This is a genomic window from Brevibacillus choshinensis (genome assembly GCF_001420695.1).
Classification (GTDB): domain Bacteria; phylum Bacillota; class Bacilli; order Brevibacillales; family Brevibacillaceae; genus Brevibacillus; species Brevibacillus choshinensis.
On the sequence record NZ_LJJB01000013.1, the window covers coordinates 1,093,514 to 1,200,000 of the forward strand.

Sequence of the window (106,487 nt, forward strand, 5' to 3'; positions counted from 1 at the left end):
CGGTATCAATTGCTCGCACAGCATATCCATCCAACGGTGAGCGATCAAAGTGTGGCAAATCGTCTGTGGCATGAACATCTACAGCTAGCGTGCGACCGTATGCCTCCCCGATATGTACCTCTTCTCTGCCCTGCATAGTCAGACGTTCCATCAGTCTACGCATGGCTTCCTCCACCGTTATCATCTGTCGCGAAAAGCGCATCGTCCGTTCCTCCTCCGGCTTGAACAACCATTCCTGCTGTCTCTCGTATAGTTACCCGACGTTTACTTCCAAATCCTCGATCGGTTTTTCTTTATATTTCAAATCTTTATTTGCGTTAAACGTATCTGCCTTTTCGATCTTTACAGCTGTATTGTATTCTGGAATTCCCGCGTAGGTTTCATAGACACCTTTGGGGATCAGTACGTTACCTTCCGGCCAGTGTACCTGGACATTGCCTCGTTTCGTCGCCTCGAACTTGGCGCGTCCTTGGAAGGTGCCATATTTATTATACACGACGATGTTCTCTCCCTCTGCAATTCGCAGCTCCCGGGCATCCTCGGCATTGATCAGCACATCGTAGCGATCCGCGTTGTTGAACGGATCCTTGTTGCTGTAGATCATGGAGTTGAACTGTTTTCCCCGACGAGTCGTCACATAGAAGTGACCCTGCGGCTTGTTCAGATTCGGAATTTCGATTGGGAGGAGATTCGCTCGGCCATCCTCGGTCGGGAATTTGCCATCCTCACAAAGCCATGCGCCACCCCACTGGAAAACGTCTCCACGCTCTTTTAGGTGCTGGATCCCGTCGTAATTTGGATTCGCCTGCGCAATTTCTGCTCGAATCTCGGCGGCACTCCCAAAGTGCATCAGATGCTTTTTCTCCGGATGGACTCGTGCAGCGAGATCAACGTAAATCTCCCACTCAGAGCGTGCTTCCTCGATGCGCGGTCCATCGATTTCGGCACTGAAATACACCATTCGCTCCGTACTGGTCGACGTACCTCCACCAGGCTGTTCATAGCGCGTCATTGCTGGAAGAATAATAACTTCTTCTTTGGCATCTACGAGTGTCGACGTGTTGAAAATGATATCCTGATGTACGCGCAGCTCGACGCTCTCCAGACACTTGCGCATAAAGTCCGGATCAGGCATGGTCTCGAGGAAGTTACCGCCGCTCGTGTAGAACAGGCGTGTCTTTCGCTCATGTCCGTCAGGCAGCAGCGCATTCTCCAACGTCACGCCCACAATGTCGCCTTGCCATTTCGGGATTGGGAAGCCCCACAGCTTTTCAATCCGTGTCCAGCTCTTTTCTTCAAAATCGCCGCCAGGCAAGCTGAATGGATCTGCCCCCATCTCCCCAGAGCCTTGCACGCCGGAGTGGCCGCGAATCGGCATCACGCCGCAGTGCTTGCGTCCCATGAATCCGCGCAAAACAGCCAGATTGGCCACCTGCGAAATATTGTCCGTGCCAAAGCGATGCTGCGTCAAGCCCATGCTCCAGACAAATACACCCGATTTGGAATTGGCCAAGAGAACCGCGAATTCCTTTAAGCGCTCGCGAGTGAGGCCGGATGATTTTTCGATCTCTTCCCACGACAGCTTCATGACGTGCTCTCTCAGCTGTTCGATGCCGTTGGCGTGCTCTTTGACAAAGGCGTGGTTGATAGCAGAGCCGGGATTTTCCTTTTCCATCTCAAACCAGTGCTTCATCACGCCGTTCATGAAGGCGATATCGCCACCGATGTTCACCTGATAAAAATCGTCTACGATCTTCGTCCCAAACAGAGCACTGTCCGGAACAGACGGGATCCAGTACTTCTCCATCGCTGGCTCCCTGTACGGGTTGATCAGAATGATCTTGGTACCTGCCTTTTTCGCCGCATACATGTACTTCGTGGAGACCGGCTGATTGTTCGCGGGAACCGAACCCCAAAATACGAGGACATCCGTGCCGATCCAGTCCTGGTAGTTGCAGCTGGAAGCACCGATCCCTAGCGTCCGTTTCAAGGCCGTCTTACTCGGCGAATGGCAAATGCGCGACGCATTGTCGATGTTGTTCGTGCCGAGGAAACGAGCCATTTTTGCCGCTGTGTAGTACACCTCGTTGGTAATGCCGCGGGCCGTCAGGAAAAACGCTAACTGCTTGGGACTGATCCCCTTGATCTTGCTCGCGATGCGGTTCAGAGCTTCATTCCACGTGATCCGCGTAAATTTATTTTCGCCCGGCTTGCGGGACATCGGAAACGGAATCCGCCCAAGCTTGCGCAGCTCCACGCTGGACAGCTTTTGCAAAGCGCTTACGTCCTCCAGCCATTTTGTATCCAATGCCGGCATCGTATTGAGACGCAGCACATTCAAGCGTGTGGTGCACAGGTGTGGCCCTGTCAGCGTCTGGTCATACAAGCCAGATACTCCGAGTGCACAGCCATCGCATACCCCTTGTGTCAAAATCCGGTACGCATAGCCCAGATTATCCCGGTTATCGTACATGACTTTCATCGTATCACGAATGTGGTGCGGTTTTATTTTTCCAAGCCCCATCGGCATGAGAGATGCCCACAGGGAAGGTTCCCACGATGTATCCAGCTTGATTGGTCCGTTGTGTTTGGTCTTGCCCATTCCTTTCGCTCCCCTCTTTTGATTGCCTGTCTAATGAAAAAACCACCATAAACCGTCCCTTGTCCAGAGGAAAAGAGCGTGTTCACGGTGGTTGTCTAAGGCAGGTACGCTACCTAGTCTCAACTGCGTGTGTGATCGCGAAACCCGTTTCGTCTAAATCAGTGAACAGGGTCGCTGCTTCGTTTAGACTTACGGTTCGTTTTTCCATTTTTTCTCGATGTCTTGATCAAATACAAAGATGGACATCCCAAAATCACGTTCAATGTCAATATCGACAAACAAATCGATGAGCTTTGCGCCCAAAAAAGCTTCCATATCAACCGGTGTATTTTTGCGGTACATCTCCTTGACCATTTCGGTCCGTGCAGCTCGCAATGTCTGCTTTCCGTCTTCGGAAGTGGCGATGAACTTTTCCACCGGCGAAAGGTTGCCTTCCATTTCACAGATCGCCCAGTTCTTGCAAAACGTGGTGTTGATCTTGCTCGGTCCCTTACCCATGTGGCGTTTGCGGAAAGCTCTGACCAAATTGCTGAATTCTGCTTCGAACTTATTCATCTAGGAAACTCACCTTTACTTGATACCATTCTCTACTATAGACTTTACCATTGATCAGCTAGCCAATTCAACAGAGTTTTCTTTTCGTTTTGCCTCTTCTTGCAATTTTTTGATATCGAGGCGGATGATCAACGAAATTACCAGGGCGACCACGAACATCGCAGCGAAAATGCTCAGGGTGCCAGTGTAGCTCTGAGTGGTGTTACGTACCCAAGCGGCGAAGATCGGTCCTGCCAGACCAGCAGCGGCCCACGCCGTCAAGATGTAACCGTGGATCGCTCCGAGCTGCTTGGTGCCGAACAAATCGCCGATGTAGGCTGGAATCGAGGCGAAGCCTCCACCGTAGCAAGTCATGATAATAAACATCGCTACCATGAACATCACAGGATTCGTCAGATTCGGCAGCAGGAAAAACAACACCATTTGGATCGCAAAAAATGCGGTATACGTATTGGGACGACCGATATAATCGGAGAACGACGCCCATCCGATGCGACCTGCACCGTTAAACAGACCATTGAGTCCTACCATCAGGGCAGCCGTGCCGACAGACATTCCTACCATTTCCTGTGCCATTGGGGAAGCCACGGAAATGACCGCGATCCCACACGTTACGTTGATAAACAGCATGAGCCACAGCCAGTAAAAGCGTCGTGTCTTGATGGCTTCGTTTGCAGTCAGCTGGCACAAATCTTTTTTGATCTGCTTTTTGCCATCAGTAGCATCAGCGGAAAAGCCTGCTGGTACCCATTCTTTTGGAGGCGGAGAGAGGTATTGAGCTGAAGCGAACATGACGACAAAGTAGATGATTCCTAAAATGTAAAAGGTATTGGCAATCCCTACACTTTCAATCAGGCTGTTCATGATCGGGCTAGCAATCATCGAAGCGAAGCCAAAACCCATGATGGCGAGGCCAGTAGCCAGACCGCGACGATCCGGGAACCATTTGACCAACGTTGAAACCGGGGTGATATATCCGACTCCAAGACCGATTCCTCCCAACACTCCGTAGCACAGATAGAGCAACGGCAAACTACCCAATTGGATGGCCAGACCGGAACCGACAATGCCTACTCCAAAAAAGATGGAAGCCAGTGTTCCAGCCTTGCGCGGTCCGTGCTTTTCCACGTAGTGCCCGAGAAAAGCAGCCGACAGCCCTAAAAACAGGATCGCAATACTGAAGGTGAACTGTACATCTGTCAGTCCCCAACCAAATTGCTTGGTGATCGGCTTCGTAAACACGCTCCATGCGTAGACGGAACCGATTGAGAGGTGAATTCCCACCGCCGCCAATGCAATCAGCCAACGATTTTTTACATGTTGCTCCATGTGACACATCTCCTTTACGATGATTGATAATGGCCCGGCTTTCCCGGTTGTAATGATAAAAAAGAAAAACTGCTGCGCCCACCGACTCTCTCGTTTTTCGCTGCACGCAAATAAACGAAAGAATCGGTGAAACACAGCAGTTAATCATCAGCAGGAACGCTACATCAGCATCAACAAACAAGTGTTCACTATTCAAAAGGAGAACTCACAATGAACCGGTGACAGGAGCGCTACCCCGCGTCAATTGTGACTCTTCGTATAGGTATTAGTTGTAATCGTGAAAATTTTGTGACAACATAAACCTCAAATAGTATACTACCATGTAAGCGCTCACTCTACAATATTTTACTCGAAAATAAATGACTGACAGATTCGTTTTACGTCTAAACAGGAGGCCTACATGACAAATCTCACACAGACGATCCACCGATCCGTACTGAAAATCTCTGCGGACCAGCACGATTGGGAAGAAGATGAGATCGTCACCGAGTACCCGTTAACGATCTTTTTAAATGACGAAGAGTTCGCTACTATCGTCTGCACGCCAGCAGATCTGGTAGAAATGGTCATTGGCTTTCTCGCTGCAGAAGGGGCGATCAAGAGCTACGAGGAAGTCAAACAGCTCTCGATCGACGAAGCACAAGGCTTTGCCTACGTGGACCTGCACAAAGAAACCATCCTCTCGCAGAGCTTTTATTCCAAGCGACGTATCACTTCCTGCTGTGGGAAAAGCCGGCAGTCCTTTTATTTTTTCAGTGATGCTCGCACCGCCAAGCCAGCAGAAGGGGCGATTTCCGTCACGCCGGAGCAGTGCATGCATTTGATGCGAGAGCTGCAAGCTTCCTCGGATATCCACCGCCAGACTGGTGGCGTCCACAACGCAGCACTCTGCTCACCCGATCAGGTATTGCTCCAGTATTCGGACATCGGACGGCACAATGCTCTCGATAAAATCTATGGCAAATGCCTTCAGGATCAGATCGAGACGCAGGACAAAGTACTCGTATTTAGTGGACGTATTTCTTCTGAGGTATTGTTGAAAGCTGCCAAGATCGGCGCTGCCGTCATCTTGTCCAAATCCGCACCGACTGACCTCGCTCTCCAGCTGGCTGAAGAGCTGAACATTACCGCTGTAGGATTTATCCGCAATGACAAAATGAACGTGTACACGCATATACACCGCATCGCGATCTCGTAATGGAACTACTTCTCACGGCATAGCAGGAAAAAACAGGAAGGCTTCTCTTGGCAATCCAAGCGGTTCATTTTGATTCGGATGGGACACTGTTGAATCGTGACTCATCCTTATTGGCGTTTGTACGAGACCATCGTGCCGTGGTGATGAAGGCTGTCTGGAAACGAAACGAGCTGGAGGACACCGTTCTGGAGGCAGAAGCGATCATCGACGACCTGACAGAACTGCTCCCTCTTGTGCTACCCGAAGAATAGCGAACGAATTATTTCCTGCTTTTCTCTCTAGCGAGAGCAACCTCATACTCTTCCGGTGTGTTGGCATTAAAGACGGCCCACTCATCTAGTAATCCTTCTGGTGTCAGCTTTACGTGCAGCCCGTCCAATGTGCGCATGAGTCGGTACTGCCCATCACGCAGTGCTTGCTCCCACACTGGCTGCGTCCGTCGATGGTACAAGGCACATAAAGGATGCAGCCTTCCCTGCACGTTGGCCACCACGACATCCCACTCGTTCAATCCACTGGCGTATTCACAAAGTTTCCGGATCTGTTCACGATCCATAAAAGGAAGATCGCAGGACAAGACGAGCAGCACCTCTTCCTCGGTTGCTCGAAATGCCGTAACAAGCCCGCTGACAGGACCTGAAGAAGGTACCAGATCGGAAGTCACCTGTACTTTGGTCCAATCGATCGTTTCAGCTGTCAGGCGATCAGGTGTATTGGAGACGACCAGACATGGCATCCCGAGCAAAGAGATTTCTTTGACGAGCTCACTCAAGAAAGTGCCTCCCCTCCATTTAAGCAGCTCTTTTGGTGTGCCCATCCTGCTGCTGTTTCCTCCTGCGAGAATGACCGCTCGTATCGTCTGTTTGTTCATAGGCTCCTCCCGTTTCCTGTTTCCCGTTTCCTGTTGATCTATCATACACTTTTTCTACATTTCGATTCTTTGTCAAGTCTCCACAGCAAGCACTAGTCCTTATTCAAAGACAAGAAGCCTGGGCCATAGACCCAGACTTGTACGTTAGTTGTCTTCTTCGTCTTCTTCGTCGCCGTCTTCTTCGTCTTCTTCGTCGCCGTCTTCTTCGTCTTCTTCGTCGTAGCCCTCTTCGTCTTCTTCGTCGCCGTCTTCTTCGTCTTCTGCTTCGTAGCCGTCTTCTTCGTCTTCTTCGTCGCCGTCTTCTTCGTCTTCTTCGTCGCCGTCTTCTTCGTCTTCTTCGGCGTAGCCTTCTTCGTCTTCTTCGTCGCCGTCTTCTTCGTCTTCTTCGTCGCCGTCTTCTTCGTCTTCTTCGTCGTAGCCCTCTTCGTCTTCTTCGTCGCCGTCTTCTTCGTCTTCTTCGTCGCCGTCTTCTTCGTCTTCTGCTTCGTAGCCGTCTTCTTCGTCTTCTTCTTCAGTTACCCCTACTTCATCGTTTTCTTCGTACTCTTCTTCTTCATTGCGGTCATTAATGTCCAACATGCCCCAACATCCTCCTCTACCCTGTAATCAATACTATATATACGAAGAAGATGATCCCCTGGATTGTATGTTTGTCCGCTCTCAATCGCCTGATTTCTACAAACTTATCTCCTCTGAACAAAGTTCCAAGTGAGCTGTTGACATATGCCTATATTAGTTTATAATAAGTATTAATCAATAATAATTATAAAAAAGGAGAGATTCTAATATGAAAACGACTGTTGAAGTGAACATCTCCACCATTTTGAATAAACAAGTAGCAAACTGGACCGTCTTGTATACCAAACTGCACAATTTCCACTGGAATGTAAAAGGTCCACATTTCTTTACGCTTCATCAAAAATTTGAAGAGCTGTACTCCGAAGCAAGCGGACACATCGATACACTGGCTGAACGCGTCCTGAGTATTGGAGGCAAACCAGTTGCTACGCTAGCAGCTTGTCTGCAGGCAGCAAGCATCACCGAAGCAAACGACAATGAAACCGCTGAGCAAATGGTGAGCAGTGTCGTTCAAGACTTTACCCTACTGGTAGACGAGTTGAAGGATGCAAGAAACGCGGCCGATCAAGCCGATGATGAGGCTACCTCTGACATGCTTCTCTCCATCCAAAGCGGTCTGGAAAAACACATCTGGATGCTAAAATCTTTCCTACAATAACCTCGGCCAATCACCTGGTTATTCGGTACACAAAAAGGGCTCGTGCGAAATGGCACGTTGCCCTTTTTTATTGTCTTATAAAGAAAAGATCAGCTTACGACCATCTTTTTCGATTTTTACCTGAGGCAAATATTTCAAAGATTTTTGCACCCCAATATACGGGCTTGCAAACTCCACACTATGACGATTCTTCAATTCCTCACAGAGTTCCACCAATGACATCGGGGCCATGTACTCCTGTAGCAAATCCTCGATATGCTTGGCCACTTCGACATAGTCATGGCGTATATGAGCCTTTCGAATTTTCATTCTCTTCATCAGTTCAATAGGGATATCTTCCGCTGCAGTGGCTGCCTCTTCGGCATATTCGCCGTCCACCATTCCTTCCTGGCCGTCCATCTCCCGGATTCGATTCAAAATCTGCTTGATGTCCGCACCAAGCTGTTTATCCTGATCTACATACTGCCGGCGCAGTACCATACGTTGTTCCAGCAATGCCTGCAAAGTCATCTGCAACGCTTTCCGCTCGTTAAACATCGCGTATTTTTTTCCCCTTTGCGTATAAGTGTAGAAATAGTGGAATTATACACAATGATAATATATTAGAAGCAACTTGAAAATGAGGAAATTTAAGCGATTTCTTCTCTTTCAATCGGAATCCTTGCTTTTCTTTTTTCACGTATATGAGTACAATATTCTTGTATCTCTACGGAAAGGACTGGCGCGACCATGTTATCCCAGCGCTTACGCATAGCCCGTAAGGCAAAAGGTCTCACCCAGGAAGAATTGGCAGAGCTTGTCTGCACCACAAAAGGAACTATCAGTAATTACGAGAACAACCACAGCACGCCACCTAACGATATGTTGCGGCACCTGGCAGATATCTTGAACGTCACGACCGATTGGTTACTGGGACGCACAGATGAGGTGACGCCTGCTTCTGTATCTGCATCTGAAGCAAGAGAAAAACGTTCATTGGACGAGCTCCTTCAAGAGAAAATTGATGACCCGGATGACTACTACTTTCTGGATGGATATCTGGAAGCTTCCGAAGAGGAAAAAAAGGAAATCCGCCGTTACTGGTATGACCTGAGGAAGCAATGGAAAGTGCGTCAGGTCAAAGAATCACGTCCCCCTTCGTTGTTTGACATTACGGAAGGCTTGAAAAAAAATAACCCCTGACTTGGGGTTTTCTTTTCCGAACAAAACAGAACGTATGTTCCAAACAAACTCGGGAGGTTTCTGATGCTTGCTGCCGTTCTCCAAGAAATTTGCGAACCGAAGACGTGGCTGGAGAGCCGAGTCTACCTTTTGCTGCACCATTTCGGAATGGAACAGCCGGAGCAGATCGATCTGCATCGTCTCTGTACAGCCTATGACATCGATATCCTAGAAATTTCCGGTCGCAGCAGGGCGCATGCCCATCCTACCGTGACCAATCGCTACATCATAGCAGTAGACGAGCGCCTCGAGTCGGCTGAAAAACGAGTAAAAATCGCCCATGAGCTCGGGCATTTGCTGCTGCACGTGGGAATCCAACCTCACAACTGCGAATGGATGATCGACTGGCAGGAGTCGCAAGCCAATCATTTTGCTGAGCATTTACTGCTTCCTTTGTATATGGTCAGTCCTTTGCTGGCCGATTGCAATCGCTACAATGCTCCTGCTTATTTAGCGCAGCGTTTTGAGGTCCCCTTGTCCCTCGCCCGGAGCCGCTTTGACCGCATACTTGCCCGCTTGCACGCCAAAGGGTTTCCTGTTTTTTAGTTCAACTGTCCGGTCTTCACGCTAGAGGAGGTATCCCTTTGAAACACGTTTTTATCGCCGGAGATGCGTACAGCACAGGCTTTTTCGATTTGGACCTGGAGAGTGACGAGGAGCTCTCCCTCTTGCCTTCCCTTTCGATCGCTAGTTATCATGTGGCTCGTTTTGCCCTCGTCATGCGAGATCATGGGCTGGAAGGAATTGGCGTATTTCCCGGGCATGTCCTCCTAGTCTCGGACTATTCTTTGGAGCCGATCATAGGCAAGCCTGTACTGATCCGGCAAGAGGGACGATTTCTCGTTCGCATCGCTGCTGATGTGAATCCGGTGGAATGCTGTTTCACGACAACACGAGAAGAGGATGTGCCACTCATCCTGCCCTCCGAGAACATCCGTATCGTTGGCGTCATCTCAGGTATGATTCCTCAGGAAAAGGATTGACCTCTGTCTGTAGCCACTGCTTTAGGGCGGCAACTGTCTGCTGCCATTGTTCCTGTGGCGTAATGACAGCGGGCTGATCGCCATCCTGCGCCCCATAGCTTCCAAATTGGGCGTGATTCCCCCCTTCAATGCTCATGTACATAGTATCATCAGGCAAATACTGCTTGCTGACCTCGTATTTTTCCCGATTCACTACTCCATCCCTCGAGCCTAACAAGGAAAGAACGGGCAGACCTGAGTCTTTCAGGCTGCCTTTTTTATCAGGATAAGCGCCCAAGAAAAAGACACCGACAATTCGATCCAGATGGTTTGCTGCATATCGAGCAGCCATAGCACCGCCGAGAGAATGCCCACCGATGACAAAGGATTGATGAGGGTACGCTTTTAAAACCTGATTGGCCCGTTCTACGTCACTCACTGCAAGATTGAGTGGCATTCGAGCAATAAATACGCGATACCCTGCTCCTGCCAGAGAACGGGCGAGCGGAGCATAGCTCTCGGCCTTGATTAGAGCACCCGGATACAAGATGACACCTAGTTCCCTTGTCTCCCCGCCCTCAAATGCGAGCCAATCTCCCGTGTCGATGACCGTGATTCCTTCTCCGCCCTGCATCGCTGTTTTGGCTGCCTGATCTGGCGAATAGGGCCGCAGATACCAGATTGCCGTACAGGCTGCCACTAGCAACACCAATACTAGTCCCTGCAACCACTTCTTCCGATACCGCCCCACGCTGTCACCTCTTTTCTGTTCCCGTACCGTTTGCTTCTTATTATGTCTCAAACTCTCCTATCATGTGCCCAAATTCCATCAGACTGCACTTTTTATTGGCATTTTTGTCTCTTTAACCGATTTCTGGAAAACAAAAAAAGGGAGAATCGCTTCGGCGCTTCACCCTTTTTCTTTTTGCCTCTCGCGAAAACGACGCACTTTCATGAGGTTTCCACACATCTTGTCGTCGCACCAACGACGCACCCGATTACGACTTTCATCAAAAAAGACCCATTGGCAATCGTGATTGTCGCATATTTTTATCCTTCTGGCTTCTTCGTGTACGAGCAGCTCGGCAAAGGAACGGGCAATCTGGGAAATAACCTGGTCCCATCCACTGATCGGGCTCACCTGCTCCATATGATAGCTGCACTCCCCATCTACTACTAGGCGTGGATGAGCCAAAGCCAGTGACAACGCCTGATTCAAAGCCGCCAGATCCTCAGGAACCACTGTTTCGCTACGGACAAACGATTCCGTGATTCTCCTCATGCTTTCTCGAAGGTTCAGCAGTTCTGTACTGATTTTACGATCGATAGGTAGCGGAGCACTCAACCCCCATTGCTGGAGAAATTGCTCCAGCCACTCTGCTTTTTCCAGACGATTTTCCCTGCGACCTGAGCCTCGCCAATCTCGCCAATCGCTATTTAAAAAATCAATGCTTAACCATTCCACCTTTACTTCCCCCATCTCTTTTCCAAAAAAGACTATTTCTACCTTGTTTCCAGTAACAGGGTATGATATTCTCTTTGTGTAACCATCATAATATAAAAAGGTGGTTACTAGCGTGTATTATTTGAATCATTATACCGTTTCGCCTATCCGTTTCACAGACGAGGAGGATGGACATGAGCCGTGCAGAATTGCTATTGAACAATTGGCAGTATACTTATGAACAGGAAGACTGGTATCCGCCCTTGCGTGACGCCCTCTCAGGAGTAAATGCTGCCCAGGCGAGCTGGCGCCCTGTTGGGGAGGCTGCCAATACCATCTGGGAAAATGTCAGTCATCTCCTGTACTTTAAGGAACGACTTTTGCATCGTCTCTCGGGTACCGAGTTTCCCCTATCGGCTGATTCCAACGACGACACGTTTGCTCCTGCTGGGGGACCAGACGATGAAGAGGCTTGGCAAGCTACCAAACAGCGTATGGAAAATGTGCACCTTCACATTCGCGAAAAGCTTGCTTCTCTAAGTGAAGAAGAACTAGATCAGGGATTGCCAACCATTCCCGTCAATCAGAGTGTTATGAGCATCATGCTGCATGACGCCTTTCACACCGGGCAGATTGTTCAACTTCGAAAGCTTCAAGGGTCCTGGCCTGCAAGGCGATCTTTTCTTTAAAAAATAATCAGCGTCTATTTCTCGTACAGCTTGTGGCAATCGTACAAACCTTTTTCAAGCTAGTACCATATCCTTTTATTATAAGCTAAAAGGAGTGGTTCACTTGAACAAACAGGTTGGGTATGAACAGTGAGTCAAGTAAAGGGACGCCATTTGATTATTGATGCCTATGAATGTGATTCTGCTTTGCTCGACGATCTCTCCTATCTGGAGCAGACTCTTACCAATATCGTTTTATCCCTTGGAATGGAGAAACTCGCATTCCAGTTCCACCGATTTGAGCCCCACGGAGTAACCGGGCTTCTCCTTCTGTCGACTTCACACATGTCCATTCATACGTGGCCAGAATACTCATATGCTGCCTTTGATCTATTTACATGTGGAGACAATGATCCTTCTACACAAATAGACGCTTTATTACGTGGTCTGTCTGCAAAAAGAGCTCATGTATACGGAGTGGAGCGCTCTAATGGGAAAACAGCAGTCCCCCCCATGGTTTGGGAGCTTCGGACGCTAGATGAACAACCAGAGACGGAACCTACTCACCAATCCGTTTACTCGTCAGAAAAGGCGAACATTGATCTTTCCTTAGATCGCGGTGATCAGTATGATCAGATCGAACGCCAGCAATTGCTGGCCGGGGACCATAAAATGCTTTTCCAAGGTACGAGCTCCTATCAGCGTGTAGAGCTTGTAGAAGCCATGGAGATGCGCATGTATTTGGACGGTCAATTGCAGTTTAGTTCCCTGGATGAACGAATTTATCATGAGGCTCTTGTTCATCCCGCCTTTACTCATGCCTCTTCGCATGAGCGTGTTCTCATCGTTGGCGGGGGTGACGGGCTTGCCCTCCGAGAAGTGCTAAAGTACAAAACCGTTTTGCATGTTGACCTTGTCGACCTAGATTCGATGGTCTTGGACGTTGCCAAATATGTCCCGAAAGTGGTTTTGCTGAACGAATCCGCCTTGCACGACCCTCGTGTCGTAGCACACCCTCAGGACGCAGATGAATTTCTAAACAACGTGACTACCCCTTACCAAATCATCATCGTCGATTTCCCTGATCCAGCTGACGAAATCATCAGCACACTCTACACAAAAGAGTTCTTTGGGCGATTGTCTTCTTGTTTGACTGACAACGGCGTGCTAGTCTGTCAGTCTTTCTCACCTGAGGATGCGCCTCTGGTTTACTGGAGCATTGGACTGACGCTTGAAGATGCTGGTTTGTATACGAAAGCCTATCACTGCTTGGTTCCATCCTTTGGCGAATGGGGCTTTCATATAGCCGGGCGCGCTCCATTAACGGTAATGCCAAAGCAACTATTGGTGCCCACCCAAACACTTCCGTCAGATCTTGCCCCCTTGTTTGCGTTTCCTACCCAGATTCTCGAAAAACGCAACGAAGCTCTAGTCAATACCTTGCAAGACCTGACATTGCACAAGCTTTATCAGAGCGAAGCAGGAAAGAAGAATTGAAGCAACACGCAATCCCCTTCAATAGACCGAAGGGGATTTTTTCTAATTGATTAATCCTCCACAATCATATATAGTTTATAAATAAATTTAATTCCATACATGTTATCCTCATCTTTCACGGTGAGGGTAGAGGTCGCGGCTTTTATAGTATTCTGTACGAGATTCAGACGAAATCTAAGACTACAGAAGAGGGAAAATCCGCCGAAATCTATCGTGTATCTCTGTACACATGGGTTGGGGCTGTTCTCGAAAGGGACAGAACTGTCACGTTTGCTTGCCGAGCAGACGTGGTGTGCTATCTTCAGTGAAGGCTTGGTGGGGATTGGATGATACCGCCCTATGCCATTCTTTGGCTTGAGGCGGTTTTTTCGTTTCCGACCTTCCTTCCGTACTAAACAACCTAGAGAAAGGTCGTGCAACACGCATATGTCAGAAAATCAATTGCAACGTGGGCTCAAAGCTCGCCACCTGACGATGATTGCCATCGGGGGCTCCATTGGTACAGGATTGTTTCTTGCGAGTGGAGGTTCTATTCACTCTGCTGGGCCTGGTGGTGCTTTGGCAGCGTACGCCGCTATCAGTATCATGGTGTACTTCCTCATGACCAGTTTGGGAGAAATGGCGGCTTTCATGCCCGTCTCCGGTTCATTCAGCACCTATGCTACACGCTTTGTCGACCCATCCTTGGGCTTTGCACTTGGCTGGAACTATTGGTACAACTGGGCCATTACCATTGCTGTCGAGCTGTCGGCTGCCGCACTCATTATGAAATATTGGCTACCGGATGTCCCATCGATCATCTGGAGCGCATTGTTTCTCGTCATCATGTTTTGCCTGAATGTCTTATCCGTCAAATCATATGGTGAGTCCGAATATTGGTTTGCCCTTATTAAAGTCGTCACGGTTATCGTGTTTATCATTATTGGTGTGTTGATGATTTTCGGTATCATGGGCGGTGAAGCAGTCGGTTTTACGAACTTCACCAAAGGTGAGGCACCATTCAACGGTGGCTTCATGGCCATTCTCGGTGTCTTCATGATCGCCGGCTTCTCCTTTCAAGGAACGGAGCTGGTCGGTGTAGCAGCTGGCGAAAGCGAAAACCCTGCTCGCAACATCCCGAAAGCAATCCGTCAAATTTTTTGGCGCATCCTGTTGTTCTACATCCTGGCAATCTTGATCATCGGCCTGTTGGTTCCATACGACAATCCGAATCTGATCAGCGGAGACATCGCGGATATTGCCATCAGTCCGTTTACCATCGTATTTGAAAAAGCAGGATTTGCTTTTGCAGCATCTGTCATGAATGCAGTCATTCTCACGTCTGTCCTGTCTGCTGGTAACTCCGGCATGTATGCTTCTACCCGGATGCTGTGGGTGCTCGCCAAAGAAGGCAAAGCACCAAAATGGTTTACCAAAGTCACTCGCAATGGTGTTCCGATCAACTCCTTGATCGTGACGGCTCTCGTCGGTGCACTCGCCTTTTTGTCCTCCCTGTTCGGGGATGGCGCGGTATACATTTGGCTGTTGAATGCGTCCGGTATGTCCGGCTTCATCGCTTGGCTGGGGATCGCGATCAGCCATTACCGCTTCCGCAGGGCAATGCTTGCCCAAGGGCGCGATTTGGCGGAGCTTCCTTACCGAGCGAAATGGTTCCCGATTGGTCCGATTCTCGCCTTCATCATTTGCTGTGTGGTCATTATTGGACAAAACTACACGGCATTCACCGGCGATGCGATCGACTGGAACGGTGCCATGGTCTCCTACATCGGTCTGCCGCTGTTTATCGTGGTTTGGCTGGGATACAAATTTTCTAGGAAGACCAAGCTGGTCCCTCTCGACAAGGTAGACTTCAGCATGGATGAAAACACTCATTAATCGTAGAAGCTCCTGGCCATCCCCTTTTACGGGTGACCAGGAGCTTTTTATTTGAATGAGTTGCATGCTGGGAGACTCTCTTGTGAAAAACGGATCCATTCACGCATGGCAAACGTCTGGTATGCATTTTTTCTCCAGATCATCCCCAGATGCCACTTGAGAGTCGGGCTGACTAATGGAATGATGCGAAAGCGCTCCTCATCCAGTTCACTGCAAATCGTCTCAGGCAAGAGCGTAATCCCGATATGAGCCGCTACCATCTCACTGAGAAAATCCCATTGGGAGCTTTTGTAGACGACATGGGGATGGAACCCGGCCCGCACGCATTCATCTACAATGCGGTTATGCAGGGCAAAGTCTTCGTGGAACAGCAGGAACCGCTCACCTTCTAGATCGCTAAAAGGTACTTCTACGCGATCTGCCAGCGCGTGGGACGGATAAACGACCAGCATGATGTTTTCATTGACGAACGAGTAGTGGTCAAAGATGTCTTCTTTGGCTGGAAGCAGGATCACACCACAATCGAGCATGCCTGAGCCTACATCTGCCTCCACCTTGTTGGAACCTGCCTCGAACAGCTCCAGCCGAATTCCTGGATATTGTTCACAAAACCGGCCGATGACGTGTGGAAAGAAGCTGGCACCGACCATCGGCGGCAGTCCTATGCGGAGTCTTCCTCTCTTCAGCTCCATCAGCTCGTTGATATGGACAGTCATGTTCTCGAATGATTTGACCATCACTTCTGCCTGTGAGAACAACACCCATCCTGCATCAGTCAACGAGACACGCTTCCCTACGCGCTCGAACAGCTCCACCCCGATTTCTTCCTCCAGATTTCGGACCATCTTGCTGATCGTTGGTTGCGTGATATAGAGCGCCTGTGCAGCCTTCGTGAAGCTGTTGTGTCGCGCTACTTCCAAAAAGTATTGCAAATGTCGGATATCCATCAAACATCCCTCCGGTTAACGATAGATATCATGAATCCAAATGATTCTATATATGCATTTTACCTATGGAATCAGACGATGTACACTTTTCTTAGAGGGAGAGGGACATCTTGAGAAAATGGTTCAAAATCATTGCACAAGCTGCTTTTTTCGTGATCGTTTCCATACTAATGAACGCACTCGTCGCCTGGCTGGGTCTAACGATTCCCGGTAGCATCATCGGTATGTTTGTGGTATTTTTTCTGCTACAGATGAAATGGTTGCGCCTGGAATGGATCGAAGTCGGTGCGAGCTTTCTTTTGGCTGAACTGTTGTTATTTTTCATTCCGCCATCTGTTGGAATTATCTCTTATCAAAATCTTATGCTGCACGAAGGCGTTCAAATCTTTTTCGTCATTGCGATTGGTACAGCCGTTGTAATGGCAAGTAGCGGACTAGTGGCACAGCGCATCGCCAAACGGAAGGAGCATCTGCGATCATGATCGGCGGTATATTGGGCTTCTTGTTCACCATTGCACTCTACTTGATTGCAAAAAGGCTTTATCGCTTCAAACCGATTCTGCTGTTTTCACCGCTGCTGTTTACACCTGTCGTTCTTGTCTGTTTATTGATTGGCACTCATACCGCCTACGAATCTTACAACGCCGGTGGAAAATGGCTGGCTTACATGCTCCAGCCCGCTACGATTGCCTTTGCGGTACCGTTATACAAGCATTATCCTTTATTGAAGAAACACGCCGCGCAAATTCTGGTCAGTGTCATGTCGGGTTCAGCAGTAGCCGTTGTCTCCTCCGCCTTGTTGGCTCTGCTCATGCACGTAGACAAACAGGTGATGTACAGCTTGATCCCACGGTCCATCACTACGCCGATTGCCATGAATGTTTCGGAAATGATCGGTGGCGTTCCTTCGATTACGGCTGTGCTCGTGCTCATCACCGGGCTGCTAGGCTCTTTTATTGGTCCTTATGTGATTTCGTATCTCAAGATTCAGGATGACATCGCTCGCGGTGTCCTGTTGGGCACTAGCGCGCATGGCGCCGGGACTTCCAAGGCCTTTGAGATCGGATCGGTGACGGGGACCGTTTCGAGTATTTCAATGATCCTCGCGGCTTTGGTGACGCAGCTGGTTGCTACGATCGTCATACAGTAAGGAAATAATAGAGAATAGAAGCGAAATGAGAACGGAATAACAAAAAGAGCCAAGCATTTGCTTCGGCTCTTTTTCATCTTAGAGTTCGATAATCTTTGTACCAAGATTATTGCAAAATTCCTTGTCATGCTCCACAAAAAGAATAGTTGGGGAGTATTCAAGCAGCAGCACTTCCAGTTGCATGCGCGAAATAGCACTTTCTTCTTTTGGCCGCAAATAATTCCTGGACGCTCGAGATGCGCACTCTTCTCCCAATGGAGCAGGTCTGACTCATGAGAAAGAAAATCCTGTTTGGGCTTGTTAATTGTCTTACTTCCAGGGCCAAAATAACTGTAAGCGATACTACCAAAATCATCATGCATCAAGTCAGTGCAACAGGAGGCAGAGAGAAGAAATGAATATCGTCTTTTTTGTTACGGGATTGTTGTTCGTATCCGGCATAGGATACGTGGCCAGCAATAATCGCAAAGGGATCAAGCTTACCCCCATCCTAAAAATGATTGTGGCGCAGCTTGTATTGGCGTTTCTCTTATTGAATACGAGCATCGGGATTGATCTGATTCGTTTTATCTCAAACGGCTTTGACGCGCTGATGAAGCTGGGAATTAGCGGGGTCGATTTTGTGTTCGGAGGGCTCGAAAATACCGGGGTTTCCAACTTCTTCCTCGATGTGCTTCTTCCCATCATCTTTATCTCTGTTTTGATTGGGATTCTCAGCCATTTCAAAATCCTGCCTTTCATCATCCGATATGCAGGTCTTACGCTAAGCAAATTAAACGGGATGGGAAAGCTGGAGAATTACATTGCGGTTTCTTCTGCCTTTCTGGGGCAATCGGAAGTGTTTCTGACTACCAAAAAGCAGCTGGGGCTCGTCTCCAAGAAGCGCCTTTACACGCTGTGCACCTCGGCGATGAGCGCGGTAAGCATAGCGATTGTCGGCGCCTACATGACCATGCTGGAGCCGAAATACGTTGTGGTTGCCATCGTCGTTAACATTCTGTCGGCATTAATCGTAGCCAACATCATGAATCCATACGAACTGGCTGATGAAGATGATCTGCCCCTGACCCAGGATGAAACGGATAAACCCGCTTTCTTCCAGATGATCAGCGAAAGCATCCTTGATGGGTTAAAAGTCGCTGTCATTGTCGCGGCGATGCTGATCGGTTTCATTGCGCTAATGAATCTGGTGAACGAACTTTTTTTGTGGGTATTCCACCTTTCCTTTCAATCTGTGCTGGGGTATATCTTTGCTCCTGTTGCCTTCTTAATGGGGGTTCCTCAATCTGATATTGTCCAGGCGGGCGGCATCATGGCTACGAAAATTGTCACCAACGAATTCGTTGCCATGCTGAACTTCAAAGAGATCGCTAACGGCCTATCCCCGAAAACGGTAGGGATCGTTTCGGTATTCCTCGTCAGCTTTGCCAATTTCGGCTCTATCGGCATCATTACAGGCGCCGTCAAGGCACTGCATGAAAAACAGGGAGACCTTGTCGCCAAATTCGGCTTAAAATTACTGCTGGGCTCAACACTCGCCTCCGTTTTATCCGCAACCATTATCGGAGTCTTCTTATGAAAAATTAAATGAGGTAGACAACGAAAAACAGGCACACGACTGAAATGCACCCCAATTGTTAGACACACCTAACAATTGGAGGTGCATTTTATATGGCCAAATTTTCTCCAGAAGATAAATTATCCGCGGTTTTTCGTTGGAGAGACGGCAAAGAAACTCATGCTTCCATTGCTGCGTCTATTGGTGCAACCAAAGCTATGATTGGAGTTTGGGTGATGCAATACGAGCAAAATGGCGCGGAAGCGTTTAGAAAGTCCTATACAAGCTACACAGCTCCGTTTAAACTGGACGTACTCAATTATATGAATACCCACGGGACGTCTCCGAATGCAACTGCCGCCATTTTTCAAATTCCCTCTCCCGCTTTAATCCGAAAATGGAGGATTCAATTTCATTCATGCGGAATAGACGCCCTTATTCCAAAGAAAAAGGGGCGTCCAACGATGAAAAAGGGAAACAAGAATGTAACACCTGTTGAAGGATCAGTCGAGGCATTACAGCAAGAAGTAGAGCGTTTACGTATGGAGAATGCTTATTTAAAAAAGTTGAATGCCTTAGTTCAAAGCAAGGAAAAATTACAAACCAAGACAAAGCGCAAGTAGTGTTTGAACTAAGGACTGAATTCCCCATTAAAGCGCTACTCCAATTGGCGGGAATACCACGGAGTTCCTATTATTACTTCGTTCGTACGATAAGTCGCCCAGACAAACATGCTGAAATGAAGACGTTGATTCAGGCTATTTTCCATGAACATAAAGGCCGCTATGGATACCGTCGGATTAAGGACGAGCTCAGAAATCTTGGGCACCAGGTGAATCATAAAAAAGTACAGCGATTGATGAAAGAGTTGGGCTTAAAAAGTATTGTTCGTATGAAGAAGTATCGTTCCTATAAAGGGAATGTTGGTAAGATCGCTCCAAATGTTTTGGATCGTAACTTCCGAGCAGAAAAACCCAATGAAAAGTGGGTAACGGATATTACGGAATTTAAGCTATTTGGTGAAAAGCTTTATTTATCACCAATGCTCGATTTGTTTAACGGAGAGATCATTGCCTATACAATCGACTCAAGACCAAGATATTCTCTTGTTTCAAAGATGCTGGAAGAAGCCTTTAAACGATTAACCGAACAAGACCACCTCTTGATCCATACGGATCAAGGATGGCATTACCAGATGAGTAAGTACCAGCACGCCTTAAAAGAAAAGAACGTCACCCAGAGTATGTCGAGAAAAGGAAATTGTTATGATAATGCCGTAATGGAGAACTTTTTTGGTATCCTCAAATCGGAATTTTTATATACACAAGAATTTGAGAGTATTGAACATTTTAAGCAAGAGTTAGCAAACTACATCGACTATTATAACTTCAAACGAATTAAGACAAAATTAAAAGGCTTGAGTCCGGTACAATACCGAACTCAAACCTTACATGTCGCTTAATTACATTACATGTCTAACTTTTAGGGGTCACTTCAGACATATGCCTGTTTTTCGATTTCCGTGAAAGTATCCGTTTGCTTTGCAGCCACATTTGGTTATTTTTTTAAGCGATAAGGTACCGTTGCGATTTTGACATCCTGCCGTGCAAATAAGTACGCTCGCAGGAAAAAGCTTGTTTGGTTATGGAGCAGATTGTGCCACCAACGTTTGGTAATAAACTGTGGAATCATGACCGTCACATGATCTGTATCGGCCTTTTTCCATTCCACGGTATCAATGAATTTAAACAACGGCTTGATAATACTTCGGTAATGGGAACGTAGTACGATCAGTCGCACACCTGGATTCCACTGTTCCCATTTTTCCTCCATTTTCTTGATGTCTTCATCATTGAACCCCACGTATACAGCGACAATGTCATCTGCCAAGGATTGCGCATAGCTAATCGTATTTTTCACTACTTGTGAAATACCTGCAACAGGTATTACGATTACACTGCCTTTTGGTTGTGGTTTGTCTACGGAAATGTCGATTCGCAACTCATCGGCCAAATCTTTATAGTGGCCATTAATTTTCCGGAAGATAAAAATGACGATCGGAAGAAAGATGAAAATCGTCCATACCTGCGAGAATTTCGTAATCAAGAATATCAGGCAAATGGTAAGAGTCGTCAGCATCCCGATGGTATTAATGATAAAAGGGGTAAACCATCCTGGGGGCTTTTTCGTCATCCAGCGCTTCATCATTCCTGCTTGGGACAGCGTAAAAGGAATAAAGACACCAAGCGCATACAGAGGAATCAAATTCTCTGTTTTTCCACCAAAAGCAATAACCAGGATGGCGGAAAGAATGCCCAGAAAAATAATACCATTGGAGAAACCAAGACGATCGCCACGTACCATAAACATGTTAGGCATAAATCGGTCTTTCGCTAACATGAACGCCAGAAGTGGAAAGGCTGCAAATGCGGTATTCGCCGCGAGAAATAAGATGAGCGCCGTGACCGCTTGGATAAAGTAATAAATGACTCCTCTTCCAAATACGGCTGATGCAATTTGCGAGACAACCGTTTCCTTAGCCGCTGGAGCGATTCCATACACATAAGCCAACATGCTAATGCCCATGAACATGACCCCGAGGATCAGTCCCATCATGATCAAGGTCAATGCTGCGTTTTTGGGTGCAGGTTCCTTAAAATTTGGGATCGCATTCGAGACTGCCTCTACCCCTGTAAGCGCTGAACACCCTGAACTGAATGCCCGCAAAAGCAGGAATAGGGTTATCCCTGGCACCGCTACGCCATACACGGGTGCTTGTGCATGCACATTCCCCGCCAACCATTGGTAACCACCACCAATAATCAATAAAAAAATAGCAACAACAAAAAGATACACGGGATACATTAAAATGGTTGCGGATTCTGTGATTCCCCTCAAATTCAGGATCGTCACCGTTATGATCATGATCAATGCAATCAGGACGCGGTGATCATGCAGTACAGGAAAAGCCGAGGTAATAGCATCCGTAGAAGCGGATGTACTCACCGCTACGGTCAGAATGTAGTCTACGAGTAAGGAGCCGCCTGCTACTAACCCTGTCGAAGTCCCAAAATTGTCCTTGGCTACAATGTACGCTCCTCCGCCTGTTGTGTAAGCAAAGATCGTTTGGCGATAAGACAAAACCAGAATGGTTAAAAGACCAACGACTGCAATTGATATGGGAATCGAGTACCAAAGCGCGACTGCCCCTAGCGTAACTAACACCAGAAGAATCTGTTCCGTTCCATAGGCTACGGAAGATAAGGCATCTGATGATAATACTGCCAACGCTTTTACCTTCGATAATTTTTCTTCCCCGAGCTCTTTTGACTTCATCGGTCTGCCGATCAAAAATCGTTTCATCCCCGATAGCATGTTCATTCTCCTCGCTAGCATTTCCCGTTAGTTTCCCCTCTCTTACAACCAACCAATAAACTGTAGTTTTTTCCAACCACTCCTTTCCGCCCTGAAATTGGAACAAAAAAGAAGCCGAACGAGAAGGAACTCACTTGGCTTCTGGGCATAGCGAAATAAACTATGTCATTCATACACAAAGTAAATGTTACCTCTCTTGAAACGCTTACGGAGTTAGCTGACGGATTCGGATGTAAGAGTCACCCTACTCGAAATGTTCGAGATTCACCCCATGTGGCTTTAAGTTTACAGCCACGGTTGGTTTCCCCGCTCCCATGTTACGGACTCAGCGAATCTGATCTGATCTGATCAGATCATAATCTAGGTTGTGCATCACGAAACAAATATTACTCCCATGGAATCATACTTGTAAAGACCCGAATCGACTTATTTTTTCAAAAAAATAGGTGCTCCGGTAAGCAGATTGATCTACTTACCGGACACCCGATAACGATTACTCTCTCCTTAATGAGCGAGGACATACAATGTCGTTTGAACCTGTTCCGCATAGCGTTTCGCTTCTCTGCTGAGTATGCCCGATTCTCACAAAAGGATATCCGTCCAGATTTTTATCGTCGTGGCTAGTATCAAGAGAGCCAGAACAGCCTGAAGGATTTTGGTATTCACCCTTTTACTAACCTTGGTCCCGATCGGCGCAGCCAAAATACTAGCGATCACCATAATCACGGATGGCCAGAGCAGTACGTCACCTGCCATGACTTTCCCAATCGTCGATCCGATGGAAGAAATGAATGTGATGGCTAGAGATGAGGCAATGGTGATTCTTGTAGGGATCTTGAGAATAATCAGCATGATCGGAACCAAGATAAACGCGCCTGCCGCTCCGACAATTCCGGAGGCGACTCCGACAATCAAAGCTGATAGCATGGCCGTAGGCTTATGGAACGTAACGTCAGCTATTTCTTGGCTGTCGATTCCTTTTTTCGGCATAAACATCATGATCACGGCAATGGTGGCCAAAACAGCATAGACAACGTTGATAGCATCAGCCGAGAGGTATTTGCCGCCATATCCCCCGAGCAGGCTGCCGACGATGATGGAGCTTCCCATATACAGAACAAGCTGATAATGAATCAATTTGTCTTTGCGCAAAGCCAAGACAGCCGAAATCGTCGCGAAAAACACTTGAACGGCGCTGATTCCGGATACTTCGTGGGCAGTGAACGCAACAAACCCAAGTGCGGGAGGAATGTAGAGGAGCATCGGATATTTGATAATGGAGCCTCCAATTCCGACGAGGCCCGAGATAAACGATCCTACGAACCCGATTAAAAACAGTGTGATGATGAGGCTGAATGTCATTGGCTCCTCCTTCATTGCTCTGTTCGGAAGAAACAAAAGTCGGCATCCCCCCAGTAAAGGGTTGAACCGACTTGTGCGAAGACTGGGATAGAGTCTAGTTATTCGAACGCCTGACCGTCCTTTTGCCATTGGACAAAGCCGCCGCTCAAATTCTGTACTTGCTTGAACCCGTTCGCTTGTAGGATGCTGGCACCAATAGCGGATCTAGCACCGGAGCGGCATTGCACAAGAACGGGTTTGTCTTTTGCAATTTCATCGAGCCGTCCCGATAGGGTTCCCAGCATGATGTGCTGCGCGTTCTGAATGTGCCCCTCCTGCCACTCGGTCAGATTTCGCACATCAATTACGTACACCTCTTCGTTTTCCACAGATTTTGCGATCTCCAAAGGCGTGACCTCCGCATAGGTTTCCAGAGCAAACTCCCCGCTTCTGAAGACTTTGTCACTGTTGATGAAGCCTGCCATCTGGTCAATACCTACCGAACGCGCCGCTTTGAGAATCTCGTCCCGCTCGTCCGGATTCGTCAGGAAGTATACAGGGCGTTCATAATCGACGATCCAACCCGCCCAGTTGGCAAACGATTTGTTGAAGGGAATGTTGAGTGTGCCTTCCACATGTCCTTTCGCGAATTCCTTGGATGGGCGCGTATCCACGATCTGTCTGTTTTCCAGCAGTTCCTTCACTTTCTCCATCGAGGTGACTTCTGTCACGACTGGCAGATCTTTAAGCAGCGCAGGACCTTCTTTATTGACACGTTTCATCACAGCAAAATAGTTAGGCGGCTCCGGCTGACCATCGAGAAGGGCTTGGATGAATTCCTCTTCGTTGGTGTAGGATAGTGCCCAGTTAAAAAGCTTTTCGTAACCGACTGTCGTTGACGGAACTGCCCCCAACGCCTTCCCGCAAGCACTCCCTGCTCCATGTGCCGGCCATACCTGCAAATAATCCGGGAGCTGCTTGAACTTTAGGAGAGACTTGAACATCTCTCTCGCACCAGCCTCAGAAGTCCCCTTGATTCCTGCTGCTTTCTCCAGCAAATCTGGTCTGCCGATATCCCCCACAAAGACGAAATCTCCTGTGAAAATCCCGATGGGACGATCTGCACTTCCGCCGCGGTCTGTCAACAGGAAGGAAATACTCTCCGGCGTATGTCCAGGGGTATGCATGACTTCAAAAATCAGATTTCCGATGGAGAACTGATCGCCGTCATGCACGAATTGATGATTCAATCCTTCCGCATATTGATATTTCCAATCGTCTCCCCCTTCATCGGATAAAAACAACTTCGCCGTATGTGTAGCTCCGAGTTCACGCGCACCAGAGACAAAATCGGCGTGAATATGGGTTTCTGTAGCTGCTACGATCGTCACACCCTCTGCTTTCGCTACCTGAAAATACGGTTCCAGGTTGCGGCTGGGGTCAATCACAATCGCTTCGCCCGTCTTTTGACAACCGACCAGATAGGATGCATGAGCCAGCTTTTCATCGTAAAAGTAACGCAACAACATGGTGTATTCCTCCCCTTACATCATCATTTACTTGATTTTTCCGCCAGCACCTCGAGCAGCGATTGGGTAAAGCGCAGCGTCTTCTGAACAGTAGGATCCTTGAGCAGACGCAAAAGTCCGAAAATGGAGATGGCTTCGTGATTGTTCTTGGCCCGTTCTTTTGCCTCACGGAAGACGGCAACCCCGGTTTCCACCTGGGCAGTGACAGGGGCAATGTACCCTTTCATTCCCTTAAGCAAATACTCTTGGGATTGTTTGTCCTGCCCGACACTTTCCACGAAATCGGCCACTTGCTCGATCGTGTTTACATATTTCAGCAGCTTGGGCATCTTCTCCAGCAATGAAAACAGGGCAAGGATCGATTCCTTTTCTACACGATATGGAGCACACTTCTGCCCCAGCCTATCGAAAAGGGAGCCAAGCGACTCCTTATCCTGAAGGATGGATGTCGCCAAATCCACCCCCTGCTCCGCTGCCAATACCGCGTCTTTGATCCTGGGCAGCTTGCGGATCAAGACGGCAATCGCTTCCTGCACTTCTGGATCAGCCAGCTCTTCCAACCCCATGTCCATACTTTTCGGTTCCTTGATCTCGTTCAAATTTCGTTCTCCTCCTCTCTTTCCCACCTGAGCCTGCCTTACATCAACCCTTTTAGCATTCCGTTCCAATACATCACAGGAAGAAGCTCTCTTTTCATCACATACATGCTGAATCGCTCCTCGGACTGATCAAACGGGAAGGTTTCCTGCGGCAACTGATTGTAATCAAACTCAGCCAGCACCAATTTGTTGTACCCGGTTACCAGCGGGCAAGACGTATACCCGTCATACGTTGCAGCCAGAGGAGAGCCATTTTGCAGAGCGAGCAGATTCTGTGCGACTACGGGAGCCTGTTTGCGAATCGCAGCCCCTGTCTTGGACGTCGGGAGATTGGCACAATCACCAATTCCAAAAACATTGGCAAACTTTTTATGCTGCAGCGTATACGGATCGACATCCACCCATCCCCCTGCATCTTCTAGCGAGCTTCCCTTGATAAAATCAGGCGCTTTCATCGGAGGGGTCACATGAAGCATGTCGTACTTCAACACTTCCTGCTCCTTCGTATCCAAATTCTCGAAAACGGCTTCCTTTGTATCTGGACGCACTTCGATCAGATTTCTTTTGTACATCGTCTGTATGTTCTTGCGTTGGACGACCTTGTCGAGCGTATTGGCGTATTTCGCAACATCGAAAATGCTTGCTTTTGCAGATGCAAAAATGATTTCGGACTGATTACGAACATTCAACTTGCGGAAGTAGTCATCAGCAAGGTACATGATTTTTTGCGGAGCACCCCCGCACTTTACAGGGGAATTCGGATGCGTAAAGATAGCCGTTCCGCCTTTGAAGTTCCGGATGTTATCCCATGTGCTGTCTACTGTTTGGTACGAATAGTTGCTACAAACCCCGTTTTTCCCAACCGTTTCCTTCAGTCCTTTAATACCGTCCCAATGAATCTGCAATCCTGCAGCCACCACGAGGTAGTCATAGGAAATCGTTGTACCTGTCTGGGTAACCAGCGAGTTTTGTTCTGGATGAAAGGCTGTTACGGCATCGGCGATCCACTCTACGCCGTCAGGAATCAACGAACCCATTTCCCGCTCCGACTCTTCCTTCTTCGCTGCACCACCGCCGACTAAAGTCCACAATGGCTGGTAATAATGCTTGGTTTCGGGATCAATGATGGCGATATGCCCTTTGAGCTTTTTGGAGCCCCGTACCAAGCGGGCAGCTACAGAAATACCGGCAGTACCGGCCCCCACAATGACAACAGAATAACGAGCTTGTTTTGCCATAGTTGCCTCCTTTTGCATTTCGTTTCTTGGTTTTTCGTAAAGAAGCGTGTCTCTATCTATAAGTTTATTCGTGTATCCTTTTTTCCATATAGGGGAACTCCCCTACTTTTCTGAGCGCCCGATCATGACGAAAAAGCATTCCAAAAGCAAAAAAAGCCCCTTGAACTGCCAATCGGCAACGCAAGGGGCACGCCTATTAAAACGCCAAATCCAAGTATCTGTTTTTGATCGCATATTGGATCAATTCATGCTTCGAATCCAGCTCCAGCTTCTGCATAATATTTGTCTTGTGATTTTCCACAGTCTTGACGCTGATCGACAGCTTATCGGCGATCTCTTTGTTGGCATAGCCCAGCACGATGAGCCGGACGATCTCCTTTTCGCGGTCGGTCAAAACCGAAGGCAGCTTTTTGGACTCCGATTTCAGCCATTGCCTGACGATGTCTTGCGAGACGGAGGTCTTGTAAAAATGTTTCCCACCGTACACCTCTACGATCGCCTGAAAAAGCAGCTCCCCATGGCTGTTTTTTAAAATGTACCCATGCGCTCCTACGGTGACTGCCTTCTGGACGAAAATCTCTTCATCATGCATCGTCAAGATCACGATTTTTACAGACGGAGCCAGCTTGCGGATCTCTGCGCTTGCGCTAAACCCGTCCAAACCATTGGGCATCGACAAATCCATCAAGACCACATCCGGCGCAAACGAAATGGACTTGAGAATCGCATCGTTGCCATTGTGGCTTTCCCCGACGATTTTGATTTCGGGGTATCCTTCCAAAAGTACCCGCAGCCCTTTCCGAATCATCGTGTGGTCATCCACCAGCAGTACCCGTATCACTCCTCCTCCCCTCCTGTAACTGCCCGAATGTTTACTTTGATTACTGTCCCTTCCTGCAAAATCGAGTGAATCTGCAGGCTCCCTTCCATCTGATCCACTCTCTCCTCCATATGCTTGAGACCCAGACCTGCCTTCACCTGATCGCGGTCAAATCCGATGCCGTTGTCCTGAATCTTCAGGGTCAGCTCATCGTCTTCTTTATACAGGATGACTTCGATGAGCGTCGCTTTCGAATATTTCAAGGCGTTGTGCAGTGCCTCCTGAATGACACGGTACAAATTGACCTCCAAGACAGGCTGCAGTCTATCGCTGACATTGCTGTAGGTAAACGTGATGGAAACGTCCTTATGCGTTCTGTTCAGGCTGGAAACAAGATGCTTCACTGTCGGAATCAGTCCTAGCTGGTCGAGACTGTGCGGGCGGAGCTGGAGCGAATAGAGCTTGACGTCTTGGATCGCTTTTTCCAATTCCTCCACGATCTCCTGCATGTACTCGCTGAACTGCTCTTCCTGCTTGATGCGTGATTGAATGGCTTGAATGCCTACAGAAACGGAATAAAGCGATTGTCCGACACCATCGTGCAGCTCTTGCGCCAACCGCTTGTGCTCGTTCTCCTGGGCTTCCAGCGTTTTTTGCAAAACCAGCTTGGAAATTCTGGCCTCTTCTTCCTTTTTCTTAGCCGTCAAATCTTTGAGGACCAGCAGAACCTCCTGCTTGTTTTGTTCACCATTTTCATAGATGACAGCCGTGCTCATCTCCATGTCGACGAATCGCCCCTCATAGGTAGGCATCGAAGACAGAAAGTACGGTACCTCTCTCTTTGACACCAAGTAACAACGCTCCTCCCCCTCTGTCAGTTTTCTCGTCTGACAATAGGAGCAGTACGGGACCTTTCCTCCTACCTTCCATCCGGTCAGTCTAACTGCGGACGGATTCATCACCAGAATTCTTCTCTCCTGATCCATGAGAATAATCCCATCCTGCAGGTGGTCAAAGATCTGTTTCAGATAGCTGCCCTCCAGCGTCTTCCCCTCTTCGCCATACCGTTCAAAAAAGCTTGGGCTTTGATACATAATGGATCCTCCGACCGTAGTAGTTTCCAGCTCATCCCTGTTTCTTTCCTTGCCCATCTCGGGACTGTTGATGCTGTCCATGCACAGCAAAGATTATATGAAACCCCAGAGTCAATGAAGTCAGGATTCGAGCAAGTGTCACGTTATCCTTCTTCATTCCTCCATATGTTACATGCTGTCATCCGGGTCGACCTTGATTTCATCGTAATCTTTGCCAAGGCAAGAGCGTATAGGTGGGTTCCCCTATCTTTACGCAAAAAAGAGCCCCCAAAAGAAATCTAACCTTCTTTCGAGAACTCTTCTTCTATTATATATGGAACAACCTACGACAATTTCCCCATCAAGTTCCCCATCCGATCCAGCGCCTTTTTCAGCTGTTCCATCGATGTGGCGTAAGAGCAACGGATGTGACCATTCCCGCTCTCACCGAACACATCGCCTGGGACGACCGCGACTTTTTCCTCCATCAACAGCTTCTCCGCAAATTCAGCAGAGCTCAGTCCTGTTGATGCGATCGAAGGGAAAGCGTAAAAGGCTCCATCCGGTTCGTGGCAGCTGAGGCCGATCTGGCGGAAGCCATCTACCACGAAGTTACGGCGTTGGCGATAGCTCTCAATCATCCGTTCCATGTCCGAGCGGCCGTGACGCAGTGCCTCCAGAGCAGCCATCTGCGCCATCGTCGGTGCGCACAGCATCGTGTACTGGTGGATTTTCAGCATCCCTGCCAAGAGATCAGGAGTCGCACAGACATACCCGAGACGCCAGCCGGTCATGGCAAATGCTTTGGAAAAGCCGGAAATGAGAATCGTCCGGTCTTTCATGCCAGGCAGTGCGGCAATGCTGTCATGCATTCGTCCGTACGTCAGCTCCGCGTAGATTTCGTCGGAAATGACCAGCAGATCGTGCTTTTCAATGATCGGCAGCAAGGTCTTCCACTCGTCGGCTGTCATCGTGCCCCCTGTCGGATTGTTCGGGTAGCAGAAGATGATGGCCTTCGTCCGTGGAGTGATGTGCGTCTCCAACTCTTGCGGCGTCAGCTTGAACTGGTTTTCCATCGTGGTCTTCAGGAATACCGGAACTCCGCCAGCCAGACGAATGACCGGTTCGTAGGAAACGTAGCACGGCTCGACGACCAGAACTTCATCACCCGGATCTAGAATGGCGCGCAGGGCAATATCGATCGCCTCGCTGGCACCTACTGTCACCAAAATCTCGCTCTCAGGATGGTAGCTGACAGAAAACCGCTCCTCCAAATACTTTTGGATCTCCACTCGCAGTTCCAGCATGCCTGCGTTGGAGGTATAAGCGGTATGACCGCGCTCCAGAGACGAAATGGATGCTTCCCTCATGCGCCAAGGAGTGACAAAGTCAGGCTCCCCTACCCCTAGGGAAATGACACCTTCCATCGAGGCAGCCAAATCGAAAAAGCGGCGAATCCCCGATGGCTTCAGGGAAGCGACTGTGGATGACAAACGGCTTTTCAGTGACAATTGCGTACTCATGGAGTTACCACCATTCTGCGATCTTCATCGCGATCTTCCAATTCAATCCCATCGTGCTTGTAGCGTTTCAAAATAAAGTGAGTGGCCGTCGAGACTACGGAATCGAGCGTCGCCAGCTTTTGCGAAACGAACGTTGCGACCTCGCGCATCGTCTTTCCTTCCAACACCACGGACAAGTCGTAGCTGGCACCTGACATCAGGTAAACGGCTTTTACTTCCGGGAAACGGCAGATGCGCTCCGCTACCTCGTCGAACCCGACATCTCGCTTCGGCGTTACTTTCACGTCGATCATCGCGTTCACATACGGATGATCCTCCACCCGCTCCCAGTTAATCAGCGCTGGATATTTCACAATCACTTTTTCCGCTTCCAGAGTGGCGATGGCTCGCTCGATCACCTCTGTCGGCTCCGCCAGCATTTTTCCGATTTGCTCGGCTGACATACGGCTGTCCTCTTCTAGCAAGTGCAGCAATTCCCGTTGCTTTTTCGAATCCATAACCCACCACTCCATTTCTCTCTCATATGTCTCGTAAAAATCAAAAAGCCCCAGCAATCGATCCATGGTTCACGGAATCGATTGCTGAGGCGAAGGTATCGCGGTACCACTCAGCTTTTTTCCCTTTTTCACAAAAGGAAAACTTGTGCAGTCAAAACTGACATGCGCCTGATAACGTAGGCTAGTCGCTGCTTTCTACTCGTGTTCAAAAGCAGAGCTCCAAGGTGGCTTTCAAAAAGAGTTCGCGGCCGCCCTCCCAGCAATCAGGCGACTCTCTGGACGTCAAATCCCTTTTCTACTTTCCTTTTCACGGCGTTTCTTCCGTATGGGTAATACTCAGTGTCATACTCGTTTGCTTGAATGTCTCAGATTATAGAAAGGTTTTTGCCTGTTGTCAACCAACAACTTTCTGGGATGGCCCACGAAATCAACAGGGATGCGGGAAAAAAAGAATCGAGGACTTTTCACGAAAATTAATTGATCAACAAACTAAAATCTCTGGAGTTGTATCTCCCTCACGTCCTGCGTGACAAGAGGTGACCGCCAAAAAGACATCTCCTTCCAACCTATGGCATAATGGGAGGTACACAGAACAGATGAACGTAAAGTGGGGAATAGCATGAATCGAAATTTCGGTGTTATTGATCTAGGCTCGAATACAGCCAGACTGGTCGTGTACGAGCAAGACAAACAAGGACTAGTGACAGAGGTAGATAACATCAAGCGGGGACTTCGGCTCAGCAACCATTTGCAAAATGGCCGTATGGATGACGAGGGTGTCGCCAAAACCATTCATGGCATGCGTCAATTTAAAGAACTGCTAGATGCGAGAAACATCAATGACATCATCGCGGTAGCTACTGCTGCTGTTCGACAGGCTGAAAACGGACACGAACTAACCCAGCGAATCAACCAAGAAACAGGTATCGCGGTTCGCGTCCTGAGCGGCGAAGACGAAGCGCGATACGGCTACCTCGCCGTCATAAACAGTATGAAAATCGAGGAAGGCATCACGATCGATATCGGTGGTGGCAGCACGGAAGTCACCTATTTTCGCAATCGCCAGCTGCAAGAGAGCTTTAGCTTCCCATTCGGCATCGTAACGCTGACCCAGATGTTTTTTCAGGGTGACATTCCAACAGAGACTGAATTTTACCAGCTTCGCAGCTTTTTGAGCCGTTCCTTTTCCAGTTGTCCATGGTTGATGAACAAACAATGTCCCGTCATTGCCATCGGAGGAACGGCTCGCAACCTGGCAAAAATTCACCAGCGATCGGTGCAATATAGCATGGACAGCTTTCACCACTACCCGATGACTGGATGGCAATTGACAACCATTCTGGAACAGCTAAGCCCGCTTCCGCTCGAAGCACGCCGACAAGTTCCTGGCATCTCCAAGGACCGAGCAGATGTCATTCTTGCGGGACTCACTGTATTTGATAGCTTACTGAGCTACGCTGATAGTACTGAGCTGATCGTTAGCAGCAAAGGCTTGCGTGACGGAATTCTCTTTGAAACGGTATGGGGAACTGAAGCCCCTACTTCTATTCGAGAAATTCACGAGCGTAGCATCACGCAGTTCATGAACCGCTACCAAATCGACAAAGCCCATGCCTATCAGGTAAAAGAGCACGCCCTGTCGTTATTCGATCAGCTACAGGCTCATGATCTCCACAAGTATGGTTCCTTTGAGCGCGACCTTTTGGAAGCGTCGGCTCTGCTGCATGATGTCGGGCGCACGATCAACGTCCACGAATCTTCCGAGCATACGTTTTATTTGTTATCCCATGTTCTGCTGGCTGGCTATACCCATCGGGAAAGACTCCTGATTGCGATGATCGCCGCGTTTAAGAGCAACAAGCTTTTGCAAAGCCAGCTGACAAAGCATGCGGACATCGTCTGTAAGGCAGACAAGAATCTCGTGGAAAGGCTCGGCCACCTGCTGCTGCTGGCACGGATGCTCGATCGCTCCATGTCGCAGGCGATTCACTCGATCCAGCTGGTTGAGAGAGACCAACATTGGGTAATAGAGTGTCAAGGAAAGCGTGCCGGTCTTTTGGAGTATTCCTTGCTGGACGAACCGCTCGCGAAGCTGTCCAAAGCGTGGAAGCTGCCCATCACGTTTCTTCCTGTCACTGACACTGACAAAACTTAACAATCCCTTAACACAAGACTGCTATACTTGTCCTTGACAGTGGTCATTATATCCATTTTGTGAATAAAGGTTGGGCCAGGATGAAGGACTTTAGCATTCCAGACTATTACATTAATCGAGAATTAAGCTGGATCGCCTTTAATGAGCGCGTGCTTGCGGAGGCAGCCAACGAGAATAACCCTCTCTTTGAGCGACTGAAATTTATCGCGATCGCCAGCAGTAATTTTGATGAATTTTTCATGGTGCGAGTAGCCGGTCTGAAGGATCAGGTCAAGGCAGGTCTCACCAAGCCGGACAACAAATCAGGGATGACGCCTCTTGAGCAACTCCGGGCCGTCTGGGTGCGCACCCATGAAGTCATGCAGACCATGTTTGCGATCCTGCGAGAGCAAATCACACCCGAGCTGCGAAAAGCGGGCATTCGCTTTCTCAAAGCCAAGCAGTTAAACGAAGAACAGGATGATTTCGTCCATTCGTTTTTCCATCACCATCTGTACCCGGTGCTGACCCCGATGGCCGTCGATGCCAGCCATCCGTTTCCCATGCTGTTGAACAAAAGTCTGAACCTCGCCGTATTGCTGGAGGATGATGACATCGATAGCGAGGGGCCACTGTTTGCAGTTGTGCAGGTGCCTTCGGTCGTTCCCCGTTTTCTAGAGCTGCCATCACCAGAGGGTGAGGCCCATTTCATCCTGCTCGAAGATGTCATTTCCGAGCATATGGACAGCCTGTTTCAGGGCTACAACATCTTGGAGACCAGCCCTTTCCGCATTACACGCAACGCGGACCTGACCATCGATGAGGATGAGACGGAGGACCTGTTGGAAGCAATCGAGCAAGAGCTGAAAAAACGAAAAATGGGTGAGCCTTCTCGCTTGGCTGTCGACACGTCCATGAGCGACTTTTTACAGGAGACGCTCCTCGACTGGCTAGAGCTCGAGGAATCTGAAATATACCGCTTTGACGGGCCGCTCGATCCCGCCTTCTTCTTCCGCTTCCATGGATTAGAAGGCTATGATCACTTGCGGTTTGAACCACTCTCTCCCCAACAGCCACTCGATTTGTTCGGCGAAGGGGACGTGTTTGCAGCCATCGAGAAAAAAGATCTGCTGCTTCACCATCCGTACGAGTCGTTCGATCCCGTCATCCGATTTGTGCAGGAGGCTGCCGAGGATCCAAAGGTGTTGGCCATCAAGCAGACTCTCTACCGTGTCAGCGGAGATTCTCCCATCGTCAATGCCCTGCTAAAAGCTGCAGATAATGGCAAGCAGGTGACCGTACTCCTGGAGCTCAAGGCACGTTTTGACGAAGAGAACAACATCGTCTGGGCGAAAAAGCTGGAGAACGCGGGCTGCCATGTCATTTACGGGCTGGCTGGCCTGAAAACGCACAGCAAGATCACCCTCGTGGTTCGTGCAGAGGGCGATCGACTTCGTAGATATGTCCATTTAAGCACAGGGAACTACAACGACAAGACGGCGGGAATCTACACGGATATTGGCATGTTCACAGCACGAGAGGAGTTCGGGGATGACGCGACTCACTTTTTCAACCACCTATCCGGTTACTCTTATCCACCTGCGTGGAAGGTCATCTCTACTGCTCCTACTGGATTGCGTGAAACGTTCTTGTCGCTCATCCAACGTGAGATGGGAAACAGTCTCGCAGGCAAGCCTGCTTTTATTGTAGCCAAGATGAATTCGTTGACGGATAAAGAAATTATCGAGGCTCTCTATCGAGCTTCTTGTGCAGGAGTCAAGATCGATCTGATCGTCCGTGGCATTTGCTGCCTACGCCCCGGCATTTCAGAGGTAAGTGAGCATATTCGGGTCATCAGCATCGTCGGTCGGAATCTGGAGCACAGCCGCATCTTCCATTTTTGCAACGGAGGAGACCCGCAAATCTATCTCTCGAGTGCAGACTGGATGACTCGCAACATGATGGCACGTGTCGAGATTTTGTTCCCCGTCGTCCAGAGGGATTTGCGCAGACGTATCACGCATTTGCTCGCGACCATGCTGCAGGATGATGACAAAGCGCACCAGCTCATGCCAGATGGCTCTTACGTCCGTGTACAGCCGAAGAGCACGTTCCCTCTGAACAGCCAGATCTCCTTTTGGGAGGAAGCTTTTCTGCAGAATCAAAAAAGGGATCTTGAGCTCGCTGTCCCCCGCATGAAACCGATCACCTCCCTGCTCCAGTAGCTCTCTATACAGCCATCGTTTTCGCAGCTGACGTCGCCCCCAAAAGTGCACGTCAGCTTTTTGCTATTTCGTTCGCGCACAGGTTGTGCAATTTGCTTTTTTTGGCTTTAATGGAGGAAAGAAAAGCTTTTGGAAAAGGAGAGACCTTGCGATGAAAACGCCGCTTCATGAAGTTTTTGATGAGCACCACATCGGCCTGCCGTCTACGATTGGCATGAACGAGCTGTTGGGCAAAGCCGTTCTAGAAGGGCTATCTCCCGCATCCGATGATTCCGAGAAAATTCTCTTCCTCGCGATTGATATGCAAAATGACTTTATGGAAAAAGGGGAGCTCGCGGTACCGGGCTCGCATCAAGATGTCTGGAATGCCGCTCGTTTTTTGTATAGCCATCTAGATAAGATCACCCAGATTGCCGTCTCACTCGACACGCATCAACCCCAGCAAATCTTTCATCCCATCTGGTGGATCGATGGAGACGGAAACCACCCTGCCCCCTTTACCATCATCACACCTGAGGATGTCCTGAACGGAAAATGGCGTGCCGTCAATCACCCCGAGGAGAGCCTCGCGTACGTGAGAAAGCTCGGTGAGCAGAGTAAAAAGGAACTGTGCATCTGGCCTTATCACTGCCTCGAAGGGACGTATGGTGCAGCCTTGGAGAGCCAATTTGCCAACATGGTCTTCTTTCACTCGATCGCCAGAAAATCGACTCCACTCCGAATCGTCAAAGGGAAAGACCCGCTTAGCGAGATGTACGGCATAATCAAGCCAGAGGTTTCCCACGGTGACGATGCGGGCAACATCGAGTTGTTACGCGAGCTGAAAGACTACGACCGTGTGATTGTAGTCGGTGAAGCACAATCTCACTGTGTGCTGGAATCGTTGCGGCAAATCTTGGCGCATTACGAATCCGCTGCTGACATAACCTCTCGTATCGTGGTGCTCTCCGATTGCATGAGTCCCATCCCGGGCTTTGAGCAGAGCACTGAAGACGCCTTTGCACAGCTACAGGAGAAATACGGAATTACCATCACGACATCCACTGCACTTAAGCTATAAAAACCACCATCGATGACAGTTCGTGACTGAGCCAACGCTTGCATAGCAAATTTGTCTCGATGAAAAGGAGCGATTAGGATGCGTATCGGTATATACGGAAGCAGCTTTGACCCGATTACCTACAGCCATCTGTTCACAGCTGCGACAGTTGCACGTCGCAAACGACTGGACAAGGTCATATTTGTTCCTTGCTCCTCCCTGCGGCATGACAAAAAGATGCAGACAGATGACAAGCACCGCTTGCGTATGCTGCAGATGGCGCTCGAAACCAGCATGCACAAGAAAAACCGCTTCGACCAGCCCCTGTTTGAAATTTCCACGGTGGAAATGGACGCATTGCCTGGGGAGACATACACGTATGATACGATGATTCATTTACGAAAAAAGTATCCAAACGATGAGCTGTTCTTTATCATGGGATCGGACCTGCTCATGGGTATGTCCAATTGGGGCAACGCAGAAAAGTTGGTGACCCAATTCCAATTCATCGTCATGTCGCGAGAAGGATATCCGTCGGCAGACCTGATTGCCGAAGACCCTCTGTTGCGCAACAATGACGAGCATTTTCTGATCATGAGCAAGGGAATCAACATGGGTATCAGCTCGACTTATATACGGGACGAAATCCGCAAAGGCGGCGATCCGAGCTTTTTGTTGCCGGATGCCTGCCTGCAATACATTTATGAGCAAGGGATTTATGTCGAGGTTGTCGGGTAAATCTTCTTAGACTGCTGCTGTGGGGAGAAGCCTGTTTCCATTCTCCGCTCCGGGCTGCGTCCCACGAGAAGCGCAGACTGTCCGCTGCGCCATGATCCCGAGGGAATCGCAAAACGGCGCGCAGCTCCGAAGGTGATTCATAGATAGCGATTCCGTTGCCTCGGGATTCATGGCTCCGCTGAGCTGGACTCCACAGTCGCTCCGTCTGGAAACACGCTTCTCTTGCCATCTGATTCTCTTTCGAGGAGCAAATTTAAAGAGATCTCTTGGATTTACAAGAATGCTAGAATTCATAAAAGCCTGTCATTTCCTCGACAGGCTTTTAGCGTTTGAAACTTGAATGGCATACGAAATTGGTTCAGGACTTCAAGAGCAACCAACAAACCTCGCCCGACCGAGAACAAAGCTGGTCCGAGGAAAAAGGAGAAATAAGCGAAAGATATTAGGGACACTACCCAGGCGGAGTGGAAAAAGCGGAACACGCCTTTAAGCGTCCACCTTTGAGAAGCATCTTCGAGAAGGCTACTTTGGACGCGGTTCCGCTTTTGGAATGGAGCCGACCAGGAATGACCCCAGAGCAGTGTCCCTACCCAGCTTGAGCGTTTTCTCCTTTTTCCTCCCCACCGCTACAGTCCGAACAAAGTTTTCTTATGAAACAGCGATCAGATCCTAAAAGACATAACAAAAAAGAAACCCCTAAAATCTGGGATTTCTCTCGCTCCCAGCCGATTGTTCGATCGGCCTTTTTCTTATTCTCATTTTTTTAATACGCTTTCTCCGCCTTTTTCTGTCCGATCGGCATCAGTTTATCTACTGCCAGCAGTGGGCTGCCAGCCAGGACCAGATAGAGCGACATCGCCAGCAGGGAGATGTGTAATTCGTTTCCAGTGAAGAAGCCTTTATCCGTCGGCATCACGACCATGACGACGATCATGATCCACGCAAACAGGAGGGGTACGATGCGTGTTCCGAACCCGATCAGGACCAGTATCCCACCAAACAGCTCAATCGAAGCTACGACATTGGCCATCCATCCCGGAATCCCCAGGGACGAGAAAAATCCCGCCGTGCCTTCCAAGGCTTGAAACTTGTCCAAACCATGATTGATAAAGACGAGCCCCAGGATGACTCGAACCAGCAATGCTCCTACATCTTGCATTGTTTTCTTGTTCATTTTTCATTCCTCCTCTGAAATGGCTTTGTATTTGTTTTAAACTACACAGCGTAGTGTAAACACATAAAAAAAATCAGGCCATAGAGACCCAAAACAGCTGACTTAACAAGAAGATGACACAAAAAGAAATAAAGACAGAGATCGTCGGTAGTTGAAAGGGAACCTCTATTTTTGGGTCCAGCAGCCGTTGAATGCGGTAATTGATCGCTGTATCGGCAAATGAGACATGAGCGGCTTGCATGACGGACACGGACTGTCTTTTTTTCAACAGCTTTAACAATGCCCTCCCCAGATCTGCCATGCCCCCCGTCTGTTCCATCGCATGACGGTCAGCTAGCACCTCTCGCACCACTTTATAATTGGAGTGAATGTGCTTTAACACGGGGAGATACCAAAAAACATTGGATAACAAGGACAGCAAAAACACCTTCAACGGGTCTGCGTGCTCCTCGTGGTAGGCTTCATGGTGAATGACGGCAGCCAGTTCTTTATCATCCAACAACTCGAGCAACCCCGTCGACAGCACGATTCTGCGGCGAAGTAATCCGACAGTAAAAGCCAAAGGCTCACGGCTGCTGACGACATACACATCATCCTTGCCACTTCTGTAGGCAGTGTTTACACGAGCAGTCTCTTGTTCATCCAGAATTTTCAGAAGGGTAACCTCAAAACGGCGACATAACCGAATCTGTCTGAGAGTCATCCACACCGCCCAGACAAACGTGTACAGGACCAGCGCATCTAGCACGTAGCCTGCCTGTGAAAAACCAAGTGAGTGGATCGTCGATTTGCACAGCTGCAGGAAGTTAAATTGTAGATCCCACCCCATCATGGTGTAAAACAAGTACATGCCCATTTGAATATAGACGACTGCGGCCAACGTAAGCCCCGACAAAAAGAGCATTCGCGATCGATTTTCCCACATAGCTTATTTACCCTTTTTTAAAAGATTGATTTTCTCTTCCAGCTTTTCCAATAACGCTGGGTCCACATCTTCTAATTCGTCGAGCATATGACTGACAGCCAACGGCCCAAACTCTTCCATAAGCTCATGCGTCAGTTCTTTGGACTGATTGTTCATGAAATCGTGTTTGGACTGCACCGGCTGAAACAAGGATGTGCGTCCTGCTGCTCTTTTTTCCAAAAAGCCTTTCTCGACGAGCCGGTTCATCACGGTCATCACAGTGTTGAAGTTGACCTGCTTGTCCGCTTCGAGCTTTTGCTGCACATCTTTGATGCTGAGTTCATTCTCGTGCTCTCGTCCATCCCACAAAATGTCCATAATCTTCGCTTCGAGTGGGCCAAAAAAACGATTCAAACCACTCTCTTTCATCTTAAAGTGTTGCAGTTTCATTGCAGTCACCTCACACTACCCATTGTAGTGTTCGACTCCCGTAAAGTCAACAGGGCCCGGAGCATTTGCCGCTCCGAGCCCTTGTCATTCTCCCGCTTGCGTCAGGCATCATAAGTAGCCTGAACCGCCCGCTTCTTCCCTCGATAGTTGACGAGACAAATACTAAGCACGATTAACACCAATCCTGCCACTAAGCTGTACGTAAACGGCTCATGCAAGAATAGCGTGCCTGTTGCTACTGCGATCAATGGAACCAAAAACGTAAAAGAAGCAACCTTGCTGGCATCTCCGCCATTCATCAAATGGAAGTAGATCACAAACGCAATCGGAACGCCAAAGGTCGCTCCAAAGCCTAGTCCAAACAGATAGCCGCCGTTCCAGACAATGTCCGACCATCTCTCAAACACCGTTCCCGCCCCCGTCAGCAGCGCTCCGCCAATGATGAACTGCAGGGCAACCATCCATAGGGAATCTACCTTGCCGCTCTCTCTTTTGACGTAAATGACACCGAGCGCCCAGCTAATCGCGGTGAAAATCGCCAAAACGACTCCGACTATCGATACCTGCCCGGTGAAGCCATCCGCGCTGACTGCCAGAATCCCACAGAAGCCAATTAACAAACCGATGATTTTCATCAACGACATTTTTTCACCGAGCCATAGCCAGGCGAACAGCCCGATTAGCACTGGCTGAAAATAGACCAAAACGGAGAACAATCCACCTGGCAGATACATGAGGCCTACTGTTTGCAAGCCATAAAAAAGCGCAGCGTTCAACAGGGCAGATACACAATACCTGGACCAGTTTTCTCGCCATTTCATTTTTTTCCAAGTAGGTAATAAAAAGGCCGCTAACAATAAGCCGCCGATCAGGGCGCGCATCCCGGCAAATAAAAGCGGCGGGGTGTAAGGCAAGGCCATCTTGTAAATGGACCAAGAGACGCCCCAGATCAGGACTAAACAAGTGACGGCGAGCATCGTTTTTCTCGACGAATTTCCCATGCAGGGACCTCCTCCATTTCTCTCTCGTACGATTCGTTCTTTGGAAGGTGGCTCCCCTTACGAATCAAGCCAGGCCTCACCAGTTGCTGGTGAAGCCTACGCCTCGTATAGTTAAACCCAAACTCCATGAAATTACAAGATGGTATATCCGCCATCAATGGGCATGGCAGCCCCATTCATGAATGTAGCTTGGTCAGAGGCCAGGAAAACAGCCAGTTCCGCCACTTCCTGCACCTCGCCAAAACGTCTGACGCCTCCCATTCGATTAAAAATAATACGGATTTAGTGATCAACTCATCCCTTCGAAGATATGGATATTCATCAAAAAAAGCCGGATGCAAACGATCCGGCTTTCACTGTATTCCAATAAATAGTCGATTATTTCAGCTTGTTCATCTCTTCGAGCGACATCTCATTGCATTGCTTGAGGAAATCCAGAATAACGCCCGTCTGGCGCTCATCGTATTGCGCCATGATCTGGAGGGTTCGCTGCAAGACAGACTCGAACAAAGGAGAAATCGAATTGACCCCTTCCCGTACAGGTTTGACGACCACGCGTCTTCTGTCGTTTGGATCCTTATCCCGCATGATATATCCCGATTGTTCCAATCGATCAATCACATTCGTGACTGCACCCGTGGTCAATCCGGTCAATTCAGCCAATTTTCCGGCCGTCACCGGTCCGCTGTTCATCAAGAAATCGAGACATTTGTGATCAGTAGTATTCAAGCCGAGCTTTTCAGATATCGTCTGGTGAAGCATGACCGCCCGTGCACTGTTTTTTCGCAGTTCCAGTAGGAGCTCATATTGCAGCGGTGTCATTTCTCCTTCCAGATGTTGGTGATTATCTATTGACATAAGGATTCCTCCCCCTGTAAGATGAATATATCTTAATTAATTAAGATAATCATTTTATTAAGATTTCAATTCCATCAAGTTTTATTACGAGTATAGCACAGCCAAACGGGCATCACCAATGGCAAGGCAATCCCCACAAGGAAAGGACTTGATCTGTATGGAAAACCGAAGCAATGACATCGAATTGATTCGCCGGTTATTCGCATCCATGAGTGAGGCTTGGAACAGAGGAGACGGTATTGCATTTGGAGATTGTTTTGCGGAGGATGCTGATTACGTCACCTTTATGGGACAACGTCTACAAGGCAGAGACCAAATTGCCGCTGTCCATCAAAAGTTGTTTAACGGCCCTCTCAAAGGCTCTCTCCTGGAATCAAGTGCAACAGTTGAGCTGCATCCTCGTTTTGTCACACAAGAAGTCGCCATTATTCACGCTATCGGCGAAGCGAAGCTGGCGAATGCAGCGCAGGACCCAGCTGACAGAAGTTCGATCAATACGAATGTAGTCGTGAAAGAACGCGGAGAATGGAAAATTACGGCCTTCCATAACAGCCGTATTCAAAGCTTTCCGGGAGGCCGGCGAGACTAGGAGTTCCGTGCGAAATGAAAAATGCGCCAGCTGAACGTTTGGCACTCGTCCCGGCTGGCGCAAAGGTTATTGGTTGCTTAAAAAATGCTCGAAGTCTTCTGTCGCCAAAGGCTTGCTGAACAGATAGCCTTGACCGTGTATACAGCCGTTTTGCTGTAGCGCTTCTACCTGATCATCCAGCTCGATGCCTTCTGCGATCACATTCATTTGCAGGCTATCCGCAATCGTGACGATGGCTTTGACGATCGCCTGACTCTCCTGATTGTGATGAATATCTCGGATAAACGAAGCATCGATCTTGATCGTATCAACCGGCAGCCTCTTGATATAGCTAAATGAGCTGTAGCCCGTTCCAAAGTCGTCGATCGAAATATGAATCCCTGCCCCACGCAGTTGCTGAAGAACGACTGTCGCTTCTTCCATTTTGACAAAAATGCTCTCCGTGATTTCCAGCTCAAGCCACTCTGACGACAGTTCCAGCTCTTCTAGCGTCGATGTAATCATCTCCACAAGATCCTTTTGGAAAATTTGCCGTGCTGACAAATTCACTGACACCTTGAGCAAGTGCCCCTGGTCGTGCCACTTTTTATTTTGTTTGCAGGCCTCTTTCAAAATCCATTCTCCCAATTCGATGATCATTCCGGATTCCTCTGCAATCGGGATGAACTTGCCTGGAGAAATGACGCCTAATTCCGGATGAACCCATCGCACGAGCGCTTCCATGCCCGTCAAAATCTGTGAGCCGATATCCATCTTCGGCTGGTAGTAGACTTGGAATTGCTCATGCTCGATTGCTTTGCGCAGCTCGTTTTCCATCAAAATACGTTCCAGCGACTTGGCCTCCATCGTCGGATCGAACAGAGAATATCCGTTGCGTCCCTGTGACTTGACCGAGTACAAAGCGGTATCTGCGCGTTTCAACAAATCCTCTGCATTTTCTCCATCCTGTGGAAACATAGCAATCCCAATGCTGCTTGAGATCGTCACCAAATGCCCGTTCAGCTCGAAAGGCTTTTGCAGCTGACTCATGATCAGCTCGGCGACAGCCTCCGCTTGTTTGGAATCCGTCAGTTGGCAGAGTAAGATTGTAAACTCGTCACCGCCAAGACGTGCGACGCTATCACCCGGTTGGACACATGCCTGCAGACGCTTTGCTACCTCGATCAGGAGCATGTCACCTACGTCGTGCCCGAACGAATCATTGATATCTTTAAATCGGTCCATATCGAGAAACAGGACAGCCATGTTCGATTGAAAACGCTTGGCCTGCATGATTTCCTTGGTCAATTGCTGTACGTACATCCGACGATTGGGCAGATCTGTCAGGGCATCGTGGTACGCCAAATGATGGATGGTTTCCTCCGATTGCTTGCGCTCGGTAATATCACGCGTGACGAGAATCAGACTGGACACATTGCCTTCTTCGTCGATAATCGGATTGATCTTGGATTCTGTCCAGATCGGCGTCTCCCGTTTGGTCTTGATCCGACACTCCGCCATATAGCCTTTTCCCGTGGAATATGTGTATTGGATCGCATAGCCCATGATTTCCCTGTCTTCATCCGCAATCCACTCCAGCAAATTTTGGATCTGCTCATCCGGAACATCGTGTTCCCACAGTGTTTTATGGGAAGGAGAAAGGTAGAGAAAATCTCCATCTGCATTAATCATAGAGATGATATCGGATGTATTTTCCGCGATGATTCGGTATTTTTCTTCACTTTTCATCACGTCTTCTTCCATTTGCTTGCGTGCCGTGATGTCACTGCGAATGGAGACATACTGATAGATTTTTCCCGACTGATTGACGAAAGGCACGATTGTGGTATCGACCCAGTACAAAGAGTCATCCTTGGCTTTGTTCCGGATTTCCCCTCGCCAGATCTGACCCGAACCGATCGTCCCCCACATTTGCTTGAAGAAATCTTTCGGATGATGACCGGAATTCAGTAGCCGATGATCCTGCCCGATCAGCTCGCTGCGACTGTATTTGGATATTCGGCAAAACTGGTCGTTGGCACTCTGAATGATCCCCCGGTGATCGGTAATCGCTACAATCGTTGATTTGTCCAACGCTTTTCTGACATCAGCTAGCTCTAGTAACGCTAGCTTCAGTTTCTCATCTTTTTCTTGCAAGAGGTCTTCCCATTCTTGCGGTGAGAGTTCTATGACTGCTTCGTTTCTCATCTATCTATCCCCAGATCCCCTATATTTTCAACCTTATAAAAAAGACCCTTATAAAAAAAGACCCTTTCCCAAATGGACTGGATCAATTTTGATTCAGGTAAGATTTTCTAGTACAAGTTGGCTTCATTGTATCATGGAATAGGTAAAGATCAACGGCTACGTCTGGCAGTTTTTGCAACATTTTTGCAAACGTTTTGCCCTTGTTTTCCCTGATGTGATCGGAGTGAGCGTATTTTCAAAGCGGAAACAAATTGAATTTTTGGTTGATCTTGCAAAGTGGTTTGTGATACCATGAATACACTTTACAACGAGCGGAGGGTTACGTGTGGCTAATTAATTTCCGATGTTTTTGCGCCCATTCAAATAAGCGCAATAAGACTATGCCTCGTGCGTAGTAATCGGAAACTGGTTTGCCCATGCGGTAACCCATATTTGTTTTTTCACGATGAGGAGACGACACCTCTTCTTTCTATTTGCGTGCGTCTTGTTCTCCTCCCTTTCCGATTACTGTTAGCACAGGCAGCCTTGCCTGTGTTTTTTATTTTTATTTTTGGAGGGAAACAATCATGAGCGAACAAATACTTTCCGTCGATGGAATCGAACTATGTGTAGAGAGCTTTGGTAATCCAAAGGATCCTGTTATCCTGCTGGTGATGGGGGCGACCGCCTCGATGATCTGGTGGGAAACCGAGTTTTGTCAGCTCTTGGCCGAAAAAGGGCACTTCGTCATCCGTTACGACAATCGGGATGTCGGCCGTTCTACCACTTACGAGCTTGGTTCTCCTGGATACACCTTTGAAGATATGGCCGATGATGCCGCGAGCGTGCTCGACGCCTTTGGCTGCAAGCAAGCCCATCTCGTCGGAATGTCCATGGGCGGACTGCTTACACAAATATTTGCGTTGCGTCACCAAGACCGAGCCCTATCGATTTCGTTGGTGATGACTTCTAATTTTGCACCTGATCTACCACCCATGGAGGAAAAAGTAGTCGAATTCTTCTCGAATGTCGGAAGCCTAGATTGGACGGATGAGCAAGCTGTCGTCGCATCTGCGGTCGAGAAGTGGAATATCCTGAGAGGCTCCAAGCATCCATTTGACCAGCAAAAAACAGCAAGACTGGCGCTAGAAGAAGCGCGCCGCGCACGCAATTTGGCAAACATGAACAACCATGCCTTGGTGACTGGCGGAGAGTCCTATCTGGTAAGAACGCATGAAATCCCGCAACCCGCTTTGGTCATCCACGGCACAGAAGATCCGATCATCCCATATTCGCATGGCGTCCATCTCGCCAACACCATTCCGGGTGCAACGCTCCTGACACTCACGGGCACGGGACACGAGCTGCATGAAAATGACTGGAATGCTATCATTGACGCGATTTCTGCCCACGCTGCATCCGTGAAGTAACCTACGAATCTGAAAAGACCAGTCTTTCCCTTCTATCTAGGGGGACTGGTCTTTTTGATACATCTTGTGCCTAAATGACGTTATTTTCCTCCAGCTGCCGGATGGTCTCTTCTGAATACTCCAGCTCCTTACAAACGAACCAAAATGCTCTGATTCAAATCAGCGACCGAATTGCTACCGGACAATGCCACTGATACGTCCAGCTCGTTTAGCAATGTATCGAGTACGCTCGCCACACCTTGTTCACCCGCAACGGCCAGACCAAACATAAACGGACGTCCGATCAGTACGGCAGTAGCTCCCAGTGCGATCGCCTTGACCACATCTGCTCCTGTGCGCACCCCGCTGTCCAAGAGAACCGGGATGCGTCCTTCTACCGCTTCGGCAATTGCTGGCAACGCATCCAGTGTGGAAATCGCTCCATCAAGCTGACGTCCTCCGTGGTTGGACACGATGATTCCATCTACGCCGCGTTCCACAGCGATTTTTGCATCGTCTGGATGCAGGATGCCTTTGACGAGAATTGGCAGGCTGGTATGCTGGCGCAAGTAGTCAATGTCATCCCAGTTGAGAGTAGGATGGTAAATATTGCGGAGCACTTCCTCGACCGCATTCTCTGCGTTTACCTCAGACAGTCTGGAGCAGAAAACCGGATCGCTGATGTAGTTGGCCAGTCCTTTTCCTTCTCGCAGTGGCGAATAGCCGTTGCGGAAATCTCGGCGTTTCCAGCCGAGCATGACGGTGTCAACTGTCAGCACAATCGCGGAATAGCCCGCTGCCTCCCCACGTTTCACCATGCTGGCGCACACTTCGCGATCATTGGACCAATACAGTTGGAACCAGCGAGGAGCGTCACCCATCGTTTCCGCAATCTGCTCCAGCGTATGTGCCGACACTGTGCTGACCACCATCGGTACACCAGCAGCCGCTGCCGCTCTTGCTGTCGCCAATTCTCCTTCTGGATTGGCAATGGCTTGCATGCCTACAGGTGCCAGCATAACGGGTGTTTTCAATTGCTGTCCAAAAAGCTCTATGCAAAGAGACCGCTCGGAAACATCCCGGAGCATCCGCGGCACGATCGCCCATTTGGAAAATGCCGAGCGGTTGGCAGCCAATGTCTCTTCTGCTCCCGAGCCCCCTGCGATGTAATCAAATGGACCATCTGGCAAAAGCTCACGAGCTTTTTGTTCCCAGTCCTCGATTGAGATCGGGAGTGCTTGTGTTTCCTTGTTCACCCGCGTAAAAAGCAAGCTTTCTTTGGTCTGTTCTGTTCTTGCCATCTTGTATCCTACCTTTCCGTTTTAGCGAAACTGTGGCTTTCGCTTTTCCAAAAATGCATGCACGCCTTCCTTGTAGTCGTCCGAATCAAACGATTGCAAGACTAGTGTGGCAATTTCTTCGTTTTCTTCGGTATGCCCCTCCAGAATTGCCTGCACCATTTGCTTGGCGCCGCGCACGGACACTTGTGAACGCTTGGCAATCAACGCGGCGAACTCATACGTTATGCTCACGTTTTCACTGCTGTTGTAAATGCGATCGATGAGACCAACTCGATACGCTTCGTTCACATCGTGCGTCCTGGCTTCAGGTCGACGAGTCTTTTGGTACTAGTTAAATTATAGACGATTCCCAGCTTGGATGGGGTGATTGCAAAAATTCCATCCTCTGCGCTGAAGCGGAAGTCACGCGAGAAAGCGATGTCGAGCCCGCCACCTACCGCGTAATTCTGGTCGATCGTACAAAAAAACAGCAGGCGCAAAAGGCACCTACTGCTTTTGGATTCATCAAGAAGTCGTCTCCGCCACATTGCTCCGAAGCCTTGAACGGAAGATAAACTTGATCAAGGAAGGAACGACGAGAAAGATAAACAAAGTCCGAAACAGCTGATAGCAGATCACCACAGACAAGTCAGCGTCGACTTCCTTTGCGATAATCCCCATCTGATCCATCCCGCCCGGGGAGAGTCCCAAAAAGGCGGTTATAAACGGCACCGGATGAAGCAGAGTGAGCAGGTAGCTCAAGCCAAGCGAGCAGGAAATTAATACAGCCCCACTCAGAATAGCCAACACCGCCATGGCGAGCTTGTTCTTTAGCTGTTCCGGTTTTAGCAACAGTCCGATATAGCCACCGATCATGAGTTGGCACACGTTTAAAAGTGTGGAAGGCAGTGCTGGCCCTTCATATCCGTTTAAATTGATCAGAATGGTGACGATCATGGGCCCCAAAAAGATGGCCGATGGGAGGTGGATCTTCTTCCCCAAGAGCGCACCAGCCGTACACGCTGCTGCAAAGAGAAAAATGTGCGGGTACAGTCCGCTCCAGCTAGCTGATGCTTTCATGGCAACCACTTGCTGCCCCATCCCTTCCAAGCCGAAAAACGGACTAAACACAAGCAGCGGCACAAAGAAAATAATCATCAGCAAGCGCGAGACCTGGAGGAACGTGACGACCGTCAGATCCACTCCCTTGATCTCTTCCGCAAGGGGAATCATCTGAGTAAGTCCGCCGGGTATGCTCCCCATCAAGACGGTGGGAAAAGAAATTCCAGAAAATTTGGATACCAAAAAGGCAATACCGGTCGAACCGAGCAGCAGCAAAGCCGTCAACAGGATCATCAATGGCAGCTGCTGACCGATTTGTTTCATCGCCTCCATCGTAAAGGAAAGGCCGATCGTATAGCCGATCATGATCATGCCCGAATTCCGTACGACTCCCGGCCAGAACGGGGTAAACGATTTCCACAGTTTGGTGACGATCAGGACGAACATCATCGGACCGAGCAACCACGGAATAGGCATATGCACCCATTGAAAGATCAAGCCGCCCACAACAGCGATGAGTAAGGTAATCAGGAACGAAACAAAGCGATTGCCAGTCATTTTACTGCACCGACGCAGCAATTTTCTCGAGCCGTTTTTTAACGTCGCCCTTGTAAATACCGCCATGGTAGCAAATCACTGTTTCGATCGGTAATGCAGCCAGCTTTTTCAAAGAGCGAAGGGCCGCATCCATATCAGGCGTGACTTGTGCTCGTGGCCCCTGCAGCTCTCCGTTTGCGATAACCATCGCGTCTCCCGCGATCAGCGTTTGGCTGGCTTCGTGATACAGACAAATGTGACCCGGCGTATGTCCAGGTGTATGAATGACTTGCAAGCCTCCCCCAAATGGAAGTACTTCTCCGTCCGTTACGACGCGAGTGACATTCGCTCCCGTTTCTGGAGAAAAGGCTTTTTCAAATTCCTCGCGTTGCTTTTCTGGCAGCGCTTGGAGAATGGCACCGCGCATCTCAGGGGGCAGCTTGAGAATAGGGGTATCTCCGTCGATACTTGCTTTGTCGTCTGCGTGCGCATATACATTCAATGGTTGAGATGCCTCCGCTAAAAATTGCGGCAGACTTCCCACATGGTCGATATCTTGATGGGTCAAAATAACAGAATGCAGATTGCTTGTGGAAATTCCGGCCTCTTTAATCTGATTCAAGATGGTTTCGTAGCAGCCAGGCATCCCGGTATCGATCAGCACACAAGCATTCGCATCATACACGACCGTAGGATTGATGACCATGGTGTTCCCACCCATGCCAAGTGTAAGGGGCAGCATTTCTAGTCCTTCAGCAATTTTCATTGGTTATACCCTCCTGTTCACCGTCCTAAAAAACTTACGAGTTCATTATATGACTCGTGAGTTTTTACTGTCAATTCCATATATTGACCTTACTTTTGTGGCATGTCAGAATACGGAGGGGTGAGTCAAATGGATGATGGAAAAAAACAGCAGATCCTGCAGATAGCCATGGAAGTCTTCAAAGAAAAAGGCTACACCGCTGCCTCTATGCAAGAAATCGCGGAAGCCTGCGGGATGGCAAAAGGCAGCATCTACAAATATTTTCCTTCGAAAGAGGATTTATTCACCGAGGTCTTTGTAGCCTGTCATCAAGCCATGTTCGATCAAGCACGGGAGATGGACATCGCAAGCCGAGCCTACAATCTGCCTCCCAAAGAGCGGTTGCGTCAAAACATACAGTTTCAGCTTCAGTACATGCTGGAAAATTACTTTTTCATGTTTGAATTCAAAGAGCTTCCCATCAAGGAAAATGAGAAGTTCATCGTTGCCTGGAAGAAAAAGAGAGTCACCCTCTTGACCTGGCACAAGGATTGCTTTTTAGAAGCCTACGGCACTCGCATAGAGAGCTACGTGTGGGATATTGTAACCATTTTCAGAGGCATTTTGCGAGAGTATTTGAGTCATTCCGTTCAAAAAGTGATCGCACTCCCGATGTCCGATCTGGCTGGTTTTATCGTGGAGCGAATCGATGCGATTGTAAACGATATGCTGCAATCCAGCACAAAACCGATCTTGAGAGAAACGCATGTGTATTTTAACGATCTGAATCCGGTCGATGCACAGACCCAGCAGCAATCTGTACGCGATTTTTTGTATTCTTTTACGATCAAAGTACAAGAACTTGCAAAGCCCGAGCCTATTCGTCGAGAACTTCTGGATGTCATCGGTCTTTTGCAAAAAGAGCTGGATCAAGAAGCCCCCAATCAGACACTCGTTCATGTGTTTACGACCTATTTGGAAACGGTCCCGGAGCTTCGTCCTTTCGTTCGCCAGCTGAATCTGTTGCTCTAATACAAAAACCACCCTATGTTCGGGTGGTTTGTTTGCATGGGATTACGCCTTGTTTTGTACAAGCTCGCTTTTCAAACGATTCAACTGGCGGAAATGATGACGATAATGCATCGCGACCAACTGGAACCATTCCACTCCATTCAACGGCCCAAAAGCGGGATGAGCGATTTTACCTTCGGGAGAAATCTCGTGCAGCTGCGACTCCACCGCTTGCATACGGGCTACGACTGCTTTCATTCCCTCTAGGATCTGCTCTTTGCTCTCTGGCTGGGACGGGGTGTATTCAGGGGAAGGTGGCACTTGAACGCGAACCGGCGGAAGTTCCCCATTGGCAAAAACAGTGTTGCCGATCTCGCTCTTTTCCCCTGTCGTCACCCCTGAACCGCTGCGGCACTTCTCGACATTGGACAGTTGCATGTAGAGTGCAGATTGATACAAGTGAACGTACATCTGCCCAATCGACCATTCGCTTGGATTCGGCTGTAGCGTCAAATCCTCGAGCGAAAAATGGTTCAGCTCTTCTACGTAGCGAGAGGTGCTCTCTTGCAAGCTCTTAAGTACATCTGTTGTGTTCATTTATTCCAACTCCCTTTCGTTTATAATCTGATCATACAAAAACGCTACTGACAGCATTATGTCAGTAGCGTTTCGTCATTTTTTCAATTTCCTCACGAACTTGATTGCGGAAAGATTCCGGTTCCAGTACCTCGATGTTGGCTCCCCAGCCCAATACCCAATGCATGACTTCCTCTGTTTGTCTCACGCGCAAAGTAACAAGCAGGCCATCTGCACAGTCCTCCCATGCTTCGAGATAAAAGTAGTTAGACTCCTTTATTCTGTGGGCGATCTTGTGCTGCGCAAACAGACGCACGTACGTCTTTCTGTCATCTACCGGCTTGTATTCATGCAGATTAAAATTCGCCGGGCGCTGATAGCCTTCCTCGCTTACCTTTAGTTCACTCATCCGGGCCAATCGGAAATGTCGAAGGTCACCGCGCAGATCGCAATGACCGATCATCATCCACGATCCGTTGATGAGAGACAGACCGTACGGCGAGACGACACGAACACTATCCCGGTTGCCATCCTCTTCCGCCATACTTTTGCGGTAATGAAACGAGACCTTTTTGGCATCCAGCAGTGCTTGCCGTATCGTGTCTACCCGTTCCTTTTCTTGCTTCCCTGCAGGGGAGTCGGTGTCAAAGGAAAGTAGCCGCATCGTCGTCAGGATGTTGGCGGCTTCTTTGCGCACCTGCTCCGGAAGCACTGCTTCAATTTTGCTTCGAGAGCTTCGCGCCCTTTTCTGATAGCGCGAATCGAACTTCTGCTCGACAAAGTGTGCTCCAATCAGTAACGAAACAGCCTCCTCAACGGTAAAGCTGACGGGCGGAAGAAAGTATCCCTCCATCAAGGAATAACCGACTCCCGGTTCTCCTACAATCGGAACATTCGCTTCGCTGAGCGCCTGCATGTCCCGATAGATCGTTCGTACGCTCGTTTCGTAGAGGGCTGCCATATCCTCCGCTCTTACGACATCCTTGCGTTGCAGCTCCAGCATGATGGCTAAGAGACGATCTGTTTTATTCATGTTTTCCCCTTCCTCTCCCCTCGCGAAAACAAAGAAACCAGTCGAGCACTCAATGGAACGCGCAGACTGGTCTTGGCAGGATGGACGTAGTTTTCCTTCACGGACGTGCGATCAACCGCAGCAGCATATCGACTTCTGGAAGGCGATACCCGCCGATTCCTTGAGCATTCACTACCATGAGACCCGAGAGAACAGATAAATAGGAGGAAATCAGCTCCTCTGGATTCCCATCGACGATCTCGCCTGCTTGCTGGCCATCTCGGAATAAGGGCAACAAGCGCTCGATGAACGCATCCATATCATTTTGATCAATGAGCTCCTTCACTTTTTCCGGTACACCCTCCGACGTTCGTGCGTGATGGATCAGCATAAAATAGGGCGTGCCACTTTCGTCAAGTATCTCCATTGTCAATGCTCTGATTTTTTCGATGGGAGATCCCGGCAGATCATAGATGCTGCTCATGGCCTCTTCTGCTCCCACCATGGCATCCTCAACGAGCATCGTGAACAGCTCTTCTTTGGACGTAAAGTAATGGTAAAGCAGACCATGACTGATACCGGCTTCAGCCGCGATCATGCTCATTTTTGTCCCGATGATTCCACGGCGGGCAAATACTTTGATAGCTGCCACTATGATTTGATCTCTTCTTTCATCGCGAATCTGGTGCAATTGTTCCTCGTTTAAAGGCGCCAATGAATGGTTCACTCCTTGAAAGGGATGATTTCTTCCAATACCTCCGCCAATGGCCGACCGGATTCCCCCGATAATTCCGCAAGTAAGTATTGTCCTTCCTCACTTGCGTTGAGAATATCCGCTACCATTTGCGGATTGAAGATCGCACGTGGCGAATGATATAACGTATTGACTGTCCAGTATAATCCATAAAGCTGAAAATTTTTCTTGGTCGTCGCCTCTTTCAGCAACATATTCATGACCTTGCTGCCAAAAGTAATCCCCTGTAAAGGTTCGGACGCAGCGTACGTGACACCTTCCCACTGTAAATCGGCAGCGCAATTCAACCACCAAGCCGGTTCAATCACATCTTGCAAGTGACGCAGTACACGCAGCTCGAATCCAGCTTTGGGGTGATTTCGCTGTTCTCGCAAGCAGGAATCCAGCTTTTCTGCTTCGATGGCAGCTACTGTCATTCCCTGACCGAAAATGGGATCAAAAATGCAAAAGGCATCCCCAAGCACGAGCAATCCCGCTGGCCAGCTCTCCATTTTTTCATAGCGATGTCGATACAATTCAGGTACGCGATAGCCTTTTACTTCCGAGACCGGCTCCAAGCCCTCTAACACTTCTGCAATCAAAGGGTTGGGAAGCTCAGCAATGGCCTGTTTATAAGCTTCGGCATTCGTCGGTGGAAACTGCCCGCCAGGTCGATAGAGCAGCACTTCTGCTACCTGATTCTCAATAAAGGAGAATACCCCCGTGAACGAACCAGTTTCAGGCTGACCTGCAATATTGATGACATCCCATTGCTCGGTGAGCTGTGTCAGATGGGGAGGAACCTGATAACGTTGTGTGCTGTACCCGAGGTTTACTTTCAAAAGATCAGGGCGGGGTACTTCATAACCCATGTCAGCAAGCCACTGTGGCAGCTTGGAGAAGCGTCCGCTCGCATCTACTACCAAATCAGACGTGAATGTTGTCTCCTGCTCTAATGATCCTCGTTCCCGAACGACCACACCCGTAATGGTACAAAGATCTGCAGACGTGCTCAAACGAATGACATCATGCCTCGCAAGAAACTGTACATGGGGAATTTTCTGTACGCGACTGCGAATGACCCATTCTAGCACGGCCCGACTAAATTTGATATCGTTTCGCTGATAAGGTCCACTCATAATTCCATATTGATTTTGGTTATAAGCCGTTTTGTTTAGGGATGACGGAGCCCCATTTGCTACTAAATCTTCCTCGAAACCAGGAAAAAAACGCTCCGTTATCATCTTACCACGTTGGGTGAAACGGTGGGGGTGAAAAGCGTGCGGAGTACCCAAACGATCCTCGGGCTTTTCGGGCAGCTCATCTTTTTCTAGGATCCATACCTCGGCATAGTAATCGGACAATACTCTCGCCGTCAGTAAACCAGCCATACTGCCTCCAATGATAATGGCTTTTCCTTCTTTTTGAATGTCGGTCAAAATAATCGCTCCTTTATTTCTTACTGGAATTTTAGATTGACTCAATCAATCAACATCAGAGACAAAGGAAGTGGACCACAAGCCCAGAAAGTACGTAGTGTTTTTTGATTGACTAAGTCAGTCAATTGTAAATTACTTCTTTTTTTGCTTTCTGTCAACAGAAAAAAATGCCCCTTTTAAATATTTTTTGTATTTTACAAATCTACTAACAAGTCAAAGCCGAGAAATCAGAGGGGATCCCCCGATTGTCTCGGCTTCGTGTGTGTAACCTGTTCCAAAAAATTATTGTGCCGTATACCCGCCATCTACCAAGAGGCTCGTACCGGTGATAAAGGAAGCATCGTCACTAGCCAGGAACAGAACGGCTTTGGCTACTTCCTCTGGTTTCCCCAGACGTCCCATCGGATGCAAGCCGACGAGATGCTCATTCATCGCCTCGTTACGTCCAGCAATCAACGGAGTATCGATATAGCCTGGGCATACTGCATTGACGCGGATGCCTTCTTTGGCATAGGTGATACCCAAGGTTTGGCTCAGCAGCTTCACGCCTCCTTTTGCAGAGGAGTACGCGGTGACGCCTGCTTTCCCTGCATGGCTATGGATGGAACCGCAGTTCACGATCGCCCCACCGCCACCTTGCGCGAGCATTTGATCGATAACGTATTTGTCGCAGAGGAATACCCCTGTCAGGTTGATGTCAATCGTACGACGCCAGTCATCCATGCTAAGCTGATGGGCAGGTGCGTCCTTGGCAATCCCTGCATTGGCAAACAGAATGTCCACTCTGCCGTATTTCGCTACGGTAGCACTGACCATGTGCTTGACTTCTTCTTCGTTGGTCACATCTGTTTTCACAAACAGGCTGTCAAAGCCTTCTGCGTTTAGCATATCCGACAGCTCTTGGCCGCGTGGAGAAAAGTCGGCAATGACGACTTTCGCCCCTTCACTCGCAAACAAGCGGACAGTCGTTTCTCCGATCCCGCTTGCTCCCCCTGTTACGATCGCTACTTTATTCGCAAATCTCATATTGTTCCCCTCCTTGTTCTTTTGGTTTCCTGCTACGGATTAGCGAGCGGTTCCGCCACCGTCAATTACGAATTCTGCACCAGTCACATGGGCGGACTCGTCAGATGCGAGGAACAACACCATGTTGGATACATCATCTACTGTACCGAGACGACCGGTTGGAACACCTTGAGCCAGCTCTGCTTTGGAGTGCTTGGTCGCTTCAGATGCGTAGGTGACCATTCCGGTGTCGATATATCCTGGGTGAATGGAGTTCACACGCACACCATTTGCTGCATATTCGATTGCCGCGTCCTTTGTCATGATGCGTACGGCACCTTTACTTGCCCCGTACAGCACATGTCCTGGAGCCCCGATGAGTCCTGCGATGGAAGAAGCATTGATAACGGAGCCCGCTTGTTGCTTGGCCATTACTGGCATGACGTGCTTCATACCCAGGAATACGCCAGTCACATTAATCGACATCAGGCGATTCCATTCATCCAAAGTGAGCTCTGCTAATGGCTTGATAATATAAATACCTGCGTTGTTAAACAGGATGTCTACTTTTTCATATTGTTCGACGGTCTGTGCTACGACCTGCTGCCATTGTTCTTCTTTGCTGACATCGTGAGCGATGGCAAGCGCAGATCCCCCAGCCTCCTTGATTTCGGCTACAGTCTGATTAGCACTGTCCAGATTAATATCGGTTACCACGACTTTTGCGCCTTCTTTGGCAAAACGAAGAGCGGTCTTCTTGCCGATTCCCGTTCCTCCACCTGTGATAATCGCTACTTTTCCTTCCAATCTAGCCATATGAAACGCCTCCATTCAATTTGGGTCAGCTGCAGCATCTTGTTCCCACACCTTCATTATAAACTTCCATTATGTTAAATAATATGTAAAGATATTTACCGTTAGTTAAGTACAACTTAAGGATGTGAGCATTCACAAATGAATTTGGAGCAACTCGAATCCATCATCGAAATCGCCAAAACCGGTTCACTGACTAAAGCCTCTCTAAACAGACATGTTACGCTTTCCGCCATCAGCCAGTCCCTCTCTACACTGGAATCTGAGCTCGGCGTTACTTTGTTTACCCGTTCGCGAATGGGAGCAGTACCGACAGCCGAAGGGCTTGGCATCATCCAGAAAGCATTTGAAATTCAGAGAAAACTGCAAGAAATTCAGGAGGAAGCCCAGAGCTATACGAATACGATGACAGGCGATCTACGGCTCGCAACCATTCCTGGACCCATGAACCTACTCGTGAATGCGGTAGCCCGCTTCAAAAAAGATTATCCCCAAATCCGCCCAGAAATCGCCGAGAAAGGCTCGCAGGAAATACTGGAAGACATTCGCCAAAATAAAATAGATATCGGATTGATTATCGTTTATGAGAATCTCGTAAAAAAGAACACGGGGCTAGTATTCGAGCGGCTTTTAGAAGGTAAAATGGTCGTCGGTGTCAGCAGGAATTCGCCGCTCGCGTTGCAAAAGTCAGTGACCCCAGAAGAGCTACGGCAGCAAACATTTGTCCTTTACAATGACGAATACGTGAAATGGTTCGTGAACGATTTCGCCGCTTCATACGGTCCGGTCGATATCTTGTTTACAACGAACAACACGGATGCGATCCGCAGTGCTGTCCGAGAAGAAATGGCCGTCACCATCGGCTTGGACTATTCCTTCATCAACGAACCAAACATGCTGTACAAAGACATGGTCACACTCGAAATCGATATACCCAAGCAACAGCCTGTACACCTAGGCTGGGTGCAATCAGAAGAGCGCCATTTCTCTCGTGTCTCCAGCGGGTTTACCAAACGCTTAAAATACGACCTGCTCAACCAGCATGAAGTTTTACCGACGTAAAAAAAGAAGCCCCTCACAGGCCTTGTGCCCCGCCCGTCCGCAGGATCTCCGTAAAATTGGACACCGCGTTGCCCAGATGTCGATAAAAGGTCGTGCGGCTCATGAAAGTCTATAAATCAACGTTATTTTCGCTCTTGAAACGTCGTTACACGTAGAAAAGGTTGCCGTTATTTTCGAAACGACAACCTTTCCTCGCTAATTCACACTACTCTATTGTAGCTTCAAACGTTTTTGTCTCTTTGCCATCGATCACAAGAGCCGAGTGCGCTTTTACCACCTGATTCTCATAGGTAAAATCCTTGCCGGAAAAATTGGCGATGACCTGCATATCCGCCCCAAAGGCCGTACGCTGCACCAGCCTGTCTTCTGTCAGGATCGTAAAGTCCGTCATTTCCCGCAAAACCGCTTTCTGATGAAACGGGGACCATACCTTCAGATGATTGGTAATCAGCTCTTTATTCGCCTCCCACGCCTGATTATCGATATGATACAGAGGCGGTACATTATAGAGCAACTCATTTAGCATCCTTGTTCCGACCTCGCCCTTGATTTTCAGGCTATCCCATTCCCAATGGTGAGTCGTAATCACCGAATCGTTGTAGACCAGCTTGTACAAAGGCAGGGAATAGGCAGGATCGATATAGACGTGACGGTATACGTCCTTGATCGGTACCTGCTTGGCGTAGCGTTGCGGGATTTCGCCCGCTGGCGACCAGTAGCCTCCCACATAGTAAGGGCTTGTTTTATTTTGTCGCATATCCGGGTCTGCCCACTTGATCACTGGTGTTTCGATCCCATGTGCAAAGGCGATGGTCTGGCTCGCAAAGTCGTTGCCTGTTTCCGATCCAATGACCAAATGCTTGTCGTCCCGAATGTAGTCCATCCGCGCCAGCTTGGCTTCCATATCCTGCTCTTGTGTCGTCGTACGCCCAGGCGTGTAATCATCATGGAATTCACCAGCTGCATCCACATCAATGAACCAGGAATTGAAGGCTATCCCTGTGCCCATGATCTCATCCATACGCGCTTTGACGCTCGGCAGGGACAAAGTCGGATTGAGCAGTCTTCCCTCCCCTAAGAAGCCTGCTTTCTTTTCACCGTTTTTCTTGGTGATCGTCGCGTTCTCGTACAACGATTTATCCGGGAAAATAGCGGTGTTCCAATCCGGATTTTCCTCCTTGTGAATGGAGTGGTACGAGTCATAGCTGGCGATCAAATAGCCCAAATCGTCCGCTTGCTTCACAAATTCAGGCTTCATGTAAGCAGCCGTCCAGTCCGGCAAGCCAATCCACGCTCTCCTGATTCCTGACGCCTGCAGCTTTTTCAGCAGCTCAGTGGAATCCGTAGCGCCCCACTGATCTACTTCCCCAGCTGCGTCCTTCAGCACACTTTTCAACAGACGCTTGTTTAGCTCGTACAGCTCGGGCTCGTTCAACTGAGCCATACCTTTGTTCACCAAGGCCATGGTGGTTTCGTCCAGCTGCGTAAAGATCTGTGGATTGTAAAAGTCTTTGGAGCGCAATACGTAGTTGAATCCGTTCAAAATCGCTTTCTTCTGGAAGTCAGCTACGTAATCCTGTTTTTGAATGTCCTGTAGCTGCTGAATGCTCTCTTTCCCATCCTCGCCATTTCTCATCAGCAGCTGTGTCATCCAAGCGAGGAATTTGCCCTCTACACGATTTTTCAGCTGCCCCCACTTGAGGTCATTCGCGCCCAGAAACGTCTTGTTCCACAAATAAAAATGGGGTGCGCCGTACAGCTTTTCTACATTCGGATTGGTAGAAGCTTTTTGAGCCAGCGTCTTGTATTCACCTTTTTCCATCACGTAATCTTTGTACACCCCAGCAATGCTCACCGGGTTATTGTCCGTCACATACAGCCGAAAGCCATAGCTCTTGACTGGATTGACAGTCGGAAATTCGTGCGTAAAGGAAAGCGAGATGGCAGGATCCGTCGTAAAACTAACGGTGTCGTTAAACACGCTATCCGCGATGAACAAGGCTGCGTATTTGCTCTTGTTCACTGCAAAAAAACGCATGGAAAACGATTCAGCAAAGGTCAGGCTCTCATCCTTTAGAAACACCTGCCAGTCCTTGTCGGCGCTCGGGATCCACTTCCCTTCACCCAGCGGAAGCATGTAGCTCGTTCCGCTTACTTTAGGCCATGTAAAGCGATCTGCCCCCGTGGACTTCAGCTGCACCTGCACATAATCACCCTCATACTCGAGAGTGATCTCCATCTGGTCATCCGGGTAGGTCCAAGACACCTGCTGTCCGTCTCTATGTAAATTCGTCACCTTTCGTGTCGGCATCGGCTCGGATACACTCTCCTTGACTCCCTCCTTCTCTACGAACACCTCGAATGTTTCTGGATTCACATCAAACAAAAAGGTCGCTTCCTTTTTTGGCTGCTGGGCTGTTTGATTCGGTGCCTGTGTAGATGCCTGCTGCTCGCATCCAGTCACGAACAGTAGCAACGACATTGCCACTGACATAAAGACCCTTGAAAATTTTCTCATGCTTGCCTCCGAATATCGTATTACTATATAAATCGTGTTACGATGTACATATACGCAAGAAGTCCACCAGAGCAAGAGCGTTGCCCTTCTCTGCGACTTCTTAATTCTCTTCCACGAAGAAACTGACATCAGAGAATCGCTTTTTCTTTTGTCTGTCCATAAACCATACTGTTGTTCGAAAAACTGCATATCCGATTAGCGCTCCCACGATATTCAAGAGCAAATCATCGACGTCAAAGCTACCCAAGGCCAACCAAAATTGTAAAAACTCAATCGTGAGACTGCTTACCAGCGCAGTGAAGAACACGCGATGGATGCTTTGAAAAGATCGGAACAGGATCGGCACAAGCATCCCTAGCGGCATAAACAAAGCTACGTTGCCTAGCACATTGTAGAGCATGTTTGCAAAATTGTAATGATCGGCGTTAAAGAAATAATCGCCCAGTGTTTGCAGCGGCTTTGTATTTTGAAAGATATGCGTGTATTGAGGCACGCCGTACTCCGTCATTCTTTGTTTCCAGTCCAAGGTGAATGCTCGCCTGCGCCATCTGTCCGGCGACAGCAGTACCAAATAACTAACCGCTACAACATAGAGAGCAAAGAGAGCGATGATCCACTTGCGGAGGTACTTGTCCACCAGTGGCATGGACTCAGACAACTGCAGACTAATTTGATCGATAGGACCAAAGCGCTGTATCGCCAACGCCTCTGCTTCCTGCTCCCTGTACCCTTGCTCAAGCAGCTCCAGCTTCATACTGCTCAAGTGGTCTAGCAATTCATCCTTGATCTCTTGCTTTTCCCGTCTTGTGCAAAAAAGCTTGCTCACGACTTGCTCTACGTACTCTTCCAGTTTCATGTCTTACTCACTTCCCTCATGGCACAACGCAACCAGATGACTCAACGTCTGCCAGTCTTTCATTTTTTCCTTCAACAGTCCTTGTCCATCTTTGGTTATACGGTAGTATTTGCGGCGTCCACCTTCGCTTGCTTCGCCCCAATAAGATTCGACGGCCTTCATCGTCTCCAAGCGCTTCAGGGCAGGATACAAGGTTCCCTCGCCTATCTCGTATACTTCATTGCTCTTTTCACGGATCAATCTGGCCAGCTCGTAGCCGTATTGATCTTTCTGAGCAATCAGTGAGAGTAGCAACAGATCGATGCTTCCTTTTAATAACTCCTTGTTCACAGTAACAACTCCTTCGATGGCATGGATAGAGAGTAACACAGCATACATCGTATTACAAGGTACTTAAATTACAAGGAATGAATTTCCTTTTTTTCGTTGCTGTTTGTCTAATAATTCTGTATTCTAATAGAGCCAAGTAAATAGACACGACGATGAGGTCTTTTCCTGCGGATGCTTCCTGTCCGCGGGTAAAGACCTTATTTTTTTACAAGGGGGCGATTGCGTTCTAAAAGGCGGAAGCGATGTATCTTCAATGGTATGAAAGAAGAGAGAGATGAGAGGATGAGGACAATGTCGCAGGTACAGACAAAACATAGCCAATGGTGGCTGACTATTCTTATGGTCGTAGCCCTGTTTGCGGTGCAAATGCCCGCATCGGCTAAGGATGCCGTATCAGATGCTCAGGTGCTGGACAAGGGGAAATGGGCACCGGCAACCTATCAGGCAGTAAACGAACTGATTACGAAACACGGAGTAAAAAGCCCTTCCTACAACCCAGACAAAAAGCCGTACGTGGTCTTCGACTGGGACAACACCAGTATCATGAACGACACGGAGGAAGCCCTCTTCGTCTACCAAATCAACCATCTTGCTTACAAGCTCACGCCTGAAGAATTCGGCAAAGTAATCCGCACCAATGTGCCAGAGGGGCCATTTGCTGACGGATACAAAAACGCGGATGGGAAGCAAGTAACACTAGACGCAATTGCTACCGACCTGGTGTCTGACTACAAATTCCTGTATGAGAACTACAAGGGACTCAAGGGAACAAAATCGCTGGAAGAGGTGACAGCGACTGAACCATTCCTGGATTTCCGCACCAAACTCTTTTTTCTGTACGAAGCCATCAACGAGACACACAGCACTAGCATCGGCTATCCATGGGTGCTCTATCTCTTCACCAACATGACTGTCGATGAGGTCCACAAACTGGCAGATGCTTCCAACGATGTCGCCCTCGGCATGGCGATCCAAACAGAGACTTGGACAAGCCCGAAAGCACTCGCAGGAAAAGCAGGTGTCGTGACCGCGTCCCATACGACTGGCTTGCGCCTGACCTCTGAAGTAGGCAATCTGATGAATACCTTCCGTTCCAACGGGATTGACGTCTATGTCGTCAGCGCTTCTCTGGAAGACGTCGTGCGCGTATTTGCGACACTGCCGAAATACGGCTACAACCTCCCTTCAGAGAATGTGATCGGTATGCGTCTGGCAATAGAAAATGGCTTGATCACGAACAAATACCAAGCCAATTACCCGATCACTGTTGGCCATGGCAAAACAGAAGTAATCCAGTCCGTACTAGAGAAAAGATACGGTCATGGTCCCATCTTTATCGCTGGCGACAGCAACGGCGACTTCGAGATGATGACAGAGCAAAATAGCGTAAAGCTCGCCCTGGTGGTCAACCGTGTCAAAGGTGGCAAAATCGGACAGCAAGCAGCCAAAGCAGCCGAGCAATTGGGTAAAAACAATCCATCCGTCGTCCTGCAAGGCCGCGATGAAAATACCGGCATGTGGATTCCTACGGAGCAAACTATTAAGCTCGGGAAAAGTGATCCTCAGTTGATTTCGAAGTGAAAATGAAAAGGAAAAACCGCCCCGTTGAGTAGGGCGGTTTTTTGCTGAATATTTTCATTGGGCACCAATGGATAAAAACAAGCCATTTTCTTTGGTCAAACGGAGCCGATAGCTTTTAACCGTCGCTTCTCCATTGAAAAAATCTTTGTCTACCGCTCTCTCAAATCCCAGGCGCTCATACAATTTCACAGCCGTTTCCATCATGTCAGTGGTATGCAGATGCAAGGTCGATGCGCCGACTGCCAACGATCTCTGAATGCTTTCCCGAATGAGCTGGACGGCAATCCCCTTCCCTCTCGCTCTCGGCGATACGGCTAGAAAACGAATGATCGGGGAATCAATCGCAAGCTCCGGCTTGCCATAGGCAGCCTCTGAAGAAGCAAACAGCTGCACGCTGCCTACGATCTCATCCCCGAGTCCCGCAACGAGAAAAGCAAACGTGCGATCTCCTGCAACGGACTTTTTCATCTCTTCCTTGTACATCTCCCACCTCTTGGTGGACAGCTTTTGCTCATACTGCTGATAGGCTTCGATCAGATGCTTTTCGAGCAACTCTCGATCACCAGCATGAGCGTCACGAATCGTTATCGGATAGCTCTCACTCATCTTTATTGCCCTCCTTGTTACGCAAGATTAAAAGGCGGGCACCACGGCGACACCGTATTTATCCTCAATGAATTTCTTCACTTCCGGTGCAGTCAAGGCAGCGTCCAGCTTCTTGATTTCGTCTCGGTTCTCATCACCTTTTCGAACGACGATCACGTTGGCATACGGCGAATTCGCTCCTTCTCGGAACAGGGCGCTATTCGGATCGATCTTGGCTTCGAGGACCACGTTCGTGTTGATGACTGCACCATCTAGATCAGGCAGGGCTCTCGGCAATGTAGCTGCTTCTGCTTCGATAAACTCCAGTTTTTTGGGATTTTCCACGATGTCTTTTGGCGTTGCCTCGTACGTCGTCAATCCGTCCTTGAGCTTGATCAGCCCTTGCTCCTGCAAAAGAGTCAGAGCACGGAATTCGTTGGAAGGGTTGTTGGGAATGCCGATTTTCGCGCCTTCCTTGATGTCATCTTTGGACTTTAATTTGTCCGAGTAAAAACCGATCGGCTCTACGTGTACCTTTGTGGTAACGACAAAATCAAACCCTTTTTCCGTTTTGACCGAATCGAGATACGGGACGTGCTGGAAGAAGTTCGCATCGATTTGGTTGTCCTTTAATGCAGGATTCAATTGCCCTTCATCGTCGAGAATGACGACATCCAGATTGATGCCCTCTTCCTTCAGCTTCGGCTTGATAAATTCCAAGATTTCCGCATGTGGCACTGGAGCAGCCCCAATCTTCAGGGTAACTTCTTTCTTGGGCTCTGTTGCCTGCCCTTGGTTGCTCGGTTGAGCCTGATTGCTAGGTTGAGCTTGAGTGCTAGAACTAGAACCGCACCCTGCCACGAGCACACTTGCCCCTACGAATACGGCGAATAATACTCCCAAACCTTTCTTTACCATGCACGCCACTCCCTTACTGGTTCTCTGTTTTTTCTCTTTATTGTCTTTGAACTTTGATCTCTACTCGAATTTGTATCGCTTTTTGCTGATCGATTTGGCAATATAGTCCCCCGTCCACTGAATGAGCTGAACAAGCAGGATAATCAAAATGACAGTCGCGATCAGGACGTCTTCTCGAAAGCGTTGGTAGCCAAAACGGATAGCCAGACTACCGAGTCCACCCGCACCAATGGCTCCCGCTACAGCCGTAAATTCCGTGATGCCGATGATTCCGATTGTGATTCCGCGAACGAGCGCTGGCAATGCTTCGGGAATCAGCACTCGAAAGATGATCGTAAACGGAGTCGCTCCGACCGCTTTTGCCGCCTCGATTTTCCCTGCACTCACTTCCTTGAGCGAATTTTCGATGATGCGCCCGAGAAACGGAGCAGCGCCGATGGAGAGTGAAACGATGGCGGCCGTCGGACCCAAAGAAGTGCCCACGATCAGTCGTGACAAAGGCAATAGAAGGACGATCAGGATAATCAAAGGAAGAGACCTCACGCCGTTGATCACGGTCCCGATTGCCTTATTCAGCTTGGGTGCTTCGAGAATGCTGCCCTTATCCGTGACCACGAGAGTGACCCCTAGTACAATCCCAATAGCGAGAGCGAATAGGGATGACCAGAACACCATGTAGAGCGTTTCGAGCAGCCCTTCCCAGAGCAGTTCGAGCAGATCGTCTCTCATATCCCTGCCCCCACTCCTTCCATCACATTTCGCTTGTCGCGGTAATGATCGATAATGCTCACAAACCGTTTTGCCGTATCACTCTCCGGGCGTAGGAAGAACTTTTCAACGGAGCCGGTTTCGACGATCCTGCCGCTTTCGAGAACGGCCATGTTGTTACAAATGTGCTGCAGAACATCCAGCTCATGCGTGATCAACAAGATCGTCAGGTTCAGCTGGCGGTTGATTTCTTTGAGCAGCTCCAAAATGGAGTACGTCGTCTGAGGATCCAGCGCCGAGGTCGCTTCGTCGCTGAGCAGCAGATCCGGCTCGTTTACCAACGCCCGGGCAATACCCACCCGCTGTTTTTGCCCACCACTCAGTTGAAACGGGTAGACGTTTTCCTTGTCCCCGAGCTGGACGAGATCGAGGATCTCTCTGACCCGCTGCTGAATGTATCGCTTGGGATGCCCCGCCACTTCCAACGGGAAAGCGACATTTTGAAAAACCGTCTTGGCATCGAGCAAATTGAACTGCTGAAAAATCATCCCAATTTTTTGCCGCGCCTGCCGCAGCTCTTTTTCATTCAGATTCGTCACCACTTTACCTCCGATCTCGATGCTACCTGAGTCCGGTTCCTCCAGCCTGTTGAGGCAGCGGATCAGCGTCGATTTCCCCGCCCCGCTGAAGCCGATGATGCCGAAAATATCGCCTTTTTCGATGTGCAGATCAATGTCTTGCAAAACCGTGATTGCACTTTTTGCCGTTTTGTACGTTTTGTTGAGGCCATGAATCCCAACCATTCGCTCACCTCTCCCCCAATGCGGCGATGGCTACTTCCGCAAAATACAAGGCGCTTTGCGTGAGGGCGCGATCATCCAAGGTAAAGGCGGGATGGTGCCATTCCTTCGTACCGGAAGTGCCCATGAAGACGAATGACCCTGGAATGCGTTGCTGGTAAAAAGCAAAATCTTCTCCCGCCGGGGAAGGCGCTGGTGTGACGACCTGCAAGCCTACCTTCTGTGCTGCTACTACCGACAGCTGTGTCAGCCCATCGTCATTGTTCACAGATGGAGGGCCCTCGAACCAGCGCAAACTGATTTTGGTCCCGTACGCCGCCGTTACTCCTTCGATGATTCGCCGGAAGTGACCAGGAATTTTAGCACGCACCTCGTCCTGAAAGGTACGCACCGTTCCCCCCAAAACGACCTTGTCCGGAAGCACATTCCAGGTCGTTCCCCCATGAATGCTAGTCACACTGACGACTGCGTTGTGCAGAGGGCTAATGTTGCGGCTGACGATAGTCTGCAAGGATGATACGATTTGCGCCGCCGCCACGATCGGATCGACGCCCGCCTCCGGTATCGCTGCATGCGTGCCAACGCCTTCTACTTCAATATCAAAGCCATCGACCGCAGCCATGAGCGGCCCTGCCTTGACGCCGATTGTTCCTACCTCTAGGTCTGGCTTGTTGTGCATCCCGAAGATGGCCTGCACACCTTCCAGCGCACCACTCTCCATGATTTGCTTGGCTCCCGTTCCCTTTTCCTCCGCAGGCTGAAAAATAAAACGCACGGTGCCCATGAGGTGTTCCTCTTGAGATTTCAGGAGATAGGCCGCACCGAGTACAGCAGCCGTGTGAAAGTCATGACCGCATGCATGCATTTTCCCCGCGACTCGAGAAGCATACGGCAGACCTGTCTCTTCCTGAATCGGCAGCGCGTCAATATCAGCACGCAGGGCGATGATCGGCCCATCCTCTCTGCCGCTCACTTCCGCGACGATCCCGGTCTGCAACGGGACGTCGACGATGCGGATCCCCGCTTCCGTAAGCCATCCCCTGATCGCTCGGGTCGTCTCTACTTCCTCATAGGCCACTTCTGGGTATTGATGCAGATTGCGGCGGATGTGTATCAGCTGGGGCGTGAGTTCTGCCGCGAGCCCTTCCAATGCTGGTCTTCCCATTCGTTGCCCCCCTTCCCGTCGCAGTCGATGATGCTCACGATTCCACGTTCGTCAATAATGGCGAGTTGGCCACAAAGCGGTTGGCCGGCTTATGGAGCCCCAGGTGATCACGCAGCGTGTCACCCTCGTAGTCGAGTCGATACAAGCCCCGCTCCTGTAAAATCGGAACAACCTTATCGACGAAATCATCCAAGCCTTGAGGCAGGATCGGTGCGACGAACATAAAGCCGTCTGCCGCTCCTTGGGTAAACCACTTTTCCAATACATCCGCAATTTGTTCGGGTGTGCCGACCAGCTCCCGATTCACGCCACCTTCGAGTAGGGCGTATAGCTCGCGCAAGGTCGGGTTCTCCTTTTGAATCAGCTCCGTCATCCGCTCAAAATGACTCTGAATACCGTTATCTTGAGGAAATTCTACTTCCGACGCAGGAGTGTCCAGCGTATAGTTGCTAAAGTCCACTTTGCCCAAATAGCCGGACAAGAATCGCAAGCCTTGCTCGGGCAGCAGCAGGTCATGCAGGTGGCGGTTGATAGCCTCTGCTTCTTCCTTCGTATCTGCCACGATGGGGGAAATACCTTGTAAAATATGTAGCTGGTCAGGCGTCCGCCCATAGTCGGCCAGCTTTCCTTTCAGGCTCTTGTAAAACTCCTTTGCCTTCTCAAAATCTTTGACGTGGGAGAAGACGACCTCCGCTGTTCTCGCTGCCAGTCGCTGACCCGGTTCAGAAGCTCCCGCCTGCACAATCACAGGCTGGCCTTGCCTGGACCTGCCGATGTTGAGGGGACCTTGGACCGAGTAGTACGAGCCTTTATAATTCAGTCGATGCATTTTTTTCGGATCGAAGTACACGCCGGACTCCTTATCCTGCACGAAAGCGTCGTCCTCCCAGGAGTCCCACAACCCCTGCACCACATCGATGAATTCTTCAGCCTGTTTATAGCGTTCGTCGTGCTCCACATGAGTGTGCCGACTAAAGTTACGCCCCGTCTCACCCGTAGCGTCACCAGTCGTGACCATATTCCACCCAGCGCGCCCATTGCTGATCTGGTCCACAGAAGCGAACAGCCGCGCCAGATTGTAGGGCTCATGATAAGTCGTTGAAGCTGTCGCGACGAGTCCGATCTTGGATGTCGCGCCCGCCAATGCAGCCAGCAAGGTTGTCGGCTCAAAGCGATTCAGAATATTCGAGTGGGAGCTTTCATTGACCGCCAGGCTGTCAGCGATAAAAGCGATATCAAACTTTCCCCGCTCGGCCGTCTTGGCCATCTGCTTATAGAACTCCAGGTCAATGCTGGCATTTCGTTGTGCGCTGGGCAGCCGCCAGGACGCAACGTGAATGCCTGTTCCCACCAGATAGGCGGAAAAATGGATTTGCCTTTTTTGCGTCATCGGTTCTCCTCCTCTGTCTTGCTTCTTGCTTTGCGGTCATCGCCGTCTCTATTTGCTCGCGTACGCGCTTTTGAAGTTTTTTAATTCCTCTACGGTAACTTGCGTCGGAATGTAGTTTCCTTGGTACGTCTTCGTGATAAAGTCTGAGACTTCTTTCGATTGATAGACTTGGACCAGCTTCTTGAGATCTTCTCTATTCTCGTTTTGCTTGGTCGTCGCAATCACGTTGATGTATGGCTTAGCAGTTTGACTTTCATGGAAAATCGAGTCTTTCAGCAGAAAACCTGCCTCCACCGCAACACCGTTATTGATGATCGAAGCCGCGACGTCCTTCATGACGCGAGGGGTAGTCGCTCCATCTACGGGAACAATTTCGAGATTTTTCGGATTTTCCTTGATTTTGTCTGCCCCGCCGAATCCATCAAAATGGTCAACCACTTTGATCAAGCCAGCTTCCTGTAGGAGCACCAGCGAGCGTCCCCAGTTGGAGTCGTCGTTGGGAACGGCGATTTTGGCGTTGTCTGGAATCTCCTCAACCTTCTTGAATTTATCCGAATAGATCCCCAGCGGAGCGATGATCGTCGAGCCGACCGGCACAATTTCCGATTTGTTTTTCGTGTTGAACTGATCCAGAAAAGCGACGTGCTGGAATGCATTTGCATCGATATCTCCCTCGAGCAGCACGGTGTTTGGGTTCACGTTGGCATTAAACTGAACCAGCTCGATATTCAGACCTTGCTTCTGCGCCTGTTCCTTTACGAATTCCCAAGTCCGGCTCTCGGAACCGCGGATACCGATCTTAAGTCCTTTGGATTCCTCTGTTTTTGCACAACCGGCGGCCAGGCCTGCGAGAATGACGAATACAAGTAAAATGGCAAATTTCTTCATGGATGTCTCTCCTGTCTCTTTTTCAGTAGCTTTCTTTCGTTATTTTCTACGAATTTTTCGCGCCAATCTGTTGCCCTGCGACTGAATACCTTGAACGAGAATGACCAAGACAATGACTGTCGCGACGATGGTAATCGTGCTAAACCGTTGATAGCCATACGTGATCGCCAAGTCTCCGATCCCACCTCCACCGACCGCCCCTGCCATCGCCGTTGCGCCGATTAGGCCAATCGTTGCTGTTGTGATCGAGAGTACGATAGATCCGAGCGTTTCTGGAATCAGAAAGCGGAAAATGATCTGAAGGGGTGTAGCCCCCATCGCCTCTGCCGCTTCGATAATGCCCGCGTTCACTTCCAAGAGCGAGTTCTCCACCAACCGGGCGATGTACGGACCCGTGTAAATGACTAGTGGCACGATGGCAGCGGTCGTTCCGATGGATGTCCCTACGATCAGCCGCGTAAACGGAATAATCGCCACGAGCAAGATAATAAAGGGAACCGACCGAAAAACATTGATGATCGGATTCAAAACGGAGAAAATAGCCTGGTTCTCCAGAATGTGACCTTTGCGTGTGACTACCAGTAGAACGCCCAGCGGCAGTCCAATAATCGTGGCGAAAATCAGGGAGATGCCCACCATATACAGCGTCTGATAGACTGCTTGTAGCACTTGATCTAAGCTGACTTCCATCTACGAGATCTCCTTCACTGACACATTTTGCTGTCGGATGTACTGATACGCCCGAGCAATATCTGCTTCGGTGCCCCTCAATTCGACGATGAGGTTCCCAAAGGGTACGCCTTGCAGCTCTGTGATGTTTCCGAACAGAACATTGACCTCCATTTGGAACCGCTTCGCCAGCTGGGAGACTATCTGTTGTCCAGAGTTCTCTCCGACAAAATGGATTTGGTAGATTCGCGATTTCCCCCGCTTCGCTTCCAGAGCCTGATACACACTGGGTGGAATATCGTCGCGGATGACTGACTTCACGAAATTGCGTGCCGTTTCCGTTTGCGGGCTGGCGAATAGCTCCAGCACGTTGCCTTGCTCCACGACTGTCCCTTGGTCCATCACGGCCACTCGGTTGCAAATCTCCTTGATTACATTCATTTCATGAGTGATCATGAGAATCGTGATGTTGTATTCTTTGTTCACTCGCTTTAACAGCTGCAGGATTGACTCTGTCGTTTGCGGGTCCAGTGCCGACGTTGCTTCATCGCTCAATAAAATGGAGGGATTGGTCGCCAACGCGCGGGCGATGCCTACCCGTTGCTTTTGCCCTCCGGATAGTTCATCGGGAAAACTCCTTGCCTTTTCCGTCAGACCCACAAACGAGAGTAGCTCTTCCACTCGCTCCTGCACGATTTTCTTAGGTGTCTGGCTCAACAACAACGGCATGGCGACATTTTCGAAAACCGTCTTGGATTCCAGTAGATTGAACTGCTGAAAGATCATTCCGATATTTTTCTTGACGCTGCGCAATTCGTGTACAGACAGAGCCGTTAAGTCCTTGCCGTCGACGATGACGCTCCCTGATGTAGGTCGCTCCAGCAGATTCACTGTACGGAGCAACGTGCTTTTCCCTGCGCCGGAAAAACCGATGACGCCGAAGATATCTCCTTTTTCTACGGTTAACGTCACGCCCTTGAGTGCGTTGATCCTCTTGCCGCCACTTTCAAACGTTTTGCCCACTTGCAAAAACTCGATCATACGTTCCTTTGGTGCCCGTTCGATGTCCTCCTGCCGAAGGGAAATGTCTGTCTGCACAAGCAAGCTCGATTGGATTCCCACTATGTTTCCTCCTCGGCTTTCATTTGTTGATTAAATATGATTCGAGGCGATCCAGCTCAGTGTGGAGCAATGCCTCATACTTTCCTTCTCCCCCGATTTCGACTACGGGGATCAGACGCGATCCATATTTGACCTCCAGTACATCACGCAATACGTCTTTGCCTTCCACATCGATCCATTCATAAGGGTGGTTATGCGCCTCCAGAACCGCCTTTACATTTGCGCAAAACGAGCACCCGTTTCTCCCCCACAACACGACTTTTTGCTGCGTAGCCATCTGCTTCTCCTCCATCTCCTCATCGTACTTCCGCCACTAGAAAACTTGGCTACGCCGTGATTAGGTCGTAGCTTTGTTGCACTTGTACTGAATAGGAATCTTATCCATTCCTATCTGTACAAAAACAAAGAGACTCCCACAGCCCATTCCCGAAAGAATGAAGGCAAGCAGTAGTCTCCAGTGGTCTGGTCGACGATATTGTTTAATCCTGATCTGATTACTAGGTATTTTATCTTCCGGCTCCCCATCCGTCAACCGTCTTTTTGCTGATTGGTAGCATCGTACGTGTACCTGGTCGGTTAATCCTTATGATCGACCATGATAGGAAAGCTCTTTAAGGCCTGGCCCATCGCCGAATCCGTCAAATGCTCGATCACATCAAAGCCCTCCACTTGACGGATATCGTCAAACCGCTTCACAAATGAAGTCAAAGCAATGCGCGCTTCCATACGAGCGAGCGGGGCTCCCAAACAGAAATGTGGTCCTGCTCCAAAGGCGAGATGGTGTTGGTTCTCAGGTCGATGGATATTAAACTCTTCCGCACGGGTAAATTGGGACTCATCCCGGTTGGCAGCACCAGTCCACACCATCACCATTTGTCCATGCTTCATTTCCTGCCCCAAAATGTCCGTATCTTGCACCACCTTACGATCATTGGTAGAGGGAAAGCGATAGCGCAGCACTTCCTCAATCAATTTGGGAACCAGTGACAAGTCGGCTCTCAGTTCCTGATAAATACCCGGCTTGTCAAACAGCATGGAATAAAACACATGGGAAATCAGTGTTGTCGTTGTCTCATTTCCCGCGCCGAGCAGTCCCACAGCGGAGCTGACCACCTCTTCATCCGTCAATTGTTCACCCTCCAATTCGGCTTTCGTCAAGTCGGAGATGATGTCATCGGTGGGATGCTTCCTTTTTTCCAGCACGATCGGATATAGATAGTCGTGAAACTCCTTCATGACTTGCATTTTTCGAGCAGCAGTGTCGTTGTACGTTTCTTTGGCATACGGGAGGAAGATGATGTCTGACCAGGCTTTAATTTTCTCCCTGTCTTTGGAAGGGACACCGAGCAACTCAGCTATGACTGTCACAGGGAGGGGGATCGCCAGCTTCTGTACAATATCCACTGTCGATAGCCCTTCCATCTCCGTAATCAGTTCGTCCACGACCGCTTGGATTCGAGGTTCCCATCGTTCGAGATCTCGCGGGGTGAACGCTTTTGCTAACAGAGCGCGCCGATTTCGGTGCTCCGGAGGATCGCAGAAATTTACGTTGCTTCGGTTATCCATTATTTTGGGAATGGGAATGAAGCTTCGTTCTTTTTTATTCGAGAAGAATTGGTGATCAAACAGTACACGTTTGGCATGTTCATATAAAAACACATTCCACACATCCTGCTCAGCATCGTAAAAGACAGGATGCTTCTCCCTCATCTCTTTGTACCAAGGATAGGGGTTCCATTGTGATTGTTTTGATGTAAGATTCGATATTTCTTGTAAAAGAATCGTTTGATTGGTTGAATTCATCATGTTTCCCTCCGAATTCTACAACTGAGCAATTTCGTCCCAGGCTAGATCTTGTCCGCTTCGTTCCACTTGTAGTATGTTTGAATGCTTACAATTTAAACCATCGTTATTGACAATCGCCTGTGCACTCGATAAAATCCTAGTAAACAAATAAGAAATAATGAATTTATAACAACACAAACAGCTGACTGGACCACCAGAAGCCTCTTAGAAGACATGACACCTAAGGGGCTTTTTGCGTACATTTCTACGGTTAGGGGAGAAAAACTGTGGCGCTAACATTGAGCATTTTGGACCAAACTCCAATTCAAAACGGAGAAACGGCCGCACAAGCCTTTTCGCATACGATTGAACTGGTCAAGATCGCGGAGAGGCTGGGCTATCATCGTTTCTGGGTCTCCGAACATCACGATCTGGATCATGTGGTCGGCTCTTCTCCAGAAGTCCTCATCTCGCACCTGCTGGCAAAGACTGAGCGCATCCGGATTGGCTCGGGTGGCGTGATGCTACAGCATTACAGCCCGTATAAAGTAGCGGAAAATTTCCACGTGCTCGCATCGCTTGCTCCGGGACGAGTCGATCTGGGCATCGGCAGGGCACCAGGAGGGCTTCCTCTTTCTACGCGGGCCTTGCAACAGGTGGATGCCTCATCTTCGCCCTCACTCGAAGAAAAGCTCGTGGAGCTAGAGAAATTCCTCCACAACAACCTCGAGCCCGAGCATGCCCTCCATGGATTAAAAGCGATCCCGGTTCCCCCGCAGCCCGCGGACCTTTACTTGTTGGGAACGAGTGTGGCGAGTGCCGAATTGGCCGCAAAGCGCGGGGTTCCCTATGTCTTTGCGCAGTTCATCAACAGTGATGAAGCCGTTAGCTACGAAGCCATCGATACGTACCGAAAGAAATTCGTGGCTGGAGCACTCTCTCGGCCCCAGGCCATTCTCGCCCTGTCCGTGATTGTCTCCAATACCGACGAGGACGCCCAGAAGCTCGCTGCCGAGAACGAGCTGGTAAAAATCCATTTGGCGAGCGGAAAAACGATCACGGTAAATAGTCTCAAAAAGGCCGAGGAATACGGAAAACACTCTGAAGAGCCCTTTACCCTCGAGGTGAAGGAAGCCAATATCATCTCTGGCTCCACAGAAACGGTACGGGCAAAACTACTCGATATCCAGCGCACTTATCAAGTAGACGAAGTCATCATCACTACTCCGATCAAAGACTTTCAGAAACGGATTCATTCTTACGAGCTGCTCGTCGAAGCCTTTTCGAAACTGACTGTCTCATAAAAATCGAAGCATCCAAACAAAAAAGCTGTCCCCTAAGCTCGAATGCCTGGGACAGCTTTTCATATTACAGTGGCAGCCTATTACACGAGGGCCTGATTCTTCTTTGTCGTATACCGATTCGCAGGTACCGACAGCCCCAGATTTCCACGCAACGTATCCGCCTCATACTCCGTCCGGAAAAATCCACGCTCCTGCAAAAGAGGAACGACATGATCGACAAAGTCATTCAACGCATTCGGAATACTCGAACTGATAATGAAGCCGTCTGCTCCCCGCTCCACGAACCACTCCTGCACGAGATCTGCGACCCTTTCCGCCGTTCCCATGAACAACGGACGAGGAGTCGTCTCCTGTAGAGCCACTTGTCGAAGGGTCAGATTGCCTTTCTCGGCATCTCTCTTGATTCGCTCAGTCGTACTCTGAAAGCTGTTTTTGCCCACATCCCCCAGGTCTGGGAACGGCTCATCGAGTTCGTAAACAGAAAAATCATGGTGATCGTAATACCTTCCTAAATAGGCGAGTGCCTGCTCGATCGACACCAGATTTGCCAGCTCCTGATACTTTTTCTCGGCTTCCACTTCGGTACGTCCGATAATCGGTGCGATTCCAGGCATAATGATGACCTCATCAGGATTGCGACCCGCTGCTACCGCCCTGTTTTTGACGTCCTCGTAAAACTGTTGCGCGTCAGACAATGTCAGATGTCCCGTAAAAATAGCATCCGCCCACGTAGCTGCAAAGCTCTTGCCGTCTTCTGATGCTCCCGCTTGAAAGATCACAGGCTGACCTTGCTTGGAGCGGCTAATATTGAGCGGACCCTGCACCGAGAAAAACTCCCCTTTGTGGTTCAGTGCGTGCATTTTTTTCGGGTCAAAGAAAACGCCCGATTCCTTCTCTCTCACGAAGGCGTCATCCTCCCACGAGTCCCACAGACCTTTGGCCACCTCCAAATATTCCGTAGCGATCCGGTAGCGCTTGGCATGATCCGGATGCTCATCGATTGTCTTGTTAAAATTCAGCGCAGAGCCTTCCAGAGGTGACGTCACGACGTTCCAGCCCGCACGCCCATGACTGATGTGATCGAGAGAAGAGAGCTGACGCGACACAGTAAAGGGCTCACTGTACGAAGTCGATACTGTCCCGACGAGCCCGATACGCGAGGTGATCGCGGCTAGCGCCGATAAGATCGTGAGCGGCTCGAACCGATTCAAGAAATGGGGAATAGACTTTTCATTGATAAACAAGCCATCCGCAATAAAAACGAAATCAAACTTGCCTGTCTCAGCCTTTTGCGCCTGTGAAGAATAAAAGCCAAAGTCGATACTGGCATCCGGCTGTGCCAGTGGATGTCTCCATCCTGCGATGTGACCGCCGACTCCATGGATAAACGCACCGAATTTGATTTGTCTGGAATTGGCCATGAATGACTCCTCCTAATCTGAGCGTATATGTGCAAAAAAGACTCCCTCGGGGTTGCGTCTGCATACTGCGTCTGCAAATGAGGGAGCCTTCAGCTGTCTGATCGGCTAGTTATAAATTTAGTTTAGTTATATTATTCCCATCGGTCAAGTAAGATTTACTTTAACACCCTGTGAGGCATCCTGGTGATTACGCCATCACGGATCACATTTTATATCTATCGTTTCATTGACAAATTCACAATAGGTAATATAGACTTAATTCGACATATTCAACCATTAATCGACAAGGGTATTTCGACCATTTCGTGTTCGCTACACCATGATTACAGGACCAAAGAACTAAAGCGACAACGAATATAAGAAGCACGTCCTAGATGTCTTTTTTTACAGGAGGCTCTACATGTTCTCTACCATTTCCAATGTCGCACTCAACGCAGTTCTTTTCGCTCATCTTTCTGTCGGTGTGTTCTTTTTGTATTCCGAATACAATTTTTTGAGTAAAATAAAGAACTCAAAGAAATAACACTACTTCGAGGAATACGCAAAAGGAGTTCGCATGAAAGTGAGATCTATCATTCGCCAGCTAGTTTCACGCCCTGCTCCTGGGGAACTGGAGCCCTCTTACAAAGAACTGGATTCTCGTCTGATCAAATCTACCCGATACGATCTGGGAACCCAACGATTGTACATCCGATTTCTGGACGGCCGTGAGATGGTCTATTGCCGTGTCACTCCCTATGCCTACAACGCCTTTTTAAATGCTGACTCGTTCAGCGACCACTTCTTTGCTTTCATCCATATGAGATATCTCAACTATCCCGTCATGTAGGATAGAAGCGCGACTCCCTCATGCCATACTCCTGGGAGTCGACCGCATCTCCCCGAAAAAAACTCCGGCTACATACCTAGCCGAAGTTTATTTCAAAGCCTTCCTTAAAAATGCTCTCGTCCGCTCAAATTGTGGGTTGGTAAACAGCTCTTCCGGTGTTCCTGCTTCAATAAATTCTCCATCGTCCATGAACATGACCTTGTTTGCAACTTCCCGTGCAAATCCCATCTCGTGAGTCACAACCATCATGGTCATCCGTTCTTGGGCGAGCTGCTTGATGACCTGCAAGACCTCCCCCGTCAACTCGGGATCGAGTGCCGACGTCGGTTCATCAAACAACAAGATGTCCGGATCCATCATCAACGCTCTGGCAATCGCCACTCGCTGCTTTTGTCCACCGGAGAGCTTGGCTGGGTAATGATCTGCCTTATCAGACAAGCCTACTTTTGAGAGCAGCTCCGCACTTTTTTGGCGAACCACTTCTGCCGATTCCCCTTTTACCGTGCGTGGAGCCAGCTCCAGATTCTCTCTCACCGTCAAATGAGGAAACAGATTGAAATGCTGGAACACCATCCCCATTTTAGAGGTAATCCGCTTGATCTGCTGCTGGTTTGCGTACACGCCGTCGCGCACGAGATCTTCACCCTGTACATGGATGCTCCCTCCGTTCACTTGCTCCAAATATACCAGACTTCTAAGCATGGTGCTTTTTCCGGAGCCAGAGGGTCCAATGACTGCGACTACATCGTTCTTATTAACTTCAAAACTGACATTTTTCAATACTTCCAATGAGCCAAACGACTTTTTCATCTGGGAAACCTGTATGATTGCCATTTCTCGCCAATCCTTTTATTCAAATTTAAAACGTTTTTCCATCCACTTAAAGAACAACGTCAACAAGAGAGTCATGACCAAGTAAATGACACCTGCAATGAAGAAAGGAACAATCGTAAAATCACGATTCACGGCCGTCTGTGCGTAGTGCAACAGCTCCGGCACAGCTACTGCGTACAACAGCGCGGTATCCTTCACCAGCGTAATCGACTCATTGGAGACCGCCGGTAATGCTACGCGAAACATTTGAGGCAGGATAATCTTGGTCATCGTTTGCCATTTGCTAAAGCCCAGCACCTGCGCCGCCTCGTATTGCCCCTTGTCGATTGCAAGCAATCCGCCCCGAAAGATCTCGGCAAAGTAGGCAGCATAGTTGAGGACAAACCCGATACACGCCGCTACAAAACGGTCAAACACCAAATACTCACCGACCCCTGGAAGCAGCGGCAGCCCGAAACATATAAACAGCAATTGCAGCAGCAGCGGCGTTCCCCGCATGACGTAAACGTACGTATGGGCAATCCACGCCAGTGCTTTGATGCTGCTTTTCGCCATCAGTGTGATGACAAAGCCTAATGGAATGGATACTACGATCGCGATGAGGAACAGCAACACCGTCATCTGCGCGCCTTCCAGCATCGGCTTTGTAATACCGAGGATATATTCTATACTCATGCTCGTATGCTCCTAACCAAAAAGTCTAACCATTAGAAAACTTGGCTACGCCAAGCCTTTGGCGTGGCCTTAGTTGCACTTATACTGGATAAGAATCTTATTAATTCTTATCTGTAAAATAAAAACGGGGCTCCGCCAGATGTTCGACGAAGCCATTGTTCCTTTTACTTCAATACCCGATCTTCACCAAACCATTTTTCTGAAATTTTCGCTGCGGTTCCGTCCTGATTCATAGTATCCAAAGCTTTTTGCAGATCATTCAGCAATGCTTCGTTGCCTTTTTTCACGCCAATTCCGTACTCCTCTGGCGCTAGTGATTCATCCAGCTGCTTGAACGTCCCTTTGTCTTTGGCCATGTAATAGTCGGCTACGATCTGGTCGATCACGACTGCATCCACGCGTCCGATTTTCAAATCGCTCAGCGCAAGCACGTTGTCAGAAAACTCCGTGATCGTTTTGACGTTATTTTTCACCGGACTGGCATCCAAGGCGTCAGCAGCAGAAGAGAGGTTTTGCAAACCTACGATTTTACCGGACAAATCATCCAGTTTCGTCATATCCGAATTCGCCAAGGTCACGATCACTTGCGCATTTTTCAAATACGGCTTCGTGAATAGTACTTTTGCTTTGCGTTCGTCCGTGATTGTATATCCATTCCAGATGAGATCGATCCGACCGCTGTTGAGCTCAGATTCTTTCGAGCTCCAGTCGATGGTTTGAAAGACAACCTCTTTCCCCATTTTCTCTCCAGCCGCTCGAGCATAGTCGATATCAAAGCCGACGATTTCATTCTTTTCATCGCGAAAGCCCATCGGCGCAAACTTGTCGTCGATCCCGATGATCAATTGATTGCCGCTCGCACCGGTATTGCTACTGGAACATCCAACTACCAGTGATAGTAGCGCTGTAAGCAGGATAGAAATAGCCGCAAATCTTTTCATGATGATCCCCCTAAGACCTTTTGTTTACTATGGTAAAGTGGTAACACGTTAACAAGGTCTCATGATAGCACATCATCCAAAAAGAGTCGAGGAAGTTTAGTAAATTTAAACATTACAATCAATTCCAATTGCGACACCCTAGCAAATGCAGGTCTTTTTCTTTTGACCGATCTTGCCTCGTTCCTCTACCTTTTTAATATACTCGGTAGCCAATGGCACCTTGCAAGCCGTCTGTCCCATTTCCACACGCACCGCTCCTATGCTCGCAGCCATGTCGAGTGCTTCCTGGTGAAGTGCAGGAACATATGCCCCGACTGAAATGACAAATTGATTCATCGTGTACCTCACCCGATTTTTTTCCTCGTGGATGGTAGCTTTGATTTGCTGAAGCAGGCTTTTGATTTCATCCAGATCCAGTCGTTCATCGGGAGTGATGGACAAGTAGTTGGAGTAGGTATTCCAGCCACACGCCGCAATCATTTCTTCTGAAGACGGTATCCATTCCCGTGCCAGCTCAAGGGCATGCTCACTTTCGGCCGTGACGTTTGCTACCGTGTACTCAGCCAGCGCGTACCAATATGCTTTTTTCACCCAGCCTCGCAAGTCTCCTTTTGACATGCCCTTCGGATCGACTGTCAGCCCCGCTAGATACATCGCATCGTGATTGCCTGTCTCATATAAAGCCCGAGCTAGCTGTTGGTCACGTTTCACATCTTTTACCAGCTTTTTCATATCACCGATTCGGACTCCAAAAAAAGGTTCCTTGGCACCGTGACGCAAATATGTCTTCTTCGTCTGCTCCGTTCCCATTTCCTCAAGCTTTTTCAGCACTTCTTCTAGGGTCATTTTCCCGGTGCCCTCCTTTTCTACGTGTTGAGAGAATCATACCAAGGTGTATATCTGCTGCCTATGAATAAATGACTACAGATAATCGTGGAAGATTTAGAAAAAGGGTACAAGTTTAGGTCAAATCGATTCCACTTAACGTATTGATACATTACGTATTTACTTTATGGACAAGTGAAAGGAATGTATAAAAAAGCGATGTTTCCTATAAAAAAACGAATGACTGATGCAAATCATGTCTGAGCTCATGATACCCCTAACCATTGTTTCTTTCCTTTGTACCATCTTCTTTATCTTTTGGCGGCCCCACGTAAACGAAGCCATACCTGCTACTGTAGGAGCCATCGTTGTCTTTATCAGTGGCAGTGTTTCCATCCGTGATCTGTTGACCATCACGGAAACGATTGGGGGAGCAGCCGTCACTATTATCGCCACGATTGTTATGGCGATCGTATTGGAGAGCTTTGGATTCTTTCATTGGACAGCAGAAAATTTGGCAGCCAAATCGAAAGGGTCCGGTATCCGCCTTTTTTGGTATACCAACCTCCTTTGCTTTTTGATGACCCTATTTGTAAACAACGATGGTAGTATTCTCATCACCACGCCTATCTTATTGCTCTTGCTCCAGAAATTAGGTTTGAAAAAGCACGAGAAGATCCCCTATTTGCTCAGCGGAGCCTTGATCGCTACCGCATCCAGTGCTCCGATCGGGGTAAGCAATATCGTCAATCTGATCGCGCTGAAAATCGTAAACATGGACCTCTATATGCACACCGCTATGATGTTTGTTCCTGCTACACTTGGCCTAGTCCTTCTAGTCCTATTGCTGTACGCCTATTTTCATCGCGCCCTGCCACGTCAACTTAGTACTAGCCGACTCACCCTCACAACGAAATACAGCCACCCTCTGAAAGGCGACACTTCTCCCATCCCGCGAGAGAAACGAACCAAATTCATGGGTTATCTGTTACTCTTTGTCTTTGCTGTTCGTGCCAGCCTTTTCATCGCTTCCTACATTCACTTTCCCGTACCGGCGATGGCTGTGATCGGTTCCCTTTGCCTATTAGGTTGGCGATGGGCATATTTAAAAATATCTCCGGCTGATATGCTGAAGAAAACACCTTGGCACATTCTCGTTTTCGCCTTTAGCATGTACGTGATCATTTACGGCTTGCACAATATCGGATTGACTCAGTGGCTAATCCATTATTTCCAGCCTATCGTTTCCGGGAGCTTGACACAAGCCAGTGTGATGATGGGTATCCTCGTTTCCATCCTGTCCAATCTATTCAACAATCATCCCGCTCTCATGGTCGGAACGCTCACTTTGACAAACATGGGACTCGATCCACTTACACTCAAAATCGCCTATCTTGCTAGCGTCATCGGTAGTGACGTCGGTTCCCTCCTTTTACCGATCGGTACACTGGCGACCCTGCTCTGGATGCACATCTTGAAAAAAGGAAAAGTGTACATCTCTTGGGGTGAGTATCTAAAGGTTACATCTGTCGTTATCCCAATTACCGTGCTGTTTACGCTAATCGTTCTAGCTTACTGGGTGTCCTGGCTTTTTTAACAAACCAATTTCGTAGGAACATGTTCCAGGGGGTTTATAAAAACAATCCCCTAGGACTTGGCCTAAGGGATTGTTGCGAGCTTATTTAGATTGATCCTTATCGTGCTCCTACGAATGGAGCAAATCATCCGAGGTATTGCCGTCGACATCCAGCCTCAAAGCGAGCCATTGGCAAGGACAACGTAACCTATCGAAAGTTAAGGAAAAGGTAGCCATAATCAGACATCGTATGCGTTTGAGGACAAAAAAAAAACCTCGACATCGCGAGGGCTGAAAAAGGTTGTTAACAGTGTAGTAATCATTGTGGCCCACTATCAGCCAGTTTATTCAAATGGAAGATTTTCCTTAGTTTGTTCAAATCGTTCATCTCTGCCCTCTCATTCATTTTGAAATTATTCCCAATTCGTCACTTGTATTGTAGAGCATCCGCATCCCAAAAACTATTACAAATGGTTAACAATGCGTATTTTAAGGTACAAAACAAAAAGACGACTACGCCCCTCAGACGCAATCGCCATCGCTGTAGTGTATGGTCACTACTTACCCTCTAAAAGATATTTATCCTTCTGTATTTCGACTGCTTCGGCGGTCACCGCATCGGTCTCCAATACCTGACTCATGAGCTCTTCTCTTTCACTTTGTTCGCTGTTCATTTGGACTGGTTTTTGCTTGGGTGAGCTTAATAAGGAATCGGCTATTTTCTTTTTCATAATGCCTCCGCTGGTCACTTTTTGGTTAGTTTGTCTAGTCGAGTAGAAATACATGTATATCAGATAGCTTACCTTGCTAAACTTCTTTGGTTGCGTTATTAGCTTTGCTTCTATTTGTTTGTATGGCAATACCCTCAGCCACTGATCGCAAAGAGTCCTGGAGTTCCACCTGTATGCCAGAACAAAACCTTTTCCGCAGGTTTTACTATTTCTTTGCGGATATAATCGATACAGCCTGCCATCGCTTTTGCTGTATACACGTGATCCAACAAAATGGCTTCCTTGCTCGCCAACAAGTGAAGTGCTTCCATTCCGCCGTCAGTAGGGTATCCGTATCCTTCTCCGATGTATTCGTCATGTAAGTACACGGGGAGATGATCAAGCTGCAGCTTTCGTTCATCGTCTTTCAAAGAGGCTGCTTCATGCAAGCAAGATTCGATTTGGATTTTGATGTCAGCCGTTTTCAGCCAGGACGATACCCCTACAATCCGAGTGGCGTCTTTGTGTAGATAGCAACCATAGATCAGCCCAGCGATAGTTCCTCCAGAGCCAGCTGAGGCAAAAAGCCAGTCGAACTGCACTCTCTTTTCTGCAGCTTGCTCTTTCAACTCATAGTAGGCGTCTACATAGCCTAATGAACCCAAGCCGTTTGACCCACCGACCCCGATAACATAAGGACGCAATCCTTCCGCCTTTACTTTTTCAGCCTGCTGGTTCAATGCCTGCCCCATCTCTTTTTGCGTACTCGCTCCCGAAAAAACAACATCTACTCCCATGTAATGATTCAAAAGATAATTTCCGCTTTTGTTCTCCGGTTTATGGCCTCCTAATACAAGAATGGGTTTTAAACCTAGCTGTATGGCCATAGCTGCCGTCGCCCGAGCGTGATTAGAATTGAGTCCGCCTGTCGTTATGACAGTATCTGCTCCGTTTCTAATCGCGTCAGTCAACAGGTATTGCAGCTTTCGCTTCTTGTTTCCTACTGTTAAAATATCTCCGTTTGCGTCATCACGTTTCATCCAAATCTCTCGATCCAGTATGGCACTAAGCCTTGGCAGAAAGTGCAAAGGACTTTCCATTTGCCTCTCTTGCATCATGCTCATAGATAAAACCTCCTTTTTCCCTTCCTTCCCTCCATTTCATCTTTACTTTCGAGCAGCAATAACCTCGATTTCAATTAGCGCATCTTTTGGTAGACGATTTACCTCCACAGTAGAGCGAGCAGGACGATGATCCCCCATGAATCTGGAATATTCTTCATTCATAGCTGAAAAATGATTCAAATCTTTTATAAAAACAGTTGTTTTCACAATATGTTCGAGCGAAAAGTTTTCTGCCTCTAGAATGGCTTTCATATTCTTCAATACTTGTTGTGTTTGAAGGATTATATTATCTTCAACCATTTCATTTGTTTCGGGGATGATCGGTATTTGTCCGGAGAGAAAAAGAAAATCATCCACACGAACCGCTTGCGAGTAGGGTCCAATAGCTTTTGGAGCGTTATCCGTTGAAATAACTTTCATCATATGTATCCATCCTCCTATGCCTCTTCCTTTTGCGTTAAAGACTTGGTTAAGTAGCATCCCAAGCAGGGATATGCTTGGGATGTTAGGATCGTCGTTATTTCATTTATTTGGTACAAATTTGATCGAGAAACTGCTCGACCTCTTCCCGGCTTTTTCCGAGTTTACTTACGAAGCGTCCCAGTTCCTTCCCTTCTTGAAAAGCAATAAAGCTGGGGATTCCAAACACATCTAGCTTCTCTAACAGTTCCGCAAAATGGTCTCGGTTTACTGCGATCATCTCTATTTTTTCTTTGAACGCTTCTTCCACAGCTGGCATGAATGTTTCAACGTGCTGACAATCTGGACACCAATCAACATAAAATTTCGCGACAACTGGTTTTGCTGATAAAATCGCCTCATCAAACTCTTGCTGTGTTTTGATCTCTTTCATCATTACAATCCTCCCTTTACCTCTACGATTTGATTAAGGAACTGCTCAACCTCTTCCTGGCTTTTTCCGAGTTTACTTACAAAGCGCCCCAGTTCCTTCCCTTCATGAAAAGCAATAAAGCTGGGGATACCAAATACATCAAGCTTCCCCAATATTTCTGGAAAATGATCCCGATTCACTGCGATCATATCCATTTTTTCTTTGTACGCTTCTTCCACAGCTGGCATGAATGGATCAATGCGCTGACAATCCGGGCACCAATCGGCATAAAACTTAGCGACAACCGGTTTTGTTGATAGAATTGCCTCATCAAACTCTTGCTGTGTTTTGATCTCTTTCATGATTACACCCCTCCACAATTCCTAATGTTAAAAACATTGTGTATTAACTAGTTGTTCCAATCACCCCTTTCTCCAAAATGTCCTGCTCGCTCACGCTTTTGAATCAAGATATCTTTCGCAATCCAGAGCAGCCATGCAGCCGCTTCCTGCAGCCGTTATTGCCTGGCGGTATTTGTGATCTTGCACATCACCGCAGGCGAATACGCCAGGAATGTTTGTTTCGGTTGTACCCGGATTCACGATGATATAGCCCAGATCGTCCGTTTTGACTTGATTGTCTAAAAAAGCTGTGTTCGGCCTATGTCCGATTGCTATGAAAATGCCATCCGATTCGAGAATTTCTTCTTTTCCTGTATCGCTGTTTTTTACTTTCAAGCCAGTAACGCATTTATCTCCTGCGATCACTTCTTCAGGAATGTAATTTAAGCTCCAGGTAATATTCGAATTATTTCGGGCGCGGTCTTGCATAATTTTGGAGGCGCGAAGCTCGTTCCTGCGATGAACAACACGAACCTCTGAAGCAAACTTCGTTAAAAAATTCGCTTCTTCCATAGCCGAATCTCCGCCGCCGACAACGATAATTTTTTTACCCCTAAAGAAAAATCCATCACACGTTGCGCAGGTGCTTACTCCCCGCCCAATATTTTCCTTCTCCCCCGGAATATTTAATAATTTTACAGAAGCCCCCGTCGAAATGATTAAAGATTGCGTTTTCATTTCTTCTAAGCCTTCAACCGTTACGATAAAAGGAGAATTTGAAAGATCGACTTTCTTAACCCATCCTCTTATAAACTTTGCTCCAAAATGCTCTGCTTGCTCACGCATGTTCTGCATCAGCTCTCGTCCCATAATCCCATCAGGGAAACCAGGGAAATTCTCAACATCTGTAGTCAATGTCAATTGTCCCCCCGGTTCAGGGCCTTCAATGACTAAAGGACTCATGTTAGCGCGGGCCAGATAGATGGCTGCGGTTAACCCGGCAGGACCGGTCCCTAGAATGACGGTTTTATACATCATTTTCCTCCTCGTTTATCGTTACATCATTCTACGAACATAGTTTGTTTAAAAATTGCAAGGTGCGTTCATGCTGTGTATGCTCAAAAATTTGTTCTGGTGTTCCTTCTTCGACAATGACACCTTTATCAATGAATACAACCTTATCCGCTGCCTCACGGGCAAAGTTCATTTCATGCGTGACAACAACCATTGTCATTCCTTCTTTAGCAAGTTCTTTCATAACCTTCAGAACTTCACCTACTAACTCAGGATCTAACGCGGAAGTGGGTTCATCAAAAAGCAGGACTTCAGGTCCCATCGCCATCGCTCTGGCGATTCCTACGCGTTGTTGTTGTCCACCTGATAGCTGAGATGGGTAGTGGTTTGCCCGTTCTTTTAAACCTACCTTTTCTAGCAAGTGAAGAGCTTTTACACGTGAAGACACCTTGTCTTGCTTTCGAACGATGACCAAACCTTCCATTACATTTTCAAGTGCCGTCATATGAGGGAACAAATTATAACTCTGGAACACCATACCTGTTTGCTGACGGAACTTAATAACCGTATCTTTAGAAACTTGTTTTTTATCCCCAAAATCCAAAGTGAATTTCCCCAGGTTCATGGTTCCTTTTGTAGGTGCTTCCAGCAAATTTAAACAACGAAGCAACGTTGTCTTACCTGACCCCGAAGGCCCAATGATACAAACCGTTTGACCTTCCTCTATTTTTAGATCGATTCCTTTCAAAATCTCGGTTTGTCCAAACTGCTTATGCAGGTTTTTTATCTCAATCACGAGCATTCCTCCTATAAAATTAACTCGTCACATAACGATCGAGTCGTTTTTCCATACGTCCTTGAGCATTAGAAAGAACGGTACTGAACATCAAATAAATAATGGCTGCTACACAATACAATACTAATGGCTCATAGGTTGTTGCTGTAATTTGCTGCGCTACTCGAAACATTTCGGTAACCGTAATGGTAGCAGCCAAGGATGTATCTTTTACTAAGCTGATAAAACTGTTTGACAAGGGTGGGACAGAGACCCGTGTTGCTTGAGGAAGAATAATCCTTTTTAATGCTTGACGATAGCTCATGCCGATTGAGTAGCCTGCCTCCCATTGCCCTTTAGGAATGGAAAGGATCGCTGCCCGAATGATCTCTGAGTTATAGGCACCAACACTAATCGTAAAACCGATAATGGCCGATGTAAGTGGGCCAATCGTTACTCCAACACTGGGAAGACCGTAAAAGATAATAAACAATTGAACGAGCAAAGGTGTTCCCCGAATCACCCATACATAAAATCTTGCAACAGCGTCAAGTGGTTTAATTCCTGAGATCCGAGCCAGTGCCGTAAGCAAAGCAAGAATGAGCCCCAGAAAAAAAGAGATAAGTGTCAATGGTACAGTAAAAACAATCCCTGCTTTTACCATAGGAAGAAAAGAATTTACGACGATGTCAATGATTCGTTGGAATCTTTCATCAGGAAACATGAGCACACTCCCTTATTTGGATACGTCAGTTCCAAAGTATTTTTGTGAGATGCTTACATATTTACCATCTTTCTTCATGTCGGAGAGTGCATTATTTACGGCATCTACCAATTCCTTATTGTCTTTTCTGAACATAACTCCCGATTTTGCAGGCTCATCTAGCTCTGCCACAACTTTAATAGGTGAATCAGGCTGTTGCTTTTTGAAATCGAGAAAAGACAATCCATCATTAACAACCGCATCAGCACGTTTTGAAGCCAATAGATCAATGGATTGATTAAATCCTTCGACTCCGACGATTTCAGCACCGTTGGATGCGGCTATATCCTTAAAGTTACTGGTAAGTGTCTGAGCTGCTTTTTTTCCTTTCAAATCTGCAAATGTTTTAATCGTTTCATTGTCTTTATAAACAATCAAAACGGGTTTTGACAGGATATAAGGATCTGAAAAATCGTATTTTTCCTGACGGTCAGGACGAATTCCTACCTGATTTACAATCATATCGAATCGCTTCGAATCAAGTCCGGCAAACATGCCGTCCCATTGGGTTTCGATAAATTCGGGCTTAACACCCAGTCTGTTCGCTATTTCCTCTCCGATCTCAACATCAAAACCAGTCAACTTTCCTGAATCATCATGGAAGGTAAACGGTGGATAGGTTCCTTCTGTACCAATTCTAATTTTTCCATCTGCTTTGATTTGCTCAAGCAGATTCTTGCTCTGTGCTGCCTGATTTTGTGTTGTGCCACACGCAGTTAAAGCAAGTGAAACCAGTAAGGAGAAAGCTACGAAAATGGATATCTTTTTCACTAAAAATGCACCTCTTTCTTCGGAATTATATTTTTATTAATATAAAATTTCTGATAATTAAGGCCGGTTTTACAAGTTCGTTATTCCAACTGGTATTTGTCCAGCTTTCGATATAACGTAGAGAGACTAATCTGTAATGTTTGAGAAATCTTTTCTTTATCATTTCGATATGGTTCGGCAAAATAGAAGGTTTGTAAAATATTCTTTTCATACTCTGCAATCATTTGCTCTAAACTTAATCCCCTTCTAAAACAATCAAAATTCTCCTGTTTGTTCAGGTAATCTGGTAAATCGTCAAATTCAATCGTATCTGTTTCAGCTATATTGACCATGTATTCTACAGCGTTTTCTAGCTGTCTAATGTTTCCTGGCCAATCATATTGAATCAACCACTGCTCTAATACTGGATCGATACCGAGTTCATTTATTTTCAAAATTCTGCAATGTTTTCTTATAAAATATTTAAGAAATAACACAATGTCATCACGGCGTTCCTTTAGAGGTTTGGTATGCAGCGGTATGACATTGAGACGGTAATACAAATCTTCTCGGAAGGTACCTTTTTCCACCATTTCCTCTAAATTTCTATGTGTAGCTGCGATCACTCTCACATCAATCGGAATGATCTTTTTCCCACCAATACGTTCAATGGATCTCTCCTGTAAAACTCTTAATAATTTCGCTTGTAACGAAATGGGCATATCACCAATTTCATCCAGAAACAATGTCCCTTTGTGGGCATACTCAAATTTACCAATGCTCCCTTCGCGTCTTGATCCTGTGAAAGCACCTCCCTCATAACCAAACAATTCGCTTTCCAAAAGATTTTCAGGAATAGCGGCGCAATTTATTGCAACAAAAGGATGTTTTCTTCGATTACTCTCATAATGAATCGCTTGTGCCAACAGCTCTTTACCCGTTCCACTGTCACCCCTTATAAGAACAGTTGAAGGACTATTGGTAACACGTCTTGCCTTTTTAATTACATCTTGTAGTCCCGAATTATGGCCGACGATGCTATCAAAGGAAACATTTTTTAAGACATCGATATCCTCATACGCTTCGCGTCCTGATTCTTGACTGCAATCTAGCAATAACAGCTTATTTTCTAGCAGAGCACTCACATGATGCAAAAACCTTATCAGCTTCTCAGAGTTCTTGATGATCCTTTCTTTCTGTTCAGGAGAGAAGCCCATGATCCCGATGACCCCTACAGATCTATTCCGTTTTAATATGGGAAAACCAATGGAGGCTGAAACTTTACATTGCCCCATAAATTTACAGCTCATGCATTGAGATTCATTTTTAATAACATCATAGATCATTGCCGGTTTCTTCGTTTCCATAATCATCCTTAAATAGGACCCTTCTGGAGACGGCTCGCCGATACTATCTTTATAAGAACCGGTTCCGCTAATTCGTATGCCGTTTTCATTCAGTATGGTTATATCAAAACCAAGTACTTCACTAACATTTTCCGAGAATGTTTGGACAAATTCTTGAATGTAAGAAAAGTCAGCCATATGCCCTCCCATTTTTACGTTATTGAGATCATTCATTCGTCTTGTTTTCTAGGCGCTGCACAATAAGGTAACGGCTTCTTCTATCTGATGTAAGCTCCTTGCTAAAATAGAGCGTGGACACGCGATATTCATTCGCATAAATCCAATGCCATCCTCCCCAAAAATATACCCTTCATTCATAGCAACTCGCGCTTTGTTAAGCATAAATTTATCAATTTGTTCCGTAGCAACGCCTAATTCTCGACAATCCAACCACACTAAATACGTGCTTTCTGGCTGAATCACTTTTATTTGCGGAATGTTCTCTCGGAAGTAACGAACTAGAAAATCTAGGTTCCCTTGTAAATAATCGATTACTTGCTCTAACCATTCTTCACCGTATCGATAGGCAGCCTCTCCTGCTATAATCCCGAACGTATTAGGGGATCCGATATTCAGACTGTTTATTGACTGGTTAAAAATATCTCGCCATTTTTCATTCGGAATAATGATGCATGAAGTTTGCAGACCCGCTACATTAAATGTTTTGGAAGGCGCTATGCAAGTAATCGAATGATCAGCAAACTCTTCTGAAATGGAGGCAAACGGTATATGCTTGTGTCCTTTGTAAACAACGTCGCAATGAATCTCGTCTGAAACGACTAGAATGTTGTTCTTGATGCAAATTTGTCCCAACATCGTCAACTCATCTTGAGTCCAAACTCTCCCTACTGGATTATGTGGATTGCAAAGCACCAAGATTTTAACCGTAGAGTCGATTTTCGCCTCCAAATCCGCAAAATCCATCGTATATCGTCCGCTTTCTAATTGGAGTGGGTTGTTTACAACTTCACGCCCCAGCGACTTGATGGTACGAGAGAACGGATGATAGACTGGCGTTTGAATGATGACTTTATCCCCGTGTTGTGAGAATGAATGAATAATCGCGGATAATGCTGCGAGCACGCCAGGACTGTGAGCGATCCATTTCCTGTCTATCGACCAATGATGTCTTCTTTTCACCCAATCAACAATAGCCTCAGAATAGGAATCAGGTCGATAAGTATAGCCATATATACCATGCTCAACTCTTTGCCTTAAAGCTTCCATAACGGGGGGAGGCGACTTAAAATCCATATCCGCGACCCACATAGGGATAGCATCACTTACACCAAAGCGGTTTTGAAGATCATCCCATTTTTCGCAGGCTGTATTTACTCTGTTTATAACTTGATCGAAGTCATACTTCATTTCCATAACCTCCACGTTCATCATTTGCAGCTGCATATATACAACAGCAAGTTTTATGCCAATTCTACAACCGCGCTACATCAACGTTTTTAGCACTGACATTTTGGATGAATTTTCAATATTGCAAATGATTACGAAAAAAACCTGCTATATTCACGTTTTTCGTTTTTGCAAACATAGAAAAATCTTTCTAAGTTTGCAAAACCCTGATTCCACTCGTTATTCCAATGCTTTTTCGAGATCGTTCCATATATCTTCAACATCTTCAATTCCAACTGAAAAACGAACTAGTCCATCATGGATACCTGCTTTTTCTCTTTCTTCTTTGGGGATGATCGCATGTGTCATCGAAGCCGGATGTTGAATCAGCGTCCCTACGTCCCCTAATGAAACGGCTAAGGTACATAATTTCACTGAATTCATAAGTGTAACACCTGCTTCGTACCCCTCCTTCAACACAAAAGAAATCATTGCTCCCGGACCTTTCATCTGTTTCTCCATGATATTATTGTCTTCGAAACTTTCTAGACCTGGAAAATAAACCCGCTCGATTGCCTTATGTTTTTCCAAGCGCTCCGCCAAAATTTGCGCATTTTCTTGCGAGCGATCCATGCGTATGTGTAATGTGCGTATCCCTTGGAAGAGAAGCCATGCATCCATTGGAGCCAAATTCGCTCCCATTGTCTTCTGCACTTCTTTTCTCATCGGATCAATTATTTCCTTACTGGAAATCACCAGTCCACCAATAAGATAACCATGACCGGACAAGTATTTGGTTGCGCTGTGTACGACAATATCGATTCCGCATAGTATCGGATTTTGCAAATACGGAGACAAAAATGTATTATCAACAACGGTCAGCACGCCCTTTTGCTTGGCAATCGCCGCTACGCTCTTCATATCCACTAAGGAAAGTGTAGGATTGGATGGTGTTTCAAAGTAGATCACTTTCGTTCGGTCTGTGATGTGTGGTTCAAGCTCTTCCCCTGACTTAAATGGCACAAAAGTGACATCGATACCAAACTTCTTTACTGTTTTGGTTAGAAAAGCGTGTGTCGCCCCATACAATGCTGTGTGCGCAACAACGTGATCTCCTGCCTGCAAAATTCCTAAAAGGCAACCCGTTATGGCCGCCATCCCAGATGAGAACGCCAGACAACCTTCACCAAATTCCAACGCCGCTACCTTCTCTTCAAGCTCTCGTACATTTGGATTTCCCAGGCGTGAATACATAAATCCGGGATCCTCTCCCGCGAAACGCTTTGCTCCTATTTCTGCATTATCAAAAACAAACGTTGAAGTCATGTATACAGGGGAGATATGTGAGCCATGACCAGGATCCTTATTCACTTTTACTAAATTTGATATGTATTTCATCTACTGTTACGCCTCCTATTATTCGTAATCTGAATTGCTGTCTTCTTTATTTCCTCCTCCTTCCAGTTGGATACTGAATTTTCATTGCAAAAGTTATGCCATTTCTGCAACCCATATCAAACTTATTGTTTTCTGTTTTAATTCTTCACTTTTTTCATTTTTGTTTAATAAATTCTGTAAAATATACAAATGATTGATCTTACCTATTTGTCATTATTGATATTATTTTCGCGATATTGAAAGGAACTCTGGTCATTATTTACCCCTATCTAACAAGAAGTTACCCTCTTTTCTCATTGATTAAATCCCTTCTATACAAGCTTATTACTAAAAAAACGCTCGCAGCGCCTTGCATGCCTCGCCCCTGTGGACATGATGCTTTTGATATCCTGTATCAGCATTTCAAATTTGCGGTATAGTTCGTCCAATGAAGTACTATCATTCCATAACTAAAAAAGGAACGCTCTATGGCGTTCCTTTGAAATCGTGTTCGTTTATGAGTATTCGACATACTCAACTTCTGAATATTTCACCCGGTCTAATTCACCAGTTTCCAGTCGGATTCGAAAGGAATAATCGAACAGTTTTTCGATGAAACCTTCGATTTTCACTCCTTCTCCGCCCCTAAACAAACCGACATTGACTGACTGCCCTGTATACTCGGCGTATTCTAATGCTTCTTTAATGCCATCATATTTTTCTTTTGACATAAGACTTACCTCCCCTTCATGATGCTTAGCCCATTCTCGATCTTAGACTATTTGCCCAAATTCTACCGATTTCACAGCGTATATTCCCACAATCGCCTTGTCGATATCTTCTCCAGACAGCACAGGCTCAGCCGGTTCCAACCAAACTCGAAAGGATGTCTTCCAAAGTGCTTCGACGATTACTCCTTCCAGGGTTACTCCGCTTTGCAAGTTAATATTGACCTGTTGTCCGGTTTTATAGGCTACATACAATGAGTGTTTAACCTCTGTTCCCTTAGACATATTGAATCCCCCCTTTTTTCTCTAGCTTGCTAATAGTAAATGCACGAACTTGTCTTTTTGAAATGGACAACTTACCGAGTGTATTTGCTTATTTTTATATAGGCGGTACCTAAGTGCCTTTGACAACAACAAAAACCCCCCTGCCTAAGCGAGGGGGTACGACCTTTTACCAGTCGGTATGATCAAGTCATTACTTCCTTCTTCCCAAAAAATGCTCGCAATGCCTTATACACTTCACCCTTCTCCCGAATGACGCAGTGCATGAACTTCGGCTCCTTGATGTGGCGGTAGGCGGACATTAGGGTGCTGTGTCGGTTGTACTGATTCACTTCTCCATAACCAAACATGTTGCAGCGATCCATGAGCTCCTTCACCAGCTTGACGCAGCGCTCATTGTCAGAGGTGAGGTTGTCGCCATCGGAAAAATGGAACGGGTAAATGTTGTACTGCGACGTCGGGTAGCGGCTGTCGATGATCTCCAACGCTTTTTTGTAGGCGGAGGAACAAATCGTCCCCCCGCTCTCGCCTTTGGAGAAAAAGGTATCTTCCGTCACTTCCTTTGCATCCGTATGGTGGGCGATAAAGACGATCTCTACCTTCTCATACTTCGTGCGCAGGAATCGGACCATCCAGAAGAAAAAGCTGCGCGCAATATACTTTTCAAACACACCCATCGATCCTGAAGTATCCATCATGGCGATAATGACGGCGTTCGAATGGGGCTTGATGATTTCTTCCCACGTCTTGAACCGCAGATCGTCTTCATTGATGCCTAGCTCCAGGTCATTGTAGCCTGCCAGCCCATTGCGGCGGATGGCGGCGATCAGCGTCCGTTTCTTGTCGATGTTGCCCATCAACCCTTTTTTGCGGACATCGTTGAAGCGTGTTTCTTCAATGACGATCTGATCTTCGTCTTTTCGTTGCAGGTTGGGCAGCTCCAGCTCTGCGAATAGCATCTCCTGCAGCTCTTCCACGCTGATTTCTGCCTCGTAGTAGTCCATACCTGGCTGATCCCCTGCGCCTTGACCTTTCCCAGGCCCTTGCGCCGGATCGCCGTCTTTGGCGACGACATCCCCTACCTTGCTGTTTCCTTTTCCTTGACCGCCGTGCTTCCCTTTCTGGAAGTTGAAACGCAACCGGTACTCATCCAGGGAGCGAATAGGGATCTTGATAACTTCCCGACCGTTCGACATGATGATGTTTTCTTCACTGACGAGATCGGGCAAGTTTTTCTTGATCGCTTCTTTCACTTTTTCCTGATGTCGATTTTGGTCCTGGTACCCTTTGCGGTGCAGCGACCAGTCTTCCCGGGAGACAATGAATGATGATGCATCTTCCATGCCGTCTCCTCCTAGCAACTGGCGCACTCTGCGCCGAATATGACGTACAAGATCGTGCCGTGGCCGTGTTCTCTTTCCGTTAGCGGTTCAACAAGCTGCCGACATAGCGCAACAGCTCGTTGGCGCACATCGGGCAGTATTGATGTTCTTCGATAAGGCGCTTGGTTACTTCGTTGATCTTTTTCAGCTGGTGCTCATCCGGCGTCTTGTTGGAGGTCGTGATTTTCACGACGTCCTTGAGATCCGCGAACAGTTTTTTCTCGATTGCCTCCCGGAGACGGTCGTGCGTGCTGTAGTCAAATCGCTTTCCTTTGCGCGCATAGGCCGAGATACGGATGAGAATTTCTTCCCGGAACGCCCGCTTGGCATTTTCAGAGATACCGATCTGCTCCTCGATGGAACGCATCAGGCGCTCATCTGGATCCATCTCCTCACCCGTAACGGGATCACGAATTTTGTTCATATTGCAATAAGCCTCTACGTTGTCCAGATAATTGTCCATAAGTGTCTTCGCTGATTCCTCATAGCTGTAGACAAACGCCTTTTGCACTTCTTTTTTCGCGAGTTCGTCGTATTCCTTGCGAGCATTGGAAATGAAGTTCATGTACCGCTCCCGCTGATCTTTGGTGATGGAAGGATGCTGGTCAAAGCCTTCCTTGAGCGCTCGCAGGATATCCAAGGCATTGATGCACTCCGTGTCGCGGCGTATCAATGCACTGGAAATGCGGTTGATGACGTAACGCGGGTCGATTCCTGCCATTCCTTCATCCACATGTTCGTTGCGCAGCTCTTCCAGATCGGCTCCCTTGAAGCCCTCTACCGACTCGCCATCGTAGAGACGCATCTTTTTCAGCAGATCAGCGCCCTGTTTTTTCGAATCTTTCAGTCGAGTAAGTATGGAGAAAATAGCCGCTGACCGCAGCGCATGTGGCGCAATATGCACATGACCCAGATCGGACTGTTTGATCAGCTTGGAATATATTTTTTCCTCATCGCTCACCCTTAGGTTGTAAGGCATGGGCATGACGATGATCCGTGATTGCAAAGCTTCGTTTTTCTTGTTGGCAATAAACGCCTTGTACTCCGATTCGTTCGTGTGAGCCACGATTAGTTCATCCGCGGATATAAGCGCGAAACGTCCAGCCTTGAAGTTTCCTTCCTGTGTGAGCGACAACAGATGCCAGAGGAACTTTTCATCGCACTTCAGCATTTCCTGGAACTCCATCAGACCACGGTTGGCCTTGTTCAGCTCTCCATCAAAGCGGTAGGCGCGAGGATCAGACTCAGAACCGTATTTGGTGATCGTCGAAAAGTCGATACTACCCGTCAAGTCGGCGATATCCTGTGATTTCGGATCAGATGGGCTAAACGTACCAATCCCGACACGATTGGCTTCCGAGAACAGGATTCGTCGCACAGGGAAGTCCTCGATGCAACCCCCGTACTCGTTTTCCAACCTCATCCGGTTGTATGGCGTCAGCTCTCCCTCGATCTTGATGCCGAGCTCTTCCTCCACCTCAGCCCTTAGTTCATGTGGAATGAGATGCAGAGGCTCCTCCTGCATCGGACAACCATCCAGCGCATAGATGGCCCCTTCTTCAGTCCGTGAGTACTCTTCCAGTCCACGCTTCAGCATGGTCACCAACGTTGATTTCCCGCCACTGACTGGGCCCATCAGCAGCAAGATACGTTTGCGCACATCCAGACGGCGGGCTGCAGAGTGGAAATATTCCTCCACGAGTCGCTCTACAGAACGATCCAATCCAAAAATTTCTCTGCTAAAAAATTGATACGAGCGTGTGCCATCTTCATTATCCTCTACACCAGCACTTTTGATCATGTTGTAGACGCGTGAATGAGCCGTTTGGGCAATTTGCGGATTTTTTCGAACTAGTTGCAAATATTCACCGAACGTCCCTCTCCACATCAGGTTTTCTTCTCGGGCCCGGTGCTCGGATATACGTTTTAAAATGTCCATGTTCGACACTCCTCCCTCATAAGCCCCTCTCTCTTCCCCAACGACAATGTACTCTCATGTATATGTCTCCCTGCGGTCACGCATTCGCGTGGCACCCGTTTTCTTCAGTTGCCTACAGGCTCGTAAAGCCTTTACATATGTGTATGCGAGACATCAGCACAAGTTTCAGCAATCTTGCCACAAAAAATTAAGGAGGACTGGTGAAACTTGTTAAAATCACTGTCACAATCGCGGTTCCTACGCCTGTTAATCCGTTTGCAAAGTGGGCAGGCTACGCTATAATGGGAGTAGTTTGTTTACGAAAGGAGCAATCCAACATGGGTGCGGTTATCGTAGCTGTGGTTTTTGCCGCTTTTCTGTTCTTCATTCTTACCGCTGGATACAATGAAGACAAAACCTGGAATCTGTAAGAGCTTACAAACGCGACTGGCTTTCTTTTCGGCTTAGCGCTCCCAGGGAAAAAAGCAGGCTGCCTTTTTCGGGCAACCTGCTTTTTTGCGTTCCTTATTGCTCGTTCTTTTTCTCCGCTTGTTTTGCAGCTTTCTTCTCGGCCTTCTCCGCTTTCTTCTTAGCGTTTTCAGCTTTCTTTGCTTCTTTTTCCGAGTGCTTGTCCGCTTTGCTTCCTTTGATTTCTTCCTTCAGCTGCTTTGCGGTCTTACCAGCTGTCTCGATGCCCAGCTTCGTTGCTTTTTCCGAAAGCTTGGCCAGATGCTCTCCTTTCTTCTCTGCTTTTACCTCTTGAATCACTGCTTTTACTTCCTCTTTTGACTTCCCAGTAAGGTCGATGCCCCATTTTGCAGCCTTTTCAGTGCGTTTCGCTTCGCTTTGAGCTTTCTTTTCTGCTTGTTTGGCCGCGAGCTCTTGTTTGATTTGCTCCACCGTTTTGCCTGTCACGTCAATGCCAAGCTTTTCGGCCTTCGCTTGTTGTTTTTCCAGACGTTGTTGGGTTTTTTCTTCTTTGTTTGCCTTGGCTGCGTGATTGGTTTCATCCTCAGCGCTGACGATAGATATACCTCCAAACAATAAACTGAACATTAATATGGAAGAAACTAATTTTTTCATGCTCTGTTCCCCTTTCCGATTTTTCCTATCTGGTTGGCACAAGACTAGCCTACCGCATGATTTTGGGAAAAGTGTGGGAATCCGAAGAGACGGCAAAAAAATGGCAGGCTTGTCCTGGGAGACAGCCTGCCTTTGATTCATTTACCGTGCAAATACTCCAGTACCTGTAGAAATCGCCTGATGCAGCTCCTCTATCGACCCACGTTGATCCACTGGATATTGCGGCTCGCCGCGGTCCTCCATCCAGTTGGTGACGAGAAACGTCCTCATTCCCAGCTTGGAAGCAACCATGTCTTCTTGCATATGATTGCCGACCATGACGCAATCTGTTGGCTCGACGCCTAGCTTTTCACAGATTTCCATAAAATAACTCGGATTTGGCTTTGTGGAGTGCATATCCTCGTACACAGTGACCAGCTCAAATTCATCGGCGGTCAGTCCGATCCAGGCAAGGCGATGGTAGATGGCCTCGCGAGGGAATACCGGATTCGTCGCAACCGCGATGCGGAACCCTTGACTCTTTGCTGCCTTTACGATCTTTTTCGCCCATGGAGATGGATAGGTCAGGTGGGACAAGGTCGGAAACACGTCCCGGTAAAAGGAATCAAACAGAGGCCATACATCCTCGCGCTTCCATCCGCTGTGCGTCGTAAAATATTCAATAAAGACTTGTTCGTTTGTTTTATCTGTCTCCTGACTCACGATCATGGCTTTTGTCGCTTCCCAGATCATGCTCAGCAGTTTTTGCGAATCGTATTGATCGCCGACATGGCGGCCAACTTCCTTCAAATAGCTTTTGACAAAAGGGTCTGTCTGCATTTCCAAAAGCGTGCCGTCGAGGTCAAACAGGATAGTATTTACAGTCATTTACGATCTCTCCCTTTTATTGGTCGGCGTATCACATAATATAAACATGCTCCTGTATCGTACTACTTGAGCCCTGGAAAGCCCAATTGTCGAAGACCTTCAAACAAGACAATCGCTGCACAGTTGGACAAATTGACGGAACGAGTAGCCCCACTCATAGGTATCCGGATCGTCTGCTCGCGGTACCGTTCAGTCAGCTCTGGTGGAAGACCCGTCGTTTCCTTCCCTAGAATGATATAGTCCCCATCCCGAAACGAAACGTCTGAGTAGAGCGTTTCTCCCCATGTCTCCACGAAGTAGAATGTGCCCGCGTCGGGTCCCTGTGTTTCGGCGAAATGCTCAAAGCTGTCGTGATAATGAATGTTTACCGCGTGCCAGTAGTCCAGGCCCGCGCGTTTTAAATAACGGTCGTCTGTGGAAAAACCTAACGGATGAATCAAATGTAGATGAGCCCCTGTCGCTGCGCAAGAACGGGCGATGTTCCCCGTGTTGGCAGGAATGAGCGGCTCGTGCAGTACAATGTGCAACGGCATATCAGCAAATCCCCTCATGTTCCGGACTTTAAACGAAACCAAGCTCTATTATACCTAAATCATCATGGTCATGACCACTTACCAACTGCTGTAACAAGAAGCCACCCTCCCGCATCTAAAAGAAAAACACCGTTTCCGGTGCAGAAAGAGGTGTGGATGTACATGAGCAACACATGGTTTCGTTTGAATACGTATGGCGTCTGTCTGATCCTGCTCGCTCTCGGTACGCGTTGGCTGTGGACTGATTTCGCTGCTTTTCCTCTCAAGGAAGCCTGGAGCATGATACTCGGCTATTTTGCTTTCATTATGATCGGAGTCACTCTGTTGATTGGCCCGCTTTGCACATGGTTGCCATCACAGTGGAGGTCCGCTTGCCTCTCGATCCGCAGGGATGTCGGGATCTTTGCAGGACTGTGCGGCCTGCTCCATGTCGCACTCGTGCTCGTCCTCTTTCAAGGCGAGCCTCGCCTGATGATCATCCATGATACCCCAGCCCCAAAAGCTGATGGCTGGCTCGGCCTGTTTTTCCTCGCTTCTTCTGGCGAGAACGAGTGGCCTATCCCCAACTGGTCACTGCCAGGCGTGGCCAATTTCCTGGGGCTATGCGCTGCTTGGATTCTCTTCACGCTTTGGCTGACGTCTTTTCAAGTCATTAAAAAATGGCTCGGCACCTCCAGCTGGAAACGCCTGCATCTCAGCAATCCATTGTTGTTTTTGCTCGTCGTTTTCCACGGACTGATCTACGTCCAATCGATCAAAGGGGAACCGCATTCCTTTGCCGATTTTCTATGGCTCGTAGGCGTCGTCTGGCTAGTGCGGGGAATCGGTTTTGTGCATGCAATCATCCGAAGAAGACAGCGGTAAAACCTGTTATTGCTCTTGTATCTGTGAGCGTTCCCATTGGGTGCGTTTTTGCGACAAATATTGGCCAACACCCGAGCATTCCTACACTGTTTCGTTCCCGCAGTACGTTCCTACACCCCTCTGATATGAAAAAACGCATAGCGCATATTGGGCGTATAGGCAGTGGAATCCTCATACGCCCAGTAGCGCATACTGCTATCGGTCGTATGCGCATTAACGAGGGGCATGTTATTGGCGTCCTTGGCTACCACTATCGTATTGTGCTGAAAACGTCCGTCCCCATCAAAGTCATAACAAATAATATCACCAGGTACCAATTCGTCTGGAGACGTTTTTGTCACTGCGCGCATCGGTGCTGCTCCTGACTTGAGTATTAAGTACAATGCGTGTGCCACCGCCCAGCTATAGCTCCATTCATTCCCTTTGCCCGTCCGGATCCACCAGCCCTTTCCTTTTTCTTTGGAAAAGAGCATAGGAATTCCCCCGGCATACAAGCATTGCGAAATAAAATTGGTGCAATCATCGGTAAAGTGTGGGTAAGCAGGATTGGGCGAATTCCAGTAGCGCTCCGCATATGCCACAGCATTCTCGGGATTGTAGCCTCCCGCCCCGTGCACGACAAGCAACGGTTCGGAAACCACATCTTCCACCATCGAAGACGAGACCTCTTCGGCCTCCTGTTCAGCGTCAAACGGATTTTTGGTATCTCCCTCCCATTCCTGATGAGAGTCAATTTCCCACTGATCCGTCCCTTTCTTCAGCCGAATCCGGTGCATGCGACGACTTGCTTCGATCAGTTCGTGGGTACCGATTGCATAGCGACGTCGCCCTTGCCACGAGAGCAAGATGTCCATGGCCTGATCGGTTTCTATCCAACAGAGGGGGACCACTCTCCCTCGTATAGAGTAGGGCGTTCCTCCGCGATCTGCCAACTGCCGATGCGCCCTCTTCAGACGCTCCCATTCGCTCTCTGTCCCCTCAGCAGTCGCGGAGTAAAAGGGCAATAATCGCTGATAATCTCCATCCAGCCAAGACTTATGTACACCATCGAAGTAGTTTTGGACAAATGCCCGCCAGTCCATCCTCCAGCTCCTCCTTTCTTCTCCTACCAACATCCGACATCCCCGTCATCTCTCAATGAAGAATATGTCACATGCCGTTTGTTCAGAAGAAAAGAAAAGCTATCCGTTAGAATCGGATAGCTTGGGTATCCGTCAAAACCGGATAACCTGGTCAAAAGAAGTCTGTATTTGCAGCGGGACGCCCTCGAGCGACAATAAATGCTCCTTGATCGGCAGCCCTCCACCGTAACCAACGAGTGCTCCATTTGAACCGATGACGCGATGACATGGGATGACGATAGGGATCGGGTTGCGATTGTTCGCTCCCCCGATCGCTCTTACCGCCTTTGACGCCCCTATAGCCAAGGCAATATCTTTATAGGAACGAGTCTCTCCGTATGGAATATCGGTCAGCGCGTTCCACACTGATTTTTGAAACGGAGTTCCATACAAGACGAACGGTAGGTCAAACTCCTTTCGCACTCCTGCAAAGTACTCCAGTAACTGCGTTTTTACAGCCTCGTTCCGGGCGTCGTCGCGTACGGGTGAGACTCCTAGAAACGTTTTTTTACACCATCGCTGCAAAGGTCCCAGACCACTCTGTTCGTCTTCAAACTGGATGTAACACAAACCTTCTTCGGTAGAAGCAAGCAACAACGGTCCAATTGGTGAGTTCATGGTGGTATACCCCAATACATTTGCCATCCAACGTTCCTCCCTTACCCGTATTCCTTGTTCTTTCTCGTGTCCTCCGTTACTTGCCAGTGGCGGTGTGCTCCTCGATCATTCTCAAGCCTTTCTCGACCTCTGCCAGTACTTCAGGGGCATCTTCACGCTCTTTTGCTTTGTCCAGCGCCACCTGGGCTTCATCACCGCCGATTTTCCCTAACGCCCAAGCAGCCGTCCCGCGAATGACAGGTCGCGGATCGCTCTCTAATAAACGAGAAAGTTGCGGAACAGCCGTCTTGTCCTTAAAATGAGCCAAGGCCAGAATCGCATTGCGTTGAATCGGCTTTTTCCCTCTCCAGGACGAGGATGAAAGGCCAAACTTCTCCTTGAACTCCTTATTACTCATATCGAGTAGCGGCAACAAGAGTGGTTTAGCGATCTCAGGATCAGGCTGAAATTCGGGATGATGCGTCGCATTGATGCGTCGGTTTTTTGGGCAAACCGTCTGGCAAGTGTCACACCCATACAGACGATTGCCGATTTTCCCACGAAATTCATCAGGAATGAAGTCCTTTACTTGTGTCAAAAAGGCAATACAGCGCTGCGCGTCCAGTTGTCCCCCTTGTACTAAAGCACCAGTCGGACATGCATCCACACAGATATTGCAATCCCCGCAGCCTTCTTCAATGGGATGATCTGCAGGCAATGGCAGATTCGTCACCAGCTCCCCCAAGTACACCCATGAACCAAATTCAGGGGTAATGATCGAACAATTCTTTCCTGACCATCCCACTCCTGCTCGCTCGGCCACTGCTCGATCTGAAAGCTCCCCTGTGTCCACCATGGATTCAATCCTGACGCCTGGTTCAAGCTGTGCAATGTATCCTGCCAGCTTGTCCAGCCTGTCACGCAACACATGGTGATAGTCCGTCCCCCATGCAGCGCGACACAATATCCCGCGATAGGCTCCAGGCTCCGACTTTGGTGGCTGCTCCAGCTTGGAAGGGTACGCCAGCGCGATCGAAATGAGTGAGCGGGCGCCTTCCACCAGCAGGCCTGGCTGTGTACGCTTATCTAGGTCCTGCTCTTCAAAGCCAGACTCATATCCCTTTTCCCGATGTTCGATGAGCCGTCCCTTTAAATCAATAAAGGGATCGGCACTAGCAAACCCAATCTTGTCGATTCCAATCTGCTTTGCATAGGCAATGATGGACTGCTTCGTTTGTTCCCAGTACTGCTGCTCGTTCACAGCTGCTTGATCGCTCCTGTCGCCAACTCATCACAGCGATTGTTCCACTTGTTGTCGGCATGTCCTTTTACTTTCACGTACTGCACCTTATGCGTGTCCATCAAACGAAGCAGTTCTTTCCACAAATCCTGATTTTCCACTGGCTGTCCCTTGCTGTTTTTCCAGCCATTTTTCAACCAGCCTTTGTACCAGTCCTGCAAAAAGCAATTGACCAGGTAAGCACTGTCACTGTACAAGGTGACTTGACAAGGCTCTTTTAAAACCGATAGAGCTTCAATAGCTGCCTGCAGCTCCATCCGGTTGTTTGTTGTATTTAATTCCGCACCAGACATTTCTTTTATATGCTGTCCGTACATCAGGACAGCTCCCCAACCACCCGGTCCCGGGTTGCCAGAGCATGCACCATCTGTATAAATTTGAACGTCACGTATCGTCATCTCCAGGGAATCCCTCCTCTGTTCTTCTATATTGTATCGAAGCTTAGTCGCTTCCACAAAAAAAATTTGTTATACTACCAAAAAATAGCTTTGAAAAGGAGTGACACATGATGAAAGTACAGCTGGACGCTACTGTGTCCGAACGCCTCCCTCAGCTTTCTCTGGGCATTCTCCACTACAGCGGTGCTTCCGTCAGCGACTCTCCCAAGATGCTCCAAGGCCGCATCAATTATTTTGTAGAAAGTCTTCGCCTCGAGCACGACTCGTCTCGCCTCACTGAAATCGAAGGCATTCGTGAATGGCGAGCCGCATTTAAGCAAGTCGGGACCGATCCATCCAGATACCGCCCCTCCTCTGAGGCATTGCTCCGTCGACTTTTGCAAGGAAATCCGTTTTTCTGGATTAATAGCGCAGTCGACATTAATAATTTCTTCTCCGTTCTTCACGCCCTTCCTTTTGGCATTTATGACCAAGACCAATTGGTTGGAGATGTCATTCTACGAGTGGGACAAAGTGATGATGTTTACGAAGGGCTAAATGGACGTGAGGTCAACATGGAAGGAAAGCTGCTGCTCGCGGACGAGAAAGGAGCTTTCGGAAGTCCGATCGTCGACTCCAAGCGCTCTTGTGTGGCTGAAAATAGCCGAAACCTCATACAAGTGATCTTTTTTCATGAACAAGTTTCCTCGCAAAAAAAGGACGAGATCCTCGGATCGGTAGGCCGCATGTTTACGGAGATTAACGGCGGTGATTTAAGTCGTTCCTATATCCTTCCTCTCTAAAAGAAAGACGGCCCGTCAAGCAGCGTGGCCGTCTTCTTTCTTTTGTTCGTCTCCACGTTTGCGGAATACAACATGTTCAAGTAGCAAGCAAACGATAACACCTAATAACAAGCCATTACCGAACAAGAAGCTGACAAGTGCAGGTAAGTGCTGCCATGCAGTCGAGGGTACGAACATGACACCAATCCCGACCAGCAAGGAACTTCCGCCTACCGTGATCGTCCGATCGTCCATTTTGACGTTCACATAATCCTTTAAACCGAAACCGAGCAGTTGTGTATAGGAAATGAACATCGCCGCATAAGCAACTGGTGTGGGAAGTGCAGCCAAAAAGTGTGAGACATACGGGAGCAAGCCAATTACCATGATGCCGACCATAGCCAGCATAAAAGGCAGTCGAGATGCCATGCGCGTCGTCTGAATGACCGCTGCCGCAAGAGAGAGGGGGATCATCCCGACCACTCCACCCAACCCGGATAAGAGATGGGATACACCTGTAAAGATGCCTCCACGGTTGTACTGTTCATTTGTCGGTACGGTATCGGTCGCTTTGCCCATCACTACCATGCTCGTCACCAGGTTAGTCAACAACACAAAGCCAGTCAGCATACTCGTCAGAATGACTCCCCAATCCCACCGAGGGGTTCCCCAGAAAAAGAGCGAAGGCAACGCAATCATCTGTTCAGCTGGTCGAACAGGCTCTGTCCAACCCATAATGGCATATAAGACCCATCCGATGACCATTCCAAACAAAACCGCAAAGCTGGAAAACCGTTTGGTCCGCATTACCATGATCACTAGCGCAACAATCGCGATAGAGACAATCGCAACTTTAGGAATGACCTCTTTGGAATGTTGAAATCCGATCCCCAGCATCCCCGCCAAAATGTTACTGCATAACGATACAGCCAACAGAATCATGTACGTTCCCGAGACGAGAGGCGTAAACCATCGCTGTAGCTTTCCAATCCAGCCCATTAAACCGAAGACCAAGAACAACAACCCAGCCATTCCTAGTCCGATCTGGAAGGATTGCCCGATCTCACGCGGTTGAAGACCTACACTCGTACCAATCTGAGCCAAAATAATAAAGATACCCCACCATAGACCTGCTGGTCCTTCCAGCATCGGATAACGGTGGCCAATCCATACCTGCAAAAGGGAAGCCAAACCAATAAAAAACATCGTCTGTTGCATCAGGTTGCCGATCTCATCCGGCCTTAGTCCATATACGTCACCAATCACCAAAGGAACCGCGACACTGCTGGAGACCGCTACGATCATCCATTGAAGGGCAGATAGAATGGTTGTGCCCACAGGGGGTTTGTCATACAAACCGTACTTCATCAAAACCACCTCGTTTTTCTTACTGACAATAGCTGCCCACGTATTCACTATGCCCGAAATGCCCTTGCTATTCTACTATCGATTTCAGTTTTTCAATTCGCACAAAGCAGAAAAAAACCCCGATCATCAAGGATCCTTGACATTCAGGGCTGTTTGTTAAGTATGGTGCCGGTGAAGGGACTTGAACCCCCACGGTTTCCCTCACGATTTTGAGTCGCGCGCGTCTGCCATTCCGCCACACCGGCAAGTACTATGGAGGAGGCACCCGGATTTGAACCGGGGATAAGGGTTTTGCAGACCCGTGCCTTACCCCTTGGCTATGCCTCCATATTGTAAGCATTCTTCTTATGAAGCTTATGGAGCGGACGAAGGGTCTCGAACCCTCGACCTTCGCCTTGGCAAGGCGACGCTCTACCAATTGAGCTACGTCCGCATATAAATGGCTGGGGTACTAGGATTTGAACCTAGGAATGACGGAGTCAAAGTCCGTTGCCTTACCGCTTGGCTATACCCCAATAAGTAATCCCCAACTATAAAAGTAATGGGGCGATCGATGGGACTTGAACCCACGAGTGCCGGAGCCACAATCCGGTGCGTTAACCCCTTCGCCACGACCGCCATATTTATCGCATTTTTTAAAAGTGGCAGGGGCAGTAGGAATCGAACCCACACCAAAGGTTTTGGAGACCTTCGTTCTACCTTTAAACTATGCCCCTACAATGGTGGCTCGGGACGGAATCGAACCGCCGACACGAGGATTTTCAGTCCTCTGCTCTACCGACTGAGCTACCGAGCCTCACGAAAAAGATTCCCACCATCTTCTTAGAAAGAAAATGGCGGAGCTGACGGGACTCGAACCCGCGACCTCCGGTGTGACAGACCGGCGTGAACTCCAACTTCACCACAGCTCCATATTAGTTTAAGAAAATTTGGTTGCACCCTACGGGTACTACTATCTTCCTTGAACTCGAAGTTTCTCGAGGAAGTACAAGGAATAAAATTGGTTGCGGGAGCAGGATTTGAACCTGCGACCTTCGGGTTATGAGCCCGACGAGCTACCGAGCTGCTCCATCCCGCGACAGGGACCTATTCGGTCAATTTATATAAGTGGTGGAGGCTGACGGGATCGAACCGCCGACCCTCTGCTTGTAAGGCAGATGCTCTCCCAGCTGAGCTAAGCCTCCACTATTCCCCAACAACAGTTGGGGTGTTCATAGGTGACCCGTAGGGGATTCGAACCCCTGTATGACAGCGTGAAAGGCTGCTGTGTTAAACCGCTTCACCAACGGGCCAATATGGCGGATGGAGTGGGATTTGAACCCACGAGACGGGTCGACCCCGCCTACACGATTTCCAATCGTGCTCCTTCGGCCGCTCGGACATCCATCCATATGGCTCCTCGGGACGGACTCGAACCGCCGACCGATCGGTTAACAGCCGATTGCTCTACCAACTGAGCTACCGAGGAACATTGAAGGTCGTACCTTCAAAACTGGATCTGCATGTTTGCTAAGAGTGTGGATAAGTCCTCGACCGATTAGTATTCGTCAGCTCCACGTGTTGCCACGCTTCCACACCGAACCTATCAACCTCATCGTCTATGAGGGGTCTTACCAGCTTGCGCTGTGGGAAGTCTCATCTTGGAGGGGGCTTCACGCTTAGATGCTTTCAGCGCTTATCCCGTCCGCACATAGCTACCCAGCTGTGCCACTGGCGTGACAACTGGTGCACCAGCGGTGCGTCCATCCCGGTCCTCTCGTACTAAGGACAGCTCTCCTCAAACTTCCTACGCCCGCGACAGATAGGGACCGAACTGTCTCACGACGTTCTGAACCCAGCTCGCGTACCGCTTTAATGGGCGAACAGCCCAACCCTTGGGACCTACTTCAGCCCCAGGATGCGATGAGCCGACATCGAGGTGCCAAACCTCCCCGTCGATGTGGACTCTTGGGGGAGATAAGCCTGTTATCCCCAGGGTAGCTTTTATCCGTTGAGCGATGGCCCTTCCATGCGGAACCACCGGATCACTAAGCCCGACTTTCGTCCCTGCTCGAC

Annotated in this window: 108 protein-coding genes, 13 tRNA genes, 1 rRNA gene, 2 riboswitches and 1 other annotated feature (2 of these 125 running past the window's edge); of the genes, 28 read left to right on the plus strand and 94 right to left on the minus strand. The window is 48.3% G+C overall.

All coding sequences use genetic code 11. The features are described from left to right. The 4 genes from AN963_RS25465 to AN963_RS25480 all read right to left on the minus strand — a co-directional run. On the minus strand, positions 1-202 hold the 5' portion of the coding sequence (locus AN963_RS25465; RefSeq protein ID WP_055747317.1) for a molybdopterin molybdotransferase MoeA. Its footprint begins 1,058 nt before the window's first position; only the first 202 of its 1,260 coding nucleotides appear in the window; the start codon lies at positions 200-202; the stop codon falls past the left edge of the window. 51 nt (positions 203-253) lie between these two features. Continuing rightward, positions 254-2,602 carry an FdhF/YdeP family oxidoreductase gene (locus tag AN963_RS25470; RefSeq protein WP_055747318.1) on the minus strand — a complete coding sequence of 783 codons (2,349 nt, stop codon included), beginning with the start codon at positions 2,600-2,602 and terminating at the stop codon, positions 254-256. Between the two features lie 189 nt (positions 2,603-2,791). Next, entirely contained in the window at positions 2,792-3,157 is a 366-nt protein-coding gene (locus tag AN963_RS25475) for a DUF2294 domain-containing protein (protein ID WP_055747319.1), read from the minus strand. A 54-nt stretch (positions 3,158-3,211) separates the two neighbouring features. Then, positions 3,212-4,486 (minus strand): L-lactate MFS transporter, encoded by a 1,275-nt coding sequence (locus AN963_RS25480; protein ID WP_055747320.1) that lies wholly within the window; start codon positions 4,484-4,486, stop codon positions 3,212-3,214. A gap of 400 nt (positions 4,487-4,886) precedes the next feature. Between AN963_RS25480 and fdhD the strand changes: the two genes are divergently transcribed. Further along, positions 4,887-5,684 (plus strand): formate dehydrogenase accessory sulfurtransferase FdhD, encoded by a 798-nt coding sequence (gene fdhD, locus AN963_RS25485; RefSeq protein ID WP_055747321.1) that lies wholly within the window; start codon positions 4,887-4,889, stop codon positions 5,682-5,684. A 47-nt stretch (positions 5,685-5,731) separates the two neighbouring features. Then, a complete protein-coding gene (locus tag AN963_RS32160; protein ID WP_055747322.1) occupies positions 5,732-5,935 on the plus strand; it encodes a hypothetical protein in 204 nt (67 codons plus the stop codon). 8 nt (positions 5,936-5,943) lie between these two features. Here AN963_RS32160 and AN963_RS25495 read toward each other — a convergent pair whose 3' ends face one another. After that, complete coding sequence (locus AN963_RS25495; protein WP_055747323.1) at positions 5,944-6,555, minus strand: molybdenum cofactor guanylyltransferase; 612 nt, start codon at positions 6,553-6,555, stop codon at positions 5,944-5,946. A 144-nt stretch (positions 6,556-6,699) separates the two neighbouring features. Beyond that, entirely contained in the window at positions 6,700-7,134 is a 435-nt protein-coding gene (locus AN963_RS31730; protein ID WP_055747324.1) for a hypothetical protein, read from the minus strand. A gap of 208 nt (positions 7,135-7,342) precedes the next feature. Here AN963_RS31730 and AN963_RS25505 point away from each other — a divergent pair, with 208 nt between their 5' ends. Further along, positions 7,343-7,792: a Dps family protein gene (locus AN963_RS25505; protein WP_055747325.1), complete on the plus strand. Its 450-nt coding sequence runs from the start codon at positions 7,343-7,345 to the stop codon at positions 7,790-7,792. 75 nt (positions 7,793-7,867) lie between these two features. Here the strand turns inward: AN963_RS25505 and AN963_RS25510 are convergent, their stop codons facing one another. Next, complete coding sequence (locus tag AN963_RS25510) at positions 7,868-8,329, minus strand: hypothetical protein (RefSeq protein WP_055747326.1); 462 nt, start codon at positions 8,327-8,329, stop codon at positions 7,868-7,870. A gap of 192 nt (positions 8,330-8,521) precedes the next feature. On the opposite strand from AN963_RS25510, the gene AN963_RS25515 reads away from it, so the two are divergent. The 3 genes from AN963_RS25515 (at position 8,522) to AN963_RS25525 (ending at position 9,996) form a co-directional block, all read left to right on the plus strand. Further along, positions 8,522-8,974, plus strand: coding sequence for a helix-turn-helix domain-containing protein (locus AN963_RS25515; RefSeq protein WP_055747327.1), 453 nt, complete (start codon positions 8,522-8,524; stop codon positions 8,972-8,974). Between the two features lie 63 nt (positions 8,975-9,037). After that, positions 9,038-9,559, plus strand: coding sequence for an ImmA/IrrE family metallo-endopeptidase (locus AN963_RS25520; RefSeq protein WP_055747328.1), 522 nt, complete (start codon positions 9,038-9,040; stop codon positions 9,557-9,559). A gap of 38 nt (positions 9,560-9,597) precedes the next feature. Continuing rightward, complete coding sequence (locus AN963_RS25525) at positions 9,598-9,996, plus strand: hypothetical protein (protein WP_055747329.1); 399 nt, start codon at positions 9,598-9,600, stop codon at positions 9,994-9,996. Here AN963_RS25525 and AN963_RS25530 read toward each other — a convergent pair. Then, positions 9,962-10,726 (minus strand): alpha/beta fold hydrolase, encoded by a 765-nt coding sequence (locus AN963_RS25530; protein WP_055747330.1) that lies wholly within the window; start codon positions 10,724-10,726, stop codon positions 9,962-9,964. The genes AN963_RS25525 and AN963_RS25530 overlap by 35 nt on opposite strands. A gap of 159 nt (positions 10,727-10,885) precedes the next feature. After that, on the minus strand, positions 10,886-11,440 hold the full coding sequence (locus AN963_RS25535) for a CGNR zinc finger domain-containing protein (protein ID WP_055747331.1): 555 nt from the start codon (positions 11,438-11,440) through the stop codon (positions 10,886-10,888). 173 nt (positions 11,441-11,613) lie between these two features. On the opposite strand from AN963_RS25535, the gene AN963_RS25540 reads away from it, so the two are divergent. The 3 genes from AN963_RS25540 (at position 11,614) to AN963_RS25550 (ending at position 15,459) form a co-directional block, all read left to right on the plus strand. Next, positions 11,614-12,108 (plus strand): DinB family protein, encoded by a 495-nt coding sequence (locus tag AN963_RS25540; protein WP_055747332.1) that lies wholly within the window; start codon positions 11,614-11,616, stop codon positions 12,106-12,108. Positions 12,109-12,237: 129 nt separating this feature from the next. Beyond that, the gene (speD, locus tag AN963_RS25545) at positions 12,238-13,584 is read left to right on the plus strand and encodes an adenosylmethionine decarboxylase (RefSeq protein ID WP_055747333.1); all 1,347 of its coding nucleotides are present in this window, start codon (positions 12,238-12,240) and stop codon (positions 13,582-13,584) included. A gap of 119 nt (positions 13,585-13,703) precedes the next feature. Further along, positions 13,704-13,890: riboswitch (Lysine riboswitch) on the plus strand. Positions 13,891-14,010: 120 nt separating this feature from the next. Continuing rightward, positions 14,011-15,459, plus strand: a complete 1,449-nt coding sequence (locus tag AN963_RS25550) for an amino acid permease (protein WP_055747334.1) — start codon at positions 14,011-14,013, stop codon at positions 15,457-15,459. A gap of 47 nt (positions 15,460-15,506) precedes the next feature. Here the strand turns inward: AN963_RS25550 and AN963_RS25555 are convergent, their stop codons facing one another. Further along, positions 15,507-16,406, minus strand: a complete 900-nt coding sequence (locus tag AN963_RS25555) for a LysR family transcriptional regulator (protein ID WP_055747335.1) — start codon at positions 16,404-16,406, stop codon at positions 15,507-15,509. Between the two features lie 110 nt (positions 16,407-16,516). Here AN963_RS25555 and AN963_RS25560 point away from each other — a divergent pair, with 110 nt between their 5' ends. The 4 genes from AN963_RS25560 (at position 16,517) to AN963_RS30595 (ending at position 20,576) form a co-directional block, all read left to right on the plus strand. Beyond that, the gene (locus AN963_RS25560) at positions 16,517-16,888 is read left to right on the plus strand and encodes a CidA/LrgA family protein (RefSeq protein ID WP_055747336.1); all 372 of its coding nucleotides are present in this window, start codon (positions 16,517-16,519) and stop codon (positions 16,886-16,888) included. Further along, positions 16,885-17,556: an LrgB family protein gene (locus AN963_RS25565; RefSeq protein ID WP_055747337.1), complete on the plus strand. Its 672-nt coding sequence runs from the start codon at positions 16,885-16,887 to the stop codon at positions 17,554-17,556. The genes AN963_RS25560 and AN963_RS25565 overlap by 4 nt, the downstream gene beginning before the upstream one ends. A 394-nt stretch (positions 17,557-17,950) precedes the next feature. Further along, on the plus strand, positions 17,951-19,135 hold the full coding sequence (locus AN963_RS25570; protein ID WP_055747338.1) for a NupC/NupG family nucleoside CNT transporter: 1,185 nt from the start codon (positions 17,951-17,953) through the stop codon (positions 19,133-19,135). 92 nt (positions 19,136-19,227) lie between these two features. After that, positions 19,228-20,576, plus strand: a protein-coding gene (locus tag AN963_RS30595) for an IS3 family transposase (protein ID WP_152985712.1) whose coding sequence is annotated in 2 segments (ribosomal slippage) — positions 19,228-19,672 and positions 19,672-20,576 — 1,350 coding nt in all. Because the reading frame shifts where the segments join, the coding sequence is not laid out codon by codon here. A gap of 95 nt (positions 20,577-20,671) precedes the next feature. Here the strand turns inward: AN963_RS30595 and AN963_RS25585 are convergent. From AN963_RS25585 to AN963_RS25625, 9 genes are all read right to left on the minus strand, one after another. Then, positions 20,672-22,489, minus strand: coding sequence for an APC family permease (locus AN963_RS25585; RefSeq protein WP_055747339.1), 1,818 nt, complete (start codon positions 22,487-22,489; stop codon positions 20,672-20,674). Positions 22,490-22,675: 186 nt separating this feature from the next. Further along, positions 22,676-22,830, minus strand: a riboswitch (cyclic di-AMP (ydaO/yuaA leader). A gap of 241 nt (positions 22,831-23,071) precedes the next feature. Then, positions 23,072-23,851 (minus strand): sulfite exporter TauE/SafE family protein, encoded by a 780-nt coding sequence (locus AN963_RS25590; protein ID WP_055747340.1) that lies wholly within the window; start codon positions 23,849-23,851, stop codon positions 23,072-23,074. A 98-nt stretch (positions 23,852-23,949) separates the two neighbouring features. Continuing rightward, a complete protein-coding gene (locus AN963_RS25595) occupies positions 23,950-25,359 on the minus strand; it encodes an MBL fold metallo-hydrolase (RefSeq protein ID WP_055747341.1) in 1,410 nt (469 codons plus the stop codon). A gap of 23 nt (positions 25,360-25,382) precedes the next feature. Then, a complete protein-coding gene (locus AN963_RS25600) occupies positions 25,383-25,958 on the minus strand; it encodes a DUF1641 domain-containing protein (RefSeq protein ID WP_055747342.1) in 576 nt (191 codons plus the stop codon). A 38-nt stretch (positions 25,959-25,996) separates the two neighbouring features. Next, complete coding sequence (locus tag AN963_RS25605) at positions 25,997-27,196, minus strand: FAD/NAD(P)-binding oxidoreductase (RefSeq protein ID WP_055747343.1); 1,200 nt, start codon at positions 27,194-27,196, stop codon at positions 25,997-25,999. A gap of 196 nt (positions 27,197-27,392) precedes the next feature. After that, positions 27,393-28,037 (minus strand): response regulator, encoded by a 645-nt coding sequence (locus tag AN963_RS25610; protein WP_055747344.1) that lies wholly within the window; start codon positions 28,035-28,037, stop codon positions 27,393-27,395. Then, complete coding sequence (locus AN963_RS25615) at positions 28,034-29,110, minus strand: sensor histidine kinase (RefSeq protein WP_083497108.1); 1,077 nt, start codon at positions 29,108-29,110, stop codon at positions 28,034-28,036. The genes AN963_RS25610 and AN963_RS25615 overlap by 4 nt, the downstream gene beginning before the upstream one ends. 323 nt (positions 29,111-29,433) lie before the next feature. Then, a complete protein-coding gene (locus AN963_RS25620; RefSeq protein ID WP_055747345.1) occupies positions 29,434-30,612 on the minus strand; it encodes an aminotransferase in 1,179 nt (392 codons plus the stop codon). Continuing rightward, complete coding sequence (locus tag AN963_RS25625; RefSeq protein ID WP_055747346.1) at positions 30,609-31,109, minus strand: Lrp/AsnC family transcriptional regulator; 501 nt, start codon at positions 31,107-31,109, stop codon at positions 30,609-30,611. The genes AN963_RS25620 and AN963_RS25625 overlap by 4 nt, the downstream gene beginning before the upstream one ends. 82 nt (positions 31,110-31,191) lie before the next feature. Next, positions 31,192-31,429 (minus strand) — a binding site (T-box leader). A gap of 299 nt (positions 31,430-31,728) precedes the next feature. Between AN963_RS25625 and AN963_RS25630 the strand changes: the two genes are divergently transcribed. The 4 genes from AN963_RS25630 (at position 31,729) to nadD (ending at position 37,245) form a co-directional block, all read left to right on the plus strand. Continuing rightward, the gene (locus tag AN963_RS25630) at positions 31,729-33,264 is read left to right on the plus strand and encodes a Ppx/GppA phosphatase family protein (RefSeq protein ID WP_055747347.1); all 1,536 of its coding nucleotides are present in this window, start codon (positions 31,729-31,731) and stop codon (positions 33,262-33,264) included. A gap of 80 nt (positions 33,265-33,344) precedes the next feature. Then, positions 33,345-35,468 carry an RNA degradosome polyphosphate kinase gene (locus AN963_RS25635; protein WP_055747348.1) on the plus strand — a complete coding sequence of 708 codons (2,124 nt, stop codon included), beginning with the start codon at positions 33,345-33,347 and terminating at the stop codon, positions 35,466-35,468. Positions 35,469-35,619: 151 nt separating this feature from the next. After that, positions 35,620-36,528, plus strand: a complete 909-nt coding sequence (locus tag AN963_RS25640) for a cysteine hydrolase family protein (RefSeq protein ID WP_055747349.1) — start codon at positions 35,620-35,622, stop codon at positions 36,526-36,528. 78 nt (positions 36,529-36,606) lie between these two features. Beyond that, positions 36,607-37,245 carry a nicotinate-nucleotide adenylyltransferase gene (gene nadD / locus AN963_RS25645; protein ID WP_055747350.1) on the plus strand — a complete coding sequence of 213 codons (639 nt, stop codon included), beginning with the start codon at positions 36,607-36,609 and terminating at the stop codon, positions 37,243-37,245. Between the two features lie 763 nt (positions 37,246-38,008). Here nadD and AN963_RS25650 read toward each other — a convergent pair. The 6 genes from AN963_RS25650 to AN963_RS25670 all read right to left on the minus strand — a co-directional run bounded on the left by AN963_RS25650 (position 38,009) and on the right by AN963_RS25670 (position 41,632). Then, entirely contained in the window at positions 38,009-38,419 is a 411-nt protein-coding gene (locus AN963_RS25650; protein ID WP_236708092.1) for a DoxX family protein, read from the minus strand. A 73-nt stretch (positions 38,420-38,492) separates the two neighbouring features. Then, entirely contained in the window at positions 38,493-39,344 is an 852-nt protein-coding gene (locus tag AN963_RS25655) for a M56 family metallopeptidase (protein ID WP_055747351.1), read from the minus strand. 3 nt (positions 39,345-39,347) lie between these two features. Continuing rightward, on the minus strand, positions 39,348-39,773 hold the full coding sequence (locus AN963_RS25660; protein WP_055747352.1) for a BlaI/MecI/CopY family transcriptional regulator: 426 nt from the start codon (positions 39,771-39,773) through the stop codon (positions 39,348-39,350). Between the two features lie 101 nt (positions 39,774-39,874). Then, a complete protein-coding gene (locus AN963_RS25665) occupies positions 39,875-40,774 on the minus strand; it encodes a DMT family transporter (RefSeq protein ID WP_055747353.1) in 900 nt (299 codons plus the stop codon). A gap of 132 nt (positions 40,775-40,906) precedes the next feature. Beyond that, on the minus strand, positions 40,907-41,035 hold the full coding sequence (locus tag AN963_RS30600; RefSeq protein WP_083497060.1) for an SDR family oxidoreductase: 129 nt from the start codon (positions 41,033-41,035) through the stop codon (positions 40,907-40,909). Between the two features lie 117 nt (positions 41,036-41,152). Continuing rightward, positions 41,153-41,632 (minus strand): MarR family transcriptional regulator, encoded by a 480-nt coding sequence (locus AN963_RS25670; RefSeq protein ID WP_055747354.1) that lies wholly within the window; start codon positions 41,630-41,632, stop codon positions 41,153-41,155. A gap of 157 nt (positions 41,633-41,789) precedes the next feature. Between AN963_RS25670 and AN963_RS25675 the strand changes: the two genes are divergently transcribed. After that, positions 41,790-42,221, plus strand: coding sequence for an SgcJ/EcaC family oxidoreductase (locus AN963_RS25675; protein ID WP_055747355.1), 432 nt, complete (start codon positions 41,790-41,792; stop codon positions 42,219-42,221). Positions 42,222-42,287: 66 nt separating this feature from the next. Here the strand turns inward: AN963_RS25675 and AN963_RS25680 are convergent, their stop codons facing one another. Next, positions 42,288-44,408 (minus strand): sensor domain-containing protein, encoded by a 2,121-nt coding sequence (locus AN963_RS25680; RefSeq protein WP_055747356.1) that lies wholly within the window; start codon positions 44,406-44,408, stop codon positions 42,288-42,290. Between the two features lie 566 nt (positions 44,409-44,974). Here AN963_RS25680 and AN963_RS25685 point away from each other — a divergent pair. Continuing rightward, on the plus strand, positions 44,975-45,817 hold the full coding sequence (locus AN963_RS25685) for an alpha/beta fold hydrolase (RefSeq protein ID WP_055747357.1): 843 nt from the start codon (positions 44,975-44,977) through the stop codon (positions 45,815-45,817). A 128-nt stretch (positions 45,818-45,945) separates the two neighbouring features. Here the strand turns inward: AN963_RS25685 and AN963_RS25690 are convergent, their stop codons facing one another. From AN963_RS25690 to AN963_RS25710, 5 genes are read right to left on the minus strand one after another with little or no spacing between them, the layout of a single operon-like run. Next, the gene (locus tag AN963_RS25690; protein WP_055747358.1) at positions 45,946-47,097 is read right to left on the minus strand and encodes an alpha-hydroxy-acid oxidizing protein; all 1,152 of its coding nucleotides are present in this window, start codon (positions 47,095-47,097) and stop codon (positions 45,946-45,948) included. 21 nt (positions 47,098-47,118) lie between these two features. Continuing rightward, positions 47,119-47,385 carry an enoyl-CoA hydratase-related protein gene (locus tag AN963_RS25695; RefSeq protein ID WP_055747359.1) on the minus strand — a complete coding sequence of 89 codons (267 nt, stop codon included), beginning with the start codon at positions 47,383-47,385 and terminating at the stop codon, positions 47,119-47,121. Continuing rightward, entirely contained in the window at positions 47,382-47,576 is a 195-nt protein-coding gene (locus AN963_RS25700; protein WP_055747360.1) for a hypothetical protein, read from the minus strand. The genes AN963_RS25695 and AN963_RS25700 overlap by 4 nt, the downstream gene beginning before the upstream one ends. Before the next feature lie 25 nt (positions 47,577-47,601). After that, the gene (locus AN963_RS25705) at positions 47,602-48,696 is read right to left on the minus strand and encodes an AbrB family transcriptional regulator (protein ID WP_055747361.1); all 1,095 of its coding nucleotides are present in this window, start codon (positions 48,694-48,696) and stop codon (positions 47,602-47,604) included. A gap of 1 nt (position 48,697) precedes the next feature. Then, a complete protein-coding gene (locus tag AN963_RS25710; protein ID WP_055747362.1) occupies positions 48,698-49,441 on the minus strand; it encodes an MBL fold metallo-hydrolase in 744 nt (247 codons plus the stop codon). A gap of 129 nt (positions 49,442-49,570) precedes the next feature. On the opposite strand from AN963_RS25710, the gene AN963_RS25715 reads away from it, so the two are divergent. After that, complete coding sequence (locus tag AN963_RS25715; RefSeq protein ID WP_055747363.1) at positions 49,571-50,452, plus strand: TetR/AcrR family transcriptional regulator; 882 nt, start codon at positions 49,571-49,573, stop codon at positions 50,450-50,452. Between the two features lie 42 nt (positions 50,453-50,494). Here AN963_RS25715 and AN963_RS25720 read toward each other — a convergent pair whose 3' ends face one another. The 6 genes from AN963_RS25720 to AN963_RS25745 form a co-directional block, all read right to left on the minus strand. After that, entirely contained in the window at positions 50,495-51,028 is a 534-nt protein-coding gene (locus AN963_RS25720; RefSeq protein WP_055747364.1) for a DinB family protein, read from the minus strand. 61 nt (positions 51,029-51,089) lie between these two features. Further along, positions 51,090-52,040, minus strand: a complete 951-nt coding sequence (locus tag AN963_RS25725; RefSeq protein WP_055747365.1) for a helix-turn-helix transcriptional regulator — start codon at positions 52,038-52,040, stop codon at positions 51,090-51,092. Between the two features lie 97 nt (positions 52,041-52,137). Further along, a complete protein-coding gene (locus AN963_RS25730; protein ID WP_055747366.1) occupies positions 52,138-52,734 on the minus strand; it encodes a TetR/AcrR family transcriptional regulator in 597 nt (198 codons plus the stop codon). A gap of 8 nt (positions 52,735-52,742) precedes the next feature. Further along, entirely contained in the window at positions 52,743-54,143 is a 1,401-nt protein-coding gene (locus AN963_RS25735; protein ID WP_055747881.1) for an FAD-dependent oxidoreductase, read from the minus strand. Positions 54,144-54,473: 330 nt separating this feature from the next. Next, positions 54,474-55,217: an SDR family NAD(P)-dependent oxidoreductase gene (locus tag AN963_RS25740; protein ID WP_055747367.1), complete on the minus strand. Its 744-nt coding sequence runs from the start codon at positions 55,215-55,217 to the stop codon at positions 54,474-54,476. A 39-nt stretch (positions 55,218-55,256) separates the two neighbouring features. Beyond that, positions 55,257-56,012 (minus strand): SDR family NAD(P)-dependent oxidoreductase, encoded by a 756-nt coding sequence (locus AN963_RS25745; RefSeq protein WP_055747368.1) that lies wholly within the window; start codon positions 56,010-56,012, stop codon positions 55,257-55,259. A gap of 138 nt (positions 56,013-56,150) precedes the next feature. Here AN963_RS25745 and AN963_RS25750 point away from each other — a divergent pair, with 138 nt between their 5' ends. Further along, on the plus strand, positions 56,151-57,071 hold the full coding sequence (locus tag AN963_RS25750; protein ID WP_055747369.1) for a LysR family transcriptional regulator: 921 nt from the start codon (positions 56,151-56,153) through the stop codon (positions 57,069-57,071). Positions 57,072-57,276: 205 nt separating this feature from the next. Here AN963_RS25750 and AN963_RS25755 read toward each other — a convergent pair whose 3' ends face one another. The 3 genes from AN963_RS25755 to AN963_RS25765 form a co-directional block, all read right to left on the minus strand. After that, entirely contained in the window at positions 57,277-59,589 is a 2,313-nt protein-coding gene (locus AN963_RS25755) for a glycoside hydrolase (protein WP_055747370.1), read from the minus strand. Positions 59,590-59,689: 100 nt separating this feature from the next. Then, positions 59,690-60,445: a VanZ family protein gene (locus tag AN963_RS25760; protein ID WP_055747371.1), complete on the minus strand. Its 756-nt coding sequence runs from the start codon at positions 60,443-60,445 to the stop codon at positions 59,690-59,692. 3 nt (positions 60,446-60,448) lie between these two features. Further along, entirely contained in the window at positions 60,449-60,775 is a 327-nt protein-coding gene (locus AN963_RS25765; protein WP_055747372.1) for a PadR family transcriptional regulator, read from the minus strand. Positions 60,776-61,066: 291 nt separating this feature from the next. Here AN963_RS25765 and AN963_RS25770 point away from each other — a divergent pair, with 291 nt between their 5' ends. Then, positions 61,067-62,356 carry a haloacid dehalogenase-like hydrolase gene (locus AN963_RS25770; protein WP_055747373.1) on the plus strand — a complete coding sequence of 430 codons (1,290 nt, stop codon included), beginning with the start codon at positions 61,067-61,069 and terminating at the stop codon, positions 62,354-62,356. Positions 62,357-62,410: 54 nt separating this feature from the next. On the opposite strand, the gene AN963_RS25775 is transcribed toward AN963_RS25770, so the two are convergent. The 11 genes from AN963_RS25775 to AN963_RS25825 all read right to left on the minus strand — a co-directional run bounded on the left by AN963_RS25775 (position 62,411) and on the right by AN963_RS25825 (position 72,404). Next, a complete protein-coding gene (locus tag AN963_RS25775; RefSeq protein ID WP_055747374.1) occupies positions 62,411-62,962 on the minus strand; it encodes a GNAT family N-acetyltransferase in 552 nt (183 codons plus the stop codon). A gap of 27 nt (positions 62,963-62,989) precedes the next feature. Further along, on the minus strand, positions 62,990-63,859 hold the full coding sequence (locus AN963_RS25780; RefSeq protein ID WP_055747375.1) for a MetQ/NlpA family ABC transporter substrate-binding protein: 870 nt from the start codon (positions 63,857-63,859) through the stop codon (positions 62,990-62,992). Between the two features lie 60 nt (positions 63,860-63,919). After that, positions 63,920-64,588, minus strand: a complete 669-nt coding sequence (locus AN963_RS25785) for a methionine ABC transporter permease (protein WP_055747376.1) — start codon at positions 64,586-64,588, stop codon at positions 63,920-63,922. Beyond that, positions 64,585-65,370: a methionine ABC transporter ATP-binding protein gene (locus tag AN963_RS25790; RefSeq protein WP_055747377.1), complete on the minus strand. Its 786-nt coding sequence runs from the start codon at positions 65,368-65,370 to the stop codon at positions 64,585-64,587. Before AN963_RS25790 ends, AN963_RS25785 begins: the two co-directional genes overlap by 4 nt. 4 nt (positions 65,371-65,374) lie before the next feature. Then, complete coding sequence (locus AN963_RS25795; RefSeq protein WP_407922568.1) at positions 65,375-66,517, minus strand: amidohydrolase; 1,143 nt, start codon at positions 66,515-66,517, stop codon at positions 65,375-65,377. Positions 66,518-66,566: 49 nt separating this feature from the next. Next, positions 66,567-67,922, minus strand: coding sequence for an LLM class flavin-dependent oxidoreductase (locus tag AN963_RS25800; RefSeq protein ID WP_055747379.1), 1,356 nt, complete (start codon positions 67,920-67,922; stop codon positions 66,567-66,569). A gap of 48 nt (positions 67,923-67,970) precedes the next feature. Further along, positions 67,971-68,810 (minus strand): MetQ/NlpA family ABC transporter substrate-binding protein, encoded by an 840-nt coding sequence (locus AN963_RS25805; RefSeq protein ID WP_055747380.1) that lies wholly within the window; start codon positions 68,808-68,810, stop codon positions 67,971-67,973. A gap of 39 nt (positions 68,811-68,849) precedes the next feature. After that, on the minus strand, positions 68,850-69,500 hold the full coding sequence (locus AN963_RS25810; protein WP_055747381.1) for a methionine ABC transporter permease: 651 nt from the start codon (positions 69,498-69,500) through the stop codon (positions 68,850-68,852). Then, complete coding sequence (locus tag AN963_RS25815; RefSeq protein WP_055747882.1) at positions 69,501-70,520, minus strand: methionine ABC transporter ATP-binding protein; 1,020 nt, start codon at positions 70,518-70,520, stop codon at positions 69,501-69,503. Positions 70,521-70,620: 100 nt separating this feature from the next. Then, positions 70,621-70,878 (minus strand): glutaredoxin family protein, encoded by a 258-nt coding sequence (locus AN963_RS25820; protein WP_055747382.1) that lies wholly within the window; start codon positions 70,876-70,878, stop codon positions 70,621-70,623. A 299-nt stretch (positions 70,879-71,177) separates the two neighbouring features. After that, the gene (locus AN963_RS25825; RefSeq protein ID WP_055747383.1) at positions 71,178-72,404 is read right to left on the minus strand and encodes a cytochrome P450; all 1,227 of its coding nucleotides are present in this window, start codon (positions 72,402-72,404) and stop codon (positions 71,178-71,180) included. Positions 72,405-72,673: 269 nt separating this feature from the next. Between AN963_RS25825 and AN963_RS25830 the strand changes: the two genes are divergently transcribed. Next, the gene (locus AN963_RS25830; RefSeq protein ID WP_055747384.1) at positions 72,674-73,690 is read left to right on the plus strand and encodes an LLM class flavin-dependent oxidoreductase; all 1,017 of its coding nucleotides are present in this window, start codon (positions 72,674-72,676) and stop codon (positions 73,688-73,690) included. Between the two features lie 80 nt (positions 73,691-73,770). Here the strand turns inward: AN963_RS25830 and AN963_RS25835 are convergent, their stop codons facing one another. After that, entirely contained in the window at positions 73,771-75,111 is a 1,341-nt protein-coding gene (locus AN963_RS25835; protein WP_055747385.1) for an LLM class flavin-dependent oxidoreductase, read from the minus strand. A 556-nt stretch (positions 75,112-75,667) separates the two neighbouring features. Between AN963_RS25835 and AN963_RS25840 the strand changes: the two genes are divergently transcribed. After that, complete coding sequence (locus AN963_RS25840) at positions 75,668-75,940, plus strand: KTSC domain-containing protein (protein ID WP_152985727.1); 273 nt, start codon at positions 75,668-75,670, stop codon at positions 75,938-75,940. A gap of 87 nt (positions 75,941-76,027) precedes the next feature. On the opposite strand, the gene AN963_RS25845 is transcribed toward AN963_RS25840, so the two are convergent. The 4 genes from AN963_RS25845 to AN963_RS25860 all read right to left on the minus strand — a co-directional run bounded on the left by AN963_RS25845 (position 76,028) and on the right by AN963_RS25860 (position 79,236). Further along, positions 76,028-76,774: an amino acid ABC transporter ATP-binding protein gene (locus AN963_RS25845; RefSeq protein ID WP_055747386.1), complete on the minus strand. Its 747-nt coding sequence runs from the start codon at positions 76,772-76,774 to the stop codon at positions 76,028-76,030. A 15-nt stretch (positions 76,775-76,789) separates the two neighbouring features. Beyond that, positions 76,790-77,449, minus strand: coding sequence for an amino acid ABC transporter permease (locus AN963_RS25850; protein WP_055747387.1), 660 nt, complete (start codon positions 77,447-77,449; stop codon positions 76,790-76,792). A gap of 164 nt (positions 77,450-77,613) precedes the next feature. Continuing rightward, positions 77,614-78,390, minus strand: a complete 777-nt coding sequence (locus AN963_RS25855) for an amino acid ABC transporter substrate-binding protein (RefSeq protein WP_055747388.1) — start codon at positions 78,388-78,390, stop codon at positions 77,614-77,616. 138 nt (positions 78,391-78,528) lie between these two features. Next, positions 78,529-79,236: a DNA alkylation repair protein gene (locus AN963_RS25860; RefSeq protein ID WP_055747389.1), complete on the minus strand. Its 708-nt coding sequence runs from the start codon at positions 79,234-79,236 to the stop codon at positions 78,529-78,531. A gap of 235 nt (positions 79,237-79,471) precedes the next feature. Between AN963_RS25860 and AN963_RS25865 the strand changes: the two genes are divergently transcribed. Then, the gene (locus AN963_RS25865; protein WP_083497110.1) at positions 79,472-80,812 is read left to right on the plus strand and encodes an arsenic transporter; all 1,341 of its coding nucleotides are present in this window, start codon (positions 79,472-79,474) and stop codon (positions 80,810-80,812) included. A 536-nt stretch (positions 80,813-81,348) separates the two neighbouring features. Here the strand turns inward: AN963_RS25865 and AN963_RS31270 are convergent. From AN963_RS31270 to AN963_RS25945, 16 genes are all read right to left on the minus strand, one after another. Next, entirely contained in the window at positions 81,349-81,522 is a 174-nt protein-coding gene (locus AN963_RS31270; protein WP_161827306.1) for a hypothetical protein, read from the minus strand. Between the two features lie 134 nt (positions 81,523-81,656). Next, positions 81,657-82,625, minus strand: a complete 969-nt coding sequence (locus tag AN963_RS25875) for a 1-aminocyclopropane-1-carboxylate deaminase/D-cysteine desulfhydrase (protein ID WP_055747391.1) — start codon at positions 82,623-82,625, stop codon at positions 81,657-81,659. Positions 82,626-82,667: 42 nt separating this feature from the next. Next, positions 82,668-83,045, minus strand: coding sequence for a RidA family protein (locus tag AN963_RS25880; protein ID WP_330218861.1), 378 nt, complete (start codon positions 83,043-83,045; stop codon positions 82,668-82,670). A gap of 106 nt (positions 83,046-83,151) precedes the next feature. Next, positions 83,152-83,478 carry a thioredoxin family protein gene (locus AN963_RS25885; protein WP_055747885.1) on the minus strand — a complete coding sequence of 109 codons (327 nt, stop codon included), beginning with the start codon at positions 83,476-83,478 and terminating at the stop codon, positions 83,152-83,154. Between the two features lie 2 nt (positions 83,479-83,480). Continuing rightward, positions 83,481-83,819, minus strand: coding sequence for a thioredoxin family protein (locus tag AN963_RS25890; protein WP_055747393.1), 339 nt, complete (start codon positions 83,817-83,819; stop codon positions 83,481-83,483). 90 nt (positions 83,820-83,909) lie between these two features. After that, on the minus strand, positions 83,910-84,833 hold the full coding sequence (gene trxB, locus AN963_RS25895; protein WP_055747394.1) for a thioredoxin-disulfide reductase: 924 nt from the start codon (positions 84,831-84,833) through the stop codon (positions 83,910-83,912). A 31-nt stretch (positions 84,834-84,864) separates the two neighbouring features. Then, positions 84,865-85,608, minus strand: a complete 744-nt coding sequence (locus AN963_RS25900; RefSeq protein ID WP_055747395.1) for an amino acid ABC transporter ATP-binding protein — start codon at positions 85,606-85,608, stop codon at positions 84,865-84,867. Between the two features lie 19 nt (positions 85,609-85,627). Continuing rightward, the gene (locus AN963_RS25905; RefSeq protein WP_055747396.1) at positions 85,628-86,311 is read right to left on the minus strand and encodes an amino acid ABC transporter permease; all 684 of its coding nucleotides are present in this window, start codon (positions 86,309-86,311) and stop codon (positions 85,628-85,630) included. A gap of 12 nt (positions 86,312-86,323) precedes the next feature. Then, positions 86,324-87,121 (minus strand): amino acid ABC transporter substrate-binding protein, encoded by a 798-nt coding sequence (locus AN963_RS25910; RefSeq protein WP_055747397.1) that lies wholly within the window; start codon positions 87,119-87,121, stop codon positions 86,324-86,326. A gap of 80 nt (positions 87,122-87,201) precedes the next feature. Then, entirely contained in the window at positions 87,202-88,644 is a 1,443-nt protein-coding gene (locus AN963_RS25915; RefSeq protein WP_055747398.1) for a sigma-54 interaction domain-containing protein, read from the minus strand. A 48-nt stretch (positions 88,645-88,692) separates the two neighbouring features. After that, positions 88,693-89,874 carry a MalY/PatB family protein gene (locus AN963_RS25920; RefSeq protein WP_055747399.1) on the minus strand — a complete coding sequence of 394 codons (1,182 nt, stop codon included), beginning with the start codon at positions 89,872-89,874 and terminating at the stop codon, positions 88,693-88,695. Between the two features lie 219 nt (positions 89,875-90,093). Continuing rightward, a complete protein-coding gene (locus AN963_RS25925) occupies positions 90,094-91,251 on the minus strand; it encodes a trans-sulfuration enzyme family protein (RefSeq protein ID WP_055747400.1) in 1,158 nt (385 codons plus the stop codon). A gap of 494 nt (positions 91,252-91,745) precedes the next feature. Continuing rightward, positions 91,746-91,961, minus strand: coding sequence for a hypothetical protein (locus AN963_RS25930; protein WP_055747401.1), 216 nt, complete (start codon positions 91,959-91,961; stop codon positions 91,746-91,748). A gap of 42 nt (positions 91,962-92,003) precedes the next feature. Continuing rightward, a complete protein-coding gene (locus tag AN963_RS25935; protein WP_055747402.1) occupies positions 92,004-92,243 on the minus strand; it encodes a hypothetical protein in 240 nt (79 codons plus the stop codon). Between the two features lie 182 nt (positions 92,244-92,425). Beyond that, positions 92,426-93,583: a sporulation protein YhbH gene (gene yhbH, locus AN963_RS25940; RefSeq protein ID WP_055747403.1), complete on the minus strand. Its 1,158-nt coding sequence runs from the start codon at positions 93,581-93,583 to the stop codon at positions 92,426-92,428. A gap of 79 nt (positions 93,584-93,662) precedes the next feature. After that, positions 93,663-95,561 (minus strand): PrkA family serine protein kinase, encoded by a 1,899-nt coding sequence (locus AN963_RS25945; protein WP_055747404.1) that lies wholly within the window; start codon positions 95,559-95,561, stop codon positions 93,663-93,665. Between the two features lie 200 nt (positions 95,562-95,761). Here AN963_RS25945 and AN963_RS31355 point away from each other — a divergent pair, with 200 nt between their 5' ends. Then, positions 95,762-95,971: a hypothetical protein gene (locus tag AN963_RS31355; RefSeq protein ID WP_055747405.1), complete on the plus strand. Its 210-nt coding sequence runs from the start codon at positions 95,762-95,764 to the stop codon at positions 95,969-95,971. Between the two features lie 94 nt (positions 95,972-96,065). On the opposite strand, the gene AN963_RS25955 is transcribed toward AN963_RS31355, so the two are convergent. From AN963_RS25955 to trmL, 3 genes are all read right to left on the minus strand, one after another. Next, complete coding sequence (locus AN963_RS25955) at positions 96,066-96,623, minus strand: hypothetical protein (protein WP_055747406.1); 558 nt, start codon at positions 96,621-96,623, stop codon at positions 96,066-96,068. Between the two features lie 141 nt (positions 96,624-96,764). Beyond that, positions 96,765-97,490 carry an HAD family hydrolase gene (locus tag AN963_RS25960; protein WP_055747407.1) on the minus strand — a complete coding sequence of 242 codons (726 nt, stop codon included), beginning with the start codon at positions 97,488-97,490 and terminating at the stop codon, positions 96,765-96,767. A gap of 62 nt (positions 97,491-97,552) precedes the next feature. Beyond that, on the minus strand, positions 97,553-98,023 hold the full coding sequence (gene trmL / locus AN963_RS25965; RefSeq protein WP_055747408.1) for a tRNA (uridine(34)/cytosine(34)/5-carboxymethylaminomethyluridine(34)-2'-O)-methyltransferase TrmL: 471 nt from the start codon (positions 98,021-98,023) through the stop codon (positions 97,553-97,555). Positions 98,024-98,185: 162 nt separating this feature from the next. On the opposite strand from trmL, the gene AN963_RS25970 reads away from it, so the two are divergent. Continuing rightward, positions 98,186-98,887: a ferric reductase-like transmembrane domain-containing protein gene (locus AN963_RS25970; RefSeq protein WP_236708094.1), complete on the plus strand. Its 702-nt coding sequence runs from the start codon at positions 98,186-98,188 to the stop codon at positions 98,885-98,887. A gap of 110 nt (positions 98,888-98,997) precedes the next feature. Here the strand turns inward: AN963_RS25970 and AN963_RS25975 are convergent, their stop codons facing one another. The 4 genes from AN963_RS25975 to rnhA form a co-directional block, all read right to left on the minus strand. After that, positions 98,998-99,969 (minus strand): amidase domain-containing protein, encoded by a 972-nt coding sequence (locus AN963_RS25975; RefSeq protein ID WP_055747410.1) that lies wholly within the window; start codon positions 99,967-99,969, stop codon positions 98,998-99,000. A gap of 132 nt (positions 99,970-100,101) precedes the next feature. Next, on the minus strand, positions 100,102-100,653 hold the full coding sequence (locus AN963_RS25980) for a methylated-DNA--[protein]-cysteine S-methyltransferase (RefSeq protein ID WP_055747411.1): 552 nt from the start codon (positions 100,651-100,653) through the stop codon (positions 100,102-100,104). Positions 100,654-100,702: 49 nt separating this feature from the next. Further along, complete coding sequence (gene queG / locus AN963_RS25985) at positions 100,703-101,866, minus strand: tRNA epoxyqueuosine(34) reductase QueG (protein ID WP_055747412.1); 1,164 nt, start codon at positions 101,864-101,866, stop codon at positions 100,703-100,705. Beyond that, positions 101,863-102,303 carry a ribonuclease HI gene (gene rnhA / locus AN963_RS25990; RefSeq protein ID WP_055747413.1) on the minus strand — a complete coding sequence of 147 codons (441 nt, stop codon included), beginning with the start codon at positions 102,301-102,303 and terminating at the stop codon, positions 101,863-101,865. Before rnhA ends, queG begins: the two co-directional genes overlap by 4 nt. A gap of 110 nt (positions 102,304-102,413) precedes the next feature. Here rnhA and AN963_RS25995 point away from each other — a divergent pair, with 110 nt between their 5' ends. Beyond that, the gene (locus AN963_RS25995) at positions 102,414-103,085 is read left to right on the plus strand and encodes a B3/B4 domain-containing protein (RefSeq protein WP_055747414.1); all 672 of its coding nucleotides are present in this window, start codon (positions 102,414-102,416) and stop codon (positions 103,083-103,085) included. Between the two features lie 15 nt (positions 103,086-103,100). Here the strand turns inward: AN963_RS25995 and AN963_RS26000 are convergent, their stop codons facing one another. From AN963_RS26000 to AN963_RS26070, 15 genes are all read right to left on the minus strand, one after another. Beyond that, positions 103,101-104,432 (minus strand): purine/pyrimidine permease, encoded by a 1,332-nt coding sequence (locus AN963_RS26000; protein ID WP_055747415.1) that lies wholly within the window; start codon positions 104,430-104,432, stop codon positions 103,101-103,103. A gap of 163 nt (positions 104,433-104,595) precedes the next feature. Further along, positions 104,596-104,677, minus strand: a tRNA-Leu gene (locus AN963_RS26005). Positions 104,678-104,685: 8 nt separating this feature from the next. After that, positions 104,686-104,759 (minus strand) — tRNA-Cys (locus AN963_RS26010). A 30-nt stretch (positions 104,760-104,789) separates the two neighbouring features. After that, positions 104,790-104,865, minus strand: a tRNA-Gly gene (locus AN963_RS26015). Between the two features lie 7 nt (positions 104,866-104,872). Beyond that, a tRNA-Gln gene (locus AN963_RS26020) sits at positions 104,873-104,947 on the minus strand. A 27-nt stretch (positions 104,948-104,974) separates the two neighbouring features. Continuing rightward, positions 104,975-105,050, minus strand: a tRNA-His gene (locus AN963_RS26025). Between the two features lie 24 nt (positions 105,051-105,074). Next, positions 105,075-105,148, minus strand: a tRNA-Trp gene (locus tag AN963_RS26030). A 4-nt stretch (positions 105,149-105,152) separates the two neighbouring features. Further along, positions 105,153-105,228, minus strand: a tRNA-Phe gene (locus AN963_RS26035). 38 nt (positions 105,229-105,266) lie between these two features. After that, positions 105,267-105,343: transfer RNA gene (locus AN963_RS26040), tRNA-Asp, on the minus strand. A 90-nt stretch (positions 105,344-105,433) separates the two neighbouring features. After that, positions 105,434-105,510, minus strand: a tRNA-Met gene (locus AN963_RS26045). A 30-nt stretch (positions 105,511-105,540) separates the two neighbouring features. Next, positions 105,541-105,616, minus strand: a tRNA-Val gene (locus AN963_RS26050). Between the two features lie 34 nt (positions 105,617-105,650). Continuing rightward, positions 105,651-105,724, minus strand: a tRNA-Glu gene (locus AN963_RS26055). A 4-nt stretch (positions 105,725-105,728) separates the two neighbouring features. Further along, positions 105,729-105,821, minus strand: a tRNA-Ser gene (locus AN963_RS26060). A gap of 3 nt (positions 105,822-105,824) precedes the next feature. Continuing rightward, positions 105,825-105,900: transfer RNA gene (locus AN963_RS26065), tRNA-Asn, on the minus strand. 49 nt (positions 105,901-105,949) lie between these two features. Continuing rightward, positions 105,950-106,487: ribosomal RNA gene (locus AN963_RS26070) — 23S ribosomal RNA — on the minus strand (it continues 2,390 nt past the right edge of the window).

Excerpts from the sequence above, each read along its gene's own strand:
- AN963_RS25470 (WP_055747318.1), bottom strand. The coding sequence starts at position 2,602 with ATGGGCAAGACCAAACACAACGGACCAATCAAGCTGGATACATCGTGG.
- AN963_RS25475 (WP_055747319.1), bottom strand. The coding sequence starts at position 3,157 with ATGAATAAGTTCGAAGCAGAATTCAGCAATTTGGTCAGAGCTTTCCGC.
- AN963_RS25480 (WP_055747320.1), bottom strand. The coding sequence starts at position 4,486 with ATGGAGCAACATGTAAAAAATCGTTGGCTGATTGCATTGGCGGCGGTG.
- fdhD (WP_055747321.1), top strand. The coding sequence starts at position 4,887 with ATGACAAATCTCACACAGACGATCCACCGATCCGTACTGAAAATCTCT.
- AN963_RS25495 (WP_055747323.1), bottom strand. The coding sequence starts at position 6,555 with ATGAACAAACAGACGATACGAGCGGTCATTCTCGCAGGAGGAAACAGC.
- AN963_RS31730 (WP_055747324.1), bottom strand. The coding sequence starts at position 7,134 with ATGTTGGACATTAATGACCGCAATGAAGAAGAAGAGTACGAAGAAAAC.
- AN963_RS25505 (WP_055747325.1), top strand. The coding sequence starts at position 7,343 with ATGAAAACGACTGTTGAAGTGAACATCTCCACCATTTTGAATAAACAA.
- AN963_RS25510 (WP_055747326.1), bottom strand. The coding sequence starts at position 8,329 with ATGTTTAACGAGCGGAAAGCGTTGCAGATGACTTTGCAGGCATTGCTG.
- AN963_RS25515 (WP_055747327.1), top strand. The coding sequence starts at position 8,522 with ATGTTATCCCAGCGCTTACGCATAGCCCGTAAGGCAAAAGGTCTCACC.
- AN963_RS25520 (WP_055747328.1), top strand. The coding sequence starts at position 9,038 with ATGCTTGCTGCCGTTCTCCAAGAAATTTGCGAACCGAAGACGTGGCTG.
- AN963_RS25540 (WP_055747332.1), top strand. The coding sequence starts at position 11,614 with ATGAGCCGTGCAGAATTGCTATTGAACAATTGGCAGTATACTTATGAA.
- AN963_RS25550 (WP_055747334.1), top strand. The coding sequence starts at position 14,011 with ATGTCAGAAAATCAATTGCAACGTGGGCTCAAAGCTCGCCACCTGACG.
- AN963_RS25555 (WP_055747335.1), bottom strand. The coding sequence starts at position 16,406 with ATGGATATCCGACATTTGCAATACTTTTTGGAAGTAGCGCGACACAAC.
- AN963_RS25565 (WP_055747337.1), top strand. The coding sequence starts at position 16,885 with ATGATCGGCGGTATATTGGGCTTCTTGTTCACCATTGCACTCTACTTG.
- AN963_RS25570 (WP_055747338.1), top strand. The coding sequence starts at position 17,951 with ATGAATATCGTCTTTTTTGTTACGGGATTGTTGTTCGTATCCGGCATA.
- AN963_RS25585 (WP_055747339.1), bottom strand. The coding sequence starts at position 22,489 with ATGCTATCGGGGATGAAACGATTTTTGATCGGCAGACCGATGAAGTCA.
- AN963_RS25590 (WP_055747340.1), bottom strand. The coding sequence starts at position 23,851 with ATGACATTCAGCCTCATCATCACACTGTTTTTAATCGGGTTCGTAGGA.
- AN963_RS25595 (WP_055747341.1), bottom strand. The coding sequence starts at position 25,359 with ATGTTGTTGCGTTACTTTTACGATGAAAAGCTGGCTCATGCATCCTAT.
- AN963_RS25605 (WP_055747343.1), bottom strand. The coding sequence starts at position 27,196 with ATGGCAAAACAAGCTCGTTATTCTGTTGTCATTGTGGGGGCCGGTACT.
- AN963_RS25615 (WP_083497108.1), bottom strand. The coding sequence starts at position 29,110 with ATGTATCAAAGCCCAAGCTTTTTTGAACGGTATGGCGAAGAGGGGAAG.
- AN963_RS25620 (WP_055747345.1), bottom strand. The coding sequence starts at position 30,612 with ATGAGTACGCAATTGTCACTGAAAAGCCGTTTGTCATCCACAGTCGCT.
- AN963_RS25625 (WP_055747346.1), bottom strand. The coding sequence starts at position 31,109 with ATGGATTCGAAAAAGCAACGGGAATTGCTGCACTTGCTAGAAGAGGAC.
- AN963_RS25630 (WP_055747347.1), top strand. The coding sequence starts at position 31,729 with ATGAATCGAAATTTCGGTGTTATTGATCTAGGCTCGAATACAGCCAGA.
- AN963_RS25635 (WP_055747348.1), top strand. The coding sequence starts at position 33,345 with ATGAAGGACTTTAGCATTCCAGACTATTACATTAATCGAGAATTAAGC.
- AN963_RS25640 (WP_055747349.1), top strand. The coding sequence starts at position 35,620 with ATGAAAACGCCGCTTCATGAAGTTTTTGATGAGCACCACATCGGCCTG.
- nadD (WP_055747350.1), top strand. The coding sequence starts at position 36,607 with ATGCGTATCGGTATATACGGAAGCAGCTTTGACCCGATTACCTACAGC.
- AN963_RS25650 (WP_236708092.1), bottom strand. The coding sequence starts at position 38,419 with ATGAACAAGAAAACAATGCAAGATGTAGGAGCATTGCTGGTTCGAGTC.
- AN963_RS25655 (WP_055747351.1), bottom strand. The coding sequence starts at position 39,344 with ATGTGGGAAAATCGATCGCGAATGCTCTTTTTGTCGGGGCTTACGTTG.
- AN963_RS25660 (WP_055747352.1), bottom strand. The coding sequence starts at position 39,773 with ATGAAACTGCAACACTTTAAGATGAAAGAGAGTGGTTTGAATCGTTTT.
- AN963_RS25665 (WP_055747353.1), bottom strand. The coding sequence starts at position 40,774 with ATGGGAAATTCGTCGAGAAAAACGATGCTCGCCGTCACTTGTTTAGTC.
- AN963_RS30600 (WP_083497060.1), bottom strand. The coding sequence starts at position 41,035 with ATGGGAGGCGTCAGACGTTTTGGCGAGGTGCAGGAAGTGGCGGAACTG.
- AN963_RS25670 (WP_055747354.1), bottom strand. The coding sequence starts at position 41,632 with ATGTCAATAGATAATCACCAACATCTGGAAGGAGAAATGACACCGCTG.
- AN963_RS25675 (WP_055747355.1), top strand. The coding sequence starts at position 41,790 with ATGGAAAACCGAAGCAATGACATCGAATTGATTCGCCGGTTATTCGCA.
- AN963_RS25680 (WP_055747356.1), bottom strand. The coding sequence starts at position 44,408 with ATGAGAAACGAAGCAGTCATAGAACTCTCACCGCAAGAATGGGAAGAC.
- AN963_RS25685 (WP_055747357.1), top strand. The coding sequence starts at position 44,975 with ATGAGCGAACAAATACTTTCCGTCGATGGAATCGAACTATGTGTAGAG.
- AN963_RS25690 (WP_055747358.1), bottom strand. The coding sequence starts at position 47,097 with ATGGCAAGAACAGAACAGACCAAAGAAAGCTTGCTTTTTACGCGGGTG.
- AN963_RS25705 (WP_055747361.1), bottom strand. The coding sequence starts at position 48,696 with ATGACTGGCAATCGCTTTGTTTCGTTCCTGATTACCTTACTCATCGCT.
- AN963_RS25710 (WP_055747362.1), bottom strand. The coding sequence starts at position 49,441 with ATGAAAATTGCTGAAGGACTAGAAATGCTGCCCCTTACACTTGGCATG.
- AN963_RS25715 (WP_055747363.1), top strand. The coding sequence starts at position 49,571 with ATGGATGATGGAAAAAAACAGCAGATCCTGCAGATAGCCATGGAAGTC.
- AN963_RS25720 (WP_055747364.1), bottom strand. The coding sequence starts at position 51,028 with ATGAACACAACAGATGTACTTAAGAGCTTGCAAGAGAGCACCTCTCGC.
- AN963_RS25725 (WP_055747365.1), bottom strand. The coding sequence starts at position 52,040 with ATGAATAAAACAGATCGTCTCTTAGCCATCATGCTGGAGCTGCAACGC.
- AN963_RS25735 (WP_055747881.1), bottom strand. The coding sequence starts at position 54,143 with ATGGCTGGTTTACTGACGGCGAGAGTATTGTCCGATTACTATGCCGAG.
- AN963_RS25740 (WP_055747367.1), bottom strand. The coding sequence starts at position 55,217 with ATGAGATTTGCGAATAAAGTAGCGATCGTAACAGGGGGAGCAAGCGGG.
- AN963_RS25745 (WP_055747368.1), bottom strand. The coding sequence starts at position 56,012 with ATGGCTAGATTGGAAGGAAAAGTAGCGATTATCACAGGTGGAGGAACG.
- AN963_RS25750 (WP_055747369.1), top strand. The coding sequence starts at position 56,151 with ATGAATTTGGAGCAACTCGAATCCATCATCGAAATCGCCAAAACCGGT.
- AN963_RS25755 (WP_055747370.1), bottom strand. The coding sequence starts at position 59,589 with ATGAGAAAATTTTCAAGGGTCTTTATGTCAGTGGCAATGTCGTTGCTA.
- AN963_RS25760 (WP_055747371.1), bottom strand. The coding sequence starts at position 60,445 with ATGAAACTGGAAGAGTACGTAGAGCAAGTCGTGAGCAAGCTTTTTTGC.
- AN963_RS25770 (WP_055747373.1), top strand. The coding sequence starts at position 61,067 with ATGTCGCAGGTACAGACAAAACATAGCCAATGGTGGCTGACTATTCTT.
- AN963_RS25775 (WP_055747374.1), bottom strand. The coding sequence starts at position 62,962 with ATGAGTGAGAGCTATCCGATAACGATTCGTGACGCTCATGCTGGTGAT.
- AN963_RS25780 (WP_055747375.1), bottom strand. The coding sequence starts at position 63,859 with ATGGTAAAGAAAGGTTTGGGAGTATTATTCGCCGTATTCGTAGGGGCA.
- AN963_RS25785 (WP_055747376.1), bottom strand. The coding sequence starts at position 64,588 with ATGAGAGACGATCTGCTCGAACTGCTCTGGGAAGGGCTGCTCGAAACG.
- AN963_RS25790 (WP_055747377.1), bottom strand. The coding sequence starts at position 65,370 with ATGGTTGGGATTCATGGCCTCAACAAAACGTACAAAACGGCAAAAAGT.
- AN963_RS25800 (WP_055747379.1), bottom strand. The coding sequence starts at position 67,922 with ATGACGCAAAAAAGGCAAATCCATTTTTCCGCCTATCTGGTGGGAACA.
- AN963_RS25805 (WP_055747380.1), bottom strand. The coding sequence starts at position 68,810 with ATGAAGAAATTTGCCATTTTACTTGTATTCGTCATTCTCGCAGGCCTG.
- AN963_RS25810 (WP_055747381.1), bottom strand. The coding sequence starts at position 69,500 with ATGGAAGTCAGCTTAGATCAAGTGCTACAAGCAGTCTATCAGACGCTG.
- AN963_RS25815 (WP_055747882.1), bottom strand. The coding sequence starts at position 70,520 with ATGATCGAGTTTTTGCAAGTGGGCAAAACGTTTGAAAGTGGCGGCAAG.
- AN963_RS25820 (WP_055747382.1), bottom strand. The coding sequence starts at position 70,878 with ATGGCTACGCAGCAAAAAGTCGTGTTGTGGGGGAGAAACGGGTGCTCG.
- AN963_RS25825 (WP_055747383.1), bottom strand. The coding sequence starts at position 72,404 with ATGAATTCAACCAATCAAACGATTCTTTTACAAGAAATATCGAATCTT.
- AN963_RS25835 (WP_055747385.1), bottom strand. The coding sequence starts at position 75,111 with ATGGCCAATTCCAGACAAATCAAATTCGGTGCGTTTATCCATGGAGTC.
- AN963_RS25840 (WP_152985727.1), top strand. The coding sequence starts at position 75,668 with ATGAAAGTGAGATCTATCATTCGCCAGCTAGTTTCACGCCCTGCTCCT.
- AN963_RS25845 (WP_055747386.1), bottom strand. The coding sequence starts at position 76,774 with ATGGCAATCATACAGGTTTCCCAGATGAAAAAGTCGTTTGGCTCATTG.
- AN963_RS25850 (WP_055747387.1), bottom strand. The coding sequence starts at position 77,449 with ATGAGTATAGAATATATCCTCGGTATTACAAAGCCGATGCTGGAAGGC.
- AN963_RS25855 (WP_055747388.1), bottom strand. The coding sequence starts at position 78,390 with ATGAAAAGATTTGCGGCTATTTCTATCCTGCTTACAGCGCTACTATCA.
- AN963_RS25860 (WP_055747389.1), bottom strand. The coding sequence starts at position 79,236 with ATGACCCTAGAAGAAGTGCTGAAAAAGCTTGAGGAAATGGGAACGGAG.
- AN963_RS25865 (WP_083497110.1), top strand. The coding sequence starts at position 79,472 with ATGTCTGAGCTCATGATACCCCTAACCATTGTTTCTTTCCTTTGTACC.
- AN963_RS31270 (WP_161827306.1), bottom strand. The coding sequence starts at position 81,522 with ATGAAAAAGAAAATAGCCGATTCCTTATTAAGCTCACCCAAGCAAAAA.
- AN963_RS25875 (WP_055747391.1), bottom strand. The coding sequence starts at position 82,625 with ATGAGCATGATGCAAGAGAGGCAAATGGAAAGTCCTTTGCACTTTCTG.
- AN963_RS25880 (WP_330218861.1), bottom strand. The coding sequence starts at position 83,045 with ATGAAAGTTATTTCAACGGATAACGCTCCAAAAGCTATTGGACCCTAC.
- AN963_RS25885 (WP_055747885.1), bottom strand. The coding sequence starts at position 83,478 with ATGAAAGAGATCAAAACACAGCAAGAGTTTGATGAGGCGATTTTATCA.
- AN963_RS25890 (WP_055747393.1), bottom strand. The coding sequence starts at position 83,819 with ATGAAAGAGATCAAAACACAGCAAGAGTTTGATGAGGCAATTCTATCA.
- trxB (WP_055747394.1), bottom strand. The coding sequence starts at position 84,833 with ATGTATAAAACCGTCATTCTAGGGACCGGTCCTGCCGGGTTAACCGCA.
- AN963_RS25905 (WP_055747396.1), bottom strand. The coding sequence starts at position 86,311 with ATGTTTCCTGATGAAAGATTCCAACGAATCATTGACATCGTCGTAAAT.
- AN963_RS25915 (WP_055747398.1), bottom strand. The coding sequence starts at position 88,644 with ATGGCTGACTTTTCTTACATTCAAGAATTTGTCCAAACATTCTCGGAA.
- AN963_RS25920 (WP_055747399.1), bottom strand. The coding sequence starts at position 89,874 with ATGAAGTATGACTTCGATCAAGTTATAAACAGAGTAAATACAGCCTGC.
- AN963_RS25925 (WP_055747400.1), bottom strand. The coding sequence starts at position 91,251 with ATGAAATACATATCAAATTTAGTAAAAGTGAATAAGGATCCTGGTCAT.
- AN963_RS25930 (WP_055747401.1), bottom strand. The coding sequence starts at position 91,961 with ATGTCAAAAGAAAAATATGATGGCATTAAAGAAGCATTAGAATACGCC.
- AN963_RS25935 (WP_055747402.1), bottom strand. The coding sequence starts at position 92,243 with ATGTCTAAGGGAACAGAGGTTAAACACTCATTGTATGTAGCCTATAAA.
- yhbH (WP_055747403.1), bottom strand. The coding sequence starts at position 93,583 with ATGGAAGATGCATCATCATTCATTGTCTCCCGGGAAGACTGGTCGCTG.
- AN963_RS25945 (WP_055747404.1), bottom strand. The coding sequence starts at position 95,561 with ATGGACATTTTAAAACGTATATCCGAGCACCGGGCCCGAGAAGAAAAC.
- AN963_RS25955 (WP_055747406.1), bottom strand. The coding sequence starts at position 96,623 with ATGAAAAAATTAGTTTCTTCCATATTAATGTTCAGTTTATTGTTTGGA.
- AN963_RS25960 (WP_055747407.1), bottom strand. The coding sequence starts at position 97,490 with ATGACTGTAAATACTATCCTGTTTGACCTCGACGGCACGCTTTTGGAA.
- trmL (WP_055747408.1), bottom strand. The coding sequence starts at position 98,023 with ATGCCGTTGCACATTGTACTGCACGAGCCGCTCATTCCTGCCAACACG.
- AN963_RS25970 (WP_236708094.1), top strand. The coding sequence starts at position 98,186 with ATGAGCAACACATGGTTTCGTTTGAATACGTATGGCGTCTGTCTGATC.
- AN963_RS25975 (WP_055747410.1), bottom strand. The coding sequence starts at position 99,969 with ATGGACTGGCGGGCATTTGTCCAAAACTACTTCGATGGTGTACATAAG.
- AN963_RS25980 (WP_055747411.1), bottom strand. The coding sequence starts at position 100,653 with ATGGCAAATGTATTGGGGTATACCACCATGAACTCACCAATTGGACCG.
- rnhA (WP_055747413.1), bottom strand. The coding sequence starts at position 102,303 with ATGACGATACGTGACGTTCAAATTTATACAGATGGTGCATGCTCTGGC.
- AN963_RS25995 (WP_055747414.1), top strand. The coding sequence starts at position 102,414 with ATGAAAGTACAGCTGGACGCTACTGTGTCCGAACGCCTCCCTCAGCTT.
- AN963_RS26000 (WP_055747415.1), bottom strand. The coding sequence starts at position 104,432 with ATGAAGTACGGTTTGTATGACAAACCCCCTGTGGGCACAACCATTCTA.